95 protein-coding genes (1 of these 95 running past the window's edge) are annotated in these 115,343 nt (G+C 52.2%); 21 read left to right on the forward strand and 74 right to left on the reverse strand.

Features of this window, described 5'->3' with window-relative positions:
* Positions 1 to 203: 203 nt before the first annotated feature.
* The 12 genes from BLW29_RS23525 to BLW29_RS23585 all read right to left on the reverse strand — a co-directional run bounded on the left by BLW29_RS23525 (position 204) and on the right by BLW29_RS23585 (position 10,716).
* Complete coding sequence (locus tag BLW29_RS23525; protein WP_090984201.1) at positions 204 to 1,052, reverse strand: class I SAM-dependent methyltransferase; 849 nt, start codon at positions 1,050 to 1,052, stop codon at positions 204 to 206.
* Positions 1,053 to 1,082: 30 nt separating this feature from the next.
* Positions 1,083 to 1,538 (reverse strand): HIT family protein, encoded by a 456-nt coding sequence (locus tag BLW29_RS23530; protein WP_090984203.1) that lies wholly within the window; start codon positions 1,536 to 1,538, stop codon positions 1,083 to 1,085.
* 75 nt (positions 1,539 to 1,613) lie between these two features.
* The gene (locus BLW29_RS23535; protein WP_090984205.1) at positions 1,614 to 3,203 is read right to left on the reverse strand and encodes a 2-isopropylmalate synthase; all 1,590 of its coding nucleotides are present in this window, start codon (positions 3,201 to 3,203) and stop codon (positions 1,614 to 1,616) included.
* A gap of 1,581 nt (positions 3,204 to 4,784) precedes the next feature.
* Entirely contained in the window at positions 4,785 to 4,976 is a 192-nt protein-coding gene (locus tag BLW29_RS23545; RefSeq protein ID WP_090984211.1) for a hypothetical protein, read from the reverse strand.
* A gap of 79 nt (positions 4,977 to 5,055) precedes the next feature.
* Positions 5,056 to 6,087, reverse strand: a complete 1,032-nt coding sequence (tsaD, locus tag BLW29_RS23550; RefSeq protein WP_256208837.1) for a tRNA (adenosine(37)-N6)-threonylcarbamoyltransferase complex transferase subunit TsaD — start codon at positions 6,085 to 6,087, stop codon at positions 5,056 to 5,058.
* A complete protein-coding gene (rimI, locus tag BLW29_RS23555) occupies positions 6,071 to 6,574 on the reverse strand; it encodes a ribosomal protein S18-alanine N-acetyltransferase (RefSeq protein WP_256208838.1) in 504 nt (167 codons plus the stop codon). The genes tsaD and rimI overlap by 17 nt, the downstream gene beginning before the upstream one ends.
* The gene (gene tsaB, locus BLW29_RS23560) at positions 6,561 to 7,448 is read right to left on the reverse strand and encodes a tRNA (adenosine(37)-N6)-threonylcarbamoyltransferase complex dimerization subunit type 1 TsaB (RefSeq protein WP_090984215.1); all 888 of its coding nucleotides are present in this window, start codon (positions 7,446 to 7,448) and stop codon (positions 6,561 to 6,563) included. The genes rimI and tsaB overlap by 14 nt, the downstream gene beginning before the upstream one ends.
* 13 nt (positions 7,449 to 7,461) lie before the next feature.
* On the reverse strand, positions 7,462 to 7,944 hold the full coding sequence (tsaE, locus tag BLW29_RS23565; protein ID WP_090984217.1) for a tRNA (adenosine(37)-N6)-threonylcarbamoyltransferase complex ATPase subunit type 1 TsaE: 483 nt from the start codon (positions 7,942 to 7,944) through the stop codon (positions 7,462 to 7,464).
* A 13-nt stretch (positions 7,945 to 7,957) separates the two neighbouring features.
* Positions 7,958 to 9,016 carry a thiamine-phosphate kinase gene (gene thiL, locus BLW29_RS23570; protein WP_256208840.1) on the reverse strand — a complete coding sequence of 353 codons (1,059 nt, stop codon included), beginning with the start codon at positions 9,014 to 9,016 and terminating at the stop codon, positions 7,958 to 7,960.
* Between the two features lie 215 nt (positions 9,017 to 9,231).
* Positions 9,232 to 10,098: a YitT family protein gene (locus BLW29_RS23575; protein WP_090984221.1), complete on the reverse strand. Its 867-nt coding sequence runs from the start codon at positions 10,096 to 10,098 to the stop codon at positions 9,232 to 9,234.
* A gap of 234 nt (positions 10,099 to 10,332) precedes the next feature.
* Complete coding sequence (locus BLW29_RS23580; protein WP_090984223.1) at positions 10,333 to 10,521, reverse strand: H-type small acid-soluble spore protein; 189 nt, start codon at positions 10,519 to 10,521, stop codon at positions 10,333 to 10,335.
* A gap of 3 nt (positions 10,522 to 10,524) precedes the next feature.
* Positions 10,525 to 10,716, reverse strand: a complete 192-nt coding sequence (locus BLW29_RS23585; protein ID WP_090984224.1) for a hypothetical protein — start codon at positions 10,714 to 10,716, stop codon at positions 10,525 to 10,527.
* A gap of 134 nt (positions 10,717 to 10,850) precedes the next feature.
* On the opposite strand from BLW29_RS23585, the gene BLW29_RS23590 reads away from it, so the two are divergent.
* The 3 genes from BLW29_RS23590 to ligD are packed head-to-tail and all read left to right on the forward strand — an operon-like array spanning position 10,851 to position 13,762.
* A complete protein-coding gene (locus tag BLW29_RS23590; RefSeq protein ID WP_090984226.1) occupies positions 10,851 to 11,810 on the forward strand; it encodes a non-homologous end joining protein Ku in 960 nt (319 codons plus the stop codon).
* 3 nt (positions 11,811 to 11,813) lie between these two features.
* Positions 11,814 to 12,866: an ATP-dependent DNA ligase gene (locus BLW29_RS23595; protein ID WP_090984228.1), complete on the forward strand. Its 1,053-nt coding sequence runs from the start codon at positions 11,814 to 11,816 to the stop codon at positions 12,864 to 12,866.
* The gene (gene ligD, locus BLW29_RS23600; RefSeq protein ID WP_090984230.1) at positions 12,863 to 13,762 is read left to right on the forward strand and encodes a non-homologous end-joining DNA ligase; all 900 of its coding nucleotides are present in this window, start codon (positions 12,863 to 12,865) and stop codon (positions 13,760 to 13,762) included. Before BLW29_RS23595 ends, ligD begins: the two co-directional genes overlap by 4 nt.
* 1,509 nt (positions 13,763 to 15,271) lie before the next feature.
* On the opposite strand, the gene BLW29_RS23605 is transcribed toward ligD, so the two are convergent.
* Positions 15,272 to 16,210 carry an aldo/keto reductase family protein gene (locus tag BLW29_RS23605; RefSeq protein WP_090984232.1) on the reverse strand — a complete coding sequence of 313 codons (939 nt, stop codon included), beginning with the start codon at positions 16,208 to 16,210 and terminating at the stop codon, positions 15,272 to 15,274.
* A 173-nt stretch (positions 16,211 to 16,383) separates the two neighbouring features.
* Between BLW29_RS23605 and BLW29_RS23610 the strand changes: the two genes are divergently transcribed.
* Positions 16,384 to 16,716, forward strand: coding sequence for a winged helix-turn-helix transcriptional regulator (locus BLW29_RS23610; RefSeq protein WP_090984234.1), 333 nt, complete (start codon positions 16,384 to 16,386; stop codon positions 16,714 to 16,716).
* A gap of 77 nt (positions 16,717 to 16,793) precedes the next feature.
* Here BLW29_RS23610 and BLW29_RS23615 read toward each other — a convergent pair whose 3' ends face one another.
* The 3 genes from BLW29_RS23615 to BLW29_RS23625 all read right to left on the reverse strand — a co-directional run bounded on the left by BLW29_RS23615 (position 16,794) and on the right by BLW29_RS23625 (position 19,830).
* Positions 16,794 to 17,813 carry an HD-GYP domain-containing protein gene (locus BLW29_RS23615; protein ID WP_090984235.1) on the reverse strand — a complete coding sequence of 340 codons (1,020 nt, stop codon included), beginning with the start codon at positions 17,811 to 17,813 and terminating at the stop codon, positions 16,794 to 16,796.
* Positions 17,814 to 18,015: 202 nt separating this feature from the next.
* A complete protein-coding gene (locus BLW29_RS23620) occupies positions 18,016 to 18,600 on the reverse strand; it encodes an RNA polymerase sigma factor (protein WP_090984237.1) in 585 nt (194 codons plus the stop codon).
* Positions 18,601 to 18,696: 96 nt separating this feature from the next.
* A complete protein-coding gene (locus BLW29_RS23625; RefSeq protein WP_090984239.1) occupies positions 18,697 to 19,830 on the reverse strand; it encodes a glycerate kinase in 1,134 nt (377 codons plus the stop codon).
* Positions 19,831 to 19,924: 94 nt separating this feature from the next.
* On the opposite strand from BLW29_RS23625, the gene BLW29_RS23630 reads away from it, so the two are divergent.
* Both BLW29_RS23630 and BLW29_RS23635 read left to right on the forward strand, forming a co-directional pair.
* Positions 19,925 to 20,620 (forward strand): Dph6-related ATP pyrophosphatase, encoded by a 696-nt coding sequence (locus tag BLW29_RS23630; RefSeq protein ID WP_090984240.1) that lies wholly within the window; start codon positions 19,925 to 19,927, stop codon positions 20,618 to 20,620.
* Between the two features lie 79 nt (positions 20,621 to 20,699).
* Positions 20,700 to 20,987: a hypothetical protein gene (locus tag BLW29_RS23635; RefSeq protein ID WP_090984241.1), complete on the forward strand. Its 288-nt coding sequence runs from the start codon at positions 20,700 to 20,702 to the stop codon at positions 20,985 to 20,987.
* 31 nt (positions 20,988 to 21,018) lie between these two features.
* Here the strand turns inward: BLW29_RS23635 and BLW29_RS23640 are convergent, their stop codons facing one another.
* Positions 21,019 to 22,227, reverse strand: a complete 1,209-nt coding sequence (locus tag BLW29_RS23640) for a copper amine oxidase N-terminal domain-containing protein (RefSeq protein WP_177186795.1) — start codon at positions 22,225 to 22,227, stop codon at positions 21,019 to 21,021.
* A gap of 107 nt (positions 22,228 to 22,334) precedes the next feature.
* On the reverse strand, positions 22,335 to 22,949 hold the full coding sequence (locus BLW29_RS23645; RefSeq protein ID WP_177186796.1) for a phosphatase PAP2 family protein: 615 nt from the start codon (positions 22,947 to 22,949) through the stop codon (positions 22,335 to 22,337).
* Positions 22,950 to 23,068: 119 nt separating this feature from the next.
* Here BLW29_RS23645 and BLW29_RS23650 point away from each other — a divergent pair, with 119 nt between their 5' ends.
* Positions 23,069 to 23,941: an SDR family oxidoreductase gene (locus BLW29_RS23650; protein WP_090984247.1), complete on the forward strand. Its 873-nt coding sequence runs from the start codon at positions 23,069 to 23,071 to the stop codon at positions 23,939 to 23,941.
* Positions 23,942 to 23,974: 33 nt separating this feature from the next.
* Here BLW29_RS23650 and BLW29_RS23655 read toward each other — a convergent pair whose 3' ends face one another.
* The 4 genes from BLW29_RS23655 to BLW29_RS23670 all read right to left on the reverse strand — a co-directional run bounded on the left by BLW29_RS23655 (position 23,975) and on the right by BLW29_RS23670 (position 27,839).
* Positions 23,975 to 24,832 carry a protein phosphatase 2C domain-containing protein gene (locus BLW29_RS23655; protein WP_090984248.1) on the reverse strand — a complete coding sequence of 286 codons (858 nt, stop codon included), beginning with the start codon at positions 24,830 to 24,832 and terminating at the stop codon, positions 23,975 to 23,977.
* A 173-nt stretch (positions 24,833 to 25,005) separates the two neighbouring features.
* A complete protein-coding gene (locus tag BLW29_RS23660; RefSeq protein WP_090984250.1) occupies positions 25,006 to 25,278 on the reverse strand; it encodes a DUF6171 family protein in 273 nt (90 codons plus the stop codon).
* A 5-nt stretch (positions 25,279 to 25,283) separates the two neighbouring features.
* Positions 25,284 to 26,780, reverse strand: a complete 1,497-nt coding sequence (locus BLW29_RS23665) for an alpha-N-arabinofuranosidase (protein WP_090984252.1) — start codon at positions 26,778 to 26,780, stop codon at positions 25,284 to 25,286.
* A gap of 144 nt (positions 26,781 to 26,924) precedes the next feature.
* Positions 26,925 to 27,839: an apurinic/apyrimidinic endonuclease family protein gene (locus BLW29_RS23670; RefSeq protein WP_090984254.1), complete on the reverse strand. Its 915-nt coding sequence runs from the start codon at positions 27,837 to 27,839 to the stop codon at positions 26,925 to 26,927.
* Positions 27,840 to 27,938: 99 nt separating this feature from the next.
* Here BLW29_RS23670 and BLW29_RS23675 point away from each other — a divergent pair, with 99 nt between their 5' ends.
* Both BLW29_RS23675 and BLW29_RS23680 read left to right on the forward strand, forming a co-directional pair.
* Positions 27,939 to 28,265 carry a hypothetical protein gene (locus BLW29_RS23675; protein ID WP_090984256.1) on the forward strand — a complete coding sequence of 109 codons (327 nt, stop codon included), beginning with the start codon at positions 27,939 to 27,941 and terminating at the stop codon, positions 28,263 to 28,265.
* Between the two features lie 154 nt (positions 28,266 to 28,419).
* A complete protein-coding gene (locus BLW29_RS23680) occupies positions 28,420 to 29,154 on the forward strand; it encodes an MOSC domain-containing protein (RefSeq protein WP_090984258.1) in 735 nt (244 codons plus the stop codon).
* Between the two features lie 148 nt (positions 29,155 to 29,302).
* On the opposite strand, the gene BLW29_RS23685 is transcribed toward BLW29_RS23680, so the two are convergent.
* From BLW29_RS23685 to BLW29_RS23730, 10 genes are all read right to left on the reverse strand, one after another.
* Positions 29,303 to 30,085: an ABC transporter permease gene (locus tag BLW29_RS23685; RefSeq protein WP_090984260.1), complete on the reverse strand. Its 783-nt coding sequence runs from the start codon at positions 30,083 to 30,085 to the stop codon at positions 29,303 to 29,305.
* Between the two features lie 9 nt (positions 30,086 to 30,094).
* Positions 30,095 to 30,904: an ABC transporter permease gene (locus BLW29_RS23690; protein ID WP_371264782.1), complete on the reverse strand. Its 810-nt coding sequence runs from the start codon at positions 30,902 to 30,904 to the stop codon at positions 30,095 to 30,097.
* The gene (locus BLW29_RS23695) at positions 30,901 to 31,878 is read right to left on the reverse strand and encodes an ABC transporter ATP-binding protein (protein WP_256208845.1); all 978 of its coding nucleotides are present in this window, start codon (positions 31,876 to 31,878) and stop codon (positions 30,901 to 30,903) included. The genes BLW29_RS23690 and BLW29_RS23695 overlap by 4 nt, the downstream gene beginning before the upstream one ends.
* Before the next feature lie 133 nt (positions 31,879 to 32,011).
* Positions 32,012 to 32,554, reverse strand: coding sequence for a GNAT family N-acetyltransferase (locus tag BLW29_RS23700; RefSeq protein ID WP_090984264.1), 543 nt, complete (start codon positions 32,552 to 32,554; stop codon positions 32,012 to 32,014).
* A gap of 65 nt (positions 32,555 to 32,619) precedes the next feature.
* A complete protein-coding gene (locus BLW29_RS23705; protein WP_143044454.1) occupies positions 32,620 to 33,102 on the reverse strand; it encodes a hypothetical protein in 483 nt (160 codons plus the stop codon).
* A 372-nt stretch (positions 33,103 to 33,474) separates the two neighbouring features.
* Entirely contained in the window at positions 33,475 to 34,548 is a 1,074-nt protein-coding gene (locus tag BLW29_RS23710; RefSeq protein WP_090984268.1) for an ABC transporter substrate-binding protein, read from the reverse strand.
* Positions 34,545 to 35,369 (reverse strand): ABC transporter permease, encoded by an 825-nt coding sequence (locus tag BLW29_RS23715; protein ID WP_090984270.1) that lies wholly within the window; start codon positions 35,367 to 35,369, stop codon positions 34,545 to 34,547. Before BLW29_RS23715 ends, BLW29_RS23710 begins: the two co-directional genes overlap by 4 nt.
* A gap of 8 nt (positions 35,370 to 35,377) precedes the next feature.
* Positions 35,378 to 36,223, reverse strand: a complete 846-nt coding sequence (locus tag BLW29_RS23720; protein ID WP_177186797.1) for an ABC transporter permease — start codon at positions 36,221 to 36,223, stop codon at positions 35,378 to 35,380.
* Positions 36,220 to 37,320 carry an ABC transporter ATP-binding protein gene (locus BLW29_RS23725; RefSeq protein ID WP_090984272.1) on the reverse strand — a complete coding sequence of 367 codons (1,101 nt, stop codon included), beginning with the start codon at positions 37,318 to 37,320 and terminating at the stop codon, positions 36,220 to 36,222. Before BLW29_RS23725 ends, BLW29_RS23720 begins: the two co-directional genes overlap by 4 nt.
* 141 nt (positions 37,321 to 37,461) lie before the next feature.
* On the reverse strand, positions 37,462 to 37,941 hold the full coding sequence (locus tag BLW29_RS23730; RefSeq protein ID WP_090984274.1) for a DinB family protein: 480 nt from the start codon (positions 37,939 to 37,941) through the stop codon (positions 37,462 to 37,464).
* A 130-nt stretch (positions 37,942 to 38,071) separates the two neighbouring features.
* On the opposite strand from BLW29_RS23730, the gene BLW29_RS23735 reads away from it, so the two are divergent.
* Positions 38,072 to 38,914: a DMT family transporter gene (locus tag BLW29_RS23735; RefSeq protein ID WP_090984276.1), complete on the forward strand. Its 843-nt coding sequence runs from the start codon at positions 38,072 to 38,074 to the stop codon at positions 38,912 to 38,914.
* Between the two features lie 24 nt (positions 38,915 to 38,938).
* Here the strand turns inward: BLW29_RS23735 and BLW29_RS23740 are convergent, their stop codons facing one another.
* The gene (locus BLW29_RS23740) at positions 38,939 to 39,808 is read right to left on the reverse strand and encodes an aminoglycoside 6-adenylyltransferase (protein WP_090984278.1); all 870 of its coding nucleotides are present in this window, start codon (positions 39,806 to 39,808) and stop codon (positions 38,939 to 38,941) included.
* Between the two features lie 237 nt (positions 39,809 to 40,045).
* On the opposite strand from BLW29_RS23740, the gene BLW29_RS23745 reads away from it, so the two are divergent.
* Both BLW29_RS23745 and BLW29_RS23750 read left to right on the forward strand, forming a co-directional pair.
* Positions 40,046 to 40,594 (forward strand): chromate transporter, encoded by a 549-nt coding sequence (locus BLW29_RS23745; RefSeq protein ID WP_090984279.1) that lies wholly within the window; start codon positions 40,046 to 40,048, stop codon positions 40,592 to 40,594.
* Between the two features lie 141 nt (positions 40,595 to 40,735).
* Positions 40,736 to 41,659: a GH25 family lysozyme gene (locus BLW29_RS23750; RefSeq protein ID WP_090984281.1), complete on the forward strand. Its 924-nt coding sequence runs from the start codon at positions 40,736 to 40,738 to the stop codon at positions 41,657 to 41,659.
* Positions 41,660 to 42,371: 712 nt separating this feature from the next.
* Here the strand turns inward: BLW29_RS23750 and BLW29_RS23755 are convergent.
* Complete coding sequence (locus BLW29_RS23755; RefSeq protein ID WP_256208847.1) at positions 42,372 to 43,322, reverse strand: NADP-dependent oxidoreductase; 951 nt, start codon at positions 43,320 to 43,322, stop codon at positions 42,372 to 42,374.
* A 166-nt stretch (positions 43,323 to 43,488) separates the two neighbouring features.
* On the opposite strand from BLW29_RS23755, the gene BLW29_RS23760 reads away from it, so the two are divergent.
* Together BLW29_RS23760 and BLW29_RS23765 are read left to right on the forward strand one after the other, a co-directional pair.
* Positions 43,489 to 44,370: a LysR family transcriptional regulator gene (locus BLW29_RS23760; RefSeq protein ID WP_090984283.1), complete on the forward strand. Its 882-nt coding sequence runs from the start codon at positions 43,489 to 43,491 to the stop codon at positions 44,368 to 44,370.
* A gap of 62 nt (positions 44,371 to 44,432) precedes the next feature.
* A complete protein-coding gene (locus tag BLW29_RS23765) occupies positions 44,433 to 44,654 on the forward strand; it encodes an H-type small acid-soluble spore protein (protein WP_090984285.1) in 222 nt (73 codons plus the stop codon).
* A gap of 95 nt (positions 44,655 to 44,749) precedes the next feature.
* Here the strand turns inward: BLW29_RS23765 and BLW29_RS23770 are convergent, their stop codons facing one another.
* From BLW29_RS23770 to BLW29_RS23850, 16 genes are all read right to left on the reverse strand, one after another.
* Positions 44,750 to 45,541 carry a carbohydrate ABC transporter permease gene (locus tag BLW29_RS23770; protein WP_090984287.1) on the reverse strand — a complete coding sequence of 264 codons (792 nt, stop codon included), beginning with the start codon at positions 45,539 to 45,541 and terminating at the stop codon, positions 44,750 to 44,752.
* A gap of 15 nt (positions 45,542 to 45,556) precedes the next feature.
* Positions 45,557 to 46,435 carry a carbohydrate ABC transporter permease gene (locus tag BLW29_RS23775; RefSeq protein WP_090984288.1) on the reverse strand — a complete coding sequence of 293 codons (879 nt, stop codon included), beginning with the start codon at positions 46,433 to 46,435 and terminating at the stop codon, positions 45,557 to 45,559.
* A gap of 88 nt (positions 46,436 to 46,523) precedes the next feature.
* A complete protein-coding gene (locus BLW29_RS23780) occupies positions 46,524 to 47,912 on the reverse strand; it encodes an ABC transporter substrate-binding protein (RefSeq protein ID WP_090984290.1) in 1,389 nt (462 codons plus the stop codon).
* A 148-nt stretch (positions 47,913 to 48,060) separates the two neighbouring features.
* Positions 48,061 to 49,650, reverse strand: coding sequence for a response regulator transcription factor (locus BLW29_RS23785; protein WP_090984292.1), 1,590 nt, complete (start codon positions 49,648 to 49,650; stop codon positions 48,061 to 48,063).
* Positions 49,647 to 51,437: a sensor histidine kinase gene (locus BLW29_RS23790; protein WP_090984294.1), complete on the reverse strand. Its 1,791-nt coding sequence runs from the start codon at positions 51,435 to 51,437 to the stop codon at positions 49,647 to 49,649. The genes BLW29_RS23785 and BLW29_RS23790 overlap by 4 nt, the downstream gene beginning before the upstream one ends.
* A gap of 36 nt (positions 51,438 to 51,473) precedes the next feature.
* Positions 51,474 to 54,380 carry an alpha-L-rhamnosidase-related protein gene (locus tag BLW29_RS23795; RefSeq protein WP_090984296.1) on the reverse strand — a complete coding sequence of 969 codons (2,907 nt, stop codon included), beginning with the start codon at positions 54,378 to 54,380 and terminating at the stop codon, positions 51,474 to 51,476.
* Positions 54,335 to 55,744 carry a glycoside hydrolase family 32 protein gene (locus tag BLW29_RS23800; protein WP_256208850.1) on the reverse strand — a complete coding sequence of 470 codons (1,410 nt, stop codon included), beginning with the start codon at positions 55,742 to 55,744 and terminating at the stop codon, positions 54,335 to 54,337. Before BLW29_RS23800 ends, BLW29_RS23795 begins: the two co-directional genes overlap by 46 nt.
* A gap of 11 nt (positions 55,745 to 55,755) precedes the next feature.
* Positions 55,756 to 57,519, reverse strand: a complete 1,764-nt coding sequence (locus tag BLW29_RS23805) for a glycoside hydrolase family 2 protein (protein ID WP_090984297.1) — start codon at positions 57,517 to 57,519, stop codon at positions 55,756 to 55,758.
* Complete coding sequence (locus tag BLW29_RS23810; RefSeq protein WP_256208851.1) at positions 57,516 to 59,294, reverse strand: glycoside hydrolase family 2 protein; 1,779 nt, start codon at positions 59,292 to 59,294, stop codon at positions 57,516 to 57,518. Before BLW29_RS23810 ends, BLW29_RS23805 begins: the two co-directional genes overlap by 4 nt.
* Entirely contained in the window at positions 59,287 to 60,303 is a 1,017-nt protein-coding gene (locus tag BLW29_RS23815; RefSeq protein ID WP_090984301.1) for a glycoside hydrolase family 43 protein, read from the reverse strand. Before BLW29_RS23815 ends, BLW29_RS23810 begins: the two co-directional genes overlap by 8 nt.
* Before the next feature lie 291 nt (positions 60,304 to 60,594).
* Positions 60,595 to 61,530, reverse strand: a complete 936-nt coding sequence (locus BLW29_RS23825; RefSeq protein ID WP_090984304.1) for an ArsR/SmtB family transcription factor — start codon at positions 61,528 to 61,530, stop codon at positions 60,595 to 60,597.
* Positions 61,531 to 61,840: 310 nt separating this feature from the next.
* A complete protein-coding gene (locus BLW29_RS23830) occupies positions 61,841 to 62,632 on the reverse strand; it encodes a phytanoyl-CoA dioxygenase family protein (RefSeq protein ID WP_090984306.1) in 792 nt (263 codons plus the stop codon).
* Positions 62,633 to 64,086: 1,454 nt separating this feature from the next.
* A complete protein-coding gene (locus tag BLW29_RS23835; RefSeq protein ID WP_177186798.1) occupies positions 64,087 to 65,343 on the reverse strand; it encodes a DegT/DnrJ/EryC1/StrS family aminotransferase in 1,257 nt (418 codons plus the stop codon).
* Positions 65,344 to 65,996: 653 nt separating this feature from the next.
* Positions 65,997 to 67,628 (reverse strand): response regulator, encoded by a 1,632-nt coding sequence (locus BLW29_RS23840; RefSeq protein ID WP_090984310.1) that lies wholly within the window; start codon positions 67,626 to 67,628, stop codon positions 65,997 to 65,999.
* A 14-nt stretch (positions 67,629 to 67,642) separates the two neighbouring features.
* Positions 67,643 to 69,376, reverse strand: a complete 1,734-nt coding sequence (locus BLW29_RS23845) for a sensor histidine kinase (RefSeq protein ID WP_177186799.1) — start codon at positions 69,374 to 69,376, stop codon at positions 67,643 to 67,645.
* A 95-nt stretch (positions 69,377 to 69,471) separates the two neighbouring features.
* Positions 69,472 to 71,145 (reverse strand): extracellular solute-binding protein, encoded by a 1,674-nt coding sequence (locus BLW29_RS23850; protein ID WP_090984314.1) that lies wholly within the window; start codon positions 71,143 to 71,145, stop codon positions 69,472 to 69,474.
* 248 nt (positions 71,146 to 71,393) lie between these two features.
* On the opposite strand from BLW29_RS23850, the gene BLW29_RS23855 reads away from it, so the two are divergent.
* Positions 71,394 to 72,206 (forward strand): polysaccharide deacetylase family protein, encoded by an 813-nt coding sequence (locus BLW29_RS23855; protein WP_177186800.1) that lies wholly within the window; start codon positions 71,394 to 71,396, stop codon positions 72,204 to 72,206.
* On the opposite strand, the gene BLW29_RS23860 is transcribed toward BLW29_RS23855, so the two are convergent.
* On the reverse strand, positions 72,169 to 73,299 hold the full coding sequence (locus BLW29_RS23860; protein WP_256208860.1) for an ROK family transcriptional regulator: 1,131 nt from the start codon (positions 73,297 to 73,299) through the stop codon (positions 72,169 to 72,171). The two genes, BLW29_RS23855 and BLW29_RS23860, sit on opposite strands and share 38 nt — an antisense overlap.
* Positions 73,300 to 73,462: 163 nt before the next feature.
* Between BLW29_RS23860 and BLW29_RS23865 the strand changes: the two genes are divergently transcribed.
* The 5 genes from BLW29_RS23865 (at position 73,463) to BLW29_RS23885 (ending at position 76,954) form a co-directional block, all read left to right on the forward strand.
* Complete coding sequence (locus tag BLW29_RS23865) at positions 73,463 to 74,359, forward strand: ABC transporter permease (protein WP_090984320.1); 897 nt, start codon at positions 73,463 to 73,465, stop codon at positions 74,357 to 74,359.
* A 16-nt stretch (positions 74,360 to 74,375) separates the two neighbouring features.
* The gene (locus tag BLW29_RS23870; RefSeq protein ID WP_090984322.1) at positions 74,376 to 75,251 is read left to right on the forward strand and encodes a carbohydrate ABC transporter permease; all 876 of its coding nucleotides are present in this window, start codon (positions 74,376 to 74,378) and stop codon (positions 75,249 to 75,251) included.
* A gap of 115 nt (positions 75,252 to 75,366) precedes the next feature.
* Positions 75,367 to 76,017: an HAD family hydrolase gene (locus BLW29_RS23875; protein WP_256208853.1), complete on the forward strand. Its 651-nt coding sequence runs from the start codon at positions 75,367 to 75,369 to the stop codon at positions 76,015 to 76,017.
* A gap of 239 nt (positions 76,018 to 76,256) precedes the next feature.
* Positions 76,257 to 76,631, forward strand: coding sequence for a MerR family transcriptional regulator (locus BLW29_RS23880; protein ID WP_090984489.1), 375 nt, complete (start codon positions 76,257 to 76,259; stop codon positions 76,629 to 76,631).
* Positions 76,632 to 76,636: 5 nt separating this feature from the next.
* On the forward strand, positions 76,637 to 76,954 hold the full coding sequence (locus BLW29_RS23885; protein ID WP_256208854.1) for a thioredoxin family protein: 318 nt from the start codon (positions 76,637 to 76,639) through the stop codon (positions 76,952 to 76,954).
* 935 nt (positions 76,955 to 77,889) lie between these two features.
* Here BLW29_RS23885 and uvrA read toward each other — a convergent pair.
* From uvrA to BLW29_RS23950, 13 genes are all read right to left on the reverse strand, one after another.
* Entirely contained in the window at positions 77,890 to 80,787 is a 2,898-nt protein-coding gene (gene uvrA / locus BLW29_RS23890) for an excinuclease ABC subunit UvrA (RefSeq protein WP_090984328.1), read from the reverse strand.
* A 5-nt stretch (positions 80,788 to 80,792) separates the two neighbouring features.
* On the reverse strand, positions 80,793 to 81,752 hold the full coding sequence (locus tag BLW29_RS23895) for a hypothetical protein (RefSeq protein ID WP_090984330.1): 960 nt from the start codon (positions 81,750 to 81,752) through the stop codon (positions 80,793 to 80,795).
* A gap of 177 nt (positions 81,753 to 81,929) precedes the next feature.
* Positions 81,930 to 82,598, reverse strand: coding sequence for a helix-turn-helix transcriptional regulator (locus BLW29_RS23900; protein WP_090984332.1), 669 nt, complete (start codon positions 82,596 to 82,598; stop codon positions 81,930 to 81,932).
* Positions 82,599 to 82,637: 39 nt separating this feature from the next.
* The gene (locus BLW29_RS23905) at positions 82,638 to 83,525 is read right to left on the reverse strand and encodes a carbohydrate ABC transporter permease (protein ID WP_090984334.1); all 888 of its coding nucleotides are present in this window, start codon (positions 83,523 to 83,525) and stop codon (positions 82,638 to 82,640) included.
* A gap of 18 nt (positions 83,526 to 83,543) precedes the next feature.
* Complete coding sequence (locus BLW29_RS23910) at positions 83,544 to 84,443, reverse strand: ABC transporter permease (RefSeq protein ID WP_090984336.1); 900 nt, start codon at positions 84,441 to 84,443, stop codon at positions 83,544 to 83,546.
* 81 nt (positions 84,444 to 84,524) lie between these two features.
* A complete protein-coding gene (locus tag BLW29_RS23915; RefSeq protein WP_090984337.1) occupies positions 84,525 to 86,267 on the reverse strand; it encodes a type 2 periplasmic-binding domain-containing protein in 1,743 nt (580 codons plus the stop codon).
* Between the two features lie 177 nt (positions 86,268 to 86,444).
* Positions 86,445 to 87,866 carry a response regulator transcription factor gene (locus tag BLW29_RS23920; protein WP_090984339.1) on the reverse strand — a complete coding sequence of 474 codons (1,422 nt, stop codon included), beginning with the start codon at positions 87,864 to 87,866 and terminating at the stop codon, positions 86,445 to 86,447.
* Positions 87,863 to 89,584, reverse strand: a complete 1,722-nt coding sequence (locus BLW29_RS23925; RefSeq protein ID WP_090984341.1) for a sensor histidine kinase — start codon at positions 89,582 to 89,584, stop codon at positions 87,863 to 87,865. The genes BLW29_RS23920 and BLW29_RS23925 overlap by 4 nt, the downstream gene beginning before the upstream one ends.
* A 1,008-nt stretch (positions 89,585 to 90,592) precedes the next feature.
* On the reverse strand, positions 90,593 to 91,423 hold the full coding sequence (coaW, locus tag BLW29_RS23930; RefSeq protein WP_090984343.1) for a type II pantothenate kinase: 831 nt from the start codon (positions 91,421 to 91,423) through the stop codon (positions 90,593 to 90,595).
* Positions 91,424 to 91,472: 49 nt separating this feature from the next.
* Complete coding sequence (locus BLW29_RS23935; protein ID WP_090984345.1) at positions 91,473 to 92,483, reverse strand: serine hydrolase domain-containing protein; 1,011 nt, start codon at positions 92,481 to 92,483, stop codon at positions 91,473 to 91,475.
* 119 nt (positions 92,484 to 92,602) lie between these two features.
* Positions 92,603 to 93,427 (reverse strand): sugar phosphate isomerase/epimerase family protein, encoded by an 825-nt coding sequence (locus tag BLW29_RS23940; RefSeq protein ID WP_090984347.1) that lies wholly within the window; start codon positions 93,425 to 93,427, stop codon positions 92,603 to 92,605.
* Positions 93,424 to 94,500 (reverse strand): Gfo/Idh/MocA family protein, encoded by a 1,077-nt coding sequence (locus tag BLW29_RS23945; protein WP_090984349.1) that lies wholly within the window; start codon positions 94,498 to 94,500, stop codon positions 93,424 to 93,426. Before BLW29_RS23945 ends, BLW29_RS23940 begins: the two co-directional genes overlap by 4 nt.
* Positions 94,497 to 95,414, reverse strand: a complete 918-nt coding sequence (locus BLW29_RS23950) for a sugar phosphate isomerase/epimerase family protein (protein ID WP_090984351.1) — start codon at positions 95,412 to 95,414, stop codon at positions 94,497 to 94,499. Before BLW29_RS23950 ends, BLW29_RS23945 begins: the two co-directional genes overlap by 4 nt.
* 832 nt (positions 95,415 to 96,246) lie before the next feature.
* Between BLW29_RS23950 and BLW29_RS31530 the strand changes: the two genes are divergently transcribed.
* Positions 96,247 to 96,480: a hypothetical protein gene (locus BLW29_RS31530; protein ID WP_177186801.1), complete on the forward strand. Its 234-nt coding sequence runs from the start codon at positions 96,247 to 96,249 to the stop codon at positions 96,478 to 96,480.
* Positions 96,481 to 96,701: 221 nt separating this feature from the next.
* Here the strand turns inward: BLW29_RS31530 and BLW29_RS23960 are convergent, their stop codons facing one another.
* The 10 genes from BLW29_RS23960 to BLW29_RS24005 all read right to left on the reverse strand — a co-directional run.
* Complete coding sequence (locus BLW29_RS23960) at positions 96,702 to 99,560, reverse strand: S-layer homology domain-containing protein (protein WP_090984355.1); 2,859 nt, start codon at positions 99,558 to 99,560, stop codon at positions 96,702 to 96,704.
* 197 nt (positions 99,561 to 99,757) lie between these two features.
* Positions 99,758 to 102,970 carry a CARDB domain-containing protein gene (locus tag BLW29_RS23965; protein WP_090984357.1) on the reverse strand — a complete coding sequence of 1,071 codons (3,213 nt, stop codon included), beginning with the start codon at positions 102,968 to 102,970 and terminating at the stop codon, positions 99,758 to 99,760.
* Positions 102,971 to 103,145: 175 nt separating this feature from the next.
* On the reverse strand, positions 103,146 to 104,591 hold the full coding sequence (locus BLW29_RS23970; protein ID WP_090984359.1) for an alpha-amylase family glycosyl hydrolase: 1,446 nt from the start codon (positions 104,589 to 104,591) through the stop codon (positions 103,146 to 103,148).
* A gap of 27 nt (positions 104,592 to 104,618) precedes the next feature.
* On the reverse strand, positions 104,619 to 105,503 hold the full coding sequence (locus BLW29_RS23975) for a carbohydrate ABC transporter permease (RefSeq protein WP_090984361.1): 885 nt from the start codon (positions 105,501 to 105,503) through the stop codon (positions 104,619 to 104,621).
* Positions 105,504 to 105,522: 19 nt separating this feature from the next.
* Positions 105,523 to 106,416, reverse strand: coding sequence for an ABC transporter permease (locus BLW29_RS23980; RefSeq protein ID WP_090984363.1), 894 nt, complete (start codon positions 106,414 to 106,416; stop codon positions 105,523 to 105,525).
* Between the two features lie 63 nt (positions 106,417 to 106,479).
* Complete coding sequence (locus tag BLW29_RS23985) at positions 106,480 to 108,228, reverse strand: extracellular solute-binding protein (RefSeq protein WP_090984365.1); 1,749 nt, start codon at positions 108,226 to 108,228, stop codon at positions 106,480 to 106,482.
* A gap of 164 nt (positions 108,229 to 108,392) precedes the next feature.
* The gene (locus tag BLW29_RS23990) at positions 108,393 to 109,769 is read right to left on the reverse strand and encodes a response regulator transcription factor (protein ID WP_090984367.1); all 1,377 of its coding nucleotides are present in this window, start codon (positions 109,767 to 109,769) and stop codon (positions 108,393 to 108,395) included.
* 3 nt (positions 109,770 to 109,772) lie between these two features.
* Positions 109,773 to 111,428: a sensor histidine kinase gene (locus tag BLW29_RS23995; protein ID WP_256208856.1), complete on the reverse strand. Its 1,656-nt coding sequence runs from the start codon at positions 111,426 to 111,428 to the stop codon at positions 109,773 to 109,775.
* 836 nt (positions 111,429 to 112,264) lie between these two features.
* Complete coding sequence (locus BLW29_RS24000) at positions 112,265 to 115,057, reverse strand: alpha-L-rhamnosidase-related protein (RefSeq protein WP_177186802.1); 2,793 nt, start codon at positions 115,055 to 115,057, stop codon at positions 112,265 to 112,267.
* A gap of 37 nt (positions 115,058 to 115,094) precedes the next feature.
* Positions 115,095 to 115,343: the final stretch of a Gfo/Idh/MocA family protein gene (locus BLW29_RS24005; RefSeq protein WP_090984374.1), read on the reverse strand. Its footprint extends 759 nt past the window's final position; only the last 249 of its 1,008 coding nucleotides appear in the window; the start codon falls outside the window, past its right edge — the gene reads right to left on this strand; it ends in the stop codon at positions 115,095 to 115,097.

Consider the following 115,343-nt stretch of genomic DNA (forward strand, 5'->3'; position numbering starts at 1 on the left):
CCATGTAACAGCGCGAAAAAACAAGCAATCTTGTGAGAACTTGTTTTTTGGCTGGAAGGACTCCGGATTAAAGGGGCTGAGCCGTTTGTGCAACAATTTCTTCACGTCCTCGTTAAACGGCACAGCAAAAAAAGAGGCATCTCAAAAGTCGTCCTGCACACTTTTGATAATGCCCCTTTATCTAACAAGCGCTACTTACACACCTACACTCTTCTACCGATGTAGAGTAAATGCGAGGACATCCCAAGCACAGTCGAATCCTTCGCCATCCGGATGAGCAGTTGAATAAGCTGCTGATACGTTTCCTCCCCCTGCTCCGACCAGTAGCGCCATTGGTCCGCTCCGAGGATTGCCCCCATGTTCGTGGATCCGATCAACTCCACCGTCTGGAAGCCATTTGATTCCATAAACGGTCGAATAGCCTCGAGCTCATAGAAGTAAGCTCCCGTATAGCGTCCTTCTTCGGCATGATCGAAGATCCCGTTCTCTCGAAACGCCTCGATAGCATCCAATCGATGCAGCGGCTTCCAATGCTCCGGAGCAAGCAGCGCATTCATCACTTGATTGACTCGGCTGCGAAAAGCCACGAATACGACGCCTCCCGGCTTCGTCACCCGGTGAAGCTCGCGAACAGCCTTAGCGCGATCCGGCGCATGCTGCAAATGGTACAGCGGGCCCATGAGAAGCGCGGCATCATAGCTGTTGTCAGCCAGCGGCGCGAGCTCGCAAGCATTGCAGACATGGAAGCCGCCGGTGAAACGCTCGGTTAGCTCAAGCTCGTCGGCTTTTGCCTCAGCAAGCTCAACAAGCGCAGGCGTAAGGTCAGTCAGCGTCAGCTCATAGCCTGCTGCAGCCAGTGCCATCGCATATTTTCCGGGGCCAGCTCCGTTGTCCAGCACCTGTCCGGCAGGCGGCAGGTACTGTTTCAAATAATGCATGTTAACCGTGAACTCCAGCGGTTCCCGGTCAAGCCGGCTCCATTCTCGCTCGCCAAAGCCGGTATAATACGCCACTACACGTTCCTTGTTCCCCTGATCTGCCAGTTGCCCCATCGTGATTCCACCGCCCTCTTGTTGAATCCTTCAAATTGCCCGCAAATACACGCGCAGCTTGGAGCAAATTTTCTCGACTTCTGCTTCTCCGCCATGTGGTGCGTCCGGCCAGTTCATGAGGTTCAAAGGATTGCGATAGGGATCCGGCGTTCCTGCATACCGCGGGATGAGGTGCATATGGAAATGCGGCACGCCATCCCCTTGGACGAAGCTGTAAATATGCTCTGCACGCAGAACGCTCTTGAGCGCTCGACTCACTTCGTTCACGATAACTCCCACTGCTGCCGCTTCCTGCACGGACAGATCACCAAGTCCCGGCGTATGGCGTTTCAATTCCACTATGACATAGCCTAAGTAAGTGGTTTGCTCTTCACCTCGAAACCCCATATGACCCACATGCACATGCCCATCCTCATAGATGGTGCTCCCAACCGACTGGATGTCACCACGATGCTTTCGGCAAATAAAGCAGTCTTTACCATTCATAGACACCGGTTATCGCCCCCTCACGAACGAACCTTAAACTTTTCGACTAAACCCCCAGCCACTAATTCCGTGGAATCAGCTGCTCTTCTTCTGAATGAGCTCTTCCACCCCATCATCCTGCGCACTCATCAGCAGTTGATTGCAAGCACTCACATAAGCCTCAGCCGCCGCCAAAATAATATCGTTATGCACAGCCGTCCCCGTATACCGCCGATTGTTATGCACAATTGCGACGATTGCTTCCCCGCGTGCATCCTCGCCTGTTGATAACGAATGCAGCTCCAGATCCTCGAACTCCGCCGTTACCGGAATCGCCTGCTGCAGGCAGTGAATAACGGCTTCCAACGGCCCTTTGCCCGTTCCTGTCAGCGTGCGTTCCTCCTGCGAATCGCGTTCACGAATCGTAACTGACGCGATGCGAGAACGCTGCGTCCCCGCAAGCACCTGCAAGTCAACCAGCGTATACGGATCATGCTGCGTGTCTGTCGATTCGCTTGCTAACCGGACCAGGACATCGTCAGGCACGATTTTCATCTCATCGGCTTTCTCAATGAAACGGTTATACACATCCAGCAGCTGCTCATCGTTCAGTTCAATGCCGTAATCAGCCAGACGATGCTTGATCGCATGACGGCCGGAATGTTTGCCAAGCACGATCATGCTGCGCGGAATGCCCATCGCTTCCGGATCCATAATTTCGTACGTGTTGCGGTTCTTAAGCAATCCATCCTGATGGATGCCCGACTCGTGCTGAAAAGCGTTCCGCCCCACGATTGGCTTGTTGTAAGCAATCGGGAAGTTCATCGCCCGGCTCACCATCCGCGATGTTTCATAAATCTCGCTTTGGACGATACCCGTTTCCGCACCGATCACCGATTTGCGTGTCTCGATCGCCATCACAAGCTCCTCCAGCGAACAGTTGCCGGCACGCTCGCCGATTCCGTTCACCGTCACTTCCACCTGCGTCGCCCCCGCGTTAATCGCCGCTAAGCTGTTGGCTACCGCTAGACCAAGATCATTATGGCAATGTGCGCTGTACTGCACTTTATCCCCGCCTCTTGCCCCGGCTCTCACGCTGCGGAACAGCTCGCCGTACTCTTCCGGAAGGGCGTAACCAAGCGTATCCGGCAGATTGATGACGGTCGCGCCTTCAGCAATGACGGCCTCTACCATCTCGATGACGAATTCACGTCCCGAACGGCTTGCATCCATGGCGGAAAATTCGATTTCGTCGACGAATTGCTTGCCGTACGCTACCATTTCGCGGGCGATATTGAGCACCTGCTCGCGGGATTTTTTTAATTGGAAATCCAGATGGATATCCGAGGAGGATATGAAAATGTGCAAACGGCGGCGGGCTGCGTCCATTGTGGAGCGTACTGCCGCGTCGATATCGCCTTTGATCGCACGGGCAAAGCCGACGATTTCAACACCATGCAGCTCACGTGAAATTTGCTGTACCGCCGCGAATTCGCCCGGGCTCGAGATCGGGAAGCCCGGCTCGATAATGTCGACGCCAAGCTTCGCCAGCTGGCGGGCAAGTATGATTTTCTGCTCGGGACGCAGCGTTGCGCCCGGTGACTGCTCGCCGTCACGAAGGGTGGTGTCGAAGATACGGATGATTTTGTTACCGGATTGGGTTTGCGCTTGATTGTTAATGGTCATAAGGGTTAGCCTCCTAAAGGTTTTTGGGATTGGGAAAGGATTCGAGAGAACAGAAAAAGCCCGACGTCTCCTGATGAATCAAGAGACGACAGGCTTTTGTGAGCATGCCGCGGTACCACTCTAGTTGCCCGGCCTTATCGAGGCCGGACCCGCTTATGCAGCATGGTTCGCCACCGTTATGAATAACGGGCAGCTGCTGCACCTGATGACGGTGGTTAACCGTAACAGAGGTAGGATACGCGAGTGTATCGCGCTATTCCCTCGTTCCGCTCCCAGGCGAGTTTCGGATATCCTTCGGCTGCGTCGCACCACCCCGCAGCTCTCTGCTTTTCCCGGATTGTTCCTACTGCTCCTGTTCTTCGCGTTTGATTTATGGGTCGATCAAGTATGTGTCGATATTCCAGTGATTGTGACTGCGTCTCGCTTCAAAACCGCTTATCGGAAAACAAAAAAAAGCCTGACGTCTCTTATTCAAGAGACGACAGACTGTTAGGTCCGGCGCGGTACCACCCTTGTTGACGTTCCTTCCTGTAAGGAAGCAATGAACGTCCGCTTAAGCATGACGACGATTCTAGAAGTCGAAGCCATGCACCCGATCACGGAGGTAACCCGTAAAGACGTACGTGAGCATTCCCTAAGCCTTGGCCTTCGGCCGACAGCGAAGCTCATTTCCGTAAATCCGCTCCCAGGCGAGGTTCAAGCGGCCTTCGACTGCGTTGCACCAACCCGCAGCTCTCTAATCCCGGCTATACGCTTTACTGCTCCTGTTCGTCGCGTTTGTCAGATGTTTGAAGTGTTGTTGCTTATTATATGCCTGTCGGAATCGTCTGTCAATTCGAATGTAAAAAATTTTCCTAACACTCCCGCCTTATCGTTCATCTCCTGATAGGTCAAGTCTGCCTCATGCATACCCGGAATAATGTTGCTATTTGTGCAACAATTCTGTGTAAATTGAGCTATACGAGGGGAAATGTTGCAAGTTTTGCAACATTTTCTCCTCCTATCCTCGCTTGGCCTTCGAATCCGTAGACAATGTTGCATTTTCCGCAACATTAGGTCGAATATGGCCCATCGGAGAGGTGAAATGCTGCCTTTTCTGCAACATTTCTACCGATGCGGGTTAGTTGGGAGGGCGAGTGTTCGATTTCTGTACTCTCGGCCTCGATTTCCGGCTCAGTTTGATGCTGAAAGTTCACTTTGGAGACTCTCAGCTACAGACGCGGTTGGTTGGGGGGTTAGTTGGGATGCTGAGAGTTTGATTCGGGAACTCTCGGCTTCGATTTCGGCTCAGTTTGATGCTGAAAGTTCATTTTGGAGACTCTCAGCTACAGACGCGGTTGGTTGGAGGTTAGTTGGGACTGCGAGCGTTCGATTTCTGTACTCTCAGCTTCGATTTCGGCTCAGTTTGATGCTGAAAGTTCACTTTGGAGACTCTCAGCTACAGGCGCGGTTGGTTGGGGGTTAGTTAGGATGCTGAGCGTTCGATTTGGAGACTCTTGGCTTTTGGTGAATCAATGCATCTACATAAAAAAACTGCCTTCAACCGTACCAATGTACGGTTGAAGGCAGCTTCGAGTATGATTATTTCTTTTTGTAGATTTTGTACAATAGCCATAGGATTCCCCAAGGTACGACATACCGGGTCACCCACTCGAAAGCATGGACCAGCCGCTCGCCGCCGAAGAATTCATCCCCTCCGCCAACCATTGCACAGATAAAGATAAAAACAAATAATACAAATATCGTGCCATAGAAATAAGGCTTCGAATTCACGACAACCAGCTCCCCCATACGACTACATACGTGTACGTACATGCAGCAACTGCAACAACGAACAGCGCCCGGTTAGCGACTAGCTCCGAACCGACCATTCTTCGAGCGACAAGCCCGGCTCCGCCTTCATGTCGAGCGGCGTAAACTCACCGCGTTTCCACTTCAGGTGCGCCGCAGCGCCGATCATCGCCGCATTATCCGTGCAGAGCTTAAGCGGCGGAATAAGCAGCGGAATACCCGCTTCCCCGCAGCGCGCCGTCAAAGCAGCGCGCAAGCCGCCGTTAGCGGCAACACCGCCGCAGAGCAGCAGCTGCTTCGCGCCGACTTCGCGAACGGCACGCAGTGCTTTCGTCACAAGCACGTCGATGACGGATGCTTGGAACCCGCGGGCAAGAGCAGCCTCGCGCGGCGTTTCGCCTTTCATTTTGGCGGAATTAATCGCCGCAAGAACGGCAGACTTCAACCCGCTGAAGCTGAAGTCATACGAATCCGGCTCCAGCCATGCCCGCGGCAGCAGGAACTCTTCCTCCGACTGCTGCGCCAGCCTGTCAATGTAAGGCCCGCCAGGGTATGGAAAATTCAGCGTACGCGCCACTTTGTCATACGCCTCGCCGACAGCATCGTCGCGAGTCCTGCCGATGATCCGGAACACGCCTTCGCTCTCCAGCACGACAAGCTCCGTATGCCCGCCAGATGCTACGAGCGCAAGGCATGGATATTCGATCTCATGCACCAGCTGGTTGGCATAGATATGCCCGGCGATATGATGGGTGCCGATAAGGGGGAGGTCAAGCGCCATCGCCAAGCTCTTAGCCGCTACGATTCCGACCAGAAGCGCGCCTACAAGTCCCGGGCCTTGCGTAACCGCAATCGCGGACAGGTCGCGGAACTCCGCACCGGCCTCTTTCATCGCCTGCTCCATTATGAGCGTAATCGACTCCACATGCTTACGCGATGCAATCTCCGGCACAACGCCGCCGAACCGCTGATGGGTCTCGATTTGGCTCGAAATAATACTCGTTACAATCTCCTTGCCGCCGCGAATAAGGGCAACGGCTGTTTCGTCACAGCTCGTTTCTACGGCGAGAATCAGTTCATTTGTAGTCGTCATACCCATTCTCCACTTCACCTGAGGCATCCAGTTCAGCCCACATGATGAGCGCATCCTCTTTATTGTCTGAATAATAGCCGGGACGGACGCCCGAAGGTTCGAAGCCGAGCTTTCTATAAAGCCGCTGAGCCACTTCGTTGGATACACGGACTTCTAGCGTCATCCGCTTCGAACCGAACATGACTGCCGCACGCTGCAGCTCCACCATCAGCATCTCGCCAAGACCGCGTCCGCGATACGGTTCGCGCACCGCCACATTGGTCACATGCGCCTCATCCATGATGGTCCACATGCCGCCATAACCAAGGACTTCGCCTTCGTAATCCATCACCATATAACGGGCAAAATGATTATTCGTCAGCTCGTTGACGAACGCTTCCTCTGTCCACGGCGAAGTAAAGCTCTCCTGCTCGATAGCGACGATCGTCTTGACATCGCTCATCGTCATCAGTCGAAAAACAAGCCGGTTCACATCAATGACCGTCACGTTTACCCGCTCCTTCCACCGCGCTTTGCTGCTGCGAAGCCGTCCGTTCCTGCAATTTCACTTCTGCTTCCGTCAACTGCGTGTAGTTCGGAATAAACGTATGCACGTCATCGGATTCTCCGGCTGCCAAGCGTGAAAGTCCAAGTGCAGCAACGGATCGTCCTTCTAAAATATAAGAGAATGCCGCGACTTCCACCTCGGGGCATATGCTCCGCAATCGTTCGGCTTCCGCCTCGTGAAGCTGTAATTCACCGACAATCCAAATCGCAGAAGGTCTCGAAGCAGCATCCATGTCCTTCACGTCTGCAGCGAGCCGGTCTACCCAATCGTGCATGAGACGGATGCCGTCTTTGGCCAAACGTTTCCAAGCTGCCGGGAATTCAGAAGATGACACATCTGGAGCCGAAGCCTCGAAAGCTCCTGTATATACTTGTCCACGACGCGCATCCATGATCGGTACAACCCAAACCGGACGTGTCCCTACAGGTACATTGGCGGCAGCTGTGTCCTTGTCAGCTCCCGTCTGCCATGCTCCATAAGCGAGGGCTTCGAGGCTCGAAACGCCAACGAGCGGTTTCTGCCAGACCCATGCTAATGTTTTGCCGACCGATACCGCGATTCTCATCCCTGTGTACGATCCTGGTCCGCGACCGATCGCGATGCCTGCGAGCTCCTCCGGCGCAACGCCGCATTCACTAAGCAGATCCTTGACGACCGACACCGTGTGGACGGAATGATTGCGTTCGGCAAGCGACTGAATGTCGCGCAGCACCTCATCTCCGCGCACGAGTGCAGCAGCAAGCGAAGCGGTTGATGTATCCAGCGCCAGCACCAGCTGTCCTTCCCGGCTGCCCGGCGTAGTATGTTCACTCATCTGTTCCTTGCTCCTATCTATGATCAATTGCCTGTAATTGTTGACACCAAGCCGCATACGGTGCGCCAATGCCTGTAATCGTAATGCGGCGCGCTACACCGCCCAAATGCGCGATGTATAGCTGAAGCCGATCAGGCGGAAGCAGCGCCTCGATGAGGCTTGCCCACTCGACAATCGTTACGCCTTCACCGAAGAAGTAATCGTCCAAACCAAGCTCGTCCGCTTCTTGCTCGGAGAGCCGGTATACATCCATATGATAAAGCGGCAATGTCGCCCCTTGATATTCTTTAATAATGGTAAAAGTAGGACTATTCACAATACCGGGTACACCGATTCCTGCTGCAAAAGCTTTAGAGAATCGCGTTTTGCCTGCTCCGAGGTCACCATCGAGCGCAAGCACCGTTCCCGGTACCGCCAGCTCCGCAAGCTTCTCAGCCAATCGAACGGTGTCCGCTTCGCTCTCCGCCGTCCATATCATTTCGTAGCTTTCGTTCATGTTTCGGCCGCTCCTAATTTCCAAAATGATTATATCCGCGCTTGGCAACCGCTTCCCGCAGCACCTCGTAGCGCCCCGTGCCGCGGCTAGCATCCAGGTCGCGAATCAGTTCCACGCCTGCGCCGCCGGCTTCGACCTCGCCGATGATGAACATCGGCAGGCCGGCTTCGGCCAGCTCGGCTTTGGCTGCCCGCGCATCTGCGGCAGCGATCGTGCCGAGCAGCACGTAGTCTTCGCCGCCGTACAGAATCCACTCCAATGGATTCAAGCCGCAGCTGTTCGCGTAAGCGGTCATGCTGCCGCTGCGCGGCAAGTCGGAGTCGCGGAGCACGAGGGTTACGCCCGAAGCCTCGGCGATCTCCCAGGCTTCGCTGGCCAGTCCGTCGCTGACGTCATTCAGCGACGTCACGGTTCCGCGCGCGGCAAGCAGCAGCGCCGCGCGCACCGAAGGCGCCGGCCGGCGGTGCGCTTGCACCAGCGCCGCCGTGCCTGGCGCTGCCGCCACCGGCGCTGGCGGCGAGCCCGCGCCGCCGCCATGCGGCTGCGCCGCAGCCCCCGCGCGCGCTGCCGCGGCGGCGAGCAGAGCATGCAGACCGGCCGCGGCCATCCCCGCCGCTCCGGTCACGAACACGGCGTCGCCGGGCTGCGCACCGGCCCGGCGAATCGCCTTGCCGGCCGGGGCGGTGCCCACGACCGTCACGGACACGACCAAGTGCAGCGGCGAACTCGTCGTATCGCCGCCAACCACCGCTACGCCGTAATGCTCGGCGCACGCGTAAAGCCCATCATAGAGCCGGCGCATACGTGCCGGCCCCCATGCCGGCGGCACGCTCACAGACACGAGCGCGTGCCGAGGCACGCCACCCATCGCCGCGATATCGCTGACGTTCGCGGCCAGCGCCTTCCAGCCGATGTCGGCCTCGCCCATCGTCGCGTCATTGAAGTGGACGGTCTCCACCATCGTGTCGACTGCCAGCAGCCATTCCAAACCGCCGCTATGCTCACCCGGCGGCAACCCAACAATCGCTGTGTCATCCCCGATGCCGAGCACCACGCCTTGCTTCGCGAGCACCGACGGTTGTTGGCGGTCGGCTGTCCAATTGCGAATGCGCTCAAACTCGTCCAGTTTCTCCGCCTCCAGTTGCCGGTCTCAGCCTTATTTTCACAGTTAGTTGTCCCTATTATATCGGTCAGCAGGAAGACCCGCAACAAAAGCAGGCAAGGCCATGCTTGGTTGCACAGCCTTGCCTGTATGAACGTCTGCGAGCAGACTGCTTGATTGCCTGGTTAGTGGATGGCTCGCTTCTTGAAACGACCGCCCTTTACGTCATGGATGTTGCCCACGGCGAGGAAAGCTGTCGGATCGAGCTCCATAACAATGGACTTCATCTTCGCTTCTTCCAGACGCGTAATGACGCAGAAGATCACGCGTTTCGTCCCGCCCGAGAATGCACCTTCACCATGCAAATACGTAACGCCGCGGCCGAGCCGGCTCATGATGGCATCGCCGATTTCCTTGGATTCTTTACTGATAATCCAGACCGACTTGGACTGATCGATCCCCTCCAAGGTCACGTCGATGACTTTAAAAGCAATGTAATAGGCAATAAGGGAATACATCGCGCTGTCCCACGAGAACACGAAGCCCGCGCTCGCGAGGATGAACAGATTGAAAAACATCACGATTTCGCCGACAGAGAACGGTGTTTTCTTCGTGAACAAGATCGCGATAATCTCTGTCCCGTCAAGCGAACCGCCTGAACGGATAACGAGACCGACGCCAATACCGAGAATGACGCCGCCGAATACCGGAGCCAGAAACGGGCTGTACGTCAGAGCCTGGACCGGATGAAGCAGTGTCGTGCCGATGGACATGACCACAACGCCGTAGAGCGTTGATATCGCAAATGTTTTACCGATCTGCTTGTAACCGATGACGAGAAACGGCAAGTTGAACAAGAATAGAAATAGACCGAGCGGCAAGCTAGTCAGATGAGCCACGATGATGGATATACCGACTATTCCGCCGTCAATAATGTTGTTTGGTACAAGAAAAATTTCAAGAGCTACGGAAACGAGCCCTGCACCGACGGTAAGTAATACAATCCGCAGCAGCAACTCCAGCTTGGTAAGCTTATAATGCTGTTTCGCCATACTTTCCCCCCTCTATTGTGAAAACTTAAAAATCAAGCTTATTGATTCATTATACCCCAATTTAGCTCGATTTCCAAGAATAAGCACATCTTTTCGCCATTTCTATTTCGTTATGTCTCGAAATCGTCAAATTCCGAACGTTTTTACAATAATCTATTTATTTATAAAAATGATAAAGACCCTCGGCATCCAATGTTTAGTCGGTTTCCGAGGGCCCTGCTCTAGTACCGCTTCCTATTCGTCGCCTTCTTCTTTCAATCGATCGACGGAAACGGTTTGCGTATTGAGCGGGTCTGAACCCACTTGAACGGTTGCCATGCCATTAGCTTCATCCACATTTTCGATCCATACAGGCTTATCGCCGAGATGAACGGCAAACGTGTCCTTCGAGCTGTAAATCTGCATTGCGCGTTTCGTATCCACTGTTTATTCCCTCAATTCATTTCCAGGATCCATTGTGTCTGTGGTGGACTCTGCAATTAACCCGTTGTTCAAGGTCACTTGCCCTCCGCCTAATCCTTCATTCACCATCCGGTCGATGTCCATAAAATAATCATCGCGGCCTTCATGTTTCTTATCGTCGCTGTTCCCGGTAGGGGAATTGCCCGCTTCTACCATTCCATTTGCCTCCTTTAGATGATGATGTTGGCTCTTGCTACACGAAAATATGCCCGAACAAGCTTAGTTTCATGCATTCGGGGAACAATGAATGTAGAGGACTTTAATCCATTTTATTGTGAGGGGGAAATGAAATGCATACGGTATGGAAAGGGGCCATCAGCTTCGGTCTCGTGCATGTGCCTGTCAAAATGTTTTCAGCCACGGAGGACAAAGATATCTCTCTCAAAATGATTCACCGCGACTGCGGCAGCAACATCTCCTATATCCGCAAATGCCCGACCTGCGACGTTGATGTCGATTGGGACGCTATCGTCAAAGGCTATGAATATGAGAAAGGCCGCTATGTCCTGTTTGAGAAGGATGAGCTGGAGTCGTTATCCAGCGATGCGACCAAGACGATCACCATCCTGGATTTCGTCGCGCTTGAGGAGATCGACCCGATCTATTTCCAGAAAACATACTATCTTTCCCCGGATCAAGCCGGGGGCAACGCCTATAATCTGCTCATGGAAGCAATGCGGCAGTCGGGACGGATTGGGATTGCCAAAGTGTCGATTCGTTCCAAAAGCTCGCTAGCCGCCATTCGCATCATCGACGATTGCTTAGCGATGGAGACGATATTCTATCCGGATGAAATCCGATCCGTGGATCAGGTGCCGGGACTGCCGGAAACCGTCAATGTGAACGAGAAGGAGCTCATGATGGCTCGCATGCTGATCGAGCAGCTCTCTACCCCGTTCGAGCCGGCCAAATATACCGACGACTATCGGGAGCGCTTAATGGATCTCATCCAGCACAAAATCGCCGGCGAGGACGTTCGCGTTGCGCCGGAGCAGCAGCGCACGAATGTGCTTGATCTAATGGCTGCGCTGCAAGCCAGCTTGGAGGCGGTTAAGCTGCCGCCGAATGCGCCCGGAGGCTTGGACACGAATGCCGGCGGAGCGGCAGCTGCTGCAGGTGCCGGGGGGACGGCTCCCGCTGCGGGCGGAGCGGCACCAGGTTCTTCAGCCGCTGCCGAGGGAGCCAGCGAGGTCGTGGCCAAAGTAAAAGCACCTCGTGCGCGCAAAACGAAAAAGGACACGGTGTCTTAGGCGATGGAACAGCCGTGGTCCGAGGAATCGCTTCCTGATGTGAGCTTGCATCAGGAGGTTCACTATGAGCAGCCGCTGCCGCTGCCCGTCGAGCCGATGGCCCCCCTCTCCGATGATGAGCTTCCAGTCGGCAGCGAATGGGGCTATCAGCTGAAATGGGATGGCGTGCGCATCCTCGCTCGATTGAACGGGCATGGGCATGTGGAGATATTTTCGCGCAAGCTTTACTTGAAGAACAGTATTTATCCCGAAATCACGTCTCTGCTGGAGTCAAAAGCAGCTGTTCTAGGACGTTGCCTGCTGGACGGCGAAATCGTCTGGTGGGATGGCGTGCGGCCGAATTTTCAGCATGTGCTGAAGAGGGAACGGTCGCGCGGGTTATTGCGGCAATCGCAGCCCGTTGGCCAAGGATCCGGTAATGAGGCCGGAGTTGACAGCAGTGCGGCTTCGCGTGGCGGGCTCGTCTTGGTGTTGTTCGATATCCTCGCAGACGCTTCCGGCGATTTGCGCCATCTCCCCTATGAGGAGCGGCATCAGCGGCTTACCGAACTATGTCCGTCGGATGATCCGCGCATGTTCGTGACGGATCTGTTTCAGGATGGTGCTGCATTGTGGGAATGGGTCCAAACGAATAAATGGGAAGGCGTTGTCAGCAAGCGGCTGGACAGCCCTTATCGGGAAGGCAAGAAACATCGCGACTGGTTGAAGAAGAAAATTGTCCTTGTCCTCGATGTCGATATTGTCGGACTTAAGTGGCGGGGCGGCATCGTCGCGAGTCTGGTGATGGAGCATGAGGGGTATTATCTCGGCAGTGTCTCGCTTGGGCTCAATGATGCGCTTCGCAGAGTGTTGGCCGCGACTTTCAAGCCGCAGCATTCGCATTTGGCGGTAGTCGCATGTCCGTTTCCGGCCGTGCCGGAGGATCTGAAGCGTGAAGAGATCCAGTGGCTGTCGCTGCCGTTCAAGTGCCGGGTTTCCGGCCTCGAGCTGACTTCTGCCGGGCAGCTTCGCCATCCGAAGCTGGTTACCTTTCTTCCGAAGGAGCCGCTGTCATGAGCCGTTCTGTGAAAGGAACTGTTGTTGTTGATGGGCATGAGCTGACGGTAAGCAATCCTGAGAAGCTGTTATGGCCGGAGATGGGCATAACGAAAGCGATATTTTTGCAGCGGCTTGCTGCGTTGTCGCCATGGCTATTGAAGCATTGCCAGGATCGGCTGCTGACGACCATTCGGTTCCCCGATGGGGTGAATGGGAAATCCTTTTATCAGAAAAACAGCCCCTCCCCTACACCGGCTTTTGTCGAAACCGTGACCCGGGAGGGCATTAACTATGTGAAGCTGACGTCCCTGCCCGTGCTGCTATGGCTCGGCAATTTGGCTTGTCTCGAATATCACGCATCCTTTGACCGAGTGAGCAACCCGGAGCATCCAACGGAATGGGTGCTTGATCTGGATCCTACGCTCGAAGAGGAGCCGCGTATTATGGAAGCAGCCCTGCTGGTCGGGGATCTGCTGCGATCGCTCGGCATCTCCTCCGTGCCCAAAACATCGGGAGCTACAGGCGTGCAGGTTATCATTCCGATCGTGCAGGATCTCACCTTCGATGAGCTGCGCCGTATCGGTGAATTTGTCGGCGCTTTTCTCTCCGACAAGCACCCTCGCCTGTTCACCATCGAACGATTGAAGAAGAATCGCGGCGACCTCATCTACATCGACTACTTGCAGCACTATCAAGGCAAAACCATCATCGCCCCCTACTCCCCGCGCGCCCGCCGAGCCGCCAGCGTCTCAACCCCGCTCCACTGGGACGAAGTACGCCGTAACGTCGCGATCACCGACTACAACCTGCTCAACATCGAGGACCGGCTCCGCAAAGAAGGCGACCTGCTGGACACCGTCGCCCCGCAGTCGCTCCGCTCAATCCTGCAGTTTATCGGCAGCGGGAAACGCTGATGGGGTAAACCAATCTGCTGCGGCCGCTGACTGCACCTTCCTCAGCGCTGATGGCAACCGCTAATATCCCTCTCTTAGCAGCGCCGCAAACTGTTGAAAAGCTGCCTCCCACACGCGATTTCCACTGTAAGCGGCATATTCGCTTACAGTGGCAGATTTCGCTCGGTTGGAGCTGCTTAAGCGGCTATTTCGCTTATCGTGGTACGCTTCGGCGGTAAACTAGCTTCCCTCGCATGTTCTCCACCTCCGTAAGCGGCATATCCTCTTACAGTGGCAGAAACGGCTAAATTGGGACTACTTAAGCGGCTATTCCTCTTATCGTTGCTCGCAACTGCGGTAAACTAGCTTCCCTCGCATGCTCTCCACCGCCATAAGCGGCATATCCTCTTACAGTGGCAGAAACGGCTAAATCGAGGCTACTTAAGCGGCTATTTCGCTTATCGTTGCTCGCCAGCTAGTCAACTAGATTCCCTCGCATGCTATCCACCATCATAAGCGGCATATCCGCTTACAGTGGCAGAAACGGCTAAATCGGGGCTACTTAAGCGGATATTTCTCTTATCATGCTCGCAACTGCAGTAAACTAACTTCCCTCGCATGATCTCTACCTCCATAAGCGGCTATTTCGCTTATCGTTACACACTTCGGCGATAAACTAGCTACACTCGCATGTTCTCCACCTCCATATGCGGCTATTTCGCTTATCGTTACACACTTCGGCGATAAACTAGCTACACTCGCATGTTCTCCACCTCCATATGCGGCATATCCGCTTACAGTGGAAGATTTATGGTTTCTTTGGCCTTTAGTAAGCGGTACCGCTTACTGACGAACTAGACTGCGACTTTGGAGCCTAATTGCAGCTTTCATCCCAATCGCCGCAAGCGACTTCGCCTGTGAGAATCGGATTTCACGACTCTCACAAGCCGCCGCGGGCGATTCAATAGGCTCCCCGAAGCTGAGAGTCGGATTCCACGACTCTCACCAACCGCCGCAGGCGAATCCATAGGCTTCCCGTAGCTGAGAGTCGGATTTTCCTACTCTCAGCTTCTTTTCCCGCCGGTTTCGCCCGCGAGAGTCGGATTTCACGACTCTCACCAACCGCCGCAGGCGAATCCATAGGCTTCCCGTAGCTGAGAGTCGGATTTTCCTACTCTCAGCTTCTTTTCCCGCCGATTTCGTCGATGAGAGTTCGATTTCACGACTCTCACCAACCGCCGCGGGCGAAATCATAGGCTTCCCGAAGCCGAGAGTCGAATTTCCCTACTCTCAGCTTCTTTCCCCCCCGATTTCGCCGGTGAGAGTCGGATTATCCGACTCTCACCAACCGCCTCAGGCGAAACCATTGTACTAGAAAGCAACTTCGGAGCACTGCTGCTGCTTTCAGCATTCTTGCCACCATAGACGGTGGAGTTCATACGAGATGGTTACTTTAGTGATCTGGTGCGCTGAGTGCAGCAACCAAACAAAAAACCGGACCAGCAGCGCCGGTCCGGTTTCCAAACAAAACTAACCTAGAATCGTCTCGATCCGTGCAAGCACGTCTTCCGACAGCTTGATGCCGGATGCAGCTACGTTCTCGACGACCTGCTCCGGACGGCTGGCGCCGACTAGGGCACTGGCTACGTTCGGTTGGCGTAGAATCCATGCGAGGGCCAGCTGGCCGGTCGTAATCTCGAGCTCGCCTGCGATTTCGGACAAGGCGCGCACTTTAGCAAGCTTCTCGTCGGTGATGCCTTTGCGCATCCAATCGAGCTTCGAGGCACGGCTGCCCTCCGGCAGATCAGCAGCGGACGTGTATTTGCCCGTCAGCAGCCCTTGTGCAAGCGGCGAGAACACCACTTGTCCAATGCCGTTCTTCTCCCCATAAGGGATAACTTCTTTCTCGATATAACGCTCGAACATATTGTAGATCGGCTGACTAACGACGATGCGGTCCAGCAAGTAACGGTCAGCTGTGCCCAGCGCATCTGCCATTTGGGAAGCCGTCCATTCGCTGACACCTGCATACAACACCTTGCCGGAGCGGATCAAATCATCGATTGCGCGCAGCGTTTCTTGCAGCGGCGTCTCTTGGTCATAACGGTGGCAGTAGAAAATATCTACATAGTCGGTGTTCAGACGCTTCAAGCTGGCATTGGCCTGCTCGATCACATGCTTGCGGGACAAGCCGCGGTCATTCGGGCCGTCACCCATTGGCCAGAACGCTTTAGTCGCGAGCACATAGGATTCACGCGGGAATTGCTTGATCGTTTCGCCGAGCAATACTTCCGCAGCGCCGCGCTCATATACATTCGCCGTATCGAAGAAGTTCACACCAAGCTCGTACGCCTTCTCGATAGCCTTTACCGCATTCTCACGTTCAACATAACCGCCATATGTAAGCCAGCTGCCCAAGCTGACTTCACTCACCTTTAGTCCGCTGCCGCCAAGTCTTCTAAACTCCATTTGTCCAACCTCCTAGAGATAATTGCAGTTCCCTGCATACGCTGTCAACCTAACGTAACCCCTATTCTACTCATATCATTATAGATTTTAAAGTAGTGAAATAATTGTCATTATATTATACTTAATATATATACTATACTTTATGTAACTAATTCATAACGGAGGATTATACAATGTCTGCAAACAATTATATCCCCAAAGTCCCCGCCGTCATCGACTGTAATATCGAGAAAACGCTGGATGTGATCGGCGGAAAATGGGCCTTTCTTGTCCTTCGCGAGCTGTTCTGCGAGAAGCGCCGGTTCGGTGAGCTGCAGCGGTTAATCCCTTCCGTCAGTCCGCGAGCGCTGACGAGTACGCTTCGTCACTTAGAGGGACAAGGCGTGCTTGAGCGCCATGTATTCCCCACCGTCCCGGTCACGGTTGAATATTCGCTGACACCTAAAGGCGTCGACTTGCATCAAATTTTGCATGAAATGAAGCTATGGGCTGCCAAGTGGACCTAATCGCATACGCACCGCACAGAAAAAGAGCAGGGCATTCACATGATGACGTGAACCCCTGCTCTTGCTATTTACCGAACCTATAATCCAATAATCTGTTTAATTTGCAGTTGACGATCCGCGGACAAATCCACGAATTCTTCGCCGATGCGTACGAGCGGCGCTTCCTCGTCATGCGGATTAATATATACGATTTCGCCGACGCGGTCATCGGTGAGGACGACTTTCTGACCGATCATCTTCGTCGTAATATTCTCAAGGAATACCGACACGATATGCGGATCGAGCTGTCCGAAATAACCCTCGCGCAGCTGACGAACCACCTCATAGAAAGGCAGTGCCTTATGATAAGGCCGATCGGAGGACATGGCGTGGAAGATATCCGCCACTGCTACGATTTTGCTGAAGCTATCGATTTTATCCGAGGTCAAGCCTAGCGGGTAGCCTTTGCCATCCTCGCGTTCATGATGCTGGAGGGCGACTAAAGCGGCACGGTAGCTGATGCCTTCGGTTTTCTTCAATATTTCGTAGCCGTAAATGGTATGTTTCTTCACGACTTCGAATTCTGCCTCCGTCAGCTTGCCTGGTTTGTTGATGATCTCCGGCGGAATCTTCACTTTACCTACATCATGCAGCGTTGCTGCAAGCGTAAGCGCTGTCAATTCGTCTTCTTTAAAATTCAGCCATTTGCCGATCATCGTCGCCAGCACGCCAACACCGATGTTGTGCTGATACGTATAATCACCTTGCGCCTTGACCGCCTCGAACAGCTCGAATATATTCGGATGGCTGGCCACACTCTTAACAGAGGGAATGATGTTGTTCTGCAGCTCGTCCATCGGTATCTTGCCGGTTTCTCGAATAGAGTCATACATTTCCTTAGCCCTACTTGTAACCTGAGTCACAGCGGAATGAGGAGAACTCGGCTTTCCTGTTTTCTCCGCTTCCACTACATCGAAGATAATGGAGACATTTTCGATTTTGTGCTTTTCTAGTAGGACTAAGTGCTCTTCTTCCAGCACGATATTAGCGGGCAGCACGGTTACGCCAAATGCATTTACGACTTCTTTTTTCAAGGTTTTCCCCAAATAGTTTCGCATAGCGCCTCCAACAAAAGTCGTACTTGTTCCTTTTTTCCAAGGTAAATGTTTACTGTTAACTATACTTTAACATGCTGATACAGCCATTGTCCTATGGTATTGTTTTACAGGCGGCAAGAATGAATCTAAAGTACTAGTCCGAACGCCAAAAAGGACCTCCCTTCTCTACCAAGAGGCCCATTTTTCCATCTGATCCGATCCTTTATAATTCGCCGGTCATCAATGCCGTCGTCCATCGGTCTACCATATAGGGAAGCGCTGGCGCGCTTCTGCGCTTCCCGGCTCGACTGCGCGGGGCAGCCGCCGGCTCTTGCTGGACACCTCGCTTACGCAGCGTTGATTTGGAGCGGTGCAGCACCATTTTGACAGCAGGGACCGTACATTGCAGCTCATCGGCAATATCCTGGTAGGAATAATCGAACACCTCTGCGAGCAGCAGCATCTCCATCTCGCGAGCGGACAGATGCTCCGTTACCCACTCCAGCGTCCCGCGAATGGCGGCGTAGTTGTTATCGTAATACGGCAATTGAAGGGCCTCATCGATCGGAACGGTTATGCCGCGTCGTTTGCGATGGGCGTCAATATGCACGTTGCGGGCGATTTTGTACAGCAGCGACCTGGGGTGACGAAGAATGCCGGTATCCCGATAATGCTTGAAAGCCCGAAGCAGCGCCTCCTGCAGCAGATCCTCCGATTCCCATTTGGATGCGGTCAAATAATAACAATAGGTCCGCACATGCCGGAGATGCGGCTTGATGGCTTCTTCGAACTCGGTCCACGGCTTCATGCTAACTGGTCTCCCCCCTGCTTTTGTCCTGTTTCACTGATCCTGACCCTCAGTCTAACAGGCCATTGTGAACATGATGTGAAGGAGAAGAGGATTTTAAAATGAATTTTTGAGTAGAGCGAACAGCTGGGCGACACTGGCCTCCGCCCACTCTGCAGTATGCGCCATCGCCTCTTCCAAGCTGCATGGTCCCGGGACGATGGAGAATGCGCTCACCTTCCCGAGCTTGCTTAGCTCATGAATCGACAACAACCGCATCCCGCACAGAATAATAACCGGTACGCCAAGAGGTCCCGCAGCTCCGCACACTCCTGCCGCTACCTTTCCCGATAATGTCTGCTCGTCCAGTTTGCCTTCGCCGGTGATAATAAAGTCTGCATCCTTCACGGCTGCAGCGAATCCGCTTGCTTCCATAACCACTTCAATGCCGGGACGAACAACCGCATTCATGAATCCGGCTATGCCAGCCCCCATTCCTCCGGCAGCACCGCCGCCGGGTAAGGTCATCACGTCAATCCCGCGTGCGGCGCGGATCTGCTCGGCGAATAGGCGCAGCCCTTCATCGAGCACGGTCACCATCTCCGGCGTTGCCCCCTTCTGCGGTCCGAAGATGGCTGATGCGCCTTGCGGACCGCATAGCGTGTTGGTTACGTCGCTCGCGATCGTAACTTGCGTTTCCGCTAGACGCGGATCTAGCCCGGCGGCATCTAGCTTCGCGAGCTGTCTCAGCGCTCCGCCGCCTTCGGCAAGGGGCTGTCCTTGCGCGTCTTGCAGCTGCAGCCCCAATGCTCGCAGCATGCCGGCGCCGCCGTCATTGGTCGCGCTGCCGCCAAGGCCGATAATGAATTTGCGATAGCCTTGATCCAGCGCATGCTTAATCAGCTCGCCTGTGCCGCGGCTTGATGTCTGGAGCGGCTGCCTCTCTTCCGCCGTTAGCAGCGGAAGCCCCGACGCCTGAGCCATCTCAATGATTACCGTCTCGCCGTCACCCAGCACACCGTAAGCGGCTGTCATGGCGCGACCAAGCGGATCGGTTGCCGCTGCCTCTATCCGTGTGCCGCCTGTGGCGTGCACAAGGTTGTCCATAATACCTTCTCCGCCATCGGCCAGCGGCAGCTCATGCAGCTCTGCCTCCGGCATGACGGACCGAATGCCTCTGGCAATAGCACTGCACAGCTCCCTTGCTGATGCAGAGCCTTTGAAAGAATCAGGCGCAATGACTACTTTCATCCCTCTATCTACTCCCGTCGAATATATCTATGTAAGTTATTATCCTATATAATTTGTACCACATCACTACAATTCATAACGGGGAATGATGATCATGGAAGAAACGATGGATTGGAAGAATGAAACAATCGTCGGACGCCGATTTATTGCCTCCTTCAGCGGCGGCAAGGATAGTGCACTCGCTTTATATAAAGCCATGCAGGTTGGAGAAGCAATCGGCCTCATCGTGATGCTGGAAGAGGAAGGAAAACGTTCCAGATCCCATGGCATGCCACCCGAGCTTATTCGCGCTCAAGCAGATGCGATCGGACTGCCGCTCTATACAGCTTCTGCGAGCTGGGCTGACTATGAGCAAGCTTTTATCAGCCAACTGGTACAAGCGAGAGAGCGCGGAGCCGAAGTGCTCGTAACAGGGGACATCGAACTGACGGATTATGGCTGCTGGCAGGATGAGGTATCGAAGAAAGCAGGCTTGGAGCTCGGCATGCCGCTGTGGCAAATGGATCATCTCGAAACCGTAGAAACCTTCATCAATCTCGGTTTCCTATCGGTCGTGGTGACCGTCAACTTATCGCTCGGCATGCGCGAAACGGATCTTGGACGCATGCTGGACCATGAATTTGTACAAGAGCTCCTCGATCGTGGTATCGACCCTTGCGGAGAAGGCGGCGAGTTTCATACGACTGTGCTGGACGGACCGATATTCAAGTCCCCGATTACGGTTCGCAGATGTGAAATGGTGCGGCATGGCGATTACGCCTTTCTGCCGCTGGAGTTAAGTAACAGGTAATGCTATCCAATTGTGATGGTGTTTGATATAATATCCAGAGCATCTAGATATAGGTATATTAGACTGGGGAGGCGCGCAGATGTCAGGTTCGAAAGTCATGAAGTGGATATCGGGTTCTTTAGAAATATTTCTAGCCATTCCAATATTGGGGGCGCTTGTAGTCATCGGAACCTCCTATTCTGCTTTGGGATTCATGCTGATCATTCACCTCGTCACCCTGATCCTCTCGAAGAAAGACCGAGAACCGATTTATGGTTCGGTGCTTGGTATCGTAACCTGTCTATTAGCTTGGATTCCTTTCGTCGGTTGGATCCTTCACTTATTAAGCGGAATTTTCCTCATGATTTCTGCAGCAAAAAGGAGCTAAGCACATTTAAGTGCCTAGCTCCTTTCTTCGTCTACTCTTCCGATTCGTCCATATCGTTATACAGCTCGTTGCTGCCCGGCATAAGCAGCCACTTATTGTCTACCTTCTTCAAGTTGTATAAGTTAATCGATTTGACAGGCATCATCTCGCCGCCAATCGTCACTTCAAATGTGTGCAGCGTCAGAAGGAGCGCCTTGTCACCGTTTAGTTCAACGATGGCGTTCTTCTCCAGATTCATTTTCAAGCTGGTTTCGGTATCCTTGAACAATTCATCCATGGAATTCACATCTTCATCGAAGCCTTCCGCTCCGGGTACAAGTGTAGCCTTGTATGCGTTCAGATCCTTTGCATTTACAGCAGCGGCGTTAGCAGCAATCAGTGCCGAAATCGCGGTCTTATCTGCTTCAGGAGCTGCAATGGCTTCATTCCAGATGCCATCGAGATCCAGCAATTGATGGGAAAGCTGCTCGGCATCGTAGATTGCCCATTTGCCGTTCTCTTTGTGAAGCGTGTACAGCATTTCGTTCTCCACATCCGCAAAGAAGCCGTCTCCGCCTACTTTAACCGACTGCTCTACCGTGTACACAACCGCTTCAACGGGCGAATAGGAATCAATCGTTTTCTCGCTGAATGTCGTCTTCGTGTGTACTTTCGCGAACGTTTCCTGCACCGATTCACGAATTAAATCACGTACCGGAGATTCAGCATGGAAGACCGCCATATAAGCTGCCGCGTCTTGTGCATCCTCAGCCGCAGTCAGCTTGTCCAGCACGCCGAACACTTCTGCCTGCTGCTGTGCCGTAGGTCCTTTATCCGTAATCGTAACGATTTTCTTCACGCCGTCCCAGTTGACCGTTTTATCCGAAAGCGTTGCGATGAAGCGAACGCCAACCATTGTACGGCCGTTCAGCAGCTTCATTTCACCGTTAACAGGAACATTCTTGCCATCAACCAAAGCCGTCTTACCGCTCGGTTTCATCTCAATGCTGCGCGCAGCCGATTTGGCTTTAATTAGCTTCGTGGAAGCATTGTAATCGATGGAATAGCCCAGTTGTGTAAACAAGGTACGGAATTCCACATAGGTTTTGCCATTCTGAAGTACAGGCGGTGCAGGGAAGATGACCCATTCGCCATTTAGTTTAACTTTAATGTCGGTGCCTCCACTTGCCGCGGAAGCCGTCCCTGCCAAAGATGCGAATACTACGATAATGGCAAGTACCACACTTAACAAACGTTTCATAGGAAACCTCACTTTCATTCTCTCTTATTGGATGACATACCTAATTATAGTATACGAGAGTTTATCGACTGACAACGCTCCAAATGTTAACTATAGTGCCTGGCAGACTACTTGTTCGTGCGTACCCAGCTCCGGAACAATCGGATGCACAATGCCACCCAGCATGCGCTTAACCAGAAGCCCGCCAGAATATCAGACGGATAATGAACGCCGAGGTAAATGCGGGATACCCCCATAATCATGATCATCGCTGCGCTAAAGCATAATAGAGCGAGGCGCCACCTTCGCAGGCGGATGTGACGCCATAGTAAATAAGTAATAAGGACATAGAAAGTGAACGCCGCCATCGCATTGCCGCTCGGATAGCTGAACCCGTGCTGTTCGACGAGACGGTGAATATTCGGACGATCACGCTCATACATAGGCTTCAACAGCTCGTTTAGCAGCGTGGAACCCAGCATGCCGCCAAGGAGCAGTACAAGCTCCTTCCGATGCTTGAATACAAAGAATAAGAGCACTGCAACGATGAGAACGATCGGTATCATCGTTGAGGTTGAACCGATTTTGTTGAATACTTTGGCAATAGAGGTCAGTCCATCGTTCTCCTGCCCTTGCACCGCGGCAATAATCGTTTCATCGAACGGCTTCAGCTTATCCCGGGATACAAGCATCGACAGCCCCTGAAACCCCGCAATCGCAAGAATAAACAAAATCAACCACATAACGAAATTAACCTCCACATTTGCAATATGAAACTGACCGTCTTTGTCAGTCAAGACAGGGTAGACTGAATAGAAAGACGCAACAACCATACAACCTATTTAAAGGAGAAAACTACCGAATGAGACCACTTGATGGAAAAATAGCCGTTGTCGCAGGTGCGACACGAGGCGCAGGACGCGGCATCGCGATTGCGCTCGGTCGTGCAGGCGCGACCGTTTATGTCACCGGCCGCAGCGTCCGAGGAAGCTTGTCCGATATGGGCCGCAGCGAAACCATTGAAGAAACGGCAGAGCTTGTCACCGCCGCCGGCGGCAAAGGCATTCCCGTCCGCTGCGATTACACCGTAGAGGACGATGTTCGTGCCCTATATGCCCGTGTAGCCGAGGAGCAGCAAGGCCGACTCGACATCCAAGTGAATGACATATGGGGTGGCGATCCCCTCACGGTATGGCATGAGAAGTTCTGGGAGCATTCCCTACACGACGGCCTTCTCATTCAGCAGCGCGGTGTCCATACCCATATGATGGCCAGCTACTATGCCGCGCCTCTGATGATTGCTCATGGCTCCGGCGGGCTGATCATTGAAATTACGGACGGCTATGATTATCGTTACCGCGGCAATCTCTACTATAGTTTAGCTAAGATTTCCGTCATCCACCTGGCGCAAGCGATGGCAGCAGACCTCCGTCCGCATAACATAGCGGCGGTTGCATTAACGCCGGGCTTCCTTCGTTCAGAAGCGATGCTGGATCACTTCGGCGTGAAGGAGAGCAATTGGCGGGACGCTGCTGCGCAGGACCCCCATTTTCTCCAATCGGAAACGCCCGCTCTCGTCGGCCAAGCTGCTGCTGCACTTGCTTCCGATCCGAATGTGCTGGAGCGAAGCGGCCAAGCGTTGACCTCGTGGGACTTGTCCGAGGAATACGGCTTCGCAGATGCAGATGGCAGCCGGCCGCACTGGGGCCGCTATGCCGCCGAGCATGGCTTCTAGTCGAAGTCGCAGCCGAGGCCGGAGTCGCAGCGGCTACAGTTCCATCCAGAGCGCGGTTTTATCGTCGGATTTCTTCACGCGCGGGAACCGCGTGCAATCGGGATCGGACTCTTCGAGCTCCGTCAGCCACTCGATATAACGAGGCAGCCCCATTTCTCGGACAAGCGAAGCAATCTCTACGGTGCTGTCTTTGTCCGGCTCTCCCGGCGGCTTCGGAATATAGAGCCCATCGGTAAAGAGCAGCAGCGATTTCACATTTGTCCGGCTGATACGGCCGAATTCCGCATAATCACCGAACGTCGGATCGCCGTTAATCACACCGTAGCCGCCAAGCGTGTTGGCCACTTCACGACCTTGTATAATAATCGGCTTGCTGTACTCCCATAGGGCCTCACGAGTCGTTAGTCCCTCTGCGACGCCTTGTGCCCATACCGCTTTGGTCCGATCATCCACATGCGCCAATTGATCGTTCGTCACAATACGGATCGATCCATCCGTGTAATAGACAGCCAGCATGCAGTCGCCTAATTGGGCAAAATCTATCCATTTGGGCTGAACGCGCACCAATGCCGCACATGCATTCCACACGGCTTCCTTCTGCTCAGGCGATATTCCCGCTTCTACCATAGCCGCTCGCAGTGCTGTGTTTGCGCGGGTGAGCAGGCTCATCAACATATCCGAAGCAGCTGCTTCTTCAACCGCAGCTTCATTGCATGTCCGAGCTACCAGCTGTGCAGCTAAGTAGCCGCCGCTTTCTCCGCCCGGCCCTTGGTAAGGCACTAATGAAGTGGCTCCATCAATTACGCCGAATAGTTGTAGATCGTCATTGTGAATGATGGCGTCCTCATTCCAGGGGCTAACCCCTTTTACCGATACTGAAGTAAGTTCCATGACCGCTCCACCTCTCCATTGCTATGTTTTATATCTCGCTCCTATTAGCTGGCAGTAGATTTTAGCATAAGATAGTCTCCCGATAAAGGCAATCCGAAATCACCCCAGGACTAGGGGAAAGAAAAAGACCCAAACCGGCTCTGCTCGAGCCGACTCGGGTCTTCTTCGTTTTCTTACCATCTTGAACCGCTTGGATGCGGACAACCTTTGACCGCAAGCTTCGCGCGAACCTTCACGAAGCAGCCGCAATGTGCGCAGGTCGTGCCATATTGAAGCGAAGAACACCCTTCGCAATGGGAGAGTCTGTCCTCGTACTGCGTATCCGAGACACAGTCGCCGGGATGCAGCGCCAGCTTGCTCAGAATCCGCTGCAGCTGCGCTTCCTCCACATGTACGGACGCACTGCAACCTTTGCAGCCTTCTTGTCTCTGCGATTCAGTTGCCATACGCATTAGCCTGCACGAAGCACCGCTACCGATGCAGGAGGCAAGGTTACGCGAATCGTGCCGTCCTCATGCTGCTCGATAGACGTCAGCTCCGTAGGCGTTACCGCACCCGGCTGCTCCACTGTGTTATGTGCGTTTAGCGCGCTGCCCTGCAGCACGGTTCCGCTGAGCGACAGCGTGCCGATCGCTTGCTCAGTCAGACCTCTCAGCTCTAATGTGATTTCCGCCGGCTCATCATGGCTCAGATTACATAGGCTGACGTGGATAATGCCTTCCTTGCTGCGCGAAGCCGATAGACTCGTCTGCGGAATCGAAGCACCGTTATAGGTGTATGAAGCAGCTTCATGATGAATATCGAGTGCTTCCGCATCATGGTGGACTTGAAACATGTCGAAGACATGGTAAGTCGGCGTAACGGTCATTTGTGCGCCTTCCGTTAGAATGACGGCTTGCAGCACATTGACCGTCTGAGCGATGTTCGCCATCCGCACCCGGTCGCAGTGATTGTGGAAAATATGCAGCGTGGCTGCTGCCACTAGCGCGTCGCGCATCGTATTCTGCTGGTAGAGGAAGCCCGGGTTCGTGCCCGGCTCCACATCGTACCAAGTGCCCCACTCATCCACGATGAGACTGATCCGTTTCTGCGGATCGTATTTATCCATAATCGTGCTGTGTTTCTGCACGATCTCGTCCATGACTAGCGCTTTGCGCAGCGTCTCGAACCATTCCGAGGTTTCGAAATCGGTAGCCGATCCCTTCTGCTGCCAGTTGAACGGAATCGTATAGTAATGAAGTGTCAACCCATCCATGAAACGAGCCGCATCCCGCATCAACACTTCCGTCCAATTGTAATCGAAATCGCTGGCGCCGCACGCGATGCGGAAGATTTTGTTATCGCCATAGTTACGCACATAGGTCTGATAACGTCTGTAGAGATCCGCATAATATTCCGGCCGCATGTTGCCGCCGCAGCCCCAGTTCTCATTACCGACGCCAAAATAACTGACCTTCCAAGGCTCCTCGCGCCCGTTAGACTGCCGCTCATTTGCCATTGGCGACTCTCCATCGAACGTCATATATTCGACCCATTCCTGCATCTCTTGGACCGTTCCGCTGCCTACATTGCCATTGATATATGGCTCGCAGCCAAGCAGCTCGCAGAGGAGCAGAAACTCATGCGTGCCAAAATGATTGTTCTCAACAACACCGCCCCAATGCGTGTTGATCATCCGTTTACGCGTCTCCCGCGGCCCGATTCCGTCTCTCCAGTGGTATTCATCGGCAAAACAACCGCCCGGCCAGCGCAGCACAGGCAGGTTTAATTTGCGAAGCGCTTCCAATACATCATTGCGAATCCCCTGCGTATTTGGAATTTCCGAATCTTCGCCTACCCAAATCCCTTCATAAATACAGCGGCCCAAATGCTCGGAGAAATGGCCATAAATATTGCGGTTTATGCTGCCCTTGCTGCGGTCTGTGTTGATGACAGTGCGATTCGTCATGCGGATAGACATCTCCTTGATATGGATTTGGATTGTGGTCGCATTTGTGATTAATAAAATTATTAATCAAGTAATAAAATAACAATTCACTCATTTCCATTAAACAATAAGACGCTCCGCATTTCAATCTATTTTTATATTCGATTAGGTCACGGTGGCTCGCAGCAGCTCCTCTACCCAGCCGTAACAAGCCGACAGTTCCTCATCGCTCACCTGCTCCGATCGATGCTCGAACATGATTTTCACATTCGGATTGTGCCTGCCGATGATTCGCATATAGTCCTCAATCGGTGCCCAGTCCTCGCTTGGATCCAGATCAGGCAAGACCGGGTAGCGTGTTTGCTTGCGCTCACCGCTCTCCGTTATTCGCAATGTGGACAAATGGATGATCTCCGCATAGCGGGCATAACGCTCAATTACTGCTTTGGCATCGAAGAACGGATCCATTCTCTCCTGTATGTACAGCCTTGCCGTATCTAGACAAAGCTTGATGGTGTCGTACTTCGTAAGCAGCCGTTCCAACGTTCCTGTCTCCGTCACATACCTGTTCAATGCATCAAGCTCCAAGACCGGAACGAAATCGTACTCCTGCCCTTTGCGAGCCAGCCACTCGAATAGAGCCTCGCTTCTCTCTTGAAATAGCTCGAACGGGTACTCGGATTCGAAAACATATTCACTGCGGTCCTCAAAATGCCAACGCCCCCAGTCCACCCGATCATCCAGGAGAACGGGCTTGGGATAATGGAATAACACATAGCTCGGCTGAATCGTGGTTGCCAGATAATCGAGCTCTTGTTGAACCCGCGCGAAGGCTTGCCGGCTCGCGGCTTCGTCCTTGGCAAGGAACAGTGCATCCCGTGTGCGTGAGCTGCTTGCTCGCAGCGGGAAATGTACACCGATTCGAAAATGGTCTTGTTTCGACTGTTGGTGGAGTCTCTCGATATCGGATTCATTTTGAAATAAGCATGCCTCGATTCCGTAGAATCCTTCTCTGAAATCTCTCCGATATTTTGCTTCGTTAAAGCCTCCATATTGCCCGATGATGAAATTGTGCCGCATCTTCTTCCCCTCTCCCGCCTATCATTCGAACCCTTGTCCGAACTTTCCGCAGTCTACGCTCATATACTATTCTATTAAACAAGTAAGTAGGTGATGAACATGGCTATCATTCCGTTTATTGTTGAAAATCCAGACAGGCTCTTTCAAACCTTTGACGTACGTGTCTTCAACTATGGCACGGATCCTGTTATTTTGCAGCTTGAGGTATCGTACGCGCTGAATTCGGCAGATGGTCCTTCCGCGCTTGTCGTTTATGTGCTTCGCACAGTTGAGCTCAATGCCGGTCAGCTGTTTACCTTTGCTAATATATTCGCAGACTTTGACGTCATGACCGGGACGCTGACAACGCTCGGTTTAGAGGAAGAGTATAACGTTACGTTTAACGTTACTCCTGATTTCCCTGTCTTCCCTCCTCCATTCGGGTAACTGGCTGAATTCCAGTAGATGCGGAACACAAACGCCGGCTTTCAAGCCGGTGTTTGTTGTTTTGTGACAGATTGATCGTCCCCGTCTATAATGAAGACAATTGGGAATACATATGGCATACCTAACTATCGCTTGATGAAAAGAGGCTCCTTCTGTGACGCAAACTCGTATTGGAACCATTACCGCAATCAATCGCTTTCCCGTTAAATCCTTAGGAGGAGAAGCACTCCAAAGCAGCCGCATTGAGAACTACGGCTTGTACGGGGATCGTTCGCATGCCTTCATCGATGAGACGAAGGAAGGCTGGGATCGATATTTCACGGCCCGAACCGCACCTGACATGCTGCACTATAAGGCGACGTTGGAGGTCGGTGCGGAAGCAGCGGATCATTTTGCCGGCTTGCGCATTACGGCACCGGATGGCCGTTCCCTGCAATGGGACGATGCCCTGCTGCAGGAGATTCAACCGTATTCAAAGCGGAAACTGACCCTGCTCGCCCATACGCCGCAGTCGCCGGAACTGCTTGCCGTGGATGCAGCCAGCATCCTCATCATTACGAACTCCTCGCTTCGCAAGCTCGAAGCGATGTGGGGGAAACCACTTGACCCGCACCGCTTCCGTGCGAATCTGCTCGTAACCTTGGATGACGATGCGCCGGATGAATACGAATGGCTGACTAAGCAGCTGTCGGTCGGAAGCGCGCAGCTGCAGGTGGATGTATTCTGCGATCGCTGCTCGTTGATTACGATCGACCCCGAAACGCTCGAACGTGATGCCTCGCTGCTGCGAACCGTGAATGAGCAATTAAAGCTCAATTTCGGCGTCTATGCTTCGGTGAAGCAAACCGGGCAGGTCCAGGTTGGGGATGCGGTATATTTGGAAGGGTAACTAGTACCTCTCTTGCACCAACTTTCACCAACTCGTTTTAAAATAAGCCCATGAGCGGTAACAGTAGCAGTTACCCGTTCATGAGCTTATTTCGCATTTAATCCGAATTATGTGTGCGATATCTTTTACCTTGTACCCGCTCTCTCACCTACGACCCCGTCGACCGGTAATGCCTTACGCCAATTCGCCATACGAGCAGGCAAGGTACGAGGAAGAGGAACCCCGCCAACGGTACCATCGCGTAGAACGGGTGATCCCCGCCTTCCCTGCCTAGAATGTAAAGCAGCGGCAGGTAGTTCACGCAGCCGAACGGGATGACGAAGGTGAACAGCCGCTTCACCCACTTGTGATAGATGTTCAGCGGGTACTGCGTCATTTCGCGTCCGCCGTCTGTGAAGATATTGGCGATCTCCAGTCCCTGCACCGTCCAGAAGCTAACGGAAGCCGCGAGGATGAAGATGCCCGTGAAGATCACGATTCCGCTTATCACCATCAACACTAGCGTAGTCACCTTTAGCGCAGTCCAGTCAACGTCAAGATTCCCTGCGGACCAAACTAATATGGCAGTGCTCAGCAGCAGTCGACCGATTCGGGCGAATTCGAATTTGGAGCCGAATACCTGAATGACCGTGCCCCGAGGACGAACAAGCAATCGATCAAAGTCCCCGCTCACAACCAGGCTGGAGAATACATCGAACCCTCGGCCGAAACATTCTGTAAACGAGAAGGCCATCTGCGTCACGGCAAAACAAAGCACGACCTCGTAGAAGCTCCACCCTTTGAGCTGGCCGAACTGTTCGAACATAAAGTACACCCCGGCAAACGTTGTAAACGGGGTTAGACATTGCCCCAGCGTCAGCAGCAGGAAGGATACCCGGTACTGCATCTCCGATTTAAGAATGATTTTCATATATTTCAAATATAAGCTCATGACGCTTCCTCACCCTCCCTGCACAACGACGCGCCGAAGCGAGCGGTTCATGGTGAATTTGCCGAAGGCGACTAACGCGATCAGCCAAGCCGTTTGCGCCGCGAGCCCCTGCAAAGCATCTAACTTCGCAATATCACCCGTAAATACGCGGAACGGAAAATCTACCGTATAGTGGAACGGCAGCAAATAGATGATCTCTTGCATCCAACCCGGCATAAGCGGTACAGGTACAAGCATCCCAGCCAGAAAATCCCCAAACACGCTAAAGATCAACAGAGAACCGCCCGGTGACATCGTGACGAACACCGATATGTAAATGAGCATCGAAATGGCCACGACCATCAGCATGCTGACTACCAAAACTGCAAGGAAGATAAGAAAGGTAAGCCAATCAGGAGGAAGCTCAAGCCGGTAAGGCCTAGGCAGGAAAACCGTGACTAACAGGATAGGAGAACATCTTAACAGCGCACTCGACAGTCGTTGTGCAAGCAGCTTCGCATACCAGAAGTTGTAGATACTAGTAGGCCTGCACATTTCATAAGCAATGTTGCCGCTCTTGATGAGCGAGAACAGCTCGTTGTCTCGCAGCCATAACATCACCAGAGCGAGAAAGGCTTGCCTCAGCCAGGTGTAGGTGATCACTTGGGACAGTGTCATAGGAGGTTCTTGCCCAGTGGAATGCGCGTAGAACGCTTCAAAAATCATAATGAACATAAAGCCGAAGAAAAATTGCGTGCCGATGCCGGCCAGCGCTGCCGCGCGATATTGCAGCCCGGTACTGATTCGCAGCTTGAATACGGACATGTACGCCCTCATCATAGCTGGTACTCCTTATACATCTGCACGATGATGTCTTCAATCGGTTGCGTCTCGATCGCCACATCCAGCAGTTCGACCTGTGCGGACAGCTGCGCGATCGCATCCGAGATCATCACCTGCTCCGTATCCACGCTGAGGATGGCTCGTTCCGGTGTCCAAGAGAGGAGCGACACGCCGGGAATCGCAATGGGGCGGCTGTTCTCCTGATAATCGGCCGTTATCGTTCGCTTCGTGCCGAATCGGCTGCGAAGCCCTTGCACGTTACCATCGTAGAGCAGCGTCCCTTTGCCGATCAGCAGGATCCGACTGGCCAGCGCTTCGATATCGTTCATGTCGTGCGTGGTCAAGATGACGGTAACGCCTTTTTCTTTGTTGATCGTCTTAATAAATTGGCGCACCGCGATCTTGGAGACGGCATCGAGCCCGATGGTCGGTTCATCCAAGAACAGGATGCTCGGACTGTGCAGCAGCGAGGCGGCTATTTCGCAGCGCATCCGCTGCCCCAGACTGAGCTGCCGTACCGGCGTATACATAATGCTTCCCAGGTCCAGCGTTTCAGTGAGCAGCGTCAGTGTCTCCCGGTACTGTGCTTGCGGGACGTTGTAGATGTCGCGCAGCAGATCAAACGACTCGATGACCGGGACATCCCACCACAGCTGGGAGCGCTGTCCGAATACGACGCCGATGTTCTTCACATACTTGACCCGATCCTCCCACGGGGTGAAACCCTTAATCACGCAGGAGCCTCGGTCGGGTACGAGAATACCGCTCATGATCTTGATCGTGGTTGATTTGCCGGCACCGTTCGGTCCGATGTAGCCGACGATTTCGCCCGGAGGAATATGGAACGAAATATTTTGCAGCGCTTCAATGGCCGTGTATTCCCGATGAAACAACGACTTGAGCGCATGACCAATGCCTGATTGCCGTTTGGCGACCAGGAATGTCTTACTGATTCCGTCGACGGTTATCACGTACCGATACCTCCATAAATTGAAAATTTTTGAAAAGCGACAGGGAGAAGATAGTATCATTACGTGGATAAATCTGTCAACCTAAACTTTAGAAAAAACCGCCTAGATGAGCATAGGCGGCCAAATCGTCATTCTATTCATTAGCAAAATCTGCATCGATGTGATAGAGTACATGCTTATGTACGGGGCTGCTTGGATCAACTCTCGGGTGATCAAAAGTGCGAATAAACTGCATGCCGATTTTGTCCATGACATGACTCGAAGGGGTATTAATAACGGCTGTAAAGCTGTAAACATCACGGAAGCCCAGTTGGTTAAATCCATATGCCAGGCAGGCTTTCGCCCCTTCGGTCGCATACCCTTTTCCCCAAGCTTCTTTCTTCAGTCGCCATCCAATTTCAATGCACGGTGTGAACTCCGACTCGAACGTCGCATGATGAAAACCAATAAATCCGATAAACTCGTTGTTTTCTTTGACATCCACGGCATATAAGCCAAACCCAAATTCCTTAAATTCAGCTACAATGACGTTATAGAACGCCTCCGTTTCAGCCGCTGACAAGGTTTTCGGAAAATACCTCATCACCTCTTCGTCCGCATTCAGCCCTGCGAAAGTCGCAAGATCCGCCTCTTCCCAGTCTCGTAGTCGCAATCTCGCTGTCTCCAAATAAATCATACTTCATCTCCTCCCAAAAGAAAGCCCGCTCGCAGCAGCTGTGAACGGACCTCTTGAACTATTATTTAAAGCACCGGCCCATACGCAACGCCTGTAAGGGATATCGGCCCGATCACAGACGCGCCGGCTTTCTCAATAGGCTCCAGCTCCGCGGTAAGATTATACACGTTGAACTGGCTGGTCGTGTTGAAATCTGCGATTTGAAGCTCGATCGTATAATAAGCCTCCGCATTGGTTTCAAAGCCGATCCGCGTATCTGCGATTTCCACGCCGATTTCGACGGGATCAAGCGATTTGAACAGCTTCACGATAATCTGGCCGTTAGCGGATGTCCCGATTACGCCAATAACGGCATTCAATACGATTCTATTATTCGGCGGCAGCGGATCTGCGTATATCCCGACATCTGCCTGAAAGAAACCGGGAGCAATATCATACTTATTGTCAGTCGGCATGGTCGAGATCAACCCAACGGGAATCGGCACTCCGGGGCCTTGTCCGAATCTGGGCACACTTACTTTCATGTCAAGCACTTGTACGCTCATCATGAATCCCTCCTTCCTAGCTCGTACACTACAGAATATGTAGACGAGCCGTTAGAAGAAACCGGACGTTTATAACAAGTCATATCACAACATTATTTGAAAATAGCCACTTTTTTGACTATACGATTTGAATAAAAAGTTTAACGGTTGTCAGCGGGGCTATTTCATGAAAAACAGCCTTTTTGAAATTCTAACGGATGTGACAGAGGCTATTTGCAGAATTTCCTCCATTCCAAGTGGAAATACGTCTAAATAAGCTCACTGGCAACCGTTAGAAATTGAAAAAGGCAAATTGATGCCAAATAGCTACTGTCACAACCGTTAAAACTGGAAGTGACATTTTGGTTGCCACTACCCACGTCCCACGCGCCACTGCTATTTCCGGTGCATCTTAAACTCCAGAAACAGCTCGTTGTAATGAGATAGCATCCGCTTGCCCAGATTCTTGTAGACCTCCAGCTTCGCCGTCAGCTCCGGCTTCGGATAGAACCGTTCATCCGAGGAGATCTCCTCGGGCAGGAACTCCATCGCTTTCTCGTTTGGCGTCGAATAGCCGACATACTCCGCATTCTGCGCGGCATGCTCGGGGTCCAGCATGAAGTTAATGAATTGATGGGCACCTTCGATATTCCTCGCCGTCTTTGGAATGACCATGTTGTCGAACCAAAGATTAGAGCCTTCCTCTGGCACGACATAAGTCAGTTTCTCGTTCTCACCGATAATTTCCGAAGCATCACCCGACCACACGACGCCAACCGCCGCTTCTTCATTGGCAAGCAGCAGCTTGATTTCGTCACCTACGATGGCCTTCACGTTCGGCGTCAGTTCCTCGAGCTTCGCTTTCGCTTCCTGCAGATGATCCTCATTCGTATCGTTAAGCGAATAGTGCAGACTGTTCAGCCCGAAGCCAATGACTTCACGCGCCCCATCCACCAGCAGAATTTGATTGCGCAAGCTTGGGTCCCACAGGTCATCCCAGCTCTTGAATTCGAGCCCCTTCATCAGTTCCGTGTTATACACGATCCCAACCGTTCCCCAGAAATACGGAATCGAATAGGCGTTGTCCGGATCAAACGAGAGATTCATGAACCGCGGGTTAATGTATTTGAGATTCGGCAGCTTCGACTTGTCGATGGGCAGCAGCAGGTCTTCCTCTTTCATTTTGCTGATGGCATATTCGGAGGGAACGCTGATATCGAAGGTCGTACCGCCTTGTTCAATCTTCGTCATCATCGCCTCGTTGGAATCGAAGGTTTGGTAGATGACTTTAATGCCGCTCTCCTCTTCAAAAGCAGCCACCAGATCCGGGTCGATATAATCGCCCCAATTGTAGATCGTAAGCGTATTGTCGCCGGAGTAGCCCTGCGACGAATTGAGTGCCGAAGCGCCATACATTAAGGCAAAAGCAAGCACAAGCACGACGAGCATCATCCGAACGAGCGATTTCATTGGTTAGGACGCCCCCAATCCGTGCGGCGGTCGCCGCGCCCCGAAACTTGTCCGCGGCGGTTGATGAAGTAGTAGCCGACGACAAGCAGCATCGTGAAGACAAAGATGAGTGTCGACAGCGCATTAATAGACAGTGAGACACCTTGTCGTGCTCTTGAGTAGATCTCAACCGAAAGTGTCGTAAATCCATTGCCGGTGACGAAGAACGTAACGGCGAAATCGTCGAGCGAGTACGTTAAGGCCATGAAGAATCCTGCGAATATACCGGACTTGATGAACGGCAGTACAACCTTGGACAACACATCCCATTCCGTTGCGCCAAGATCCCGAGCGGCGTCGAGCAGCGAAGAGCTCATTTCCTCCAGCTTCGGCAGCACCATGATGACGACGATCGGTACGCTAAACGCGATATGGGAAATCAGCACAGAGGCAAATCCAAGCTTAATGCCGAGTATCGTAAACAGGATCAAAAAGGATGCCCCGATAATAACGTCAGGACTGACGATGAGCACATTGTTGAGCGACAGCAGCGCATTCTGATTTTTCCGCTTACGCAGCCGGTGTATGGCAATGGCGCCAATTACACCAAGAATCGTTGAAATAACGGCGCTTAGCAGTGCAATGACCAGCGTATTGAGCAATATGATCAGCAAACGTGTATCGGCAAACACTTCCTTATACCAATCCAGCGTAAAGCCATCAAATCCATGCATCGTCCCCCCGCTGTTAAACGAGTAATAGGACAAGTACACGATCGGTGCATACAAGATGATGAAGATGAGCCAGAGATAGACATTCGACAGCTTCAGTTTACGGTTCATCGTTTGCCCTACCTCCTACTTCTGTTGCGATTGCCGGTTAAGATCATAATGATCACCATCGCAATGATGAGAAATACAGCTATCGTGGCACCCATGCCCCAATCCTGCGTCACGAGAAAATGCTGTTCAATGGCCGTTCCGAGCGTGATGACCCGGTTGCCTGCGATAAGCCGCGTAATCATGAAGAGCGACAGTGCAGGAATAAACACAGCCTGACAGCCGGATTTCACGCCGCTTAATGTAAGCGGGAAGATGACCCGGCGGAAGGTTGTCCACGTCGATGCGCCAAGATCGCGAGAGGCATCCACGAGCGAGGGGTTCAGCTCCTCAAGCGCATTAAATACAGGCAGAATCATGAACGGAATGAAGATATAGACCGAAACGAATATAAAGCTGAAATCCGTAAACAAAATTTGCTGATTTCCGATGCCGATCAGCTCGAGGATCGCGTTGACGGCTCCATAGGTTCCGAACAAGCCGATAAACGCATAGGTTTTGAGCAGCAAGTTAATCCAGCTTGGAAGAATGATCAGCAGCAGCCACAGCTGTTTATGTTTGGTCCGGGTAAGCAGATATGCAGCCGGATAGCCAATCAGCAAAGAGAAGAACGTAATTAAGAAGGCGTACCAGAACGAGCTGAATGTCATCTTCATATAGACTGGCGTGAAGAAATGCGCATAGTTACTGAAGGTGAAATTGCCTTCAACATCGAAGAGCGAGTCGTAGACGATGAGCACGATCGGCGCAACAACGAACAGCAGCATCCACAGCATGTAAGGTACCAGATACAAATTACGAGAGCGTGACTGCGTTTGGATAGGCGCGTTTAATTGGGCTTGCGCTTCGTTCCTCATGAGTAGGCTTCCAGCCTTCTATCGAACTCTTCCTCGGTCTCATTGAAGCGCATGACATGAATGGCCTCCGGGTCGAAGGTCAATCCGATGGCCTCGCCAACCTGTGCTTTGCGCGTGGAGTGAACAAGCCACTTATTGCCGGCAGCATCGATGCACTGAATTTCAAAATGAACGCCGCGGAACAGCTGCGCCTCTACTTTAACCTGCAGCTTACCGTCCTCCGGACGTGTAATCTCTAAGTCCTCCGGTCGGATGACAATGTCTACCGGTTCATTCGGCTGCAGCCCCTGATCGACGCATTCGAAGGATTTTCCCGCAAACTCGACTTGAAAATCCTGCTTCATCCTCCCTGCCACAATGTTCGATTCCCCGATAAAATCAGCCACGAAGCGGTTGATCGGCTCATCGTAGATGTCCATCGGCGTACCGCTTTGCTGGATGACGCCCTCGCTAAGCACGAAGATTTCATCCGACATCGCGAGCGCTTCCTCTTGGTCATGGGTCACGAATATGAACGTAATGCCAAGGCGCCGCTGCAGCTCGCGCAGCTCCACCTGCATCTCGGTGCGAAGCTTAAGGTCAAGCGCAGAGAGCGGCTCGTCCAACAAGATGATTTCAGGCCGATTTACGATAGCCCGTGCGATGGCTACCCGCTGCCGCTGACCGCCCGACATCTCCGTAATTTCACGGTTCTCATAGCCGACAAGATTGACGAAACGGAGTGCTTCAAGCACTTTCTCTTTGATTTCGGACGGTTTTATTTTCTTAATACGCAGGCCAAATGCAATGTTCTCGAACACATTCAGATGCGGAAACAGCGCATAATCCTGGAATACAGTGTTCACTTGGCGTTTGTTCGCAGGGATATGATTAATGACGTTCCCGTTAAAATAAATCTTGCCTTTCGTAGGCTCCGTGAATCCGGCGATCAATCGCAGAATCGTCGTTTTGCCGCAGCCCGAGGGACCGAGCAGCGTGTAGAACTTGCCGCGCTCGATCTCGAAGCTGACATCCTTCAGTACGGCGGGATCGCCCTCGTACTGTTTGGTTACGCCTTGGAATGAAATGATGGCTTCGCTGGCAGGTTGTACATTCATCGTGGCGCTGCCTCCTTATGTAAATAAATAGATATAGCGGACTAACCTCTATTGGATAGTATAACCAATTGCAGCCATCACATGAAGCACAAAAATGACCGTTCAGGACATGCTTCCCGTTCGGTCATTTTGTACAAGCTCTTAAGGCCGAGCCAGCAGTATTTTGTATACTTTGATCATGCTCATATGCATGCCTTCATGATAGAGATTCAAGCTGAGAAACTCTTGCGGCGATGATAGCGAGATTCCGGTAGAAGTCGTATACGGCTGAGGAACCTTCTCCTCCAAGCGATGCGCGATCGTTTCTTGAATGCGTTCCACTTGGCTGCCGAGAAGCTGCTTTAATTCATCAAGTGTAGGCAGTGTCGAGTCCGCCGGCCACTGAAGCGGTGAAGTGCCGAATTCGAACCATTCCTTGAAGCCTTCAGGCCGATGAAGCGGAAGCTCGAGGTATTGAAATGCAAAGCGTTCCTGCACAACGTAGATATGCCCCAGCTGCCAGCGAATCGAATTGCGGAATCCGTCCGGTATCCGGTCTGCCAATTCCTCCGTAACACCTTCCAATAGCTTCAATGTCTGATTTCGCACAAATTTGAGCTGCGTGAATAAGAACTGATCCATGGTCGCTTTCACTCCAATCCATTGACTATGTGTTCCACTATATCATGTTAAGTGATAGAGAGGGCAGGAATTAAACCCGGGAAAGCGAATTGTCCCACATACGTACTTCCGGAAAAAGGATGATCACACCATGCTAAGCACAGCTTTCTTACTCGTATTGGGCTCAGGTTTCCTGCACTCCGTATGGAACTTATTCACGAAACGCAGCCTCGACAAAAATGTATTTCTCTGGTTGTGTCAGCTCGTTGGTATTGTGCTGATGCTGCCTTGGGCAATTGCACTATGGGATGGCTCACACCTCAGCAGCAGCGGGTGGTGGATCATTGCTGCCGCCGCTGCCCTTCATGGACTATATACCATCTTGCTGGCAGCCGCTTACTCCGTCGGTGACTTGTCCCAGGTATATCCGATCATGCGAGGTACCAGTCCTTTATTAGTCCCACTGGTTGGTGTCACCTTGTTGGGCGAACAACTGACCCCAGCCGGTTTCCTCGGCGTAGTGTGCATCGTGATCGGGATTGTTGCGCTCAGCAACATTAAACCTGGGGGAGGCGGCTCTCTACGTGCACCACTGCTCGCTCTGGCAGTTGGGCTTTGCATTGCCAGCTATATCATCGTGGACAAACTCGCCCTTGAGTACGTGCCCGCAATCGTGCTGAACACGCTGACAACAGTAGGCAATCTGCTCGCTTTGACGCCAGCTGTTATTCGTTCTAAAGGCATCAAGCGAGAGCTTCGCCAGAATGGAAAAATCATGCTACTATGCGGGATTATCGCGCCTGGCGGCTATTTGATTTTCTTATACGCGCTGTCGCTTGGCCCCGTCTCGCTGCTGGCCCCCATGCGCGAAATCGGCACCGTATTCGGCACCCTGATGGGTATTCTGATTCTCCACGAGAAGCAGGGCAAGCAGCGGATTTGGTCCTCCGTGTTCATCACTTGCGGCGTAATTGTACTTGGTCTATGGGGCTAGGCTTAGTTCGACTGCCCGATTGGCTTAGAACTGCTGCGCATCCGGCTCAAGCTGCTGGATCTTCTCCATATACGCGATGACCCTGCGGTCACGTGTGTGAGGGTAATCGTAGCCCAGCTTCTCGCCGAGCTCGACTGCCAGCTTACGGAACAAATCCGTCATCGCGAAGAGTGCACGCCAATTGTCCTCATGGCTCGCGCCTGCATAGGTTTGTTCCAACTCGGCCCACGTCCGCTCGTCCAAGTAACGTTTGAACCAGCGTCCATTTTTGCCCGGATTCACCTTCCAATCCCCGTTCACCCCAATATACCATTCCACCATTGGCATCAACTTTTCAATTCGGATGACAGTGTCCAGCATGTACTTGGCGTAAAACAGCTCATCTCTCCATAAGCTCTTCGCCACATATGTGATATCCCACCAAAAGGCGGTCAGCCGCGAATGATAGTCTTCACGAGAGGGCTTATCGGTGATAAAACCGGTATGCTGCGGCTGTTTCATGCTCGCTGTCAGTCCGTCTTTGTCCAGCAGCACCCGGTACCCGATATCTAGCTCCTCCGGCAGCAGCGGCATGCTCAATATCTCCTGCAATTGCTCGACCGGATAGACTTGAAAATCGATCCGAACGCCATCCTCGAATAGAACTAACCGAGTAATCGAGCGTTCATGATCTTCCCGGTACTCGGTCATAATGCCGCCGAACTGCGTAATCCACGCATCACTTCCGCGAAACGGAGTCATCTCCGTCACCACAAGCTCGATATCATAGTCCGACAGCAAGTCTACCGGAGCATTGGGGTTCGCACGCGAGCTCGTCATAATCACAGCCCGTATCATGCTGTTTTTCTGCGTCCAAGTCACCAGTTTGCCGAGAATTTCCTCCATATTGCGCATTGTATGATGAACTCCTTATCGTTTGGTTGTATTTGTGACGCCAAAAGGCTTATGCACAGAAGGCACGTTCCCCTTCATCTTACCAATCTGCTCGAATATTCGTACAGCGTAATATAACATTGTATCCCAGAGCGCCTGATGTTTATAATTAGTCCAATGAAGCTGATAGGCTTGCGGGTAAGATTCAAAGATCGGACATGCAGCATTCAGCTATAGAGAAGAAAGGACGGATCAGCCATGTGGAGTGAGCTGTGGAGATTGTTTATTTCGTTCGGCAGAGCGACGATGCTGGGTTATGGAGGCGGACCGTCCATTATTCCGCTGTACGAGAATGAGGTTGTGAGCCGTATGAAGTGGATGACGACAGAGGATTTCGGTCATGCACTTGCGTTTGGCAACTCGCTGCCGGGACCGATTGCAACGAAGCTTGCTGCTTATATCGGCTTCAAAGTAGCCGGCTGGGCAGGAGCTGCGATTGCCCTCGCTGCCGTTGTGCTGCCAACGGCTTTGCTGATGATCGTGCTCGTCGGCGTCATGTCGAAGCTGCAAAATAACACCATCATCAAGGGCATGATTCGCGGCATCCAGCCTGTCATCTTCGTCATGATGGCGATGCTGGCGTATGATTTTGCCAAGTTTGCCATGAAGACGTCACCTGGTGTGATTACCTTCATCCCTTTCCTGCTCGCGGTTGCATTCTTCATCATGGTGTATTACTTGAACCTCAATGCGGTATGGGGCATCATTGGCGCGCTTGCGATCGGGGCATTATTCCTGCGGGGATAACGTGTGTAATGGGTATGAGAACATCCCTGGCTATGGGCGGCTTAGGGGTGTTTTTTCGTATTTAGGCCGGATGATCAGTCCAAATGCCTCTCATTCTCATAAGCTAGTACGACTACATCTATTAGAATGGAGCTGAATGTGATGCAAGCAAAGAGCCCAAGCAATATAAAAGCCATTGATGTATCGCACCATCAAGGCGTCATTGATTGGAAGAAAGTACGGGCGGCCGGGGTACTTGCTGCTTTCATAAAGGCGTCAGAGGGTACTACGTTCAAAGACGATAAATTCGCAACGAATGCAAACGCTGCTGCTGCAGCCGGCATCAAGACCGGATTCTACCACTACGTGCATCCGGAATCGAATGATGCGAAGTCGGAGGCGGCTCATTTTGCCAATACGATCAAAGGGTTCAGATCAGACTTCCCTCATGTGCTCGATGTGGAGGGAGACGCGGGCCAAGTGTCTGTTTCCAAGCTTACGCAGTGGTGCGTGGACTGGCTGACGGAGGTCGAACGGCTGACAGGCCGTCCGACGATGATCTACACAGGGGCAAGCTTTGCCAAAACCAATCTAGGGCAGCCGCTTGGTCAATGGCCGCTGTGGGTTGCTCACTATGGCGTAGATCAACCGATGGGTAACCCGACCTGGAGCGAGTGGGCGGTATTCCAGTATTCCGATAGCGGGAGTGTCGATGGGATCGGGGGCAATGTCGTGGACTTGAACGCGATGGAGCAGGCATTCTATAACCAATATGCCAATCCGGGCCAGCCTCAGCCGCTAAGTCCGGAAGATACGATCAAAATCGTCGTCAACGATAAATTAGCCGCTTTTGGCCGCATTGTCGATGGCAGCACCTACGTGCCCTTGCGCCAGCTTGGCGAATCGCTGGGCGTACCGGTTTACTGGGACTCCGCCACTTCAACCCCCTATGTGAATGGGCAGCCCGTCACGAACTATAAGCTATTCGACAACAGAACGTACATCGGCATTCGTTCTACAGCCGAACTCCTCGGCGCCAAAGTCTCGTGGGATGGCGTGAATAAGAAGGTTTATATTTATATGTAGCAAGGGCCGTGCTGCCGTCACACTCAGCATACGAGCTAGGCCACGACTGATGCTGAGAGTGCAGAAACGGAACTCTCAGCGCCGAAACCTTGCCAAATTGAAGCTGAGAGTCCCGAATTCGGTCTCTCAGCAGGAAAACTAACTTCATCCACTCCGCGACGGATGCTGAGAGTGCAGAAACGGAACTCTCAGCGCCGAAACCTTGCCATAATAAAGCTGAGAGTCCCGAAACCGATCTCTCAGCAAACAAACTAACCTTATCCTCCCCCACGATGGTTGCTGAGAGTGCGGAAACGGAACTCTCAGCGCCGAAACCTATTAACGCTGCCGTGGGGCAGCGTCATATCGCGCTAACGAATCGTACAGGTCTTATTTAGGGGGAAAATCCCCCTAAATTATTCTAACGAATCGTGGGGGCCTTATTTTGAGGAAATGGTGCTAAACGGGGCGTTTATACACGTAATAGGACCTGTACGATGCGTTAGAATTTCACAACCACACTTTTTGCTGATATAAGACCTGTAAGATTCGTTAGAATTCCACGGCCACAGCGAAGGGTGCGGAAATGTAGTTGTGATTGCGGTTGTGATGAGGATCCTCTATTGGAGTTGGAACCGCAGTCGGGGGTGGCTGAGTTTGCCGGAATACGAAGAACGTACAAAGACCGCCTCTTCGAGGCGGTCTTTGTGGCAATACGACACCTTGAGGAGGTCTAATCCGCGAGATGCAGGACAATTCGCCCGCGGCCATGGCCGGACTGACTCAGGTCTTGCGCCTTGGCAGCCTCCGCAAGCTGGAAGTGCGCGCCGACATGCGTCTTCACGAGGCCGTCAGCCATCAGCGCCGCAATCTTGCTCAGCGCATCCACCGCGGGCAGCTTATTCGAGAACATCGCTTTAACGCCGCGTTCCTGCGCGCGCTCAGCCGATGGCTGGCTCACCAGCGAGATCAGCCGGCCGCCCGGTTTCAGCACCTCGAACGATCGGTTCTGCGTCTCGCCGCCGACCGTATCCAGCACCAAATCCACGTCAGCCGCCGCATCCTCGAACCGTGCCTGCTTGTAATCCACGACAACGTCTGCGCCGAGCGAGGCTGCATAGTCGACGTTGTCCGTTCCGCAGGTGACGATCACTTCGGCGCCTCTCCATTTGGCTAACTGCACCGCGAACAGTCCGACACCACCGGCCGCACCATGAATCAGCACCCGCTCTCCCGCTTCAAGTCCACCGACCTCAAACAGCGCTGACCAAGCGGTCGTAGCACCGCCTGAGATTGTAGCAGCCTCATCGAAGGTAAGCCCGACTGGTAACGGCACCAGAAAATCCGCTGACGCAAGGGCATATTCACTATAGGACCCATACGTGGTTCTTCCGAAAACAGCCTGCCCCTTCGTAAACGCGGTCACTCCCGGACCCACTTCCTCCACAATACCCGCGAGCGAAGATCCCGGTATATAAGGAAAAGTGAGCGGCCTGAACTTCTTAAACATCCCTTCTCTAACTTTCCATTCAATCGGCAGCACGCCCGCGGAATGGACACGCACAAGCACTTCTCCCTCACCCGGCTGCGGACGCGGAATTTCTTCGAACTGCAGTTCCTCTGAACCGCCATATTGGTGAACGCGTATCGCCTTTATCATGTGATCACTAAATCCGTTACTCATTCATCAAAACCCCTCTCACAAACACTCTCTATCGCAACAATTACAACGCTATACGTATACGTTCTGCTTCTTTCCCCAGTTTATCCACTCTCGTTAATAATGTATAATACATATTAAATGATGTCTTCATAACATTAACATTATGAGTGATTGGAGCAAAATAAGCATGGAACTGCTGCAGCTGCGCTATTTTCAAAAAGTCGCCAGACTTCAACATATGACAAGAGCCGCGCAAGAGCTGCATATCGCGCAGCCCGCGCTTAGTCAGAGCATCGCCCGGTTAGAGGAGGACCTCGGTGTCCCGCTCTTCCACCGTCAAGGACGGCAAATTCGGCTGAACAGCTACGGGCAAGCTTTTCTGGCCAAGGTCGATATTGCCCTGCACGCCCTAGAAGAAGGCAGGCGTGAAATCCATGATATGAACGGTACGGAACGGGGGCATCTTCATATCGCGACAACGACCTTGGCTCGTTTCTCCGAGATGATTCGCGCTTATATGGAGGAACATCCGGAGATTAATTTGCGTATCTCTCAGGTGTCGACGGAGGAGGCAATCCCGCTTATTGAAGCCGGAGAAATCGATTTCTGCTACACGACACCACCCATCGACAAGCCCGGCATCGGCAGCGTTCCGCTGCTGCGTGAGGAGATTTTCATCGCGGTCCCGCCTCATCACCGACTTGCGAGCCATACGTTGATCAATCTCAGCGAGATCGCAGACGAGCCCTTCATAGGCATGAAAGAGGGCACTCGGCTGCGCGGCATGATGGATCAGTTCTTCAGCTCGCGCGGCATGAAGCCTAACATCGTATGCGAAGTGGACGAACCCGCAGCGCTGCGGAGCTTCGTCGGTGCCGGCCTTGGGATCGCGCTCTTATCCGCCTGCAAGAGAGAAGAAGCTTCGCCGCTCGTTCTGCTGCCCATCAATGATCCCAATTGCCGCCGGACCATTCAGCTCGCATGGCTGGAGAAGCGTTATCAATCGCAGGCGGCGCGCTCGTTTAGGGAGTATGTCACGCACTATTTTGCCAAAGATGCCAAAAGCTGAATAGTCCGCCTGCCCTTCGCGAACAATGTAACTGACATTTACAGCCAAGGGGGCAGTACCATATGAACGCGCAGCGCGCACAAGAAATCGCCGAATCCTCCATCATGGTCGAGGTAACGTGCAACGGAGTTCCGATCTATATTCAACATGTCGACATGGACAACAACACTGCGCGGATTTATCCGCTCAATCAGCCGGACAACGAAGAGACGGTTTCGCTGAACAGCTTGACGGAAAGCTCGCCTTTCCAGTCCGATGGCATCCAGATGCATTGTCCGGACTGACTTAAGCGAGTTCGCTCGCGCATACTTAAAGGCCATACTCATGGGTTCATGGGTATGGCCTTCTTTTATCCAATCGTGCTGTTGTTGCTTGGAAATTACTTCACGCTGCCTGCAGTAAGTCCCTTCTCCAGGAACCGCTGACAGAAGAAATAAACGAGGAAAATCGGGATACTGATCGCCATGAGCGCTGCGGAGATTTTGCCATAGTTTGAGCCTGCGAATACGACGAATTTCTGCGGGAGCAGCGTCACGGTCATCGAGGCCGGGTCCTGCAGGAAGATGAGCGGCAGCAAGTAATCGTTCCACGATCCGAGGAACGTGTAGATTGTAACGGTCGCGATGGCCGGCATGCCCAGAGGCAAATAAATGCTCCGGAATATCGTATGCTTGCTGGCTCCGTCGATCGTCGCCGCTTCGTTGATTTCCTTCGGAATGCCATCGAAGAAGGTGCGAATCAGCATGAGGCCAAACGGAATGCCTCCAGCGACATGCGGTCCGACAAGACTGAGCGGGTTATCCACCAAACCAAGCTGCTTGATCGTCAGAAACCAAGGAATGATAAATCCCGCGCCGGGAATCATCATCCCGACAATCAAAATAAGAAACAACGGAGTCCGCAGCGGGAACCGCAGACGCGAGAACGCATACGCCGCAAGCGTCACGCAGGTAATCGTAAGCGCGATATCCATGGCCGCCACGACAATGCTGTTCCAGAAATAACGATACACCCCTGCATCCAGAAATACCGCCGAATAGTTGTTAACGAAGCCGCCCTCAAATGATTTCAACACCATTCGAACGAGCGGGTAAAGCCAGAGAATGCCCATAATGACAATAACAACTTGCACAACCGTACGGCCAAATAGATCTTTTCTATCGAATATCATCGTAGAGCTCCCCTCTTATACATCCCATCTCTTCTGAATTTGGCTTTGAACCCAAGTCAGTATAAGGGCTATGATCATGATCAGGTTCGAAATCGCCGCGCTGTAGCCGCCTTTATATTCGAGAACGTAGCTGCGGTACAGGTAAGACGACACCACCTCGCTGGAGCGAGCCGGTCCACCTCCGGTAATCAGCCAGACGAGGTCGAACGTCTTGAGCGATCCGATAATGCCAAGAATGATCAGCAAGGAATGCGTGCTCTTCAACATCGGAAAGATCATACGCGTGAACAATTGCAGGAATCCAGCGCCGTCAATCTTCGCCGATTCGATGACTTCCTGATTGAATTGGGTAATCGCCGTGAAATAGATAATCATGCTGAAGCCCATATAAGTGAAAATGTTCGTGAACATAACGGCGTACAAAGCTAATTTAGGATCGCCGGTCCAATCCCGAACAAGGTTATCCAATCCAATGGCTCTCAGCGCTTCATTGACCGCACCGGTATTGAAGCTGTATAGCTCGGTGAAGATGAGCGCCACAACGACGAGGCTCATAATGTTCGGCAGGAAAAATAACGATTTAAATAATCGCTTGCCGAAAAATAAAGAATCATTGACGACGGATACGAACAAACCGATGATCGCTTGCACAATGACCGTGACGACCATGTACGTAAGCGTATTGGTCACCGCTTTGAGAAATTTAGGGTCTTTCATCAGCGTGACATAATTGTCGAAGCCGATAAACGTCATATTCTTCGAGATGCCGTTCCATTTAAAGAAGCTGTGATAGATGTTGAAGTACGCGCCGTAATAGATAAAAACACCGATGAACAGGACGGCTGGAATCAAATACAGATACGCGTCATAATCGTATTTTCTCTTTGAAATCATGGTGACCTCCTCCTACCTCCTACTGCCCACTCTTGCACTATGGATGAAAAAAGAGGAGGCAACCTCCCCTTTTTCCATCATTGGCTTATTAGCGTTGTACGGTTTTGGATATCGCTTCTAAGTCTTCAGCCGCTTTCTCCGGTGTCTTGCCGCCAAGCGCGACCGCTTGCAGGGCATCGAAGAGACCATTCTGAAGCTCAGGATATTTCAATTCACGTGCGCCGCTGATGTGACTGGACATGAACTCGGAAACGGTTTTCAGTGACTCCTTCTCCGTATCGCCTGCCATTTCGGCTGTTACTTCTACGCCTTTCTGGGAAGGAAGTACTTGCAGCGTGTTTGTCCACAGCTTCTGACCTTCTCCAGCAGACATGAACTTAATGAACTTCCATACAGCGTCTTTGTGCTTGGATTCTGCGTTCATTCCCCAAGCAATGTCGACCGTAGCTACCATGTTCTGTTCGCCGCCCGCAAGTGGAGGGAACGGGAACATACCCCAGTGTGTATCTTCGGTAATGACGCCGTCTTTCACCATTTGGTCATGAGCAACCTTCGTCAAACCGCTCAAGTGCCATGTACCGATGGAGAACAAACCGAGCTTGCCTTTGGTGAAGTTATCGTTTACGTTCGGATACGGGGACTGCCCCATCGATCCTTCGGAGAACACACCGTTCTTGAACAGGTCGCCCCATACTTTGAGCGCCTCTACGATGCCCGGATCCGTCCAAGCAAGCTTGCCCTCTTGCGCTTCATAGACTTTGCCCGGTGCGATTTCATTCACGATGCCCATGAAAACGTCGCGGTCCGTCCAACCGTCTTTGGCGCCGATACCGACTCCGGCGATGTTACCCGGCTCTTTCTCTTTGAGCACCTTGATCACGTTGTTCAACTCATCCAGCGTCTTCGGAACTTGCAATCCGTGCTTCTGGAACATCGTTGCGTTATACATGATGACCGGAGTTGCCGTCATACCACCCGGCAATACGCGGAAATCATCACCGGAGTAAGCTGCCTGCTCCAGTGCGACATCCAGGAAATTGCTCTTCCAATCGCCGCCCCACTCCTGCTCTGCATAAGGTGCCAGCGGTTCAAGAAACTCTTTATATTGATTGGCGTTGGCGCCGACTTGCATGGCGATGACATCCGGACCTTCTCCGCCTGCAAGGCCTGCGGAGAGCTTCTGGAAATAAGCGCCGGATTCGCCGACATGCGTAACTTCCAAGTCGATGTCCGGGTTTTCTTTCTCGAATGCGGCTTCCAGCTCCGGCATCTGACCTTCCGTCGGAATCCATTTCCAAAAGGTGATTTTAGTTTTCTCTGTAGGCGCGGTCGAAGTGTTCGTGCTTTCATTGTTCGTGCTATTCGCACTTTCGTTCGCGTTAGAAGCAGCGCCTTCATTGTTGCTGCCGCAGCCGGCAAGCATGGCGCCGACCATTGTCATCGAGAGCAGCGCAGCGGTAACCTTTGTCTTTTTCATCTGTGTACCTCCCCGTTTATGAGTGCAATTTGAAGTGTTGAAACCCCTTACAAACCGATTGTATCACCCATAACACCGCTGAATATTTCAATATTTTTGAATCAAACTCCAATATCTTTGAAAGGGCTTACAGCAGACTTCCAGGCTCCTATCCGCTCTGCTCGGAAGACCTCTTCTCGTAATCAAGCGGGGTCGTTCCGGTCATATCTTTGAACACTTTGAAGAAATAATTATACGTGTTAAACCCAACCTGCTCGTAGATCGCTTTGACCGAAACGCCTTCCTCAAGCAGCTGCTGCGCACGGGAAATCCGCTTGCGGTTCAAGAATTCCACGAATGACATGCCGGTTTCCTTCTTAAACAGATGACTCAGATAGGAGGTGTTAATGCCGACGTGTTCCGCGGTAAGCTGCAGCGAGATGTTGTCCCGGAATCGCGAGTCGATGAAGCGTACTGCCTTCCCTACGTAACCGCTGAAAGCAGACTGTTCTTGGGTGCGAAGCGTCTCGAGTAGCTCGCAGTACATCTGGATGATGGAGTCCTTCAATCCTAATGGTCCGGCGGTATCCCGCAAGCCCATCTGCATCGGCACGGTCAGCCGCTCGAGCGTCTGAGAAGCGATGCCATGCTTCTGTCCCACTTTGGTCGCAAGCTGCACCATCTCGACAAGCGTCAACCGAACTGATTCATGGGAAGCGCTTTGTTCCGCAAGCTCGGTGAAGATCCGTTCAATTAACGCGTTCATATCAAACTCGTCCTTCTGATCGAACGCGCCAAGCAGCAGCTTCTCCATCTTGATGCTGAGACCGGCTGCAGGCGAGTGATGATCCGGGCCGAGGACAGCATCATTCATGGACTGGAGCTTGCCTTTCGCCTGTCGATAACCGTCCGCGATATCGGATAATCGCAGCCCGCACCGACTGAATTCGATCATCATTTGGACATTCATGAACTTGGAGAACATCCCCCTCAGCTTCTCTTTCTCTTCTTGGAGGAGGGAAGCAATCTGCGATTCGCTTCGTATTCGCTCGAAGCTGAACAGCAAGGCGAATTGATCTTCGCCGATATGCGTGACGATCCCTTCCGACTGGCTTTGGCATAATTCAAGCACCGATCGAATGAACAAATTGCGATCCTTATCCTGCTGACGCCAATCCATCATATGATAATGGACGATCGACATCGCGCCCACAACCAAGTTTCTCGTGCTGAAGCCTGCTTCATTCAAACGCACATTGGACTCGGACTCCTGTATATCGCTCATGTGCCCCAATGCCAACTCTTTGACAATCTGTTGTTTGGCCTGCAGATCAATCATGCCGGAAGACTTGAGGGTCTCGCCGCCGATGGATTTCTGTTCAAGAAGCCGTTCATGTTTGGCTTTCTCCAGCACACTCAGCAAGGAAGCTTCGTCCAGCCTATGCTTAAGCAGATAATCAACTGCACCGTTGTTAAGCGTCATACGCACGTAATCGTAGCTGTCGTAGCTGCTGAGCATAATGATTGGAATGCCTAGATTCTGCTCTACCAAATAATGAGATAGGGCGACGCCATCCATTAACGGCATCGCTACATCGGATAGAATCACATCGGGCTCGAGCTCGCCGATCATCCGAATCGCGGCTTCCCCATTCGTCGCTTCGCCACATAGCCGGTAACCGTGCCCTTCCCAAACGGACATGGATCGGATATGTGTACGAGCAATCAATTCGTCTTCGACCAGCAGAACCTTTATCATGAGGCATCCTCCCTATTGTCCAGCAATATAGGTAAAGTCATTTCCACCGTCGTGAAGAGTCCCTGCTGACTATACAGCTTCAGACTGTACTCGTTTCCGAAGAGCAGCCGGATTCTCTGGGCGACGTTGATTACGCCTAAGCCGGAGAATCGATTCTTCGAAGGTTCGTTCGCGTTGTCATGAGCGGAATCGAGCGGCTCCAGCAATAAGCTGTCCAGACGAACCAACTTATCCTCAGGTATGCCTGCCCCATTATCCGTTACAACGATGGTGAGCCGATGCTCGTCCGCTTGTATCTTAATGCTGACGATACCTTTGCGATTGGCAGGCTCTATTCCGTGTATGAGCGCATTTTCTAACAGCGGCTGGATCAGCATCCTTGGAATCAGGCAATGCTGCGCTGCATCTTCGACTTCATAATGAACGTTAACCGGATGGACTAACCGGTAACTCTGAATGTTCACATACCTCTGCAAGTTGGTGATTTCATCCTGCAACGTCGTAAACTCGCTGTCGTTCTTCGTAATGTCCCGAAGCAGTCCAATCAGGGAAGTCGTCACTTCCTTAATGTTCGGAACTTGCTGCAGCTGCGCCAAGAACTGGATGGTGTTGAGCGTGTTGTAGAGAAAATGCGGGTCGATCTGCGCTTGCAGCGCCTTCATCTCGGCCTTCCGCTTCTGCTGCTCCCTCCGCTTGACTTCCTCCAGCAAACTGTGGATTTGACCCATCTGCTTGCTGAAGGCTTGGCTCAAATGGCCGACCTCATCCTTGGATTGCAGCGGGGTCACGTAGTTGAGATTCCCTTCGTCGATCTTGAACATCCGATCGCGCAGACGACGCAAATTATTGGTGATGCGCCGCGAAATGACGATGGACACGACCAGCACGGCAACCAGTGTCAGCCCGATGACCCCGAACATGCGGTTGCGGAGTGTGACCGTGTCGTGGATGAGGGAATCGACCGAAACCGCGCCGATGGTGGTCCAGCCCGAGAAGGTGGAGTTTTGTTTGACATACAATTGTCCGTCCTTCTCTAGGACGTCCTGAAACTCAGGTGGCTTGTCCCCGGCACGCGATTCGAATAAGGTCTGATTGTGTTTGTCCATGACGATAAATCTAGTCGTTGATAACGGTCCGTTATCGTACACCTTGCGAATGATATCGTAAGGGGCATATAAGAGCGCGACGCCAATCGTCTTGTCGTTGGATTTGATTGCACGGCCAATGACCAGCATGGGCTTGAGCGTCGTGCCGCTTGGCGTATAGTCGTCGCGATCGATTTTCAGAAAAACAGGTTTGCCATTCGCCTTCATGATTTCGCGGAACCAAGGCTTATCCGTGTACGAAATGTACCGATAAGGGCTTCCCGAATAATACTGCTCTCCGTTGAATCCAACGATCGTAACGGCTGAAATATAAGGTTTGTACGAGTATAAGCTTCCGACGAAATCCTCTAGTTTCTTCTGCAGAAGGAAATCGATATAAGGGCTCAGCCCTTTCTTCCGATTAAGCACTTCCACCACATTCGTACGATCGATGGACACCAGCGTAATGATGCTGACAAAATCTTTGAGGACGATCTCAAGGTTGTTATGCGACTGGACGATGTTGCTTCGAGCGTCCTGAATCGCGTTTCGTTTGATCGTCTCTGCCGTACTTGCATACCAAATCCAGGTGACGCCGGATAAGGCAAGCATCGATAGAACCAGGAACGAAACGAAGATTTGGGCTTGAATCGTACGGCGAACGGAAAATAGCAGCAGTAAATGGTTCATGATGGTCTTCATCCCATTCCGTCCTCCTTAACGGCCAGTGAGCCGCGATTATGTAGTCGCCCAAAATTCAAGATAATGTTTGCCTGCTAGATCGGCGGGAATATGCTTGATTGCTTGCCCATCGCAATGCATCGCGAAATTCGTTCCCCAGCCATGGACGACAATATCGAACACCGCCTTGCGATAGCGAAGGTTCTCCACCTTCAGATCGCGCAGCATCTCAGGTACGGCCGGCGCGAAGGAAGCACCTTGCTCGTCATATTCCATGCCCAAGACGCCTAAGAGGAAGTATGAGATAAAGCCGGCTGCATGCCAGAGCTGACCCGGCCAGCGCCATGCTTTGCCCGTTTGATAGTCGATCACTTCATAGAAGGTCTTATTCATTACACTATTGCGCACCTGCTGCGCGATTAGCGTGGTAAGCAGATCCAATCTGCCCTCTCGTCCCGCCGCAGCCGCCATGCCGCTTGTCCAGACGACCCAAGCCGCATTGCAGAAATGGTTCGTTTCCGGGCGATACGGGAATACGTTGACGCCGAATTCATTCATGGCCACTTCAGGCAGCCGGCTCAGCATAGAACGCCTTTGCTCCTCGCTGGCTACGCCGTACCTCGGCCACATCGCGATTTCTTGTCCGGCCGATTCCCAATACCCCTGCTCATAGCTCTCGCTGCCGACGGGACCGCTCGTGTAGAAGCCCGCTTCCTCGTTCCAATATTGGCTTTGAATATTGCGAAGGAGAAGCTCTCCTCTGTCCGCCCATGCTTGAAGCGTACTCTCCGGTTCTCCCATATAGGCTCCCATTCGTGACATTGCGCGGAAAGCCTCCATGAAATAGATCTCCGTCGCAAGGCTGAATCCGGCACATTCCGGCTCTGGAAAAGCATCATTGGAGGTCGCTTGATCGGCAGGAATTAAGCCGCGCTCTGAATCGAACAATCCATCAAGCTTGGTAATCCGCTCCTTAAGGCCTTGCCAGGATTCCTTAATGAGCGTCAGATCGCCCGTTGCCAAATAATAATCCCAAATCCCGACGATCGGCATGGCCATCCCGTCTACGCCGTTGTCTAATCCGCCCTTCGTCGTGAAGAGCAGCGATTCTCTGGCGCCTTCCGGATCCAGAATGCTCCCCGAACGCATGGCGATGTGCGCGGTATCACGCACCCACACGCCGAAGCCTTCTCCCGGACCTTGGAATTGACCTGCGGTCCACATGCCTTCCTCGCCCTTGCGGGCAAACTCGGCGGAGCCGCAACGATAGAAAATATCGGCTGCGAGATTGTAAGCGGCGTCGATTGTCGCGTGACCGGTGAAGATTGCGGGCAGTCTTGAAATCTCCGGTTTCGGATGCCAGACATTGCCGCGATCAATGACACGGTTCATATCGTTCGCCCAATTTTTGCGCCAGACGAATTCTTCGATGGCGCGGGTAGGCGATACGATTGTATGGCGGTCGGGCACGTAGGCAGGCGGCTCTCCATAGACGGAGTCCTCTACTCGGTTGCTATATACCGTATAGCTATCCGATTGATAGACGACCGTGTTGTCCTTAACCGCCTCTTGAATGAGCCGGCTTTCATCCGGACTCGGCCAAATGCTCCGAAGTCCATACACCGCCACCGCATTCACCCTTACAATTCCGCCGCTAGGGCACGACAACTGAATCCTACGCTCCGAATAGTTTGGTTCCGCGGCAACCGTCATCCGGACTGCGCCTTCGCATGCGAATAGGTCCAATGATGCTCGATCCAGCAGCAATCGCAGCTTCATCCCTCCAGCTGCCTGCGCTATAGGAGCAACGACGTCCTGGCATGCAATCGTTTTCTTCCCAGTATCTAATAAAATACGAACTCCGTATAGCCCAATTTCGAGCGTGGAATTTGTTTCCATCTCGAGCTCCAACACAACATCCAGCGCATCTGCTGTAATATCGTCAGGTTTATTCTCAGCCGGCAAAATCCGAACATCCGGCCAATCTGCCGGCGCCATGCGAAAATGCAAGCTTTCTTCGAAGGTTGTCCCTTCCTGCAAAGCGATGTCCGACCACGTTCTCTGCCAGATCCGCAAGTTCTGCAGCTCTGCAACCGGCTCAGCTTGAACCGTTACGCCTTGCTCTGTCTGCAGCAATTTCAACTCGGCAGGAATAAGCATTTGTTGATGAAACGGCATCTCCGGATAATGCAACCCCCGGCTGAAACCTACTAAGATACACCTGCCATCCTCAGCCTGATATATCAGCCCATCGGAGTGGTTTCCATGCTGCAAGGCTGCGGGTTCGCTCTCAGCCACGAAGCGCTCTTCCTCCAAAGTGCCGACCGAATACAAGTTGTCGTCATGGAGATGCAGCCATTTCTTTTGGGTTACGTCTCCATTCACCGGCAATTCCACTAAACGAGACGGCAGCGTTTTTCTTTCCTCGTCGTTAGCTGCCAGCAGCGTATCATAGTCCACTTCCGCTTCATGCCAATGAATAAGGTCCTTACTTACCGCATGACCTGTAAATGCAGATTCGCTAGTTTTATATAATCGATGTTCATACCGTACATGCCACTGGCCTTGTTCCCGGTAGAAGTCGACCGGTTCCCCGATCCAGCCCTTCCTGGCCGTGTAATGGAACTGGGGACGAACCGTCTCTCCGTATAAGTGCCGCTCTTCCGCCGACTGCTCGCTTTGAAAAACGAAGTGCTCCGCACGGAGCACTTCGTTTCCCGATTTCACTTCCAACTCACAGCCTATATACGCGTCCGCATCCCATGTGAACCAAGATTGAACCTTATCCACAGCAAGTTTCAATTCCAACCGCTTCATTTCGACGCCGTCCTGAATTAGTGCGATGAAGCTGAGCGGAGCATCGTTGTGAATCGGAATGTTTAGATATCGCTTCGTAACCTTCACTGCACGGTTTGTTGTCATTGGAGTTCCGCCGCCTTCATCTCCCAGATCTTCACGTCGCATACAGCCACGCCGCCGCTCGAACGCAGCTCGATGCCGTTACTGTCCTCCAAGGAAGGGTAGACCCTTGCCGTCAGGCATGTTTCATCATCCGCGAATACTTCGATAATGGATTGATCCGCGAAAATACGCAGTCTAAGCGTCTCAGCACCAGCTGCGTCAGGCAACTTCGCCTCCACCGCCGACTTATTCACGTTCGGGAACAAGCTGGATTGCAAGCGGTCGATGACAACCGTATTCGCTGCCAAGTCGAGGCGTACATCCGTGCGCTCGCGGCCGCATGAAGAGGCAAACAACGCGACAACCAATTCCCCATCCTCCAATGTCCGTCTATCCACATCCACCACAATTTCGCAAGCCGTCGAACGAATGCCCATATCCTTTGGCGCTTGTCCGATGTTCAGCTTGGCGAAGCTCCGGCTATCGCCCCTCAGCTTCTCCAGCTCCGGAACAGGAGCCATCGCGAGCGCGCCGTTCGGCTTCAGCTCGACGACTCGCGGCAGCGCCAGCGTCCCCGCCCAATCCAAGCTTACCGGGAAGTTCTCTCCTCTGCCTTCCGGAGCCCAGCCCAGCATAATGCGGCGGCCGTTCTCATCCACGAACCCGGTCGAAGCATAGTACCCTTCCCAGCCTCCGCCATCGATCGTGCCGTGCTTCATAACATCCGTCAGCCTGTCTTCGCGAATCGTTCCGGATAAATAGCGAACCGGTCCGCTCGGGGAGTAGAACAAGACAGCCTTATCATCGTCGAAACGGAAGAGATGCGGACATTCCCATATCCATTCCTCACCTTTATAGAAAATTCCCTTGTAGTCCCACTTCTCCAAATCGTCAGAGCTGTAGATCATGCCGCAGCCTTTCTCGCCTTCGATGCCGCCAAGCAGCATCCGCCAGCCGTCCTGCTGTTTCCAGACATAAGGATCTCTCCACTCCGTGATGCGCGTTTCGCCATGTAATTCGGAGGTCAATGCGGGGTTGGCGTCCCCCGGCTTACGCCAAGTGAGCAAATCTCCCTCTCCGGCGCCGGCTGTCCACTGCTGTGCCCCGCTTGTCGCATTCCGTTCGCCCTCGCCGATGCTCGTATAGAACAATTTCACCTCGTCGCCGTTAACGACCGAGCAGCCCGAGTAGCAATGGGATTCACCAAGCTCGTTTGATGGTGCCAGCGCAACCGGCAAATGCGTCCAGTTTACTAAGTCCGTGCTCTTGGCATGACCCCAGTGAATCGTGCCCCACTGCGGAGCCGAAGGGTTATGTTGATAGAACAAATGATATTCTCCGTTTAATTGAAAAGGCCCGTTAGGGTCATTCATCCAATTATGCGGCGGCGTAAAATGATAGCTCGGTCTATATCGGTCCATGGTCATATTCATCGCTCCTAAGCCAAATTGATTTCACGTAACTTCTCCAGCGGTACCTTCGACTCCCGACGGTCGTTCAGCAAACCGTTCACTTCCTGCTGAACGTCCGTAATTTGGGTGTAGCAGTACCCCACGATATAATCGGTAGCCTTGATGGCTTCATGTATGCCGCGGAAGCGGTCCAAGTATGCTTCCTCCGACTCCACCTGGTTGCCGTAGCCCCAGCCTTTATCGGAGCGTAAAGCAATTCCGCCGAACTCGCTGACGATGATCGGCTGCCCGGTGTACGAGTAGCCGCTTGCGAACGCGTACTTCCATTGATTGAACGATTTTTCGTTATGAACGATTTCATCCTTGCTCGCGTAACGCTGCAGAAACTCTTCTTTGGTCTCCACATAGTCGTGCAAGGTCAAGATATCGGATACGGTATGCTCCCATCCGTCATTCGTAATGACCGGACGATTCGGATCGAACGCCTTGGTGAGGTGGTATACCGCTTCCGTCAGCTTCTGCTGGCGCCGGTCGTGCAGGATGTTCATTACCCCCCACGACTCATTGAAGGGAACCCAAGTAATAATGCTCGGATGGTTGTACTGCTGCCGAACGACCTCCATCCACTCCGTCGTGAACTTCTGGATGGCATTATCGTTAAACTCAAACGTCGCCGCCATTTCCGACCAGACGAGCACGCCTTTCACGTCGCACCAGTATAGGAAGCGCGCGTCCTCCACCTTCATATGCTTGCGAACGCCGTTGTAGCCCATCTCCAGCAATTTATCGATATCCTCGATAAGTGCCGCTTCCGACGGAGGCGTCAGATGACTGTCCGGCCAGTAGCCTTGGTCGAGTACGAGCCGCTGATAGATCGGCACGTTATTGAGCAGCACTTTGCCTTTCTCGATTGAAATCTTGCGCATGCCGAAGTAGGCGTACACATGATCGACCACCAGGTCGCCTTGATAGAGCACGAACTCCACATCATATAAATTCGGATGCTCCGGCGACCAGTGGCAATGTTTCCAAGGACCGTTCATCTCGTGTACAAGATCGACATCGAGCTGCAGCCACGGACGGTCGATCGTCAGACTTACCTGCTTCACCTGACGGCCCTTCAGCGTAACAAGTGTCTCGATACGATAATCTCCGCCTGCGTACGCCCCGCCTTTAACCTGATATTCGAAGCGTACGGAACGGGCATCGATGTCCGGCGTTATTTTGACAGAGTCCACATGTACCGACGAGACGAATTCCAGCCATACGGATTGCCAGATACCGGTTGTCTGCACATAGAAGCATTCGAAGTTCTCGGCAACCCATCTTTGCTTGCCCCGCGGCTGCGTCGCGTCCATGCTGTCCTCAGCCTTTACGGTCAGCTCGTTCGTGCCGCCTATCTTGACGTACGGTGTAATGTCAAACGAGAATGCCGTATACCCTCCGTCGTGACGGCCGATGTATTCGCCGTTTATCCATACTTTCGCTGTATAATCGACCGCCTGAAAATGAAGCACTATTCGCTTGCCTTCCTCGCTGGCCGGCACATCGAATGATCGGTTGTACCAGACGTTCGGATGATGAGCTTCGTCACCGATGCCGCTCGCTGGGGTTTCGTAGGAGAACGGAACGACGATCGTTCGATCACCGCCGAAGCTGCGCGGCCAGCCATCCGCCTCGCCCCGATTCTCGTCGTCGAAGCCGAAGCGCCATTCTCCGTTCAAATCCGTCCACTGCTCACGCACGAATTGAGGTCTCGGGTAGCCGGGTCTATACATTTTCGTCGTCATTTCGAATCTCCTGCGCTCTGTCCGGTCACGATCCGGCGAATCGCCTCAAGCGGAACTTTAGGAACGCGATCGTACGTGAGCAGACCGTTAATTTCTTGCTCGACGTCCGTTAATTGCGTATAACAAACCGCTTGTACCACCGGAGACAAGAGCAGCGGGCGAAACACGGCGTTCAACCGCTTGAGGAAATCCTCATCGTCGGTTGCGCCGGAATACCCCCAGCCTTCCCAGTCGCTTTTGCGGAACGAAATGCCTCCGAATTCCGTGACCATAACGGGTTGCCCCTTATACGATGCATCGCCTACGAAGATTCTGCGGTTGGCCGGCATCGCTTCGAGTGCGCTGCTTGTGGTCGCATATCGCTCAGCCAGCACCTCTTCGCGCCACTCGTAATCATGAATCGCTACGAAGTCCGTCTCGAGCATCTCCCAGCCGTCGTTGCCGATAACAGGCCTTGTATCATCTAACGATTTGACCAAATGATACATCGCCAGTGCATGCTGCTGCTGCCTGACATCGATTTGAATGTTAGGCACGCCCCAGCTCTCGTTAATCGGAACCCAAGCCACGATGCATGGATGGTTGTAGTCACGCTCAACAATCTCGTGCCACTCGCGGGTAAAACGACCGGCGTAGGTTTCCGAGTATTGATAAGCGTTCGCGCATTCTCCCCATACGAGGAGGCCATTGCGATCGCAATGATAGAGGAACAGGGGATCTTCCGTCTTCTGATGCTTGCGCACCCCGTTGAACCCCATTGCTCGGGTCAGTTCAATATCCTTCAGAATCGCCTCTTCCGAAGGCGGGGTCAGAATACCATCCGGGAAGTAGCCTTGATCGAGCACCAAACGCATGAAGTACGGACGGTTGTTCAAGTTGAACTTACCGTTCTCGATAGATACTTTACGCATGCCGAAGTAGCTGTCGCATTCATCCACGACATGGCCGTCTACACTAAGGCGGAAACGGACATCGTACAGATTCGGTTTCTCCGGCGACCACCAGCGTCCCAATCCATGATCGTTAAAATCATGAAGGCGAATCGTTCTCGACTCTTCTCTGCCGTTCACTTTGAATCTTTCTTCCGCTACCGCCTCGCCTTCGAAACTGATGGCCGCTTCCACCCATACTTCTTGTCGTGCCGCCGCTTCCGACACAAAAGTGCGAATCTCGATTTCATTCCGGTCAATATCCGGCTTAAACTTCAATTTATCGATATGTACGGCATGCACAGGCTCCAGCCACACACTTTGCCAGATCCCCGTCGTACGCGTATAGAAAATGCTGGCCGATTGCTCTTCCCAATACTGCTTGCCCCTTGGCTGCGTCAGGTCCAAGCTGTCATCTTCCGCTCTTACCGTGATGACGTTCCCGCCGTCCTTCAACAGGTCGGTGATATCCTGCCGGAATGGCGTGTGGCCGCCTTCATGGGTAACAGCCAGCTGTTCGTTCACCCACACCTTTGCCTTATAATCGACCGCGCCGAAATGAAGGACGATCCGCTGTCCGCTCCATTCGCTCGGCACGTGGATCATTTTCCGGTACCAGACCACATCATGAAAGGAAGCATCGCCGATTCCGCTAAGCGCGCTTTGGTAAGCGAACGGCACTTGAATCTTCAGATAAAATGGCGCTGCGTTCGTATACCACTTATCGCTTTCGCCCTTCCTCTCGTCGTCGAAAGCGAAGTCCCATTCTCCGTTTAAGCTCAGCCATTGCTCACGCTTCTGACTCGGTCTTGGATATTCAGGTCTAATGTCGGTTCCTTTAATCATGTTGTACATTTCCTCCCGGTTGGTTTGTTTGTGAGTCGTCCGTTTCCTCCGAGTACTCTCCGGATGGAACAGGATAGTCGATACCTGAGGCAAGCGGTTTACCGAAATCAGGGTATCCTGCCGCTGTCCAATTGAATTTCTGCATCCGAGGCTGCCTCATGCCGGCGCCGCCCTCCGACTGAGGAATCGCATGATAGACGATCCAATCCTCAAGGCCGTCCGGCGATTGCGTAAAGCTGTTATGGCCCGGCGCATATACGCTGTTATCCGTACATTTCGCGAATACCGGGTGATCGCTTTTGGTCCACGAATCCGGGTCTAAGAGATCGCTTCTTTCATCCGCTGCAAGCATGCCTAATGAATAATCGTCCGACCAAGTCGTGCTGGCAGAGTAGATAAGGAACACCTTGCCGTATCGGACAAGGAAACACGGGCCTTCATTGATCGCCATGCCGCCTTGCTTCTCCCATTCGAATTCCGGTTTCGTCAGCAGCGCTTCCGGCCCTGTCAGCGTCCATGGATTGTCCATCCGAGCCGCGTAAATCGCCGAGCCGTATTCGGGGAAATGACCGTAACCGGCATACATAAAGTACAGCTTGCCAGCATGCTGCAATATTGTGCCGTCCAGTCCGGGCAGCGCCGTATTGATCGCTCCCTTCTCCGTCCATGCTCCTTGTGCCGGGTTGGCGCTTTCATTTTCCAATACATAAACTTTACGTCCGTTATCTCCGCTGCCATCGCTCGCCGTAAAGTAGACATACCACTTGTCCTGAACGAAATGAATTTCCGGTGCCCATAACTCCCTGCTGCCCGGACCTTCGGATGGAGGAAGCCAAATCGTGGTCGGAGGCGATTGGGCAATTCCGCTCATGGTTCGTGACCGATGCAGCTCCAAGCGGTTGCCGCGGGTTACCATGTAATAGTAGAAGCCGTCGGAATGCCGATACATCCAAGGATCCGCTCCGCTCTTCATCATGGGATTCTGAAAGGTTTTAGCTGGATTCGTCATCTACTCGTACTCCTTATCGAGTTATAAACAACTTTTATGTTTCAATCGAAATTTCAGAGTCGGATTTATGATAAAATTGCATGATTTCATTCGGAATTTGCATGAAACGATTCCATCCCTCCGATCCAATGGCGTATTGCTTTGGCAACTCGACCATTTCGCCCAATATAAAACAAATTATATGTTCGCTTCAACGCCGATGTCAACGCTTTCTAACAAAATTATTGTTATTAATAACAAAAAAACAAGCGCATAAGCGCCGTTATAAACAACTATGTTGTTTTTTTCAAATCATTCTATAGCAGGCTCATAATGCACCTTCATAATAATGTCCTGATCGTAGTTTCCGAATCCGCGGCCGAACAAATTCAGCCCGCCTTTATGAACGGCATCCGGTTTCACGCCGACCTTAAACCGAATGTTCGGCTGGGCATCGATGTGCAGATCTTGCAGCGTCACATCGGACACCTTGTGATTATCGACCGTGCTCTTATCCTTGTCCACCCGAAACGTCTTTAACAGCCCGTATTGCGTGCTGCTGTCATGCCACCATTCCGGATTATTCTTACCTCGCTTATCGCCGAAATCACCGGGAGACGTCCATGTTCCCACTTCGATGTCATTAATCCAAACCGTGATGTCCGATGGCCAGTCGTTATTGAAATTAGGGGCCTCCGAGCAAAGCTCGAGCGAAAATTCGATTGCTTTCATATCGATGTTCCGCGGCAGCGAACGAGGAAAGCGGTATTCGATCCAGCCTTGTCTCAGCCAGACGATCTGCGCTGTGCGGCCTTCCGGATGAAAGAAGCTTGCAGGATCGTCTTCCGGGATCACCATCGACTCCGTGTTGGCGATGCCGCAGGTCGGATGCACTTCCACGTCGACGTAATGACCGATCGGCATTTCGATTTCAAAGATTTGCTCCTTCTTGATGTACCCTTTGATCGGATTCAAGATCATTCTGACATCGTCGAAATTCCGCTTGCATACTTTCATGGCGCCGCGGCTTGCAGGCAATATCTCGGTCAGTATAAGCCCTGCCTCTTCCAGCACCTTCACGTTCACGCCGGCCGTGGACACCGGAATGCCCAATTTCTCGCCGATCTCATTTATATTCATGTTGTTATGATTCAGGAGCAGCTTGATAATCTTCAGCCTGGTATGCGATGACAGCGCATGTGCGACCTTTACTAATTGATCCGGTTCGTTGATAGAGAGTTCGAGCATCGAGTGTTCCCCATTTATAATATGTTTTATGTTTCTTAGCATAAAGTGAATGCCTTCAGCATACCACCCGCAAAAATCGTTTGTAAAGTCTATTAATCTTCTTATTGCGCAGTATTAACCGATTGCCGTTGAAGTAGACAAAACACAAAAAAGGAGACCCGCAGCAACGGGCCGCGGGTCTTAAAAGAATATATATAATAGGGGGTTGAGTCTTATTATAGGCGCCGAAGATTAAAACCAGATGAATTTGGCATTTCAGTTACATTACAATTGCGTTGCAATAAATACCCAGTAGTTGGATATATGCGACTTACGCAAGCTTCGGCATTAAGCCGCCTTGTATCTTGTCCCCCACTTCAAAACCAAGGCCGTCTGTGCACACATGCCCCGCTCCGCTGTAGGTCGTGCCGTCCTTGAAGAAGACAATCGCCATCGCGCGGCGCGGCTTATCCGAGTTATTCGCATGGGCAAAATGGAACGTCATCCCATCATGGAACGTGCAGCTTCCCGCCTTCATACGGCAGATGACGGCTGTGTTGCGATCCAGCTCTTTCGCACCTTCCTGTGCGAAAATATCCTCCGGCGTCACAAGGTCGACGCCTTTCAGGTTGCGGATTTTCTGCGACTTCGGTACAAACATCATGCAGCCGTTGTTCTCGTCCACATCGTCGAGCGCAATCCAGATCGAGAATGCGACCATCGGCTCCGTATCCTTAACCGGCCAATATGGACGGTCTTGATGCCAAGGCGTTACTTTGGAATCGCCGGGCATCTTCAGCAAAGCATGATCGTGGAAGAGGCGAATGCCATCGAACCCCGTCAGTTGCTTGCCCATATCCGCGAAACGCTCGCCAAGCACGAAGCGTGCCATTCCCCCGTGATCCCGCCACGTATTCACGCGTTGGTTCAGCACCTTGTAATACGCGCCGCCAGCCTGATCCGTTTGCAGCCCACGCGCACCTTGGTTGTTCATCGTCTCATCCATATATCCTTGAAACTCCACTAACTCCTCCGGCGATAAAATATTATCAATCTGCACGAAACCATTTTCACGATAAAATTGCACTTTTTCTTCAGCTACTTGGATCTTCGAATTCAACATGCGCTCAAGTCCCCTTTATGAATCGGATATATCTCCAATTTACACCCGAAACGTCCGATCATCTTGGAGGATATGGGATAAAACTAAGACGATCTGCCAGAATCGAGCAGCAGCCATCGAGCTGCGGCTCTCAGCCATTCGGAGGAGGCAGTGGAGGTTAGTGTGAGTGCATAAACCCGGTGGAATCCGCTTAACATCTGAGTCATCGCCGCTATGAGCTCCTTCGACTCGAAATTCAGGAGCGATAAGCGGCATATCCTCTTATCGCACTCTAAACTAACTTATTCTTGGGCTTTAAGAGGCATATCCTCTTAACGCCTGAGTTATCGCCGCTATGAGCTCCTTCGACTCGAAAATCAGGAGCGATAAGCGGCATATCCGCTTATTGCACTCTAAACTAACTAATTACTGGGCTTTAAGCGGCATATCCTCTTAACTCCTGAGCTATCGCCGCTATGGGCAGCCTCGACTCGAAATTCAGGATCGATAAGCGGTATATCCTCTTATTGCACTCTAAACTAACTAATTACTAGGCGTTAAGCGGCATATCCTCTTAACTCCTGAGCTATCGCCGCTATGAGCTCCTTCGACTCGAAATTCAGGATCGATAAGCGGTATATCCTCTTATCGCACTCTAAACTAACTAATTCTTGGGAGTTAAGCGGCATATCCGCTTAACTCCTGAGCTATCGTCGCCACGAGCTCCTTCGACTCGAAATCAGGATCGATAAGCGGTATATCCTCTTATCGCACTCTAAACTAACTAATTCTTAGGCGTTAAGCGGCATATCTGCTTATTATGCTTTAATCTCGCTCAGAGCAGAGTGTGTCGTTTCTAGATTCCCTGCCCCTGCGAGGCAAAGTGAGATTAGTTTTCGCGGAGGCAGGGTTGGGTTAGTTTGAGTGCTGAGAGTATGTTTTTCCTACTCTCAGCTACTTTTTGGCGCGGTTTCGACGCTGTGAGTCGCATTTAGCGACTCTCAGCCTTCGGCGGAGGCATGGATTGGTTAGTTTGGGTGCTGAGAGTAAGTTTATCCGACTCTCAGCTATTTTTTGGTGCGTTTTCGCCGCTGAGAGTCGCGTTTTACGACTCTCGGCCTTCGGCGGAGGCAGGGTTGGGTTAGTTTGGGTGCTGAGAGTAAGTTTATCCGACTCTCAGCTATTTTTTGATGCGTATTCGCCGCTGAGAGTCGCGTTTTACGACTCTCAGCCTTCGGCGGAGGCAGGGTTGGGTTAGTTTGGGTGCTGAGAGTATGTTATTCCGACTCTCAGCTATTTTTTGGTACGGTTTCGCCGCTGAGAGTCGCGTTTTGCGACTCTCAGCCCTCGGCGGAGGCATGGTTTGGTTTGTTTGGGTGCTGAGAGTATGTTTTTCCGACTCTCAGCTACTTTTTGGCGCGGTTTCGCCGCTGAGAGTCCCGTTTTGCGACTCTCAGCCTTCGGCGGAGACAGGGTTATAGAAGAACTGCGGCCACCTTCTGAATGGCTTGGATGACATCATCGCAATCCTCATTCGACATCCGCTGATGAAGGCCAATGCTGATCGCCCGGCCCAAATAATCCAAGGTGACCGGACACATATCCGGGTCATAGCTTACGCTGCCTTTATACGCGTCACAATTCCAAGGCGTCCCAACGGGAGAAGCCATTCTTTTCTGCAAAATATAATCCCAATTCCGATAGATGTGCCGGTCCGCAACGCCGCCATTATCGACGGTTCCGTTCGGAATACCCTCGGCTTGCAGCGCTTTGCTAAATGCTGAGGCCTTATTGCCCTCCGGCAAATAGAACACGAAGCTAACGCCGCAATCCCCTGCTGGATCAACAACACGCTGAAGCGTCAGCCCAGGTACTTGCGCTACGCCGGCAACGATACGCTGCTTGTTCTCTCGAAGCTGACCCAGAATCGTGTCCAGCTTCTGCGCTTGCGCAAAGCCCAATGCGCCGTTAATCTCACTCATGCGGTAATTTTCGCCTGGTATGGTATCCACAGAATTATCGCCGCCCCAGAACTGAAACGCACAGTCATGCTGATGGCCAGCACGAATATAGCCTTCAAGGCTGTTCGTCACGACCATGCCGCCCTCTCCGGCGGTAATGACTTTATAATGCTGAAAGCTGAAGCAGCCATAATCGCCGATCGATCCCAGAGGTTTGCCGAAATAGGAACCGCCATTGGCTTGCGCCACATCTTCAATAACGACAAGGCCGTGCTGCTTGGCAATGGTCATAATTTCGTTCATCTGTGCCATGACGCCGCGCATATGAACAGGAATAACCGCCTTGGTATAGGGAGTAATCGCAGCCTTGAATGCGGCAGGATCCATATTCAGCGTATCATCGCACTCTACGATGACAGGGACGGCCCGCACCGCCACGACCGCTGCCGCAGTCGCGATAAACGTATACGCGGGCACGATCACTTCATCTCCGGGACCGATGCCTGCCGCTGCCAATGCGCAAATCAACGAGGATGTGCCCCCATTAACGGCGAGCGCATACGACACTCCTAGCCGATCCTTATAAAATTTCTCTAACAAGGCCGGGTATGACTCTTCCTGCTTATTCATAAAACGGAACATCCTGCGAGAGTCCAATGCCTTCAGTACATATTCCTTCTCCAGCTCACCAATCTCATCCGGTCCGTGGAATTGAAAGGTCCACGGCTTACTGCGAACCGGCTTCCCCTGCTCGATCGCCAAACGCTCCACCAGGCATGCTCCTTCCGCTGCTGAATTAATTTACAATTTAAATTATATGTCCGAAATCCCTTTCAGTAAATGCCGTTTTGGTAATATTTACAGCAAAATGATAAGTAGATGCTGTTATGGGCACGCACGCCGATTTTCGCTCCTTCTCCCCCAGTAACACGCAGTCCGCAAGTAGCTAACGAACCGTAGAGGCCTTATTCGGTCGGGTTTCTAGCCTTTGAAATTCTAACGAACCATAGGGGCCTTATTTCAGCAAAATCGGTTCCAACCCACCACTAAATCATCAAATAAGACCTCCACGGTTCGTTAGATTTTTTGGGGAGCTATTTTGAGGCAAATAAGACCTGTACAGTTCGTTAGAGCTAGACTGGTTAGGTGGTTGGACAAGTTTGGCTTGGTGAGTAGAGTTAGGTGGGTTGAGCTGGCTGGGTGAGTCGAGTTGGCTGTTGGGTCGGGTGGTTGAGCTGACTGGCAGGGAGGCTGAACTGTTTGGCTGGTTAGATTGAGGTAATTGGGCCGGTCGGCGCGACTGGCGCAGTGGCGCGGTTCGCGCGATTCGCGCACCCGGTTCGCTGGCCAGGGCAAGCCGAGTCCGTCCGGCTCCCCCTGCCCACAACAAATAGCCCCCCACTTCCCAGGCGCTATCTCAAGCGCTATTGATCCCTACAATCCTGAGGTGTCATCCCATAATGCTTCTTGAACACTTTTATGAAATAAGAGTCGTTCTGATAGCCGAGCTTAGCGGCAATCTCGTAAATTTTCACCTCGGTATGCTTGAGCAGGTGGACCGCCTTCTCCATGCGAGTACGGTACACATAGTCACTGATGCTCTCGCCGGTTTCCAATTTGTAGACTCTGGACAAGTAGGCTGGATGCAGATGAACCTGATCCGCAATGAGCGGCACCGAAATCCCTTGCGACAGATTGCGCTCGATAAATTGATTCACCTGCCGCACGATCATCCCCCGTGAATCCTTGATCTCTTGGTGCACGCTGAATTCCAGCTGCTCCAGCACGCTGAACGCCCACTTCCGCAGCCCTTCAACTGTACGAAAATGAACCGGCCCGTCAAACAAGGCATAGTCCTCCGGCCGAATCAATTCGGCTAATGACTTGCCGTTCTGGTGCGCGAAATGAATAAAGCCGGTGCACAGACAATAGTAAACTTCCATGCAGCGCTCATAGAAATGCGCAGAGCCCGCGGCCATTTCCCGGAAGATACGCTCTAGCTTTGCCCATAAGTCTTCCATTCTGCCTGCTTCAATAAGCAGGATGAGCGACGGCGGCTCATGCAGGCTGCTCAGCGCATGAAACTCACGACCCTCCGGCAATTCATCCGTGAGGATGAAGAATCCTCGTTCGCCGCCCGTTTTATTGCGCATGGCAAAGAGACAGCTTCGATAGAGCTCTTGCAGCCGCTGCGGGAACAAGTCTGGTCCGCTTATAATGATGGAAATGTGACCTTTCAGATACAGGCCGACATGATTTTGCAGTTGCTCCGCCAGCCGCTCCAGCACCACCCGCTGACCGCCGCTCCCGTGAGCAACAGCGGCTGCAGTTCCTTCCAATGAGCGCAATACAAATACGAGGTTCTCATGCTCATCCACGCCGCTCCACACCGCGAAATAAGGGCCAAATACTTCCTCCACGATGTTCGCCATCGCAAACTCCAGCAAGACCGACCGGCTTCGGTCAAACGCGGCGAAACCTTCCTCTACCCGAATCAACAGCATAAACACGTCATCCCCAGGCGTAAAAGGAAGCTCGATCATGTTGATTTTCTGCGCCAGAACGGCATCCGAGGGACATTGGCCATGCAGCAAATCATCGAGCAGATCCCGGCGAATCAATGGGAGATTGTCTTGCATCAGCCGAGCAAGATGCTTATAGGAGTGCAGCTCCTCCCATTCCTTGCTCAATTGGAGGAGCGCCTTCCGGACAGCTTCCATCAGTTCCTCATCAGCAACAGGTTTGATTAAATAATCGTCAGCCTGCACCTGCAGCGCCTTCTTCGCAAAGTCGAATTCGGCATGACCGGATAGCAGAATGCATTTCGTCTTCTTGGCGGTACGACGAATATACTCGATCAGTTCCAAACCGCTCATGCCCGGCATTCGAATGTCGGTAATGACGACATCGACCGCATTCTTATCTAGAATTACCGCAGCTTCATCGCCTGAGTAAGCTTTGTACACCGTGCCGACGCCGAGCTCTTCCCACGGAATAATAACCTCCAAATTATCAACGACGGAACGTTCATCGTCTACGAGCAGAATTTGATGCATGGCGCCTCTCCTATCTACGGATTGTCATGCTCGCTTCCCGGCCAATGCAAGATAGCCCTCGTACCTCCTTGCGGTAATTGCTGCAAGGTCAATCCCGCTCCATGGCCAAAATAATGCAGCAGCCGCTGATGCACATTCCACATGCCGCAGCCATTCTCTTCCGCAAGGGGAAACGAGAAGCTGCGATTCAGAGCGGCCAGCGATTCCGGTGCAATTCCGCAGCCGTTATCCTCTATTAGAATCCGATAGCCCTCGAAACCTGGCCGTATTTCCCCTCGCACCGCAATCATACCACTGCCATTAAGCGGCTCTAAGCCATGAAGGACAGCATTCTCAATGATCGGCTGCAGCAGGAAACGCGGCACATGAAGCCCCAGCATCGATTCGGGCAAATCAATCCGGTATTCAATCTTGTGCATCCGCAGCGACTGAATCATAAGGTAGCTGCGAATCAGCTCCACTTCTTCCGCAAGCGTGGCGCTTTGATTCTCCGTCCGTGCCGCATAGCGATAGAACTTGCCGAGCTGGACGCACATCGTCGCCACGGCCGCATCGTTGCCGATCTGCGCCATATTTTTGATGAAATATAGACATTTATATATGAAATGCGGAGCAATCTGCGATTGCAGCTGCTTAAGCGTTGCCTCGCGCGAGCGAAGCTCCTCCTTATAGACCTTCTCGATTAAGCCTTGGATTTCCACGGCCATTTCGTTAAAGCCTTGCACCAGATAAATAAACTCCGGATTCGAGGGCTCGGCAATCCGCACGGAGTAATCGCCTCTCTTAAATCGGCGAACCCCTTTAAGCAGCATTTTGATAGGAACTTGGACATCGCGGTACAAGAAGAAGGCTGCTCCGATTGCAAGCAGCGAGAACACGCCGACCGAGAGATAAAACCGGGTTCGACTGGCTTCGATCGGCTTCAGAATAGCACTAAGCGGGACATAATCAATGAGCACCCAATTCGGCATTGAGGTGGGAATGGCGTTTACGAGGAATTGTTCATGATCAATGGTCACTACGGAGTCGTTATCTTGCAGCTGCTTCTTGTCGCTTGCGGCATCGGCAATCCGATAAGCCAGCGACCTGTTCGCCAAGCGATCGGCAATGACCGGCTCGCCGGTATGAAACAAGAAAGGCGCACTGCCGCTCGAAGCCTTATATTCATCCAACTTATTGATAAAATTATCTGCAGGAAAGCTGACTTCGACGATGAGCTTAGCCTGCTTCACATCATTATAGGCGGTAATGGGATCTACGCTATACCAATAAAACTTGCCGCTGCTGCCTGCTCCTCCGGATCGATACGCCCAACTGCGCGACATGTATTGCCGCAGATAAGCCTCGTCGTATTCCACCCTCGCTCCGCTTGATAGCACCTCTTGAACGGTAGTCGCGTAGACGCTTATGTTGTTTGGCCATCGCATAATTGTACTGTTGAGCACAAGCTTTTCCACTATGGCATTTTTGGTGCGTGAAGGGTCGAGCAGCCCGGGGAGGGAATACAGATATTGAAACTCCCTTATCGTCGGATCCTGGCCGAGCATAATGGCATTCATCGACAACTGCTCCAGTACCGTGTCGAGCTGCGTGGATAGACCGGCCAAGCGCTGTTTGCCTGCTTCCCGCAATTCCTTCTGTACGACCTTCATGCTGACTTGATGCGAATTGCTGTACTGAATGCCAATCGGGATAGTTACGATGAGGAGGATGCCGAGCACTCTGCCAAACGTGTTTAATTTTCGCATCTTAATGGAGAACGCTCCGTTCCGAATAAGGTCAAAACAGTCCATCATCCGGTTCGTGGACTCCACTCGCCGGATGATGAACTGTCTGCTGCGATTTATTTACTTTGGACAGAGGCGTACCAATCGTTCGCTTCTGTAGTCATTTGATCTCCGCCCGATTGCTTCCATTGTGTCACAAAATCTTCAAAGTGGTCAATCGGGATATCGCCGTAAATCATCTTGTTATACGTCTCCAGCACGAGCTTATTCAAGAACTCCCCTTTGGCCTTCATCGTCGGCGTAGGCGCACCGATGAACTTATCCGCATGAGAGGCATCCACCTGCTGCATGACCACTCCGGCTGCAGCGAGCATTTCAGGCGCGTAACCGTGGGAGTTCTTCACTTCGAACGGCGTTTCCGGCGCCTTGCCTTCTCCAAGAGCAGCAAGCGTCTTCATATTCAGAGACGGAATGATGGCACCGTCGAAGGTGAGCGAATATTTCTCGACTTCAATCGCACCGCCGGGGATGTCAGCGCCATAGACCGGCTTATTGTCGACAAGGTCGTAATCGTAGCCTTGATGCATCCCAAACTCCATCGGATCGCCCTTCTTCGGATTGGCATAATGATCAAACAGATAGTTCTGGTAGGCGAAGAAAATTTCCGGATGCTTCATATCCTTATTGATCAGAACGACGCCGTTATTGCCCGGTGTCCCGTGGCGCATGACCGTTCCGTTAGGCCCTGCCGGAATCGGGTAAGCCTTTATTTCCGCGCCAGGAACATTATCCTTCACGGCTCCGATCGGCCAAGCTACCATCCAATAAGGTCCTGCCACGATGCCGGTTTTACCGGCAACGAACGATTCCGTCGGTTTGACTTCATCCATAATACCGGCTTCTTTCGTGATGTAGCCTTTTGCCATCCAGTCGTGCAGCTTCTCAAGTCCTTGCTTTGCTTCCGGCTGAACAGAGCCGTAAACAAGCTTGCCGTCTTTGCCCTCATTCCATTGGTTCGGTAATGCGCCATATGCGCCTAATACCCAATCCACGGTAGAGCCCCAGCCATTGAACCGATCCTTGAAGCCGACGGCCATGCCATAGGTGTCTTTCTTGTTGTTGCCATCCGGATCTTGATTGACGAACGCATCCATCACCGCTTCCAGCTCATCGATCGTCGTTGGCGCTTTCAAATTCAGCTTCTTCAGCCAATCCTCGCGGATCCACAGCACGGTATCCGCATTGTATGCCCGCTCCAAGATCGGAATCCCGATTCGCTTGCCATCTCGCATGTAAGGGTACCAAGCGCTCGGCGCCTCATTCATCGCCGCTTTCCATGCATCCGATGCATACTTGTCGAACAACGCGCCTCCATCCGCGAATTTACCGGAGTCGATCAGATCCTGCGCAACCAGGTCAGAGCGCAGCGGCAGCACATCAGGGAACGGCTCGTTGGCGGACAGCGAGAGTCTGAGCTTCGTATCGAGCGCGCCATTCTGATCCGCCACCGTCCACAGATACTTAATGTCGATGCCAAGCGTGTCTTTCGTCCAACGGGTGTGCACGTTATTCTCGATGGTATCTCCGTTCTTGAACACGACGTCGCCGCCGACGCCTCTGGCTGTCGTCATCGTAACTTCAGGCGTAAACTTCCCATTGCTGGATGGAAGCGAATCCCCTTTGGATGCATTGTTTGAGCTGCCGTTGTCGTTGTTGTTTCCCGTACACGCGCTAACCGTCCCGATGAGTATCAACGATGCGAATAGTGAAACCCAGCCCCTCTTCACCATTTACTCTCCCCTTTGGCTTAAGTCTACTTCACCTTGTTTCACCCTAATTGTAGAAATCAGCCGCATCTAAAGCTATAAGAACCTCATGACTTTGATAGCAAATTGATAACAATTAATTCAACCGGGGTATTATCACTTTCCTCTAGCGTATCATGGAATAACTGTAGAAATGGCCTTTACTTTTGTCAAAATCGGCTCATATAATTTAGTAAGTAAAGTATATGGGTAGGCGAAAGGGTGAAAAAGAGGTGGCAAAGCTATTAATCGGCTATGACGTAGAGGCTGCAGATGAGCGAACCGGGCGGTTTCTCGAACAAGCTATGCAGATGCACAAGGAGCTGCAAGCCCCGGCTAGTATTTTCATCGTTGGGAGAACATTGGAGCAGAATGCGGATCGTTGCCTAAAGGCTGTTCAGGAGGGTTGGCTTGAGTTCCATCAGCATACGTATTCGCACTTGCTGCTCAAGACCGTCGTGCAGGAAAATGAGGAAGGCATTCAAGTGTTTCCCGGCGTCTCCTTCGAAGCAGCCAAGGAAGATATCCTCCGCGGACAGAAAGCGCTGCACGATATTCTCGGCATCGCTTGTACCGGGTTGACAGCGCCTTATAATTATTATCGCGGCCTTAGTGACCGGCTGGATTTGCTTGAGGTTCTGCGCGATTGCGGCATCAAGATCGTCCGATCGGCGGGACGGAACGAGCGGGATTGGCAGCCGGTTCCCTTCGAATGGCAGCCGTACTTCTACGAGCCTCAGGGCTACGGTCAAATCTTGGAATGCCCGCTGCACGGCTGGCAGGACTGCATTGCTCGGGAAAGGCTCGGATGGGAGAACGTCTCGGAGTATGTAGAGTGGCTGAAGCGTGATATCGACTACGCCGTCGACCACGATCTGGACTTCGTCTACTGCAGCCATGATTGGAGCAGCATCACCTGCGATCCTGACTTATCCCATCTTCGCGCCATGCTCACCTATGCTCGCGACAAGGGAATGTCGATTATGAATTACTCGGATTACTATGCGCTCAGAACCAGTTCATCCACTTCGCCTTCGCCAGCGTAAGCGCACCGAAGATGCCTTCATCATTGCCAAAAGAGCTTCGCTCCATCTGCAGCCGCTGTGTAGCGAATCGATTGGCACGGCGCAGTATCGTTCTTCGCATCTCATCGAATACGGACGGCAGCAGCTCGATAACCGGGCCGCTTACGTAGATCGCCCTCGGGTTAAACAGATTGACCATATTGCTCAGCGCAATTCCGCATGCTTCGCCTGCTTCCAGACATACATCCAGCGCGATTTTATCATTCGTTCGGTACGCCTCCAGCAGTGAGCCGGCTTGTCCGCCTCTAGTACTGTAGGCCAGTTCAAGCATCGGATACGTAATAATATTCTCCAGGCATCCGTAGTTGCCGCATGTGCAGCGGATGCCTTTGTTGTCTGCCGTAATATGACCAAGCAGGCCTCCGACATTATCCGAACCCCTCAGAAGCCGGTCATTCACGATGACCCCGGCAGCGATGCCAAAGCCGATTTGCACGGTAATAAAATGCTCCATGTCCGTCCCTTTACCGGCAAACTTCTCTGCAATCGCCATCGTGCGTCCGCCCTCATCCATGTAGACCGGACAAGCGAATGCTTCCTGCATCGCATGAGGCAGCTCCACATTATCCCAGCCTTCGGCATTGGGAATATTCAAGATCTTCTGCAGCTCTGCATCGATTACGCCGGTTACGCCGACCCCGATCGCGTCAATCGATGCTTTGCTGATACCGCTGCTTTCAAGAAACGCTTCGATACTCGAGATCAGGAAGGCTGCTTTGTCGTGGTGTTCCTTGAAGAGCTGCATTTCCCATTCCGTCCGTGCGTGGATCTGCAGGCTATTGTCTGCGATGGCCACACGTATTTTGTACCCGCCAATGTCAATGCCGAGAAACCGATGCCGATCCGCCCTGGCATAGAGAAGCACTTCCTTTCTCCCTAGACCGCTGCCGACACGCTCTCCTTCCTCCAAATAACCTTGCTCGATCAACGTTTTGGTTATTTTGGTCAGGCTGGCTTGCGATAATCCGGTTTCTTCGGACAAGGCCTTACGGGAAATCCCTTTCCCCTTATCGACAAGCCTTAGGATCTGACTCAATTTCTCGCTCGGTTTCATGCTCAAGCTCCGTTCTCCTGCCGAATGTAATAAATTGAGTAAATTATAGCATGCGCAAATAGTTATGAGAATGCTATGGGCGTTCGAATGTTCTCATAGGTATTGGTTTTCATGGTTGCTACAATGAAACCAACATGGAAGTTGCAAGGAGAGGAAGGATGTCATGAAACGCTTCAAGGGGAGCTCCCCTTTTCACCTCATGCTGCTGCCTGCTGCCGTTCTTACGTTTATCTTTGCCTATGTGCCGATGGCCGGCATTGTAATGGCCTTTATGGATTACAAGCCGTGGCTCGGATTTACCAAGTCCGCCTGGATCGGTCTCGATCATTTCCGGTACATGTTCGAGCGGCCGGACAGCAAGCAAGTCATGGTCAACACCCTTGTCATTGCCGCGTTGAAGATCGGATTCGGCCTTGTTGTGCCGGTCTTCTTCGCTCTTCTACTGAATGAGATTAGGAGGCTGATCTTTAAGCGTACCATTCAAACCCTTGTCTATTTTCCCTATTTCATGTCTTGGGTCATCTTAGGAGGCATCTTGGTCGATATGCTATCGCCGGAGGGCGGACTGGTTAATCGGCTCATTTCCGGTCTGTTTGGCGTGGAGCCGATTTTCTTTCTGGGGAATGGAGACTGGTTTCGGTTCACGGTAGTCGCAAGCGATACGTGGAAAGAGTTCGGCTTCTCCGCCATCGTCTATCTTGCTGCGCTGGCAGGCGTCAATCCTTCGCTCTATGAAGCTGCCGTGATCGACGGTGCTAACCGGTGGAAGCAAACGCTCTACATTACGCTGCCCTCGCTGATTCCGATTCTGGTTGTTATGAGCACACTTTCACTAGGAAATATCCTGAACGCCGGCTTCGATCAGATCTTCAATTTATATAATCCTCTTGTGTACTCCAAGGGCGATATTATCGATACATTTGTGTATCGCATGGCTATTCTGAATGGACAAATGGGCTTCGGAGCCGCTGTCGGGCTGCTGAAATCCGTCATCAGCTTCATCCTCATCGTCATTACGTATAGGCTTGCTTACAAGCTCGCCAACTACCGTATTTTCTAAGTAAGGGGTCATGCTTATGCCGGACAATTCGCCTGCTTATCGGATTTTCTCCATTGTGAATCACATCTTCCTGCTCGTTATCTCTCTTCTGTGCGTACTGCCGATTATTCATATATTAGCCGTTTCCCTGAGCGGTAAGTCGCCTGCAGCAGCTAATCTCGTGGGGCTGTGGCCGATTGATTTTACATTCGATGCGTATAAGAAAACATTCGGCAATGACAACTTTCTGCATGCCTTGTTCGTCTCCGCTGAGCGTACGCTACTCGGCACGCTGATCGGCATGGCGCTCGTCTTCCTCGCCGCTTATCCCCTGTCGAAGGAACAACACACCTTTCGCGGGCGATCGGTGTATGCGTGGTATTTTATATTTACGATGCTCTTCAGCGGCGGGATGGTGCCCGGCTATATTCTCATTACGAAGCTGGGCCTCTTAAATTCAATATGGGCGCTCATCCTGCCTGGAGCCGTCAATGTGTGGCTGATGATTCTGATGCTGAACTTCTTCCGGACCGTACCCAAAGAGCTGGAGGAAGCGGCTATGATCGATGGCGCGAGCCACTACCGAATCCTGCTCAGCGTATTTTTGCCCGTATCCATGCCCGCTGTAGCTACACTCGCTTTGTTTACGATGGTCGGCCACTGGAACTCCTGGTTCGATGGCATGCTCTATATGACCAATCACGCGAATTACCCGCTCGCCACACTGCTGCAAACGATCGTTCAGCAGGATTACACCAAGCTCAATGTCAGGCCCGAGGAGCTTGAGAACATCGCGCAGCGCACGGTCAAATCCGCCCAGCTCTTCATCGGCGCGCTGCCGATTCTGACTGTCTATCCGTTTCTGCAGAAGTATTTTGTGAAAGGCATCGTGCTGGGGTCGGTGAAAGAGTGAGCTTTGGTTAGGAGATTGGCCTTTCTCTATGCTTCGTTCATAGAGAGGGCTTTTTTTCTTGCCATTAAGCATGTTAGAATTCGTTAACACAAACCAAGTAGAAGGGGCTGCTCCCATGGTTCCATTGAAGCGACAAGGTCTGATTCTGGATATGGATAACACCATTCTCCGCTCGCGCATTGATTTCAAGCAGATGAAGAACGAGGTTCACTCGCTGCTGGTCCGAGAGGGCATCATTGAGGCGAATCTTCCGCTGCATGAATTTACGGCATCCACCCTTATTGAACAAGCCCGTTTGTCGGCAAAGTTCACGGGAGAAGCGGAGCAAGCCGTTTGGTCCGTTGTGACCGAGTCCGAACGAGCTGGGATGCAGGATGCGGGGCTTGAGCCGGGCGTTGTAGAGCTTCTGAAACAGCTGCAGAATGATTTCCACCTGACGATTCTCACTAATAATGCGTATGCTGCCGCCATACACGCGCTGCGTTCGACGGGAATTGAGATGTATTTCGAGCATGTTATTGGCCGAGAACAAGCGGTATCCATGAAGCCTTCACCGGCGGGCATCCATCAAATTCTTGGACATTATCCGCACCTCTCCAAGGAAGATTGGCTGTCCGTAGGCGATGCTTGGATTGACGGCAAGGCTGCCATGGAGGCAGGGGTCCGATTCATTGCCTATCAGGGCAATCAAACCGAGATGGAGCGAAGAGGCGTTGTTCCAATCGCACATATCGATGAACTCCAACAGCTTCTGCGTTATCTATAACGTCGGCGAGAAGGCTAGCAGAATGCTCCATTCGAAGCTCTGGCTTCGAACGGAAACCAATCTAAGGCTAGCAGAATGCTCCATTCGAAGCTCTGGCTTCGAACGGAAACCAATCTAAGGCTAGCAGAATGCTCCATTCGAAGCTCTGGCTTCGAACGGAAACCAATCTGCTTGACTCTAACATTAATGTCAGGCTTTATAATGAGCTGGAAACCAGGTATTGCGAAGAGAGGCTGCCCATGAAGATCGGTCAATTAGCCAAAGAAACAGGAGTGAGCATCCGTTCGCTCCGATACTACGAACAGCAAGGCTTAATCGCCCCCTTGCGTCAAGCCAACGGTTATCGCGAATATTCGCCCTTAACCGTTCACACCGTAGAGACAATCAAGCTCTATCTGAACTTGGGCCTGACGACGGAGCAAATTGCCGGGTTTCTTACTTGTGTCTTGCGGAACAAGGAAGCATTTTGCAGTGAGGTTATGCCGATTTATGAACGGAAGCTGGCAGAGATCGAAGCGCAAATGCTGCAGCTGAGTCAAATCCGGACGAATTTGATCGATCGGATCGCTGCCGTTCAATCGGAAACAAAGGCTGAGAATCCAAGCAAGGAGTGAGTCTAGTGGGAATTGAACAAGTGGAGAACCTGGAGCATCTCCGGCAGCTCATTGGGGATGGAGTCGTGCTGGTGGATTACGGTGCGCCTCATTGTCCGCCATGCCATAGGCTGCTGCCCATTCTGGAAGAACTAGCTGTGGAGCTGGAGGAGCAGCTTCGTATCGCGTACGTCGACTGCGATAAGCTGCCTGACGCCGCAGCTTCAGCCGGTGTGATGGGTACGCCGACGGTTATTGTCTTCAAGGACGGGCAGCCGATGGATAAACTAGTTGGCCTGCGGCCCAAATCAGCTTATCGACTGGCGGCCGAGAGACAGTTCTAGCGTATATGCACGTGTGAAAGGGGCTGTACTCTAAGTAGATCCATCTACTTGAGGACAGCCCCTTTTCATGGAGTACTATTGTTGGTTTCCAGCACTGCTTAAGAGCCATCCTCCAACCTGTACGGTTGCTATGTAGACTTCCTGGTTCACTTCATGCGCTCATTCCGCCAAATTTGCTGCTATGTAGACTTCCTCGTTCGCTTCATGCGCTCGTTCCACCAAACTTGCTGCTATGTAGACCTCCTCGTTCGCTTCATGCGCTCATTCAGACCAACTAGCTACGATGTAGACTTCCTCGTTCGCTTCATGCGCTCATTCCGACCGATTAAATACTATGTAGACTTCCTGGTTCGCTTCATGCGCTCATCCCGCCAAATTTGCTGCTATATAGACTTCCCGGTTCGCTTCATACGCTCATTCAGCCAAATTTGCTGCTATGTAGACTTCCTGGTTCGCTTCATACGCTCATTCCACCAGATTTGCTGCTATGTAGACTTCCTGGTTCGCTTCATGCGCTCATTCCGCCATACTTGCTGCTATGTAGACTGCCTGGTTCGCTTCATACGCTCATTCCGCCAAATTTGCTGCTATGTAGGCTTCCTGGTTCGCTTCATGCGCTCATTCCACCAAACTTGCTGCTATGTAGACTGCCTGGTTCGCTTCATGCGCTCATTCCGCCAAATTTACTAGATTTTCAAAAGGGCTTATTTGCATGAAATAGACTCGCTGGCAACCGTTAAAGCATAAACAGGCAAGGCAAAGCGATAACGGAAGTACGAACGCAACAGCAGCTTATGGACGCGACTGTGCAAAACAACTCTCAGACAACCCGAAAACGAAAGAAACCCGACGTTATCATAAACGTTGGGTTTCTCTATCATATAAGGGGCGCGGACCGAAGAGTCTGCGCCACCTTTTCTATAACTCCCATCTACTCATGCCAGCGCCTGCGACTCCACCGCCAACAGCCCGCGCAGAAACTTACCGGTCAGCGAATCTTCAGTACGCGCTACTTCCTCAGGCGTGCCGGATGCGACAACCATGCCGCCTTTCTTGCCGCCCTCCGGCCCCATGTCGATGACATGATCGGCCACTTTGATCAGATCCAGATGATGCTCGATCACCACGACAGAATGCCCCGCTTCTACCAGCTGATGGAGACAATCGATAAGCTTCTGAATATCTCTCAGATGTAGTCCGGTTGTCGGCTCATCGAGCACGTACAGATTATGCGAGCCGCGAATAATTTTACTTAACTCAGTCGCCAGCTTAATCCGCTGTGCTTCCCCGCCGGACAGTGTGGTCGAAGATTGGCCAAGACGCAGATAGCCGAGTCCCAGCTGATGCAGCACCTTCAACTTATGCTGGATGTACGACTGGTCGTCGAAGAATTGAACAGCTTCCTCAATGCTCATCTCCAGCACCTGCGCGATATTCTTCTCCCGAATACGAACATCGAGCACTTCCTCGTTAAAACGTGCTCCCTTGCAAACCGGACAGACCGCTTCTACATCCGGCATGAACTGGAGCGCCGTCGTAACAACACCTTCACCTTGGCAGTTCTCGCAGCGTCCGCCATTCTTCTGGTTAAAGCTGAAATCGTTCTTCGCGAGCGACTTCCCAGCTGCACCGGCAGCAGCCGCATACAACTCGCGAATCTTATCGAAGAAGCCGACATACGTCGCCGGGTTTGAGCGCGAGCTGCGCCCGATCGGAGACTGATCGATATTGATGATGCCTGTCAAATGCTCATGCCCGGTCAGCTCGTCATGCTCGCCTGGAACGATGCGCGCATCCTGGAAGGTTGAATAGAGCTGCTTGCAGATGACCTCATTGATCAGCGTGCTTTTGCCTGAACCCGAGACGCCTGTGATGCAGATCAGCACACCTAGCGGCAGATCGACATCGACGTTGCGCAGATTGTTCGCTCTTGCACCTCGAAGGGACAGCATCCGTCCGTCCGACTGACGGCGCACTGCAGGTACCTCGATTCTCCGCACCCCTGCCAAGAAGGAGCCCGTAATGGAATTGGGATTCGAGCGCAGTTGCTCCGCCGTGCCCTCAGCGGTAATGCGGCCGCCGTGCAGTCCTGGCTCCGGTCCGACCTCAATGATATGGTCAGCGCTATTGATTGTGTCCAGATCATGCTCGACGACGATAATTGTATTGCCGATATCGCGAAGCTTCTTGAGTGTGTCGATGATGCGAATGCTATCCCTCGCATGCAGCCCGATGCTTGGCTCGTCCAGCACATACAGCATCCCCATCAGCCCCGAGCTGATCTGCGTGGAGAGCCGGATGCGCTGCGCTTCACCACCCGATATCGTATCGGAGCGGCGACCAAGACTGAGATAATCAAGGCCAATATCAAGCAGCAGATCAATCCTTGATTCGATCTCAGCAACAATTTGTTTACCCACAATCGCATGCCGTGGCGCGAACGAAATGTTCTTCAAGAACGTGCTCAGCTCAAGCAAAGAGCTGTTGCACAGCTCATGAAGATCGGCATCGCCGACCTTTACAGCGAACCGCTGCGGCCGCAGCTTCCGTCCGTCGCAATCCGGGCAGGTATGCTCGACCATTACCCGTTTATAAAACTCATCATCGCCGACGGACTGCGTTTTGCGCTTCAAGTAGAGCTTGTACCACCAATTGATGGTATGCACCATACCGCCGAAAGTCATCATTTTGCCGACGTGGCGTTCTTGCGATTTAGTCGCTTCTTCCCCCGGAATGAATGGGAATTTCTCGCCCTTGGATCCATACATCACGATGTTCTTAGCCGCCTCAGACAGCTCCTTATAAGGTGTATCCAGACTGAACCCGTAGTGTATCGCCGCACTGCGAAGGATTGACCAATGCCAGGTTCCGGTGCTTGTTCCAAGCAGCTTCTGATCAATCGCTCCTTTATTAATGCTCTTCTCCGGACTCTTCACCAGAAACTTGGCTTCGGCGCGCATGAATGTGCCGAGTCCGCCGCAGGTTCGGCAAGCGCTGGCAGGATCGTTGAACGAGAAATAACTCGACTGCAGCTCCCCCATCGTCAGATGATGCTCCGGGCAAGCAAAACCGCGATAGAACTTCTCTTCATCAGCCACCGCGCCTTCCGGCACTTGAACGATCTCAAAACGAATGAACCCTTCGCCCACAAGCTTCAAGCTGTTCTCGATCGTTTTGGCAAGCGCCTTGAAGGCATCCGGTTGCACGATGACTTTGTCGACGACGACCTCGATCTTATACTCCGCTTCCTCTTCAAGCTCGATCGGATCACCGAGGCTATGCCGGACGCCCTCGATGCGAACCGTCCGGAACCCTTTGGAGCGAATCTCATCCAGCGTCGTTTCGTAGTTCTCGCCGAAGATTTTGTACACCGGTGCCAGCACCTCAAGCTCCGTCCCCTTCGGCAGCTGCTTGATATGATCGATCATCTGCTCCGCCGACCGAATCGGCACAGGATGCTCGCAGAATGGACAGCAGGCTTCCCCAACCGAAGCAAAGAGCAGCCGCATGAAGTCATAGATGTCCGTCATGGTGCCGACCGTGGACCTCGGATTGACGATCCCTTTCTTCTGCTCGATGGCAATCACCGGAGACAAGCCGAAGACGAAATCGACATCCGGCTTCTTCAATTGATTCATTCGACTCTTAGCGAAGGTGGAGAGCGATTCCAGGAACCGGCGCTGTCCTTCCCCATAGATAACATCGAAGGCCAATGAAGATTTGCCCGAACCGCTGACCCCGGTAATGACCGTGAGCTTGTCCCGCGGAATATCGACATCAATATTCTTCAGATTGTTCTGCCTGGCACCGCGTACCTCGATATACTTCTTCATCCGCGCTAGCCCCTCTCCCACTCTGGAAACTCTTCGCTCTCGTACAAGTAAGCTGGTTCAAGCAGCATAATCCGGCTCTTAGGCGTGGCCTTCGTCTCCGATTCCATCTTCATCAGGAGCCCTCGATCAGCGAGCCAATCACATACCGCGGTTGCAGAACCCGTATCGGTATCGATAACCGGCTTAAACTTCAAGACGATATCCGTGACGGTGCGAACATCCGCCTCTTCCTTCAAATAAGCGAGCATCGGCTGGAAGAGCCGCTCTGCCCTGGCATTCAGATACTCGTTAATCGTATCAATAGCCGATTGGACGCCTTCCTCCGTAACCGTGCCAAGCACCAACTCCGTATAGATGACACGGAAGAAGTCCGGGTTATAAGCGAGCGCCTGTTTAACCGATTCCCGCATGGGCACATCCTCATTCAAAAGCACCTCGATCGACGACAACACATCGACCATCTTAATAATCCAGAAGGCACTGTAACCCGCATCTTGCTTCACATACAGCCACTTCTCCGCCTTAGCCAGAAGTCCGAGCGAATACCCGCCAAGCTGCTGAAGCTGAAGCTGTCTATCGCGCTCGCCGACGATCCGTATTTCTTCAAAATAATCCGTAATCGAGGCATCCTTCGTGAACAACAGCGTACTACGATAAAGCATCGACTGGTTAATGGAGCCGCCTACGGATCGTTCCATCCAGCGCTTGAACTCATTGCGCGTCTGAATGCTAGCGTTAATAGGAACATCATTCTCTACAAAACACATATACCCTGATCCCAACTTCTGATCATGCACGATCAGCTTCAAATCAATGTCCGATTTCTCCCATACTTGGTCGTACGATAAGCTGCCAAGCAACACAGCCGCAATCACTTGTTCGTCCTTCTTGACCTTCTCGATGAACTGGTTCAATGCTTCCCGAAACAGCGTAGTCGTTTGCTCGCCGAATTTCTGTAAGCCCACGTTCGTCCTCCTCCAAAGTCAGTGCTAGAGTCACTCCTAAATCTTCCATAGATATACAAAATATCCCTTAGATTCATAGTTGTCAATATAGCATTATTTAATCATTTGCTAGAGTTGCAACCGAAAAAAAACCGCCCAGCAGATCATCCTGCTACAGCGGTTCCCGAACATCTTATTCTACCGCGCATACGCCTCACGATACTGTGCTGGCGTAAGCAGCGAATGCTTCTTGAAGACGCGCGTGAAATGCGCGGGCGAGCCGAACCCTACTTTGCGCGCGATTTCGTGAACCTTGAGGCGCGGCGACTCTTTCAAGTACCGTTTGGCCCGCGTCAGTTTCGCCTCGGCGACGTAATCAAACAATGCGCGGCCGGTCGTCTGCTTATACAATCGGCATAGATAACTCGGATTGAAATAAACCGTTTCGGCGAGCCGCGTTAACGACAGATCCTCATCGAGATGCTTCTCAATGTAAGCGTGCAGGCTTTCCAGCCAGCCGTCCTCATCCCGGTAGCCGGGACATTGAAGCAGCGCATCTGCAAAAGCTCGCAAGTAATCGGCAGCCTGCCTTGCCGAGCTGTGAGCATCCCAGCGCAGAAGCGCATCCGCATCCAGCGGGTCAAGCTCCGCGAAGGTAATGCCGTTCTTATGCATGAACGCCAGAAACTGAGCGGCCAGAATCATATACGCTTCCAGCCATACCTCTTTCTCCGTTTCCGGAATCGCGGCAAACAGCGAATCGAATTGCCTGAAATATGCGCTCCGCTCGCCGCCCTCCAGGGAAGCCCGAAGGCATTCTCCCTGTATCAATAAATCCCCGAAGCTAATCGAGTTTGTTTGTCGCATAGCTAGCTGCAAACCTCCTTTGCCAGCCGGTACCCTCGCTTATTCCTTAACGGAACCCAGCATAATACCGGAGATGAAGAACCGCTGCAGGAACGGATAGACGAGCATGATCGGCAGCATGGAAGCGAAGATTTTTGCCGCTCCCAACGTCTTGTCGGATACAGATGCGAGGCGTTTCACATCCTCAATCGATTTAATCAACGTCGGATCGATCCGCACGACAATCTGCTGCATATAAGTCTGAAGAGGGATGCTGTTCTCATGGTTGATGAAGATGAGACCGAGCATAAATTCATTCCACACGGTTACGATGAGGAACAGCGTCGTTGTCGCAAGCACGGGCATCGATAGCGGCATGTAGATGCGGAACACCTTGAACCAAGGACCTGCGCCGTCCATCGAAGCCGACTCATCGAGCTCTTTGGGAATGCTGCGGAAATAGTTGACGATCAGAATGACGTTAAATACGTTTACCAGCATCGGGAGCACGAGCACCCAGAACGAGTTCATCAGTCCCATTTGGCGAATAACGAGATAGAACGGAATCAATCCGCCATTAAACATCATCGAGAAGATCAGCAGCCACATATACACGTCGCGGAGCCTGAACTCTCTCTTCGAGCGGGACAGCGGGTAAGCCATCAGCAGCGATATGAAGAAACTGATCAAGCACGTGACACCGACCCGTTTAACCGAAATCCAGAACGATTGGAAGAAGACGCTGTCTTCAAACAGCTTCTTATACGATTCAAAGGTGACGCCCTTCGGAAAGACAGTGACAAAGCCGGCCATCGCTTTCGCTGGTGAGCTGAAGGAAATCGCCAAGTTATGAATGATCGGGAACAAAGATGAGAACGAAACGAGCGCAAGAATGAGAATCAGAACAGCTTCTGCCACTTTTGTGCCCATCGTTTGACTGCGGACCATGCGGAATTCCTCCTTTTGCTAGAAAATGCGATAGTTGGCCAATCGACTTGCCAGACCGTATGAGATGATGATCAATATGAAGCTGACACCTGATTTCAGCAAACCGATGGCGGTTCCGACCTCGTAGTGCCCCTCTTCTATACCGGCCCTAAACACGTACGTGTCGATGATGTCCGAGGAATCGTAAACCAGCGTGTTGTACAGATTGAATATTTGATCAAAGCCGGCATTCAGTACATTTTGCAAACTGAGCGTGCCGACCAGTACGATCGTAGTTGCGATGCCCGGCAGTGTGACGTATTTCAGCTTCTGCATCCGGGTTGCGCCGTCAATGTCGGCCGCCTCGTAAAGCGAAGGATTAATACCTGTCAATGCCGCCAAATAGATAATGGTACCAAAGCCGAACTCTTTCCATATATCGGAGCCGACAATGATGGTACGGAACCAGAAGTTGTCACCCAAGAACATAATCTCGTTAATGCCAAACTTGCCAAGCAGTTGGTTAACAATGCCGTCTACGGCGAAGAAATCTCTTAGAATACCCGCAAGCAGAACCCATGACAGGAAGTGCGGTAAATACACGATGGTTTGAACCGTACGCTTAAACCAATGGATGCGCAGTTCGTTGAGCATGAGTGCAAATACGATTGGAATAAAGAATCCGAATGCGATCTTCATCAGAGCGATGATAACCGTATTCTTGAAAACGCGTAACGCTACAGGCGTATCAAAGACAAAGGAGTAATTCTCCCAGCCTGTCCACGGCGAACCCCAAATTCCTTTAGTCGGAATAAAATGTTTGAACGCCAGCACAATACCGCCCATTGGCCAAATTGTAAATAATAAGACAAGTAACATGCCGGGGAGCAGCATCAGATTAAAATGGATTTGCTCAGACCATTTGCGGCGCACTCGCATTACCTCCGCTTCAGATATCATTCGTAATGAATAGAAGGACGCAAGACACTGCCTCGCGTCCTTCCGGAATTGAACTACAACTTATTTGCTTATTGCCTCGTTGATTTCTTTCAAAATATCGTCTCCGCCTTGTGCTTTCCAATCCGCTACGAATTGATCGAACTCCGCATCTGCATCGGCTTTACCCATAATAATCCGGTGGTAGGCCTTCATTTGCAGCTCGTTAAGCGCCGTCAGCTTCTTCTCCATCGTCGGTGTTTGGCCGTCGAACGCGGAGTAGACGATGTTGGATTCTAATTTGGCTGCGGAACCCATTGCATCATACCAGCTGCGCGTGTTTTGCCATTGCAGTACGTTCTTGCTTGCCGGCTGCGTTTGCAGCTCGTCGATGAACTTCTTGATGTTCTGGAACGCATCGTTGTTCTTGAACGGAAGCGAGGCCGGGTCCTTCTCGCCGTTTACGGCAGCTACGATGTCTTTCGCTTGTTTAAGGATATCGTCCGTAGGGATAATCGTCATGCCGCCCCATACGGTTCCTTTCTCGTTGGCGTCTTTATACTTTTCTTGCGATGTCTTGATCCACCATTCCGTATCGTCGTTTTCGTTGACGATATTCAGCCATTTCATTGGAAGCTCTGGGTATTTGAAGCCTTTCTTCACGACCATGACGGAACCGGATGTGTTCGTAGCGCCCATGTTCAGCTTGCCGTTTGTTTTGGCAGGGATTGCATATGGCTTCCAATCTGCATCAGGAACGTTCTGCAATGTCATGAACAGCGGGTACCAAACGCCCCACCATGCTTGACCGACGATTCCTGCGCGGCCGCTTGCCAGAACTTCTTGCAATTGACCTGTATCTTTAAGCGCGAAGTCCTTCTCGATCAGACCTTCTTTGTAGAAGTTAGCGATCAGCTTCAAACTGTCTTTAATTTGCGGTTGGATACCGCCATATACGACTTGATCGGATGCATCTTTATAGAACAAGCGTGGGAATGCCTCGAATTGGTCGAAAATGTAGCCTGGACCGAACAATCCGTCCGTTTCCGTTTGCATCTGCATGGCCAGCGGTACCGTTGTGCCGTTACCTGCCGGATCTTTCTCCTTGAACGCTTTAGCGAGTGCCTCAACGTCTTCAATCGTCTTCGGCTCAGCCAGGTTCAGCTTCTTGCGCCAGTCGTCGCGAACCCAGACAAAGTTGAAGTTCTCCAAACCGGCTTGGCTCGGAATGCCGTAGAGCTTGCCATCGACTTTGTACAGGTCAAGTCCGCGGTTGTCTGCAGAAGCATAGGCTTCTTTGATCGCCGGGGAAGCGTATTGCTCATACACGGTCGACAAATCCTCGATCATGTCCGCCTCAACGAGACGTTTCACAGTGGATTGTACTTCCGTGATGTTTTTGCCGACGATTTGGAATACATCCGGGATGTCGTTACCACCGATGGAGAGATCCAGCTTCTTCTTGTAAGCGTCACCATCTTGCGGCGCCATCCAAACAAACTTAGGCTTTGCATTCAGCTTCTCTTCCATGAACTTGTTAAAGACGTTCTCTTCATACGATTCGCCTGCAGGGAACTTCGGATTGTTCATTGTCGGCCTTATCGTTGTAAATTCAATCAACTCCGGGTACTTGCCGAATGGATCAGCCGCAACCTCTGGTTCAGCTGCCGGTTCTGTTGTTTCTGTTGTTGTTTCCGTGGTCGTATTATTGGTGGTTTTGTTGCCTTCCGCTGTGTTGGCAGCATTGTTGTTGCCGCCGTTATTGCCGCATGCGCTTACAAAAACCATAAGCCCAAGCAAACTCAAACTTGCCCACTTTTTGACCATTCTGTCAAAAGCCCCTCTCTATGACAACGAATATGGTGTTGATTCGATTCCAATCATAACGCGCTTTCGCCCGGGGATTAGATGGAAAAAACGCATCTCCTGACTGAACTTTGTCAGAACATGCGTCTTTCATCGTACAATTTTCGCTGGTCGGCAGACATTTTTCACTTCACCCGCTTACTTGCCCACCGGCGGCCAGTGCATAAACGCATCAAACGCCGCTTCCTCTTCGCGGTAAGCACGCGGTGATCGGCCTGTCTCCTGACGGAACAGCTTGCGGAAATACGATTCATCGGCGAACCCGCATTTGGCCGCGATTTCCTGAATGGCTTGACTGCTGTGAAGCAGCAGCCGTTTAGCTTGATCCATCCTAAGCATTCGCATGAAATCGTTATAAGTAGCACCCGTCGTCCGCTTGAAGCAGTCGCTGAAGTATCCTCGGCTGAGATGTACCTCCGCAGCAGCTTCCTCCTGCGTAATCCCTTCATCCAAATGCAGCAACGACCATTCAATGGATTGAATCATTCGTGTCGTAATATCCTTATCAATGCCGCTCTGTTCCAGAATGGCCCGAAGCGAACGGCGAAGACGCTGCAGGAAGTTCTGCCACTGCGCCCAGGTCTGCAAACCGCCTAGTTCCTGCAGCAGCTCGTCCCGTTCCGACCATCTCAGCATGCTTCTCCACGCCCAGACCGTCTGGTGAATGATGCCGCACAGTTTGTTCGGATCCGGCCTTTGGTCGGCAATTTGCTCGAGAAAAGTGTGGAACGCTTCATCCTGAAACAGCCAATCGAAGCTCCGCCAGCCTTTCATCCAATCCTCGCGAACCGGCTTGGTCTCCCAAAGCAGCACATCCTGCATGGAATCATGCACGGCTGCAGCCGACTCAGTCGTCGCCATCACGTAGAAGGAGTGACGTTTGATGTACGTATCCAGCACCGACTTGAGCCGGCTTCGATCCTTAACGCCAACCTGATGCATGCAAAATACCGCCCAGCGATTGGACAATCCCGCCTGCGCCTCCCCTTCCGGTTGAAAAGCAAGCTCCTCGGTAAACCAGGCGTTGCCCTGCAGCGCGACAAGCGGTTTGTCGTTTAATCCGGGCTGCGCGTACAGCTCCTGTACTTTGCAGTCGCCCTTGAGCGCGAGCAGCAGCGTAACCGATGACTGCGCCGAAGCCGGTGCCGGCGGCTGTGTGCGGGAGGACCTCTCTTCCCGGTCCGCGAGCAGTCGCTCGGCAATGCGGCCGAACAACCGATCAAGCTTCTCATCGTCAAGCTCGGTCTTCACGATATAATCAATCGCGCCTAGCCGCAGCGCATCCTGTACATATTGAAAATCCTGATGACAGGTGAGAATCGCCGTTTCCGTATGCGGAAACCGCTCCTTCACGATTCGCATCAGCTCAAAGCCCGACATCCCCGGCATCGACAAATCGGTCACGAGCAAATCGACCTGCTCATGTTCCATCCAAGCCAGTGCCTTCTCCCCGCCTTCAAAGTCGGCGGCAACCTCCATCCCATGCTTCTGCCATGGAAGAATATGAATTAATCCTTTGCGTACGATATGCTCATCATCGACCAGTATGGCTCGGATCATGGCTGCTCGCCTCCCTTCCCCGTCAATATTTCGATCGTAATCGCCGTACCTTCGCCCAGCTTGCTTTCTATTCGCAGTCCCGAGCTTTCTCCATAGTAGGCTTGAATTAATCGGTGCACGAAACTCAAACCGATGCCCATGCCGACGGAGCGTGAATCCGGATGTTTCTCTTCAAGCAGCGATTGCAGCCGTTCCTCCGACATGCCTTCTCCGTTATCGGATACGCACATCGTGATTCCGCCCCCCGGATGAGGCTCGATGCGAACGCTAATGGTGCCGTCCTGGTTGCGGAAACCATGATAAATCGCATTCTCGACGAGCGGCTGCAGCACAAACCGCGGGATCTGAACATCCAGCGTCGCGGGATTCACATCCATTTGCACCTCGAATTGATGGCTGTAACGGATGCTCTGCAGCGCCATGTAGTCGTTGATATTAGCGACTTCCTCCTGCACGCGCACATGCGTCCCTTCCTTGCCGAGGTTGTAGTGCAGAATACGGGTGAAATGAGTGATTAGCTTTACAATTTCATTTTGCTTGTTCATCTTGGCAATGACTTGCACGGTATTGAGCGTATTATGGATAAAATGCGGGTTGATCTGATGCCGCAGCTTCTCGACCTCCACATTGCTCCTAGCCTTCTCCCGGCGCTCGATTTCCTTGAGCAAATCGAATACCCGCTCTTTCATCGCATAGAATCTGCCTAACACCTCGTCAAATTCGCGAAGCCGCAGCCATTTCTGCGGGCGATACGACGGATTGTCGCCTACCCACTCTATCTCTCTGCGGAATACGTGAAGCGGTCGATACACCGTCCGCCAACAGATATAGGCAAGCAGCAAGCTGAGGAGCAGCGTGAACAAGCCGACGGTTACGAATTTGCCAAGCCATGAATCGATTTCCTTCTGAAAGGCATCGCCCTTCATAATGACGGCAATCTTCCAGCCTTGCTCGCTCGCAGCGATGAAACGCAGATCATCGGAAGCTTTATCCTCCATGTTAAATGCAGCAAACAACGGGAACTTGGCGCGATCTTCGCTAAACACGATCCGATTCTGGGCATCGAGCAGCAGATGCTTAACCGGCTCGCCATACTGAACATCGTCGAACAACCGCTTCAAGGTATTAAAGTTGCTTTCCGTATAGACGTAGAAGGAGGAATTCGTATCAAAATCATTCACTTTGCGGACAAGGGAGAATACCTGCGTATTGTCGGTGTTATACTTGTCCGTCGAGCGATGCGGCGCGAAGTACGACACTCCGTTCGCTTCCAGCAGCAGCGGATTGTCAAACATCGTGATCTTATCCATGATCGGATAGCTCTGAATAAACGCATGATTGTTCTTGGCATCCACTAATGCCAGAGCTCCGGCGTAAGGGCTTGTATAATTAATAAGCGACATCCGATCCTGCACGAGCAGAAGAATATCGGTTTTGCGAATCTGATCGTCGGTCGTCAAATATTCTTGAATGCGCGAGGTGATCGTTTTATCCAGTGCGAGCTGTTGGGAGGCGAAATTCATGTTTTTCAAAATATTATCGAGGCTGACGAGCTCCTTCTTCACATTCTCGTTGATGCCGTTCTTCAGCTTGTTTTCCATAAAGGAATGAAACGAAAAGTACGACATGCCCCCGATCAATGCCAAGGGCACGACGGAGCTGAGCAGCAGGATGACAATCATGCGGCCTTTAATGGAATCTCGCAACATCGACAGCATAGGGGATGACCTCGTTTTCTATAGTGAATAGCGCTTGTAGGTGAAGTTGTATTTCAGTTTATCAGAGAAATCGGCCTTTTTGTAAGCACTTTTTTTTCCTGTTGTGGAATTAGGCGAGGTGAAATGGCTGTTTCTCCGGCGAAAGTGGCTGGAGCCACCCCACCTTAACCTGACTGCGCCGAGGGCTGAGAGTCGGAAAATCTGACTCTCAGCGGCGAAATCGCACAAAGAAGCTGAGAGTTCGATAAACCGTCTCTCAGCTTCTAATCCTACCCCTAACTGCCCCCGCCGAGGGCCGAGAGTCGGAAAATCCGACTCTCAGCGGCGAAACCGCGCAACAAAGGAGCTGAGAGTTCGAAAATCCGTCTCTCAGCTTCTGATCCTACCCCAAACTGCCTGCGCCGAGCGCTGAGAGTCGGAATATCCGACTCTCAGCGGCGAAAACGCACAACAAAGAAGCTGAGAGTCGGGAATTCCGTCTCTCAGCTACTAATCCTACCCCTAACTGCCTGCGCCGAGAGTCGGAAAATCCGACTCTCAGCAGCGAAAACGCACATAAAAGAAGCTGAGAGTTCGATATTCCGTCTCTCAGCTTCTGATCCTACCTCAAACTGCCTCCGCCGAGGGCCGAGAGTCGGAAAATCCGACTCTCAGCGGCGAAAACGCACAACAAAGAAGCTGAGAGTCGGGAATTCCGTCTCTCAGCTACTAATCCTACCCCTAACTGCCTGCGCCGAGGGCCGAGAGTCGGAAAATCCGACTCTCAGCAGCGAAAACGCACATAAAAGAAGCTGAGAGTTCGATATTCCGTCTCTCAGCTTCTGATCCTACCTCAAACTGCCCCGCCGAGGGCCGAGAGTCGGAAAATCCGACTCTCAGCGGCGAAACCGCGCAACAAAGAAGCTGAGAGTTCGATAATCCGTCTCTCAGCGGCGAAAACGCACAACAAAGAAGCTGAGAGTTCGATAATCCGACTCTCAGCTCCCCCTCGAGCCCCAGCACCGCCTGCTACCGGCTCGGTTCACTTAGCTGCAGAAGCGCACCAATGGCTCCACTAAACTCGCCGTTCTCGATGAATAGCGGCGTGGCGCCGCGCAGCCTGGTGTACCCTTCGACGACCTCTTTAAGAAGGTCGTTCTGAATAAACGATGAGCCTACGAAAATAATAGACGCGATATCATATTGCGCAGCCGCCAGTACGCTGGCTGTCGCCACTGTCTCCCCGACAAGCCCCACTACGGAAGCTAGCAGCTCTTCCTTAGTCAACGTATCTGAAGCTGCTAATGCAAACACTCTCCCGAAATTGCTTGCCGTTAGATCCCCCGGGATCGGAGGCTCCGCGCCTTGATAAATATGTTTGACTTTCAAGTCGATTCGGTCACGATCGCCCGCTGCCGCAAGCTGTATGAGCTCGTGATAATCCGTAATCCCGGTTAGCACTTGAGACAGCCCCATCAGGGTTCCGCCTCCGACACCGGTTCCGCCAAGCCGCTTCTGGGCGCTATGGTCGAAATAGTGAATCGACGTGCCTGTCCCGACATTGGTCAGGATGTGCGCCTCCTCGGTTACACCTGATTGCCGGAGCAAATAACGAACACCGCTGCAGGTGGCTTCAAACTCAACCATGCCAATCGAAGGCAGGCCCAGCATGGACTGCAGCAGGCTTGCTTTTCCGCCCGTGATGCTAATCTGCACCTCGTCGTCGAAACCTTGAATCCACTTCACAGCTTGCTCTGGCTGCAATGCCGGAAATGTCCTAAACGAGATAGGCTCGCCTTGTTTATGCGTATAAGCCAGTTTAATTAATGTGCCGCCGGCATCGACGCCGATTTTTACCATGTGACTGACACTTCGCTTTCTTCGTTCAGACTTACGATATTGCTATATACTACTGGACCCCGGACCCGATAAGGGTCATGGTCGGATGCAGCGCCTCCGCTACAAAGTCCTCAATGCCCGGAACGAATACGACCGCAACCAATTTCTGCTCAGGATCGACCGTGAACATCGACCAACCATATCCGTGGTGAGAGAAGGTACGCGCCGACATCGTGCCGATGCGTTCGCCGTCCAGAAACAGTCCGAGTCCTTCCGCTGTCATTCGCCGAACGAGCTGCTCGCTCAGGATACGTTTTCCGGCAAATACGCCGTCGTTCAGGAGCATCTCACCCATCTTCAAAATATCGTCCAAAGTAGATAATAACCCGCCGCAAGCCATAGGTATAGCCCCACTGCGAAAAAGCGGCGTATCCAACCAGTCCGCTTCCCGTGGAAATACTAGCGAAACAAGCGGGTCATGCTCCAGCGGAAGCTTGAATGCAGTCATCGTCATCCCAAGCGGTATAAGGATTCGTTCCTCTACGAATTGTTCAAAACTCTTGCCGGAAACCCGTGCAATAATGAGTCCGAGCAGCACAAAACCTACGTTAGAATAACTAAATTCGCTGCCTGGTTCCGTTGATAAACTTCTCTCCGTAAGCCGCTCAATCCAACCCGGTGTCTCATAGTTGTTGCTGAGAATATCGTCCACCTGCAAACCTGAGCGATGTGTCAGCAAATGATGCAACGTAATGTCCTGGAATCCCTCACACTCAAACTCCGCAAAATAGATCGCGGCCTTATCCTCAAGCGTGATCTGCCCCTGTTCAACCAGTTGAAGCAATGCAATCGCCGTAATCGTCTTGACGATTGATTGTACCGGCCTAATCGCGTTAACGCTGAACGGTTTTGTGCGTGCACCGTCAGCCGAACCCAAAGCTTCCTTTGCAACAACTTCGCCGTCCAGCGATACCACGAAACTTGCGCCTTGCAGCCTTCCTTGATCAATTAGCGTCTGAAGATGCATCTTAATAGAATGAATAACGTCTGAGTTGTACCGGCCTGTTCGGGTCTCTGCCATTATTATCTCGCCTCCATCCAACTATTCCCATTCTATCCTCAACCATTCGATAGCAGCATGAAATATCCTCTATATCCAAAAACCCATGAACACCGTCCATGGGTTTGGCCTTGCTATTGCTACATCGTTACCGCTGGAAAAGCTTCCTTAATGCGAGCATACAGCTGAACGGCATCTTCCATCACGTCGAATTGATCCGTCTGCAAATATTCAATGGAGAAGCCTCCTTGATAACCGCGCCGCTTCAGCTCAATCAGGATCCGCTCGAAATCGACAGCACCGGCGCCAAAACGAACCTGCATCTGATCGTTTGCCGCATCCCGCAGATGGACATGAACTGCCCGATCTAAGAATACAAACGTCTCTTCAAGCGGCACCCCCTGCATCACAAAATGGGTCGGGTCATAGACGATCGGCATTTCCGGCATCAGCTCCATCAAATGCAAGCACTGCTCCATCGTCTCGAATGGACTGTTGACGTGGAACTCCAGTGCCATCTGAATGCCTTCTGCTTTTGCAATCTCCAGCTGCTCTCGAAGCGATGCAATGCAATCGCCAAGCACCTCTTCCCAAGGACGAGAACGATCGGGCTGCCGCGGCTGGATGGCTGCTATGTTAATGTTCAGCGCCTTCATCCACTGCATCAGGCCGGCCGTTTCCGCCTTTCTGCATGTTATGGCTTCGGCTGAACGGTCATGAAGCTGCGGAGATACGCCGCTGTTGGTGGCTACAGGCTGTAAGTTATATTGAACTAACAGCTGCTTAGTGCGGTTAATTTGCTGGGCTAGGCTGTGTTCGGTTATAAGCTCGCTCGTAGGGACATGAACCCAACCATCGATAGCGAGAATGTCCACGAAGCGAAAGCCGGCCGAAGAGATAGATGCTAATGCTTCTTCAAAGCCGGAACCGCAGCGAACGGAGGTGGAGCATGCAATGATGCTCATGGTGCCGTCACCGCACCTTCCAGCATAATTTCAAGCGGGAATCGGTCCTGGTTCAGCGGCAGCTCAATTCTGCGGCCAAGTCTTGCCGATTCGTATGCGGCCATGACGACCTCCATTACATTAATTGCGGTGGATGCTGCGAGCGGATGAGGAGCGCCGGTTTGCATGGAGATGGCCAGCTGACGGAACACGCCTGGGAGGCCATCGTTGAAGTCATCCGGCGCATCCAGCTCGGCAGCGCGGAAACCTCCGGCCTGTGCATCTTGAATTTGCAGCTGCGGGTTCGCGCTGTCGCCGGCACGCCACAGGCGACCTTGATCGCCGATTGCCTCAATGTCTTGGTAGTCGCTGCCCGGCAGTCTCGCATCGCCTGTTAGAAATTCCGCGCGGAGTCCGTTTTCGAATTCGAGCGTCACCATCATCCCGCTTTCTACCGCATGTCCGTATCGTCGGCCGGTAAAGATGGCATAATCGTACTGATCCGGCAAGCCCGGCTCAACGTCTTGTCTGAACATGGAGGCAAGCACCCATTTGACTTTCTCATCGCCTGTGAGACTAAGAAGGATGTCTACGCTATGTGTGCCATCGCTTAAGAAATCACCCGCGCAAGTTGCACGCAGCAGGCGCGGCTTACCGATGGCTCCTTCTTGAATTAATCTGCGCATGGTCATGAACGGCGCGGACATACGTCTTTGGTGGCCGATTATGAGGAGGGTATCGTTCGCTTCACAAACTTCCATCATTTTGCGGGAATCCCCCATATTAACGGCCATCGGTTTCTCGCAGTAAACGGCTTTCACACCTGCTTCCGCAGCCATGATGGTCAAACGGGCGTGAGAGCCTGTTGGTGTTGCGATGATGACAACATCCGGCTGTAATTCTTGCAGCATAAGTGTGAAATCGGTATAAATCGCAGCGGAGCCGCCTGTTTGGGCAGCAGCATCACGAGCCGTCTCCGCATTCAGATCGCATAAACCGGCAAGCTCAAACTCGGACAGCGAGGCGACAGCCTTCGCATGGTTTAACCCCATTCGGCAGCCGATAACGACTGCGCGTAACTTAGCTTCACTCATTGTATAATCTCTCCTTTGGGAATAGGTTCAAGCGATTGAATGAATCGTAGGGAGCGCTCTAGACACAGCTGGGGATCCATATCTGTTGGGCTAATCATCTCGACTTCCATGACCAGCTTATCCTTTAGTGGTGCATGCTTCATAAGCAGCTCGTAGCACTCGCGCAGTGGAACGTCGCCGTCACCAAGCGCTGCGCCTTTCACTTCGAATTGAAGCGGATAAACGTCCGGACGCGGTCTTACGCTATGATCCTTGAAATGCGTGCCGATCGTGTAAGGTGCTGCCAGTTCAAAAGCAGGCAGCGGCCGTTCCCCGATTAAGTAGGTGTTGCCGGTATCCAAGTAAATGTAGAGCTGTTTGGTCGCTTGGCACAGCTGCACCAAGTCGGCGATGTAGTAGTCACCGTGATTTTCCACACTTAGCGGTGCACCCAGCTCCGAGCAGATGGCCGCGAGCGGCGTCATCGCTTCCGATATACGAGCCAGCTTGTCTTCGAGCGGCATTACACGGTCAAATCGATGTCCGGCACGCATCCCCGTCGTCGCGATTTGACCTCTCATGAGTGGCAAGTAGAGTCGTAGCTGCTCCGCGATGCGCTCCGTCTCCCGTTCTCGCTCGTCTTTGCCGGCGTTTAAGTAGTTAAAGCCGATATGCGGCGTCAGCCGAAGCCCGTGTTTCACCAGCTCTTCGCCTATGTAATTGCGGCGTGCCTCGTCCATATTTGCCATTTCACTCAAGTCTATGCCGGTCGTGACAAGCCCATGCCGCTTCAAGAAATCGAGCTTCCCCAGCACCGAGTCGTCTCCCTGCCGACTAAATCCGTGATACCACACAAGCGCATACCCCCAAGTTAGCGGACGGCGTGCCCTTCTCCCGTTCGACCAATCCGAACTGCTGTCATTAGCCAAAACCATTGCAGCCTCTCATCCCTTCCATCCCTGAACTTCACACTAACGTGCAGCTTTAACTTGATTGTAGCAACTGCCCCGCCGCGGTACTATGCGTCAATATTGACATCCGTTGCTTTTCATTTACTTTTGACGGCTGCTGAGAATCGCAGCTAAAACCTGCTATCTCGAAGCTAAGAGTCGGAAATACCTACTTTCAGCTCTCAAACTAACCAGTCTCGCTCGCAACAGATGCTGAGAAGCGCCAAATCCGACTCTCAGCTGCTAAAACCTGCTATTTCGATGCTGAGAGTCGGAAATGCCTACTCTCAGCTCGCAAACTAACCCTATCTCGCTCGTAACAGATATTGAGAAGCGCCAAATCCGACTCTCATCAGCCAAAACCTGCTTATTCAATGCTGAGAGTCGGAAATACCTACTCTCAGCTCGCAAACTAACCCTATCACCCTCGCAACAGATACCGAGAAGCGCCAAATCCGACTCTCAGCAGCCAAAACCAGCTATTTCAATGCTGAGAGTCGGAAATACCTACTCTCAGCTCTCAAACTAACCCGATTTCTCCGTTATCCCTCCCTATTAGCGGCATATCCTCTTACAGCATTCAAAATCAACCACTTTACACTCCATTAGAGGAATAGCCGCTTACAGCGCCTACATTCTCGCAAAACTAACCCGAATCTACTGTTTTCCACCCCTGTAAGCGATATATCCGCTTACCTCACTCAAAACCACCCACATTACGCCTCGTAAGCGAAATAGCCCCTTACAGCTAAGCTAAGAGGTCGAAGTTACTGAAACAGTCTAGTTAGCGTCTCTCGGGAGTTGAGGGGTAGGGGTAGTGTCGGGGTTGGTGTCGGGGTTGGTGTGGTTGGTTCTGGTTCTGGTTCTGGTTCTGGTTCTGGTTCTGGTTCTGGTTCTGGTTCTGGTTCTCGTTCTGGTTCTGGTATCGGTGTTGGTGTTGGTGTTGGTGTTGGTGTTGGTGTTGGTGTTGGTGTTGGTGTTGGTGTTGGTGTTGGTGTTGGTGTTGGTGTTGGTGTTGGTGTCGGTATCGGTGCGAGTGCGAGTGCGGTGATTAAGTTTGTGGCGGGTCGCAGGTTCCGACACCCAAAACCAAAGAAAAACAGACAAGCCAACCGTTACCGGTTAACTTGTCCGTCCCAAACCCTTCCTTGCATTCCATTACGACATTGCGTGTCGTTCAGTCATGACGGGTCCTTCCGTCCTTGCATTCCCTACCGTCTTGCATACTCCAGCGTTCCGTCATCCCAACCCATTCCCTCAGACTCCCTCGCCCTAGCGAACGTACTCGAGCAATCTCGCAAGCGCGACTGCTGCTTCTGCGCGGGTGACTTTCGCCTGCGGCTTGAACTTGCCGCCGTCTGCCGACAGGAGGCCGGTTGCGACTGCCGCCTCGACCGAAGTCAGCGCATCAGCCTTCACTTGCTTCGCATCCTTCAATACCACTGCTTCAGGATGCTTCACCTTCCGGCCCGTGCCTGCCTCATAGGCTTGCACCAACAGTACAGCAAGCTTCTCGCGAGTTACGGCGCCGTCGCCTAAATTCGCAGCCGTATAATCAGCAAGCGCTGCGACCGAACGCGACTGCACATACGCCCCTATGCGATTCAGCATCGTTTGGAGCTCGCCGCCCGTCAGCACGCGCTTCGGAAGGAAGCTTCCATTCTCTCCTGTCACGATATGAGCGGCATACAGCGATTTTACAGCTTCATAAGCAAAGTGAGACTTCGCCACGTCGCTGAACGGCTGCACATCGGTTCCAAGCAGCGATGTCAGCGCCTTATATTTAGGAGTATCCAGATTATCGAGGATATCCTCGGACGCGCCCCACATGCCGTAACGGTTATAGCCACTCGTCAACGTGAAGTACATGAACATGTCGCCGTTCTTATCCAAGAAGTTGTTGCCGACATCATACCTCACAAGATCGCCCATTCGCTCCGAACGATGTGCAGCGATTCGATTCTCCACGTTGATCGTACTGCCGCCGCCGGAATCCGGGCCGCCTTCATACGTGTACGATTTGAGGCCATACTGATCCGCCAAGGTAATCAGTTCCTGCTTCGTTTCATCCGGGCCGCTGAACCGTTTGCTGTCTTCCTGCATTGCAGTCAGTACCTCGGTTGTCGATGCCGCGTCACTTGCCGCGCTCGAATTAAAGTATGGCGCGCTGGCAATTGCATAGAAATAGTTCTTAGGATCACCGTACGATTTGCTAACCCAATTCAGCATATCCTCGTACTGATCCGGAATAATCGCAAACCAGCTAAGTACTGGTCTAACCCGCGTGTTCAGCGAGTCTTCGCCGAAGACGGTCTGGAACTGCTGCCCGATCTCGATCAACCGCTGCGCAATCCGGTGACGCGTCCATGAACGCTTTTGCGGCGTATAATCGCCATCATTCGGGTCATCAAAATACGATTGCATCGTATACTGACTCAGCGCCGATCCCTCTTTCGCCCCTTCAGCTAAAGCCGCGGCTTTGTTGTAAGCCTGCTGCGTGAACAGATCGTTCCATACTTCATTGGAGTACTCCAAGTAAATTTTGATACCCGGGTTCAGCTTCGCTTTGAGCAATGCCGCCAGCGACTTCACATAGTCATTGCTTGCCGCGACCGGGATGTTGATCCAAATATCCTTGCCAGTTTGGTTAGCTAGCGCAATTACATATTCCCACGCCACGCCGTGCGTACCATCTTGAAGCAGCTGCGTCGCATCTGTTGTCAACTTGCGATCGCTCCACTCCGTAACCGCCGGATAAGCCGGATTGTTGTTATTGGTGCTCAGCCAATCCATGAAACGAAGCGTGCCGAACGGCTGAAGCGCCTGCAGAAACTCCTTCGTGAACGTATCGCCGGCAGAATAACCCGGACGCATCAACTTCACATCACTCACGCCGCCGCTAGTCTTCGTGAAAGTCATATACAGCAAGCCGTTGCCTTTGGCCAGTACAATATCTGCCGTCGTCGTGTTTGACTTCTTATCATACTTCTGATTCTCCACCTTAAACGGACTCGAAGCATCCATATTGCCAAGCACCGCTTGTCCCTTGAAAGACAGCTTGTACACGCCGCTGATATCCGGGAATTGCTTCGTTGGATCATCGATATCATTCAACCACGCCGCAACCGGGCGATGGTCGAAGAACACGGTCGCCGCATCCTCCTTCGGCCAGCCGTTGGCATCGACCTTCACGCCTTCGCTTCCGTCTGCTTTCACCCATTGCCGCAGCGTTTTGGCCGCATCCGCGAACTCATATCCACGACCGCCAATCCCCTCCAGACCGACACCGATTTGACCCGGATACAGCTCTTTCGTCAGCGCGGGAAGGGGAGTTACCGTATGCACATTAAGCGTATTCGTTGCAAAAGAAGTCTGGCTCTCCTTTGCCGCAACAACCTTAAAGTTATACACGCCTCCAGCCTCTAGCCCCTTCACCGTAAACGATGTGTTCGCCGTATCGCCGACTGCCTTATCATCCTGATAAACGGTATACTTCACGGCCGGATTCCCTTGCGGTTTCTCCCATACCAGATCAACTGCGGTTTCCGAATTGTCCGCAGCATGCAAGAATGAAGGCGCAATGGCCTCTTTCTTCACATCCTCTGCGCTCGAAACCTTCTCCAGCACCACGTCATCCAGATAGAAATCCGCGCCGGACCACTTCACGAGCGTTAGATTCGAATTTGAGGTTGGCATCAGCTCGGGCGGTGCGGTAAAGATCGTTTCAATATAGTGATATTCCCCGTCGTTCTCCGTAAAATCAAGCTGCTTCGAAAAGCTCTTCCCCAGCGTCAGCTTCAAATTACCGCCAGCATCGCCATTCACAAACTTATACCAGGCACCAAAACGATACGTCCTATTCGGTTCAAGCGCACCGAAATCGAGGCCGGTAATGCCGAAGCCGGCAGGGATTTTCAAAGCCTGCTCTTTCCCGTGCGGAGCTTCCTTGCCGATATTGATATTGACCCAGTTCGGCCAATCTATGGCACCGCTTTCAAAATCCCCGTTAGGAACAAGATTGGTACCGTAAACTACACCCTCCGATGAGGCAGCCACAGCATCAGCCGCGAAGGTATTCATAGGTGCAAGCATCATCATCGCCATCGCGAAGGCGCCTATTCGCTTCTTCATGTCATCTTTCCTCTCCGATTAAGTTTTCTCCTAAAGCTTACATTTCCTACTAATTGTACAATCGCCGCATGAGCGATACTATTGCATCCTATTGACTTTCCTTGCTATCCATTAACCTCTTCTCTCGCAACAAAATAAAACAAGCCGGGCACCTTAAAGGCGCCGGCCTGTTCCATCACTCTAATCTACCAAGATACCTACCAATTGTTCCCCGAACCCGTTGCAGTAAAGCTCGCCGAATCATTCTTGAACTTGCCGGACGGCGCGACATTAACCGTATTCGCATTGAACGCTGCCGATCCATTCGCGGAGCCTCTTACATAGACCCCATAAGTGCCGGAATTATTGATTGTATTGGACGTATAATTCACGACCGCGCTGGAGCTTGGTTCCTCGATAAACACACCCGAATACGTGCTGCTGTCGATCAGATTGCTGCTAACATTAATCGTCAATCCAGAAGCAAGACCGTTATTATTGACCCAATACCCCCAGATTGCTCCGATTTGGTAGCCATAATCATGATGGTACGACCCGCTGCGAACAAGCTTGTTATTCGTAATCGTAAGTGTGCCTGTGAACGCTGTAGGGCTATGATTCGTACCGAACTGGATGCCTGAGCCGTTATCGACCGTATCCAGAATGAGATTATTGCTTACCGTATTATTTTTGCCGCCATAGATGCCGATGCCGTTCGCTAGATTCGGGATCTGCACCGTGTTATAGCGGAATGTACTGCCTTCCACTGTTCCAGTGCCGCCGTTAAGCGATTTGGACCACATGGCCATACCATCATCGCCATTGTTACGGAAGTTGCTTTGCTCCACGATCGTATTGAGCGTGCCTCCGTTAATGTTGATTCCATCTGCCCAAGTATCCCGGACGCGCAGCTTAGAAACCAGCGCATTTGCCGTTCCTTCGTTCAACCATAGGCCAACCTTCGTGTGCTCCATCCAAATATTCATGATCGTCGAATTCAGTGCATTTCCTTCAATGCCGGCAATACCCGTTGCATTCGAGCGATAGGTTTCCTCCGCCTTGATCATGAAATCAGAGAGCGTTACATTCCCACCTTGCAAAAGAATCCCAGCATACGCACCTTGCAATGTCGAGCGCCACATACCTGCACCCTTAACAGACACGCCGCTTGGCAGTTTGATTTTGGTCGTGCCTCTTGTTCCTGTTTTGAAGTCGAAGGTACCTTCAGGGATCCATACGCCTTTAATGGAAGTTCCGTTCACAGCCGCAATCGCCGAGGTCATCGCCGCCGTATCGTCTACGCCGTCATTGGCCGTTGCCCCATAATTCGTAATCGCCACATAATCCGAAGGCTTCGTAAGTGCCGCGGGAACGGCTTCTGTTTCAATGAAATCAATCAGGACATAGCTGTTTCCGGAAGGATTGGAATCATTCGCATCCCACTGCAGCTTGATCTTCGTACCTGCTGCATATTGCTGGCCAAGAAGCACGCGACTTTCGTCAAAATACCGATGGTGGTTGATGCCCGGCGTATTCGACCATTGCATCTCGCCGCCGTCGGAGCCATATTGTCCATACTGGTGGGCGTACCTGGTTGTTAACGAAATATCCGCTGCATGGGCAGTGCCCGCATAGACACTGATATTTTGAGAAATATCTGAACCTGTTGCGCTGTCCGGCATCGAGTAACGCACCACAATTCCTTGTGCAGGATTGCTCAGCGTTAATTCTACGGATTGCCCTTGTGCCAGACGTACTGCTTTTCTGCCTGATGCTTCCGATTCCGCTACTGTCCATGTCGTGCTTGGACCTGTAACAGACCCGCCGACAATCGTTAAATCCTCCGCTTCATAGCTGTCATAAGGCACGGTTGCGCCATAGTTCTGAACGACGCCGATGGTGAGGCTCTTGCCGTAGCTGTTGTTGTTCTCATCCAATTCACTGATCAACGACGTCTCGTCCACGACAGCGTTTACCGTATGAATGCCGTTTACGGCTGTCCATGAACCGGAGTTTTGCGTGAGGGTGACGGAAGCGCCTGCTGCGATGGATGTGGTGTAGTTAATGACTGAGCTTACTTTGGTGCCATTTACATAGAAAGACACATTGCTCGCCGTTCCGGCGGCCGTGGCTGCTGTCCCCTGATTCTTCACGACTGCGCTGAATGTGACGGCATTCCCTGCTGCAGGAGCGGCCGGCGACCATGTAACATCCGTTACGACCAAGTCAGGCTTGCTAGGTACGCTCACCAGGATGCTTTCATCGAGCGTGTTATTATTATCATTCGATTCCGTTATGCGGTTGATATCATCCACAAAAGCTCTTACCGTCTGCGTACCGGTCACTGCCGTCCAGGTAGTCTTGGTGTTTGGTCCTCCTGTAGCCGTTACCGTGACGGAGCTGCCCGCCGGTATCGAGGAAGTGTAGTTGTCACTCCAGTTGACGGATGTACCGTTAATGGAAAAAACAACGCCGTGTATAGTACCTGCAGGCGTAGCAGCGGTCCCTTGGTTCTTAATGACCGCACTGAATGTCACTTCATTGCCTGTCAGAGGGGAAGCCGGCGACCAGGAAACGTCGGTTACGATGAGGTCCGCTGTCCCTGCGCCCGCTCCGGTTGTAATGCTTTTGTCGAACGTATTGTTCGATTCATTGGATTCTGCAATGCGGTTCACGTCATCGATAAAAGCTCGCACCGTATGCGTGCCGGATGCCGCAGTCCACGAAGCCTTGCTATTTGGACCTCCCGTGGCCGTTACCGTTACGGACGCACCTGCAGCCAACGAAGAGGTGTAATTATCGCTCCAGTTCACGGATGTCCCATCTACGGTAAACAACACGCCGTGAATCGTGCCCGCTGATGTCGCTGCTGTACCTTGGTTCTTGATGACCGCACGAAATGTCACTTCATTGCCGGTCTGAGGCGAAGCAGGCGTCCACGTAATATCGGTTACGACCAAGTCAGGCGTACCCGAACCGGATAACGTGATGCTTTGGCTCCAGGTATTGTTACTTTCATTCGATTCCGCAATTCGGTTCACGTCATCCACATACGCGCTCACGGTATGCGTTCCGGATGCAGCAGTCCATGAGGCTTTGGCGCTTGGACCTCCTGTCGCCGTTACCGTTACAGATGCCCCCGCTGCGATCGACGAGGTATAGTTGTCACTCCAGCTTACGGATGTACCGTCAACGGTAAACAGTACACCGTGCACAACGCCTGCCGGACTAGGATCAGCACCTTGATTCTTAATCGTGGCGCTGAAAGTTACCTCGCTGCCAATGGCAGGGTTAGCCGGCGTCCATGTGATGCCCGTTACTACCAAGTCAGGTCCACCGGCCGCTTTCGCCGTATGTGGGAAGATCACCAATTGGGAGAAGATAAGGGCCACAACCATTAAATATACCGAGATTCTGCTTCTACTACGCATTAACAAGCCTCCTCATTGTTTTCAATCGCGGAACACATCTAACTATGTAATGCGGTACCTTAGCCATCATTCAACATGCACTGGCCGGCCCCACCTCCTTATCCAAATCCAAAATGTAACCGCATTCATAACTTGCCAAAGCTCAGAGCCCGGGCAACCCCGGACTCCGAATCATTCAACGCGTGTAGATCTGGTACTCCCATGGCGCTAACTCGACGGCCTGTTCTGCTTGGACATCCACCGCTGCCCCGGAAGGAAACGCCTTATAACTTCCTGCAGCTTCACCCGTTTGAATCGTGCTCTTCACAGGTTCGCCCGACAAATTCATCACGACGATGACCGTATTGGCATCTTTCGTTCGCTCGAACGCAAGGATATCGCCGTTGTCGCCGACTGCTAAGGTTCGATAGGCTCCTCCTGATTTGCCGTTCCACAGTGCCGGATTGTCATGCTTGAGTCGAATCAGATCCGTGTACAACGTCGACATCGACGAAGACGTAGACGTATCGTTCCACGCAATCTCATCCTTCTCGAAGAACTGGAGCCGCTTGTTCAATCCGGCTTCCTGTCCCGAGTAGATCAAAGGCATGCCCGGCATTAAGAAACTGAGCGCCGCCATCGGTTTCACCGCATCCTTCAGCCGTTCATATTCCGTCCCTGTCCAGGAATTCTCGTCATGATTGGACGTGAAGTTCAGCGGATAGGTGCCGCTCGGATAGGTCTTCGCCAGCCGTTCCCCGTACTTCTTCACTTGCTCAGCATTGCCGAGACCTTTGGCAATCCGGTTCATCATGTTATACAGCTGCCATCCGTAATTGGAATTGAACGCATGCTTCAACAGTCCGATCTGCTGATCGTCCTCCGCCAGCATGTAGACCGGCTTGATCTGCTCCAGCTCCGCTCGCGCTTTCTCCCAGAAAGCCGTCGGCACGCCGCCCGCATAATCGCAGCGATAGCCGTCGATATCGAACTCGGCAACCCAATACTTAAGGGCATCAATCATCGCCGCCTGCATATCCGCACTGTCATAATTAAGGTCCGCTACATCCGTCCAATTCGTGCCCGCAGGCTGCATGATATGGCCATTCTCGTCCGTCGAATACCAGCCCGGATTCGCCGTCCATGGATTGTCCCAGCCCGTATGGTTGGCCACCCAATCCAGCATGACCTTGAAGCCCATTTCATGGGCCTTGTTCACCAGTGCCCGGAAATCCTCCTCCGTCCCGAACTCCGGATTGACCGCTTTATAATCATCAACCGCATAATAGGATCCCAAGGTCCCGTTACGGTTCTTCTTGGAGATCGGGTGAATGGGCATGAACCATAAGATATCCACGCCAAGCTCCTTGAGCCGCGGCAGATGGGCTTCGAATGCCTTGAACGTACCTTCCTTCGAGTACTGTCTGACGTTAACCTCGTACATGACGGCCTTCTCTGACCAGTCCGGAACCGCCGTTCCTTGATTCTTCTGCTCTTGTTTCTCGTCCTGATTCTGCTTCTGATCAGCCACAGCTTTCACCACCGGTTTATCCGCTTCCTGATTCGAGCTGCTGCAGGCGGAGACTAGATAAACCAAGCTAAGCAGACAGACCGCCAGAGGCAGAGCAACAAAGCGCTTCATGACTATGACTCACCATCCGTTCGCTTATTAACCTTTTACCGAGCCAAGGGTGATCCCTTTGACGAAATACTTTTGCAAGAAGGGGTAAATAACGAGCAGCGGCAGCATCGAAATGAAGATTTTGGCCGCATTGAGCGTCTGGTTCGATAACGCCGACATTCGTTTGACCGATTCCTCATCCATCTTGGTCGGATCGATCACCACCGCGACCTGCCGGATGTAGGATTGCAGCGGATAGTGAACCGATTTATTCATCAGCACGAGCGCTTGGAAAAACTCGTTCCAATGGTACACGATCGTAAATACGAGCACCGTTGCAAGCACTGGCATCGCGAGCGGCAAGAAGATGCTGAACAGGATCCGCCACGGCCCCGCTCCGTCCATCAATGCGGATTCTTCCACTTCCTTCGGCATATTCCGGAAGTAGTTCATGACGAGAATGACGTTAAATACCGGCAAGCCCCCGCCAAGCACGAGCCCCCAGATGCTGTTGATCATGCCGAGCGATTTCATCGTCAGATACCACGGCACTAAGCCGCCGTTGAAGAGCATCGCGAAGACCAGAAGCCACATGATCACGTTCCTGGCTTTGAATTCCTTCCCGTTCTTCGAAAGCGGGTAGGCCATTAAGAGAACAACGAAGAAGGAGATGGCAGATCCATAGAGGACGCGCTGTACGGAAATAAAGAACGATTTGAAAAATTGGTCGTCCTTCATGATCGTCTCATAAGAACCAACCGTGAGGCCTTTCGGCCACAAGAACACCTGCCCTGCCGACGCCGCAGCTTTATCGCTTAATGAAATGGATAAGGTATACCAGACCGGCAACAAGCACAAGAGCATAATCGCCAAGAGGAGTATGATATTCAATCCGTTGAAAAGTCTGGAAACCGCTGAACGTTCGGTAATCATCATGCTTTCATCCTTTACCTTAGAAAATTCGGTAGTTGGCAAACCGGTAAGCCAAGCTGTATGAAGCGGCAATCAAGACGAATCCCACAACCGATTTCAATAGTCCCACCGCCGTTGCTAAGCCATACTGCATATCAATGAGTCCTGCGCGGTATACCCAAGTATCGATAATGTCGCCGGTGGAATAGACCGTTGGATTATATAAGTTGAAGATTTGATCGAAGCCTGCGTTTAGAATGTTGCCCATGCTCAGCGTTGCGAGAAGCACGGCAACCGGTATAATGCTCGGAAGGGTGATGCGGGTCAATCGTTTCCACTGGGACGCGCCGTCAATCGCAGCAGCCTCGTACATCTCGGGGTTAATGGAAGTTAACGCCGCGAAGAAAATGATGGCATTGAAGCCGAACTCCTTCCACACGTCACTTCCGACGACGAGCACCGGGAATATCTGCGCATCGGCGAAAAACAACCCTTTTTCCAGCCCAAAGCTGGCTAAAACCTGATTCACGGGACCCGAATAGGAGAAAATATCCAGCATCATGCCCGCCACAATAACCCAGGACAGAAAATGCGGCAAATACACGACCGTCTGCACCGCACGGGTAAACAATCTATTCTTGACTTCATTCAGCATCAGCGCAAACGCAAGCGGAACAACGAGATTACCGACCATTTTGGCTAATGCAATGAAGATCGTATTCCGGAAAATAATCTTGCTGTCGTCAAGCTCGAACATATATTGAAAATTTTCTAAACCGATCCAGGGAGACTTTAAGATGCCCATACCCGGATTAAAATCTTTAAAAGCCGTCATGATGCCGTACATAGGAAAGAGATTATAGAAGAACAACCAAACCAGTCCGGGCAATAGCATGAGATAATAATGTTTCGCGAATCCTTTGTTGGTCTGCATCCTTGATTTCCCCTTATTAGGAAGTCAAGACGAGTAGCGAGTACCCGTCTTGACCTTTTTCATCTATTTAAGCTCGTTAACCTCTTCGGTAATTTTGTCGCCGCCTTGATCCTTCCATTTGGTCACGAACGTATCGAAGGCATCCAATTCTTCGCTGCCCATGATGATTTTGAGGAAGGTTTCGTCTTCCATTTTCTTCAGGTTCGTCCATCTGGATTCCATTGTTTTCGTTTGAGCCGTTGCGATGCTTCGTACCCAGTTAATATCCGCATCTACGAAAGTCGAACCGCCGTTCAGATGGGCATAGATATGCGTGAAGAATCCAGGATCCGCTGCTTGATCGAATGTGCCGATATCATAGCTGTCGAAAGGCTCTTTCTTAATGGCATCCACATGTTTCGCCATTTCATAAGCCCAGCCGTAGTTGACTTGATCGAAATCTTCCAGCTTCATTTCACCCTTCAGATGCTTGCGAAGGGAGTTTACCGCATACTCAAGCTGGTCGCCGGCACCAAGAATCAGGAACAATGGTACCTCTTGCGATGTCATTTGCTTGCCTGCCGTCAGCTTGTTGAATTCCTCGTCCTTGCCCCATTTGTGAATCGAAGTCATCTTCACGATCGCTTCCGGGTGCTTCGCATTCTTGCTTATTACGATATAGCTGCTTCCCGTAGCTTGGTTGGAGTTGAATTTGCCTGCTGCATCAAGCGGCGCCGCATACGGTCTCCAGTTGGCTTTCGGATCGTTCTTAATGTTGTCCGGAATGTTGTTATACGCAGACCACCAAGGTCCGAAGAAAATACCCGTTTGACCGGCTGCAACAACTTCGGCTGTGCTTTTGCGAACGCCTAATTCCTTATCTAGAATTCCCTTCGCGTACCAGTCTTTCATCATGGCCAGTGCTTGCTTCGTCTCCGGTGTAGTGGAACCATATACCGCATTGCCGTCCTTGTCTTTCACCCAAATGCCCGGATAAGCATCGTTAGCGAAGAACAACGAGGAGAAGTTATACCAGTGATCCGTGGAATTCAGGAATGTGGAGTAAAGCGTGCCGCCTTGTTGCGTACCGACGATCCCAACTGTCTTATCTCCGCCCATCTTGTTGTCGATGAACGCTTTGGCGATGGTCTCCAGATCCTGCAACGACTTAGGCGGCTGCAGTCCCAGCTTGTCGAGCCAATCCTTACGAATCCAAGTCAGCGGCGCAGAAGGCAGTGTCGTCTCCGGAAGAGCATACAGCTTACCGTCAAACGTAACGCCATCGAGCAGACCCGGGTTGGAATCGTAAACCGCCTTCAATTCCGGGCTTGCGTATTTGTCATACACTTCGTTCAAATCTGCCAGCTGACCGGCTTTAACCATTTGTCTCAGCTGCGTTTCGTTGACGACCATCGCATCCGGCAAGTCATTACTGGAGATTGCCAGACTCACCTTCTGTTGATAGTCAGGACCTTGAGCCGCTTCCCATGCATGCTTGGTTACGATGTTGAATTTATCTTTCAGCCAGCGCGTGTACACGTTGTCTTCTGCCGTATCCGTGCCGTCGAACTTATAATTCGGGTCAATGGCTCTGCCGATGGATACCTCGGTAGGCTCCGCGAATTTCGCAAACGGATCGATGACTTCATCGGTTGCCGTGTTGGCAGCTGCATTATTGGTTTGCGTGTTACTTGTGTTCGCCGTTTCCTTGCTGTTCTCTGCCTTGTTGTTGCTCGCCGCACCGTTGTTGCCGCCATCGTTATTGTTGCCGCAAGCGGCCAGACTTGCCGTTACGAGCAGCACAGCCATGGTCGATAATATACCCTTTCTCATATTGCTCCCCCTTGTAAATAGTTCGTTTGTTTCTGACAAACTCAATATAGCATGGCTCTTCATTAGGCCGAGTTAGAGGTCTATCCCCGAGTAGGTAGACGATTCTTCGCAAAATAAAGAATGCGTACGAAAAATGTCTACCCCTCTTTCGTACGCATTCTACCCTATTTGGTGCGGCCTTCCGAGAGCTGCCTGAACTCGCTCGGCAGAACGCCAACCTGCTCCCGGAATAACCGGCTGAAATATTTCTCGTCGTTGTAGCCGATTTGCTCCGCGACCCACTGAATCGTCTTGGTCGTGTTGCGCAAATACTCTTTCGCCCTCTCCATCCGAATATCACGCACATAATCCGAATACGTCTGTCCCACATATTGCTTGAAGCATTGGCTGAAATAGCTGCTGCTCATATTGACCTGCTGGGCGATATCGGCGGCCGCGATCGGCTCGCTGATGTTCATTTGCGCCAAATTCATCGCTTTCACGATGCTGTTCTGGATCTCCTTGGAGAACAGCGGCTTCGTGTTAGCGCTGCTTATCCGCTCGCGCACATCCGTGAGCCACTCCTCGAAACGGAACCAGCTGGAGAAGAAATCCTCGATCAGGATCGGTTCAGACAGAATCTGCTGATACAGCCTGTTCCACTCGTCAGATAGAGAGAAGAAGATACGAGCCAGCCGGATCGGAGGCATCTTGTAGCCCTTCAGCTCCCGCAGCATGGAATCGAATACTGATGCATCATAGATCCAGTCCGCTGATAGCCATTTTCCTTTCATCTGATCGACTCCGAAGCTTCTGTCCGCTTTCTCCCGATGCAACAATTCGGCAGCGTTCACGAATTGAACAGATTCGGTAGGGTCAAAATCATAGAACAAATCGCTCTTCCTATACCCTCGAATGAGCTGCAGCACCGTCTTCTTGTCGATGCCGGCTAAGTTCTGAAAACATACCAGTGCTGCATTGGGATCGGGCAGAAGGGACATCGGTGGTAAGCCTGCCCAGTACCAGATGCCGGCCTCCGCTTCCACCGCCTGATCAGGAAGGATATAAGTCCCCGCCGCTGACTTGGAATCATCGTTCATCGGATGCAGCGAGTACAGCACGAACCACTCGTCGGCTTGTTCCGCTTCCTCATCCGGCACAGCTGCGGCCTTAGAGACTTCCTTTTGCTCCATCAGTGATTTAATTCTGCCCAATACTTCCTCGAACTGCTCTCTCTCCAGCTGCACCTTCGCGATATAATCAATGGCTCCGAGCCTTAAGGCCTCCTGCACGTATTCGAAATCCTGATGAAGCGTCAGCACGACAATCTGCACTTGCGGATATTGCTGCCGAACGATTCTCATCAGCTCGATGCCGGACATGACAGGCATAGACAAGTCCGTAATTAGAAGATCGACTTTGCTCTCTTCCATGACTTTGAGCGCATTCTCGCCGTTATTCGCCTCGCCTATGACCTCCATCCCGAACTCTTTCCAGGGCATGGCCGAAGCAAGACCTTTGCGTACCAGCTTGTCATCGTCTACGATCAACACGCGAATCATTCGTTATATTCCACTCCTTAAGATGGGGAGGCGAAGCGATATAATCGTCCCTTTCCCAATCTCGCTTCTGATTTCCAGCACAGCCGTCTCGCCGTAAGTGGCTTGCAAAATTCGCTTCACATATCGCATGCCGATGCCCATGCCGACCTTATGGCTGTCTTTGGCCTCATCATCAAGCAGCCGATCGATCGTTTCCTGCGGCATGCCCGCTCCATTATCTTGAATCGTAATTTGCAACGCTTGCTCATTCCATTGCACGCCTACATAGATATAACCGTCGTCGCTGACGCCATGATAGAGCGCATTCTCGACTAATGGCTGCATGAGAAACCGAGGGCAAGGAATCGTCAGCGCCTTCTCGTCCACGTCCAGATCGACGTCAAATTGGAAATCATACCGAATTTGCTGCAGCTGCAAATATTCCTTCAGCGCGTCAATCTCATCGCCGATCGTGGACACCTCGCCCATTTTGCCAAGGTTGTAATAGAGCAATTTATTTAAGGAAAGCACCAGCTTGTCGATCTCGTGCTGTCCGTTCATTAAGGCCAGCCAGTGCACGGTATCGAGCGTATTCATGAGGAAATGGGGATTGATCTGGTACAGCAGCTTCTCTACCTCCAAATCCGCCCTCCGCTTCTCCTTCACTTCGATTTCTTCATATAAGGCCCATATCTTCCCCTTCATGCTTCGCGTCTGATAGAGCAAATAATCGAATTCCGGTATATGCGTGACCTCCGTATGCTCCTTCACATTGGAGTGGATCAAGGACTTGATCTCCATATTAAACTTATCCAGCGGCCGGTAGACCATCTTCCACAGCAGCCAGGAGAAGAAGACGGCACCTACGAAGAAGGCTAGGAAAATACCTGTAATTTGGAATAACCAGCGGTTCCGCTCCTGCGTAAGCTCGTTGCGCGGTGTAACCGAGACGATGCTCCAGCCTTGATTGCTGATCTCCCGATTCCAGAAATAATCGCCGTTATACCCGGATGTTTTGTTTGCGGTCGACGCCGGAAACACCGTATTCTCCGGAAAAGCTTGCACCACCTCGCTGAAAGCAATCCGGCGCTGATCATCGAGAATAAGCAGGCGACGCGAGCTTTCTTTGCGATCCTGAGGGGCGAATAACGACTCGATGGCACTTCGACCGGTCTCTATGTATAAGTAAAGGTTCTGATCCAGCAAATTGACTTTCCTCATGATACTGAACACATATTGATTAATAGAGCCATTGTAGCTTTTGTAAGGCCCGTAGTAGGTGATCTCCGGATACTCGGCTAGCACGGGAAGCTGCTTTGGCGCGAAGGTCCCCCGAACCCTGAAATTTTCAAAATCATGCGTGTCCGTCTTGGGATCGTAAAACATCATTAATCCGACATTCGGATTGGAGAAGGAAATGACATTCAGCTCCGTCTTAATATCATTCAGCAGCTTCAGCCGTTCATACGGCTCCTGCTCGACAGCGAGCTGTTCAAGCAGCCTGTTCGTGCCCCCGCCGTAGGCCAGCTGCTGGGAGACATGGTTTAAGTTGTTGATCGCATTCTCCAGCGTCATCAAGTCCTGCTTGAGGTTGCTTTGAAGCGCACTCTCTACCTTGTTGCTGATGATGGAATCGATCGTGTAGAAGGAAATAAACCCCAAGCAAATAAACGGAGTCAAGCTGCTAATTAGAAAGATGATGATAATTCTATTCTTGAACGTTACGTTTCTAAGCCGTAAGAAGTCCGTCTTCGTAAGCCATCATTCCTCTCTCGCCCCTGTGTCGCCCCTTAATGGGAAAAGTGCTTCCCAACTTATTATCATACCCTGAAACGACAAAATGTGTATGAGACATTTCGCTGGAAAGAGGGGGAGAAATTTTAGTGGCTTTCGGCGGCGAGTAACTGTTGATGCGCTAACGAACCGTAGAGGTCTTATTTGGCCGGATTGTCCACCTCCGAAATTCTAACGAATCGTAGGGGTCTTATTTGACCGAAATGGACTCCGAATGACCCATAAACCATGAAATAAGCCCTGTACGGTTCGTTAGAATTTTTTGCGGGCAGTTTTGATGCAAATATGGCCTGTGAGGTTCGTTAGCGTGGTGACAGCATTAGGTGTTTGAGGCGATATGACAGCCGAGAGACGGATTCCCCTACTCTCAGCTTCATTTTGCTGGGATTTCGGTGCTGAAAGTTTCATTTGGCGACTCTCAGCAACCGGAGCGAGGGAACTGGGGTTAGTTGGGGCTCTGAGTGTTCCACTTTCGTCCTCTCAGCTGCTTTTTTCTGCGGTTGCGGTGCGTGGTGTGTGATGCGGGTGCGGGTGCGGGTGTGGGTGTGGGTGTGGGTGTAGGTGCGGGTGAGGTGCGGGGTGTGGGGTGCGGGGTGCGAGGTACGGGTGCGGTGCGGGTGTAGGTGTGAGGTACGGGTACGGGTGCGGGCAAACAGCCAACAACGAAAAAGCACCCAGCCGTTCCCGGCTAAGGTGCTGACTCTCAGACTAATTCCAACGCGTTACTCCACAATCGTAGCTCGCAGACCTTCCGGAACACGAACATAGTCGAAGACACGCGCCCCTTGCTCGTCCGTATGCCACTTCACTTCAATCAGTCCGAGCGCGTGAGGCACAGCTCCTTCGGCTGCCGTTACCTCTGCCGTCTGCACATGAATGACAACCTCGTCCGGCTTCTCGATCGTCGGCAGATGAACGCCCAGCACATGCGTGGACATGAAGTAAGTTGGGCATGCAGACCATGCATGACATAGACTTTGGCCCAGATCGTAATACTCCGGCGTCTGCTTCAGCCCCTTCTGCAGGAACCAGCCCCAGCCTTGGCGCATCATGCGTTCCGCCGTGTCCGTAAGGCCAATCAAATATAGCCCTTCGAAAATATAAAAGGAGAAGCTCGGCGATACATACACGCCGTCCTCCGGCCCATAGCCATTCACGAACAACGACTTGAGATCGCGGCGTACATGTGCTCGAACCGGCTCCAGCTGCTCCGCCGTCAGCACGCCGGCTCGTGCAGCGAACAAGCTTGCATGCGCCGAATGCGACAGCTTCTGCTCGTTATCGCTGTAGCAGCCGCGTTCCTCGTCCCAGAACGTATCGTGGATTGCTCGCTCCACAACCGCAATTCTGCGCTCCAGCTCGCCGACTTCCTCCTGGCGACCAATAGCTCCGGCCAGCTTCGCCGCGGCACGCAGTGCGATCAAATACGTACAGCTGAACACACAGTGTATGCCGGTGATGTCCATGTACCCTTTCACAATGGCAAGGTCGCCATGGAAACCGCCATAATGCGCATTAATGCCGCGCTTCACATCCCACTCCGCATCGAGCAGCAGATCCTCGCGCTCATCCGCCAGCTCATGGAACCACGCCAAGTTATGCTGAATGGCATCCCAGTACGTCTCTACTAGCTCCCCATCGCCGGTTTGTTCATAGTACGCCCAGAAGCCTTCCAGCGCATTCAGCGCAAAATCCGAAATCGTATAGTCGCCCGTATTCGGATACACAGCTCTGAATTTACCCGTAGCATCCGGCGATTGCCCCATAAGCTGAAGGCTGCGCCGCATAAGCGCATGGTCACCGAATACCGCTAAATTGTTGTGGTACTGGATAATGGTATCGCGGATGTACTGCCCACGTTCACGCGTCACGCAGTCTGTATAAGCATCCTCCATATTAACCGCTTCTGTCCGAACACCCATTTCCCAAATCTGCTCAAGCAGCGGGTCGGAGCAGCGGAACGTCCCTTTGGTCTCCACCGGATAGCTGGCCGAAGCAAGCTCCAATCCTCGCAGCAGCACATCTTGCTTCGGACTCCGTACCGTCAATTGTACATAACGGAAGCCACGCGGCTGAGTTAAACGCCAATCCAATTGCTCGCAGCGTTTATCCCCGTAAGCTCTGTCGCCAAGCCCATACCAGTGATAATGACGCAGATGCTTGCCGTCCGCGTTCAAGTGCTCGCCATAGGTCAAGTCAATCGTCGCACCGCCTGCACCTTCCAGCACAACACGTGGAAGCACGAGACGAGTCAGACCTAAGTCGAGCAGCAGAGAGAAGCCGTTCGGATAGTCAGCCAAGGAGAAGACACGATCGGTCAACTGGTCGACTTCGATCGATTCGAAAGAATTGCCATACGTGTCCCAACCCGTGGACATCGTCGGGCTTTCGCCATGCTCATGCACCGTGACCTCGATCCAACCGCCGAGATCCGCGAGCTCATCATCCACCGCAAAAGGCAGCTCACGCCCACTCAGCACAGATGCGTACAACTCATGCGAGACAACCGGCGTACGATGGAACTGCACCGTGCCTTCCGGATCGCGATCCGCTGATACGACTAGCCCGAAACCTTCGGGCAGCGCGAGGTAATGGTGATACATATCTTGAAGCGAATCGCATTTGGCAAAATAAGCGTTCCACCCTTTATGCAAACTTACGCGGTGATTCAGACGCATGCTTTTGTCGTCGGCATACAGACCTTTGGCAATCGGCTCACCATTGATCCAGCTGTTCTGATAAAACAGTCCCATCGTAATGAAGACGTCCTCCGGCGAATAAATCCATGTCCTCACCGCCATAAATCGGCTGGTCAGCTCCGGCTCATGAATTTCGTTCACATGCGGCATCGGCACGCTGAACGAACAGAGTAATTCCTGCGGCTCAAGCGGCATCAGATGCAGCACGCGTTCTACCGGAACCGGCTCCCCGGACATGTACGGAATTCCCCTTGCCTCGGGCTCTCCCCAAGCTTGTTGATTCGCCAGCTCTACGGCGCTCAGCCAGCTGCTGTCGTCGAATTCGTTCCCGCTCCAATCACCGGCCTCCTCCAGTCGCTGATCATAGAGATCGCCGGCCTTCAAGAACAGGCTCGATTTGGCCGCATACCGATAAGCCGGGGCTGAGGACGCTTTCCATGCTGCCCCTCCTGTAGCAAGATCGATTCGCTCGCCGCCTGCAAGCGTCACTTCGCCCCAAGCTGTGAGACCGGCTTGCGACAGCATCGTGATGAAGGTTTTGTGCCCCACATAATTGACCTGGACCGCAATCACATTGCGACCTTCATGAAGCAAGCTACTTAAGTCATGGGAATCGTACACCGGATGCTGAGGATCGAATCGCAGCGAGCCCAAACGGACATACTTACCATTAATGTACAGCTGGTAAGTCGTATCCGCGAACAAATGAAGAATCGCGTTCTCAGGCTTGCTTTTCAAATCCAGCGTCAGTCTGAACCTTGCATAGAGATTGCGTCCTTGTCCGGACTCGTCGTACCAAATCGCTTTTGCCTGCATGAGTGTACACACACCTTTTCCCCTTAATGGTTCGTTCTTATTCGACGTATGCGATCTGTCTGCCGTGATCATCGGCCGATTGCATGACATTCTCAACGAGTCGCAAGCTTCGCAGCCCTTCTCGGATCGGACAAACCTCCGGTCCTTCGCCGCGCAGCGCCGCGATGAAAGCAACCGTCTCATCCTCGTACACGTCGAGCTCGGACGCAAACGTTTGTCGCGAGATCTCAGATCCGCCGGTAAACACAAACTCCGCATCGTTCGCACTTGTGAAATATGCAGTCAA

Source organism: Paenibacillus sp. CF384 (assembly GCF_900106745.1).
GTDB lineage: Bacteria > Bacillota > Bacilli > Paenibacillales > Paenibacillaceae > Paenibacillus_Z.

Bases quoted from the DNA above. Each gene is read 5' to 3' on its own strand.
- BLW29_RS23825 (WP_090984304.1), bottom strand. From the start codon at position 61,530: ATGCTCGAACTCTCTATCAACGAACCGGATCAATTAGTAAAGGTCGCA.
- ligD (WP_090984230.1), top strand. From the start codon at position 12,863: ATGAGCCGTTCTGTGAAAGGAACTGTTGTTGTTGATGGGCATGAGCTG.
- BLW29_RS23665 (WP_090984252.1), bottom strand. From the start codon at position 26,780: ATGACGAATCGCACTGTCATCAACACAGACCGCAGCAAGGGCAGCATA.
- BLW29_RS23585 (WP_090984224.1), bottom strand. From the start codon at position 10,716: ATGGTAGAAGCGGGCAATTCCCCTACCGGGAACAGCGACGATAAGAAA.
- BLW29_RS23660 (WP_090984250.1), bottom strand. From the start codon at position 25,278: ATGGCAACTGAATCGCAGAGACAAGAAGGCTGCAAAGGTTGCAGTGCG.
- BLW29_RS23925 (WP_090984341.1), bottom strand. From the start codon at position 89,584: ATGCTGTCGATGTTGCGAGATTCCATTAAAGGCCGCATGATTGTCATC.
- BLW29_RS23655 (WP_090984248.1), bottom strand. From the start codon at position 24,832: ATGGAACTTACTTCAGTATCGGTAAAAGGGGTTAGCCCCTGGAATGAG.
- uvrA (WP_090984328.1), bottom strand. From the start codon at position 80,787: ATGAAGAAGTATATCGAGGTACGCGGTGCCAGGCAGAACAATCTGAAG.
- BLW29_RS23975 (WP_090984361.1), bottom strand. From the start codon at position 105,503: ATGATTACCGAACGTTCAGCGGTTTCCAGACTTTTCAACGGATTGAAT.
- BLW29_RS23715 (WP_090984270.1), bottom strand. From the start codon at position 35,369: ATGAACCGTAAACTGAAGCTGTCGAATGTCTATCTCTGGCTCATCTTC.
- BLW29_RS23685 (WP_090984260.1), bottom strand. From the start codon at position 30,085: ATGAGCTTATATTTGAAATATATGAAAATCATTCTTAAATCGGAGATG.
- BLW29_RS23770 (WP_090984287.1), bottom strand. From the start codon at position 45,541: ATGATATTCGATAGAAAAGATCTATTTGGCCGTACGGTTGTGCAAGTT.
- BLW29_RS23800 (WP_256208850.1), bottom strand. From the start codon at position 55,744: ATGACCATGGACCGATATAGACCGAGCTATCATTTTACGCCGCCGCAT.
- BLW29_RS23745 (WP_090984279.1), top strand. From the start codon at position 40,046: ATGTGGAGTGAGCTGTGGAGATTGTTTATTTCGTTCGGCAGAGCGACG.
- BLW29_RS23605 (WP_090984232.1), bottom strand. From the start codon at position 16,210: ATGGAGTTTAGAAGACTTGGCGGCAGCGGACTAAAGGTGAGTGAAGTC.
- BLW29_RS23845 (WP_177186799.1), bottom strand. From the start codon at position 69,376: ATGCGAAAATTAAACACGTTTGGCAGAGTGCTCGGCATCCTCCTCATC.
- BLW29_RS23735 (WP_090984276.1), top strand. From the start codon at position 38,072: ATGCTAAGCACAGCTTTCTTACTCGTATTGGGCTCAGGTTTCCTGCAC.
- BLW29_RS23965 (WP_090984357.1), bottom strand. From the start codon at position 102,970: ATGCGTAGTAGAAGCAGAATCTCGGTATATTTAATGGTTGTGGCCCTT.
- BLW29_RS23865 (WP_090984320.1), top strand. From the start codon at position 73,463: ATGAAACGCTTCAAGGGGAGCTCCCCTTTTCACCTCATGCTGCTGCCT.
- BLW29_RS23535 (WP_090984205.1), bottom strand. From the start codon at position 3,203: ATGACCATTAACAATCAAGCGCAAACCCAATCCGGTAACAAAATCATC.
- BLW29_RS23805 (WP_090984297.1), bottom strand. From the start codon at position 57,519: ATGACGACGAAAATGTATAGACCCGGCTACCCGAGACCTCAATTCGTG.
- BLW29_RS23765 (WP_090984285.1), top strand. From the start codon at position 44,433: ATGAACGCGCAGCGCGCACAAGAAATCGCCGAATCCTCCATCATGGTC.
- BLW29_RS23620 (WP_090984237.1), bottom strand. From the start codon at position 18,600: ATGAAGCCGTGGACCGAGTTCGAAGAAGCCATCAAGCCGCATCTCCGG.
- BLW29_RS23935 (WP_090984345.1), bottom strand. From the start codon at position 92,483: ATGGCAGAGACCCGAACAGGCCGGTACAACTCAGACGTTATTCATTCT.
- BLW29_RS23990 (WP_090984367.1), bottom strand. From the start codon at position 109,769: ATGATTCGCGTGTTGATCGTAGACGATGACAAGCTGGTACGCAAAGGT.
- BLW29_RS23875 (WP_256208853.1), top strand. From the start codon at position 75,367: ATGGTTCCATTGAAGCGACAAGGTCTGATTCTGGATATGGATAACACC.
- BLW29_RS23670 (WP_090984254.1), bottom strand. From the start codon at position 27,839: ATGCGGCACAATTTCATCATCGGGCAATATGGAGGCTTTAACGAAGCA.
- BLW29_RS24000 (WP_177186802.1), bottom strand. From the start codon at position 115,057: ATGCAGGCAAAAGCGATTTGGTACGACGAGTCCGGACAAGGACGCAAT.
- BLW29_RS23940 (WP_090984347.1), bottom strand. From the start codon at position 93,427: ATGAGCATCATTGCATGCTCCACCTCCGTTCGCTGCGGTTCCGGCTTT.
- BLW29_RS23720 (WP_177186797.1), bottom strand. From the start codon at position 36,223: ATGAGGAACGAAGCGCAAGCCCAATTAAACGCGCCTATCCAAACGCAG.
- BLW29_RS23905 (WP_090984334.1), bottom strand. From the start codon at position 83,525: ATGGTCCGCAGTCAAACGATGGGCACAAAAGTGGCAGAAGCTGTTCTG.
- BLW29_RS23760 (WP_090984283.1), top strand. From the start codon at position 43,489: ATGGAACTGCTGCAGCTGCGCTATTTTCAAAAAGTCGCCAGACTTCAA.
- BLW29_RS23690 (WP_371264782.1), bottom strand. From the start codon at position 30,904: ATGATGAGGGCGTACATGTCCGTATTCAAGCTGCGAATCAGTACCGGG.
- BLW29_RS23945 (WP_090984349.1), bottom strand. From the start codon at position 94,500: ATGAGTGAAGCTAAGTTACGCGCAGTCGTTATCGGCTGCCGAATGGGG.
- BLW29_RS23640 (WP_177186795.1), bottom strand. From the start codon at position 22,227: ATGAAACGTTTGTTAAGTGTGGTACTTGCCATTATCGTAGTATTCGCA.
- BLW29_RS23920 (WP_090984339.1), bottom strand. From the start codon at position 87,866: ATGATCCGAGCCATACTGGTCGATGATGAGCATATCGTACGCAAAGGA.
- BLW29_RS23630 (WP_090984240.1), top strand. From the start codon at position 19,925: ATGGAAGAAACGATGGATTGGAAGAATGAAACAATCGTCGGACGCCGA.
- BLW29_RS23900 (WP_090984332.1), bottom strand. From the start codon at position 82,598: ATGCGACAAACAAACTCGATTAGCTTCGGGGATTTATTGATACAGGGA.
- BLW29_RS23775 (WP_090984288.1), bottom strand. From the start codon at position 46,435: ATGATTTCAAAGAGAAAATACGATTATGACGCGTATCTGTATTTGATT.
- BLW29_RS23795 (WP_090984296.1), bottom strand. From the start codon at position 54,380: ATGCGACGTGAAGATCTGGGAGATGAAGGCGGCGGAACTCCAATGACA.
- BLW29_RS23950 (WP_090984351.1), bottom strand. From the start codon at position 95,414: ATGGTTTTGGCTAATGACAGCAGTTCGGATTGGTCGAACGGGAGAAGG.
- BLW29_RS23840 (WP_090984310.1), bottom strand. From the start codon at position 67,628: ATGCATCAAATTCTGCTCGTAGACGATGAACGTTCCGTCGTTGATAAT.
- BLW29_RS23755 (WP_256208847.1), bottom strand. From the start codon at position 43,322: ATGAGTAACGGATTTAGTGATCACATGATAAAGGCGATACGCGTTCAC.
- BLW29_RS23530 (WP_090984203.1), bottom strand. From the start codon at position 1,538: ATGAATGGTAAAGACTGCTTTATTTGCCGAAAGCATCGTGGTGACATC.
- BLW29_RS23915 (WP_090984337.1), bottom strand. From the start codon at position 86,267: ATGGTCAAAAAGTGGGCAAGTTTGAGTTTGCTTGGGCTTATGGTTTTT.
- BLW29_RS23725 (WP_090984272.1), bottom strand. From the start codon at position 37,320: ATGAATGTACAACCTGCCAGCGAAGCCATCATTTCATTCCAAGGCGTA.
- BLW29_RS23645 (WP_177186796.1), bottom strand. From the start codon at position 22,949: ATGTGGTTGATTTTGTTTATTCTTGCGATTGCGGGGTTTCAGGGGCTG.
- BLW29_RS23970 (WP_090984359.1), bottom strand. From the start codon at position 104,591: ATGAAGCGCTTTGTTGCTCTGCCTCTGGCGGTCTGTCTGCTTAGCTTG.
- BLW29_RS23870 (WP_090984322.1), top strand. From the start codon at position 74,376: ATGCCGGACAATTCGCCTGCTTATCGGATTTTCTCCATTGTGAATCAC.
- BLW29_RS23830 (WP_090984306.1), bottom strand. From the start codon at position 62,632: ATGTTGAATTCGAAGATCCAAGTAGCTGAAGAAAAAGTGCAATTTTAT.
- BLW29_RS23815 (WP_090984301.1), bottom strand. From the start codon at position 60,303: ATGACGAATCCAGCTAAAACCTTTCAGAATCCCATGATGAAGAGCGGA.
- BLW29_RS23590 (WP_090984226.1), top strand. From the start codon at position 10,851: ATGCATACGGTATGGAAAGGGGCCATCAGCTTCGGTCTCGTGCATGTG.
- BLW29_RS23705 (WP_143044454.1), bottom strand. From the start codon at position 33,102: ATGATGAGCGTACAAGTGCTTGACATGAAAGTAAGTGTGCCCAGATTC.
- BLW29_RS23575 (WP_090984221.1), bottom strand. From the start codon at position 10,098: ATGGCGAAACAGCATTATAAGCTTACCAAGCTGGAGTTGCTGCTGCGG.
- BLW29_RS23610 (WP_090984234.1), top strand. From the start codon at position 16,384: ATGTCTGCAAACAATTATATCCCCAAAGTCCCCGCCGTCATCGACTGT.
- BLW29_RS23615 (WP_090984235.1), bottom strand. From the start codon at position 17,813: ATGCGAAACTATTTGGGGAAAACCTTGAAAAAAGAAGTCGTAAATGCA.
- tsaB (WP_090984215.1), bottom strand. From the start codon at position 7,448: ATGAGTGAACATACTACGCCGGGCAGCCGGGAAGGACAGCTGGTGCTG.
- BLW29_RS23710 (WP_090984268.1), bottom strand. From the start codon at position 34,548: ATGAAATCGCTCGTTCGGATGATGCTCGTCGTGCTTGTGCTTGCTTTT.
- BLW29_RS23850 (WP_090984314.1), bottom strand. From the start codon at position 71,145: ATGGTGAAGAGGGGCTGGGTTTCACTATTCGCATCGTTGATACTCATC.
- BLW29_RS23625 (WP_090984239.1), bottom strand. From the start codon at position 19,830: ATGAAAGTAGTCATTGCGCCTGATTCTTTCAAAGGCTCTGCATCAGCA.
- BLW29_RS23525 (WP_090984201.1), bottom strand. From the start codon at position 1,052: ATGGGGCAACTGGCAGATCAGGGGAACAAGGAACGTGTAGTGGCGTAT.
- BLW29_RS23595 (WP_090984228.1), top strand. From the start codon at position 11,814: ATGGAACAGCCGTGGTCCGAGGAATCGCTTCCTGATGTGAGCTTGCAT.
- BLW29_RS23675 (WP_090984256.1), top strand. From the start codon at position 27,939: ATGGCTATCATTCCGTTTATTGTTGAAAATCCAGACAGGCTCTTTCAA.
- tsaD (WP_256208837.1), bottom strand. From the start codon at position 6,087: ATGACGACTACAAATGAACTGATTCTCGCCGTAGAAACGAGCTGTGAC.
- BLW29_RS23635 (WP_090984241.1), top strand. From the start codon at position 20,700: ATGTCAGGTTCGAAAGTCATGAAGTGGATATCGGGTTCTTTAGAAATA.
- BLW29_RS23650 (WP_090984247.1), top strand. From the start codon at position 23,069: ATGAGACCACTTGATGGAAAAATAGCCGTTGTCGCAGGTGCGACACGA.
- BLW29_RS23730 (WP_090984274.1), bottom strand. From the start codon at position 37,941: ATGGATCAGTTCTTATTCACGCAGCTCAAATTTGTGCGAAATCAGACA.
- tsaE (WP_090984217.1), bottom strand. From the start codon at position 7,944: ATGAACGAAAGCTACGAAATGATATGGACGGCGGAGAGCGAAGCGGAC.
- BLW29_RS23860 (WP_256208860.1), bottom strand. From the start codon at position 73,299: ATGAAACCGAGCGAGAAATTGAGTCAGATCCTAAGGCTTGTCGATAAG.
- BLW29_RS23740 (WP_090984278.1), bottom strand. From the start codon at position 39,808: ATGCGCAATATGGAGGAAATTCTCGGCAAACTGGTGACTTGGACGCAG.
- BLW29_RS23960 (WP_090984355.1), bottom strand. From the start codon at position 99,560: ATGAAGAAGCGAATAGGCGCCTTCGCGATGGCGATGATGATGCTTGCA.
- BLW29_RS23810 (WP_256208851.1), bottom strand. From the start codon at position 59,294: ATGATTAAAGGAACCGACATTAGACCTGAATATCCAAGACCGAGTCAG.
- BLW29_RS23880 (WP_090984489.1), top strand. From the start codon at position 76,257: ATGAAGATCGGTCAATTAGCCAAAGAAACAGGAGTGAGCATCCGTTCG.
- BLW29_RS23980 (WP_090984363.1), bottom strand. From the start codon at position 106,416: ATGCAGACCAACAAAGGATTCGCGAAACATTATTATCTCATGCTATTG.
- BLW29_RS23985 (WP_090984365.1), bottom strand. From the start codon at position 108,228: ATGAGAAAGGGTATATTATCGACCATGGCTGTGCTGCTCGTAACGGCA.
- BLW29_RS23700 (WP_090984264.1), bottom strand. From the start codon at position 32,554: ATGATTTATTTGGAGACAGCGAGATTGCGACTACGAGACTGGGAAGAG.
- BLW29_RS23910 (WP_090984336.1), bottom strand. From the start codon at position 84,443: ATGCGAGTGCGCCGCAAATGGTCTGAGCAAATCCATTTTAATCTGATG.
- BLW29_RS23780 (WP_090984290.1), bottom strand. From the start codon at position 47,912: ATGAAAAAGACAAAGGTTACCGCTGCGCTGCTCTCGATGACAATGGTC.
- BLW29_RS23785 (WP_090984292.1), bottom strand. From the start codon at position 49,650: ATGATAAAGGTTCTGCTGGTCGAAGACGAATTGATTGCTCGTACACAT.
- BLW29_RS23750 (WP_090984281.1), top strand. From the start codon at position 40,736: ATGCAAGCAAAGAGCCCAAGCAATATAAAAGCCATTGATGTATCGCAC.
- coaW (WP_090984343.1), bottom strand. From the start codon at position 91,423: ATGGTAAAAATCGGCGTCGATGCCGGCGGCACATTAATTAAACTGGCT.
- BLW29_RS23790 (WP_090984294.1), bottom strand. From the start codon at position 51,437: ATGAAGACCATCATGAACCATTTACTGCTGCTATTTTCCGTTCGCCGT.